Annotated in this window: 113 protein-coding genes and 1 tRNA gene (1 of these 114 running past the window's edge); 36 read left to right on the top strand and 78 right to left on the bottom strand. The window is 65.8% G+C overall.

Features of this window, described 5'->3' with window-relative positions:
* From A7Q26_RS18930 to A7Q26_RS18905, 6 genes are all read right to left on the bottom strand, one after another.
* Positions 1–530: the 5' portion of an outer membrane protein gene (locus A7Q26_RS18930; protein WP_066862759.1), read on the bottom strand. Its footprint begins 124 nt before the window's first position; 530 of the gene's 654 nt are visible here — the first part of the coding sequence; its start codon is at positions 528–530; the stop codon falls past the left edge of the window.
* Between the two features lie 176 nt (positions 531–706).
* On the bottom strand, positions 707–2,101 hold the full coding sequence (locus tag A7Q26_RS18925; protein WP_066862756.1) for an L-serine ammonia-lyase: 1,395 nt from the start codon (positions 2,099–2,101) through the stop codon (positions 707–709).
* A 2-nt stretch (positions 2,102–2,103) separates the two neighbouring features.
* Entirely contained in the window at positions 2,104–6,300 is a 4,197-nt protein-coding gene (locus A7Q26_RS18920; RefSeq protein ID WP_066862753.1) for a translocation/assembly module TamB domain-containing protein, read from the bottom strand.
* On the bottom strand, positions 6,300–8,372 hold the full coding sequence (locus A7Q26_RS18915) for an autotransporter assembly complex protein TamA (RefSeq protein ID WP_084439208.1): 2,073 nt from the start codon (positions 8,370–8,372) through the stop codon (positions 6,300–6,302). Before A7Q26_RS18915 ends, A7Q26_RS18920 begins: the two co-directional genes overlap by 1 nt.
* Before the next feature lie 66 nt (positions 8,373–8,438).
* Positions 8,439–8,909, bottom strand: a complete 471-nt coding sequence (locus tag A7Q26_RS18910; protein WP_066862750.1) for a DUF1465 family protein — start codon at positions 8,907–8,909, stop codon at positions 8,439–8,441.
* Between the two features lie 105 nt (positions 8,910–9,014).
* Positions 9,015–9,194 (bottom strand): YdcH family protein, encoded by a 180-nt coding sequence (locus A7Q26_RS18905; RefSeq protein WP_066862747.1) that lies wholly within the window; start codon positions 9,192–9,194, stop codon positions 9,015–9,017.
* A 186-nt stretch (positions 9,195–9,380) separates the two neighbouring features.
* Between A7Q26_RS18905 and A7Q26_RS18900 the strand changes: the two genes are divergently transcribed.
* Positions 9,381–9,539, top strand: coding sequence for a YdcH family protein (locus tag A7Q26_RS18900; RefSeq protein WP_066862970.1), 159 nt, complete (start codon positions 9,381–9,383; stop codon positions 9,537–9,539).
* 169 nt (positions 9,540–9,708) lie between these two features.
* On the opposite strand, the gene A7Q26_RS18895 is transcribed toward A7Q26_RS18900, so the two are convergent.
* The 5 genes from A7Q26_RS18895 to A7Q26_RS18875 form a co-directional block, all read right to left on the bottom strand.
* A complete protein-coding gene (locus A7Q26_RS18895; protein WP_066862744.1) occupies positions 9,709–10,080 on the bottom strand; it encodes a PilZ domain-containing protein in 372 nt (123 codons plus the stop codon).
* Between the two features lie 64 nt (positions 10,081–10,144).
* Positions 10,145–10,609, bottom strand: coding sequence for an RNA polymerase-binding protein DksA (gene dksA, locus A7Q26_RS18890; RefSeq protein ID WP_066862742.1), 465 nt, complete (start codon positions 10,607–10,609; stop codon positions 10,145–10,147).
* Between the two features lie 551 nt (positions 10,610–11,160).
* Positions 11,161–11,649: a hypothetical protein gene (locus A7Q26_RS18885; protein ID WP_066862740.1), complete on the bottom strand. Its 489-nt coding sequence runs from the start codon at positions 11,647–11,649 to the stop codon at positions 11,161–11,163.
* 6 nt (positions 11,650–11,655) lie between these two features.
* Complete coding sequence (locus A7Q26_RS24865) at positions 11,656–11,952, bottom strand: hypothetical protein (protein ID WP_157102617.1); 297 nt, start codon at positions 11,950–11,952, stop codon at positions 11,656–11,658.
* An 86-nt stretch (positions 11,953–12,038) separates the two neighbouring features.
* Positions 12,039–12,479 (bottom strand): host attachment family protein, encoded by a 441-nt coding sequence (locus A7Q26_RS18875; RefSeq protein ID WP_066862967.1) that lies wholly within the window; start codon positions 12,477–12,479, stop codon positions 12,039–12,041.
* Between the two features lie 93 nt (positions 12,480–12,572).
* On the opposite strand from A7Q26_RS18875, the gene serS reads away from it, so the two are divergent.
* From serS to A7Q26_RS18845, 6 genes are all read left to right on the top strand, one after another.
* Entirely contained in the window at positions 12,573–13,850 is a 1,278-nt protein-coding gene (gene serS / locus A7Q26_RS18870) for a serine--tRNA ligase (RefSeq protein WP_066862734.1), read from the top strand.
* Positions 13,851–13,891: 41 nt separating this feature from the next.
* Positions 13,892–14,653 carry a 5'/3'-nucleotidase SurE gene (gene surE, locus A7Q26_RS18865; RefSeq protein ID WP_066862731.1) on the top strand — a complete coding sequence of 254 codons (762 nt, stop codon included), beginning with the start codon at positions 13,892–13,894 and terminating at the stop codon, positions 14,651–14,653.
* Between the two features lie 57 nt (positions 14,654–14,710).
* Positions 14,711–15,769: a M23 family metallopeptidase gene (locus tag A7Q26_RS18860; RefSeq protein ID WP_066862729.1), complete on the top strand. Its 1,059-nt coding sequence runs from the start codon at positions 14,711–14,713 to the stop codon at positions 15,767–15,769.
* On the top strand, positions 15,766–16,824 hold the full coding sequence (locus A7Q26_RS18855; protein WP_066862726.1) for a potassium channel family protein: 1,059 nt from the start codon (positions 15,766–15,768) through the stop codon (positions 16,822–16,824). Before A7Q26_RS18860 ends, A7Q26_RS18855 begins: the two co-directional genes overlap by 4 nt.
* 36 nt (positions 16,825–16,860) lie before the next feature.
* Positions 16,861–18,255, top strand: coding sequence for a 30S ribosomal protein S12 methylthiotransferase RimO (gene rimO / locus A7Q26_RS18850; protein WP_198162984.1), 1,395 nt, complete (start codon positions 16,861–16,863; stop codon positions 18,253–18,255).
* A 90-nt stretch (positions 18,256–18,345) separates the two neighbouring features.
* Complete coding sequence (locus A7Q26_RS18845) at positions 18,346–18,951, top strand: beta/gamma crystallin-related protein (protein WP_066862723.1); 606 nt, start codon at positions 18,346–18,348, stop codon at positions 18,949–18,951.
* Between the two features lie 23 nt (positions 18,952–18,974).
* Here the strand turns inward: A7Q26_RS18845 and A7Q26_RS18840 are convergent, their stop codons facing one another.
* Together A7Q26_RS18840 and A7Q26_RS18835 are read right to left on the bottom strand one after the other, a co-directional pair.
* On the bottom strand, positions 18,975–19,796 hold the full coding sequence (locus tag A7Q26_RS18840; RefSeq protein WP_066862720.1) for a DUF4163 domain-containing protein: 822 nt from the start codon (positions 19,794–19,796) through the stop codon (positions 18,975–18,977).
* Positions 19,796–19,996: a hypothetical protein gene (locus A7Q26_RS18835; protein WP_066862717.1), complete on the bottom strand. Its 201-nt coding sequence runs from the start codon at positions 19,994–19,996 to the stop codon at positions 19,796–19,798. Before A7Q26_RS18835 ends, A7Q26_RS18840 begins: the two co-directional genes overlap by 1 nt.
* 141 nt (positions 19,997–20,137) lie before the next feature.
* Here A7Q26_RS18835 and A7Q26_RS18830 point away from each other — a divergent pair, with 141 nt between their 5' ends.
* The 4 genes from A7Q26_RS18830 (at position 20,138) to argC (ending at position 23,810) form a co-directional block, all read left to right on the top strand.
* Positions 20,138–21,532 carry a leucyl aminopeptidase family protein gene (locus A7Q26_RS18830; RefSeq protein ID WP_066862714.1) on the top strand — a complete coding sequence of 465 codons (1,395 nt, stop codon included), beginning with the start codon at positions 20,138–20,140 and terminating at the stop codon, positions 21,530–21,532.
* Between the two features lie 61 nt (positions 21,533–21,593).
* Complete coding sequence (locus A7Q26_RS18825; RefSeq protein WP_066862711.1) at positions 21,594–22,001, top strand: MarR family winged helix-turn-helix transcriptional regulator; 408 nt, start codon at positions 21,594–21,596, stop codon at positions 21,999–22,001.
* Positions 21,961–22,869, top strand: coding sequence for a C40 family peptidase (locus tag A7Q26_RS18820; protein ID WP_066862708.1), 909 nt, complete (start codon positions 21,961–21,963; stop codon positions 22,867–22,869). Before A7Q26_RS18825 ends, A7Q26_RS18820 begins: the two co-directional genes overlap by 41 nt.
* On the top strand, positions 22,866–23,810 hold the full coding sequence (gene argC, locus A7Q26_RS18815) for an N-acetyl-gamma-glutamyl-phosphate reductase (RefSeq protein WP_066862705.1): 945 nt from the start codon (positions 22,866–22,868) through the stop codon (positions 23,808–23,810). Before A7Q26_RS18820 ends, argC begins: the two co-directional genes overlap by 4 nt.
* Before the next feature lie 19 nt (positions 23,811–23,829).
* On the opposite strand, the gene A7Q26_RS18810 is transcribed toward argC, so the two are convergent.
* Positions 23,830–24,039 carry a hypothetical protein gene (locus A7Q26_RS18810; RefSeq protein ID WP_232313868.1) on the bottom strand — a complete coding sequence of 70 codons (210 nt, stop codon included), beginning with the start codon at positions 24,037–24,039 and terminating at the stop codon, positions 23,830–23,832.
* Positions 24,040–24,253: 214 nt separating this feature from the next.
* Here A7Q26_RS18810 and A7Q26_RS25720 point away from each other — a divergent pair, with 214 nt between their 5' ends.
* Together A7Q26_RS25720 and A7Q26_RS18805 are read left to right on the top strand one after the other, a co-directional pair.
* Positions 24,254–24,427 (top strand): hypothetical protein, encoded by a 174-nt coding sequence (locus A7Q26_RS25720; RefSeq protein WP_198162983.1) that lies wholly within the window; start codon positions 24,254–24,256, stop codon positions 24,425–24,427.
* 60 nt (positions 24,428–24,487) lie between these two features.
* Positions 24,488–25,813, top strand: a complete 1,326-nt coding sequence (locus tag A7Q26_RS18805) for a PQQ-dependent sugar dehydrogenase (protein ID WP_066862702.1) — start codon at positions 24,488–24,490, stop codon at positions 25,811–25,813.
* Positions 25,814–25,884: 71 nt separating this feature from the next.
* Here A7Q26_RS18805 and A7Q26_RS18800 read toward each other — a convergent pair whose 3' ends face one another.
* Positions 25,885–26,703 (bottom strand): ATP-binding protein, encoded by an 819-nt coding sequence (locus A7Q26_RS18800; protein ID WP_066862699.1) that lies wholly within the window; start codon positions 26,701–26,703, stop codon positions 25,885–25,887.
* A gap of 107 nt (positions 26,704–26,810) precedes the next feature.
* On the opposite strand from A7Q26_RS18800, the gene A7Q26_RS18795 reads away from it, so the two are divergent.
* Positions 26,811–27,767 carry an L-threonylcarbamoyladenylate synthase gene (locus A7Q26_RS18795; RefSeq protein ID WP_066862696.1) on the top strand — a complete coding sequence of 319 codons (957 nt, stop codon included), beginning with the start codon at positions 26,811–26,813 and terminating at the stop codon, positions 27,765–27,767.
* A 94-nt stretch (positions 27,768–27,861) separates the two neighbouring features.
* Here the strand turns inward: A7Q26_RS18795 and A7Q26_RS18790 are convergent, their stop codons facing one another.
* The 7 genes from A7Q26_RS18790 to A7Q26_RS18760 form a co-directional block, all read right to left on the bottom strand.
* Positions 27,862–28,125 carry a hypothetical protein gene (locus tag A7Q26_RS18790; protein WP_066862693.1) on the bottom strand — a complete coding sequence of 88 codons (264 nt, stop codon included), beginning with the start codon at positions 28,123–28,125 and terminating at the stop codon, positions 27,862–27,864.
* A gap of 201 nt (positions 28,126–28,326) precedes the next feature.
* Complete coding sequence (msrA, locus tag A7Q26_RS18785) at positions 28,327–28,860, bottom strand: peptide-methionine (S)-S-oxide reductase MsrA (protein WP_066862690.1); 534 nt, start codon at positions 28,858–28,860, stop codon at positions 28,327–28,329.
* A 42-nt stretch (positions 28,861–28,902) separates the two neighbouring features.
* The gene (locus tag A7Q26_RS18780) at positions 28,903–30,609 is read right to left on the bottom strand and encodes a long-chain-fatty-acid--CoA ligase (protein WP_066862686.1); all 1,707 of its coding nucleotides are present in this window, start codon (positions 30,607–30,609) and stop codon (positions 28,903–28,905) included.
* A 138-nt stretch (positions 30,610–30,747) separates the two neighbouring features.
* Positions 30,748–31,431 (bottom strand): DUF1013 domain-containing protein, encoded by a 684-nt coding sequence (locus A7Q26_RS18775; protein ID WP_066862683.1) that lies wholly within the window; start codon positions 31,429–31,431, stop codon positions 30,748–30,750.
* Positions 31,432–31,560: 129 nt separating this feature from the next.
* Entirely contained in the window at positions 31,561–32,589 is a 1,029-nt protein-coding gene (locus A7Q26_RS18770) for a glycosyltransferase family 4 protein (RefSeq protein ID WP_066862680.1), read from the bottom strand.
* A gap of 37 nt (positions 32,590–32,626) precedes the next feature.
* On the bottom strand, positions 32,627–33,499 hold the full coding sequence (locus tag A7Q26_RS18765; RefSeq protein ID WP_066862677.1) for a UDP-2,3-diacylglucosamine diphosphatase: 873 nt from the start codon (positions 33,497–33,499) through the stop codon (positions 32,627–32,629).
* A 287-nt stretch (positions 33,500–33,786) separates the two neighbouring features.
* Positions 33,787–34,791 (bottom strand): NAD(P)H-quinone oxidoreductase, encoded by a 1,005-nt coding sequence (locus A7Q26_RS18760; protein WP_157102612.1) that lies wholly within the window; start codon positions 34,789–34,791, stop codon positions 33,787–33,789.
* Positions 34,792–34,896: 105 nt separating this feature from the next.
* Here A7Q26_RS18760 and A7Q26_RS18755 point away from each other — a divergent pair, with 105 nt between their 5' ends.
* The 3 genes from A7Q26_RS18755 to A7Q26_RS18745 all read left to right on the top strand — a co-directional run bounded on the left by A7Q26_RS18755 (position 34,897) and on the right by A7Q26_RS18745 (position 38,365).
* A complete protein-coding gene (locus A7Q26_RS18755; protein WP_066862673.1) occupies positions 34,897–35,094 on the top strand; it encodes a DUF1192 domain-containing protein in 198 nt (65 codons plus the stop codon).
* Between the two features lie 153 nt (positions 35,095–35,247).
* Positions 35,248–37,566, top strand: a complete 2,319-nt coding sequence (clpA, locus tag A7Q26_RS18750) for an ATP-dependent Clp protease ATP-binding subunit ClpA (protein ID WP_066862672.1) — start codon at positions 35,248–35,250, stop codon at positions 37,564–37,566.
* A 445-nt stretch (positions 37,567–38,011) separates the two neighbouring features.
* A complete protein-coding gene (locus tag A7Q26_RS18745) occupies positions 38,012–38,365 on the top strand; it encodes a YbaN family protein (RefSeq protein WP_066862669.1) in 354 nt (117 codons plus the stop codon).
* A 473-nt stretch (positions 38,366–38,838) separates the two neighbouring features.
* On the opposite strand, the gene A7Q26_RS18740 is transcribed toward A7Q26_RS18745, so the two are convergent.
* From A7Q26_RS18740 to A7Q26_RS18695, 10 genes are all read right to left on the bottom strand, one after another.
* Positions 38,839–39,876 carry an OmpA family protein gene (locus A7Q26_RS18740; protein WP_066862665.1) on the bottom strand — a complete coding sequence of 346 codons (1,038 nt, stop codon included), beginning with the start codon at positions 39,874–39,876 and terminating at the stop codon, positions 38,839–38,841.
* Between the two features lie 200 nt (positions 39,877–40,076).
* Positions 40,077–40,574: a DUF2793 domain-containing protein gene (locus tag A7Q26_RS18735; protein ID WP_066862954.1), complete on the bottom strand. Its 498-nt coding sequence runs from the start codon at positions 40,572–40,574 to the stop codon at positions 40,077–40,079.
* Between the two features lie 24 nt (positions 40,575–40,598).
* Entirely contained in the window at positions 40,599–42,800 is a 2,202-nt protein-coding gene (locus A7Q26_RS18730) for a phage tail protein (RefSeq protein WP_066862663.1), read from the bottom strand.
* Between the two features lie 51 nt (positions 42,801–42,851).
* A complete protein-coding gene (locus tag A7Q26_RS18725) occupies positions 42,852–43,223 on the bottom strand; it encodes a peptidoglycan endopeptidase (RefSeq protein ID WP_198162981.1) in 372 nt (123 codons plus the stop codon).
* On the bottom strand, positions 43,220–44,029 hold the full coding sequence (locus A7Q26_RS18720; RefSeq protein ID WP_066862661.1) for a DUF2163 domain-containing protein: 810 nt from the start codon (positions 44,027–44,029) through the stop codon (positions 43,220–43,222). Before A7Q26_RS18720 ends, A7Q26_RS18725 begins: the two co-directional genes overlap by 4 nt.
* The gene (locus tag A7Q26_RS18715; RefSeq protein WP_066862659.1) at positions 44,026–46,353 is read right to left on the bottom strand and encodes a DUF2460 domain-containing protein; all 2,328 of its coding nucleotides are present in this window, start codon (positions 46,351–46,353) and stop codon (positions 44,026–44,028) included. The genes A7Q26_RS18720 and A7Q26_RS18715 overlap by 4 nt, the downstream gene beginning before the upstream one ends.
* The gene (locus A7Q26_RS18710) at positions 46,350–46,898 is read right to left on the bottom strand and encodes a tail tape measure protein (protein WP_066862656.1); all 549 of its coding nucleotides are present in this window, start codon (positions 46,896–46,898) and stop codon (positions 46,350–46,352) included. The genes A7Q26_RS18715 and A7Q26_RS18710 overlap by 4 nt, the downstream gene beginning before the upstream one ends.
* Positions 46,899–47,002: 104 nt before the next feature.
* The gene (locus A7Q26_RS18705; protein WP_066862654.1) at positions 47,003–47,203 is read right to left on the bottom strand and encodes a phage tail assembly chaperone; all 201 of its coding nucleotides are present in this window, start codon (positions 47,201–47,203) and stop codon (positions 47,003–47,005) included.
* A complete protein-coding gene (locus A7Q26_RS18700; RefSeq protein WP_066862651.1) occupies positions 47,200–47,511 on the bottom strand; it encodes a GTA-gp10 family protein in 312 nt (103 codons plus the stop codon). Before A7Q26_RS18700 ends, A7Q26_RS18705 begins: the two co-directional genes overlap by 4 nt.
* Entirely contained in the window at positions 47,508–47,915 is a 408-nt protein-coding gene (locus tag A7Q26_RS18695; protein WP_066862648.1) for a phage tail tube protein, read from the bottom strand. The genes A7Q26_RS18700 and A7Q26_RS18695 overlap by 4 nt, the downstream gene beginning before the upstream one ends.
* Before the next feature lie 136 nt (positions 47,916–48,051).
* Here A7Q26_RS18695 and A7Q26_RS18690 point away from each other — a divergent pair, with 136 nt between their 5' ends.
* Positions 48,052–48,375: a hypothetical protein gene (locus A7Q26_RS18690; protein WP_066862644.1), complete on the top strand. Its 324-nt coding sequence runs from the start codon at positions 48,052–48,054 to the stop codon at positions 48,373–48,375.
* Positions 48,376–48,453: 78 nt separating this feature from the next.
* Here A7Q26_RS18690 and gp17 read toward each other — a convergent pair whose 3' ends face one another.
* From gp17 to A7Q26_RS18655, 7 genes are all read right to left on the bottom strand, one after another.
* Positions 48,454–48,855, bottom strand: a complete 402-nt coding sequence (gene gp17, locus A7Q26_RS18685; protein WP_066862641.1) for a tail completion protein gp17 — start codon at positions 48,853–48,855, stop codon at positions 48,454–48,456.
* Positions 48,852–49,052: a hypothetical protein gene (locus A7Q26_RS18680; protein WP_066862638.1), complete on the bottom strand. Its 201-nt coding sequence runs from the start codon at positions 49,050–49,052 to the stop codon at positions 48,852–48,854. The genes gp17 and A7Q26_RS18680 overlap by 4 nt, the downstream gene beginning before the upstream one ends.
* Entirely contained in the window at positions 49,049–49,585 is a 537-nt protein-coding gene (locus tag A7Q26_RS18675) for a head-tail connector protein (protein ID WP_066862635.1), read from the bottom strand. Before A7Q26_RS18675 ends, A7Q26_RS18680 begins: the two co-directional genes overlap by 4 nt.
* On the bottom strand, positions 49,585–49,863 hold the full coding sequence (locus A7Q26_RS18670) for a phage fiber-tail adaptor protein (protein ID WP_066862632.1): 279 nt from the start codon (positions 49,861–49,863) through the stop codon (positions 49,585–49,587). The genes A7Q26_RS18675 and A7Q26_RS18670 overlap by 1 nt, the downstream gene beginning before the upstream one ends.
* A 243-nt stretch (positions 49,864–50,106) precedes the next feature.
* Complete coding sequence (locus A7Q26_RS18665) at positions 50,107–51,234, bottom strand: phage major capsid protein (protein WP_066862948.1); 1,128 nt, start codon at positions 51,232–51,234, stop codon at positions 50,107–50,109.
* A gap of 93 nt (positions 51,235–51,327) precedes the next feature.
* The gene (locus A7Q26_RS18660) at positions 51,328–51,807 is read right to left on the bottom strand and encodes an HK97 family phage prohead protease (RefSeq protein ID WP_084439207.1); all 480 of its coding nucleotides are present in this window, start codon (positions 51,805–51,807) and stop codon (positions 51,328–51,330) included.
* Positions 51,804–52,124 carry a DUF6127 family protein gene (locus A7Q26_RS18655; RefSeq protein ID WP_066862943.1) on the bottom strand — a complete coding sequence of 107 codons (321 nt, stop codon included), beginning with the start codon at positions 52,122–52,124 and terminating at the stop codon, positions 51,804–51,806. The genes A7Q26_RS18660 and A7Q26_RS18655 overlap by 4 nt, the downstream gene beginning before the upstream one ends.
* 46 nt (positions 52,125–52,170) lie before the next feature.
* Here A7Q26_RS18655 and A7Q26_RS25715 point away from each other — a divergent pair, with 46 nt between their 5' ends.
* Positions 52,171–52,338, top strand: coding sequence for a hypothetical protein (locus A7Q26_RS25715; protein ID WP_198162980.1), 168 nt, complete (start codon positions 52,171–52,173; stop codon positions 52,336–52,338).
* A gap of 133 nt (positions 52,339–52,471) precedes the next feature.
* Here A7Q26_RS25715 and A7Q26_RS18650 read toward each other — a convergent pair whose 3' ends face one another.
* The 4 genes from A7Q26_RS18650 to A7Q26_RS18635 form a co-directional block, all read right to left on the bottom strand.
* The gene (locus tag A7Q26_RS18650; RefSeq protein WP_066862629.1) at positions 52,472–53,599 is read right to left on the bottom strand and encodes a phage portal protein; all 1,128 of its coding nucleotides are present in this window, start codon (positions 53,597–53,599) and stop codon (positions 52,472–52,474) included.
* Positions 53,600–54,511: 912 nt separating this feature from the next.
* Positions 54,512–54,850: a hypothetical protein gene (locus tag A7Q26_RS18645; RefSeq protein ID WP_066862627.1), complete on the bottom strand. Its 339-nt coding sequence runs from the start codon at positions 54,848–54,850 to the stop codon at positions 54,512–54,514.
* 61 nt (positions 54,851–54,911) lie between these two features.
* Positions 54,912–56,222 (bottom strand): DNA-packaging protein, encoded by a 1,311-nt coding sequence (locus A7Q26_RS18640; protein WP_066862624.1) that lies wholly within the window; start codon positions 56,220–56,222, stop codon positions 54,912–54,914.
* Between the two features lie 82 nt (positions 56,223–56,304).
* A complete protein-coding gene (locus tag A7Q26_RS18635; RefSeq protein WP_066862620.1) occupies positions 56,305–57,630 on the bottom strand; it encodes a M28 family peptidase in 1,326 nt (441 codons plus the stop codon).
* 174 nt (positions 57,631–57,804) lie between these two features.
* On the opposite strand from A7Q26_RS18635, the gene A7Q26_RS18630 reads away from it, so the two are divergent.
* Complete coding sequence (locus A7Q26_RS18630) at positions 57,805–58,485, top strand: hypothetical protein (protein ID WP_066862617.1); 681 nt, start codon at positions 57,805–57,807, stop codon at positions 58,483–58,485.
* 419 nt (positions 58,486–58,904) lie between these two features.
* Here A7Q26_RS18630 and A7Q26_RS18625 read toward each other — a convergent pair whose 3' ends face one another.
* From A7Q26_RS18625 to A7Q26_RS18595, 7 genes are all read right to left on the bottom strand, one after another.
* The gene (locus A7Q26_RS18625; RefSeq protein WP_066862614.1) at positions 58,905–59,135 is read right to left on the bottom strand and encodes a hypothetical protein; all 231 of its coding nucleotides are present in this window, start codon (positions 59,133–59,135) and stop codon (positions 58,905–58,907) included.
* 108 nt (positions 59,136–59,243) lie between these two features.
* Entirely contained in the window at positions 59,244–59,795 is a 552-nt protein-coding gene (locus A7Q26_RS18620) for a hypothetical protein (RefSeq protein WP_066862611.1), read from the bottom strand.
* Positions 59,796–59,954: 159 nt separating this feature from the next.
* On the bottom strand, positions 59,955–60,599 hold the full coding sequence (locus tag A7Q26_RS18615) for a glutathione S-transferase family protein (RefSeq protein ID WP_066862608.1): 645 nt from the start codon (positions 60,597–60,599) through the stop codon (positions 59,955–59,957).
* Positions 60,600–60,847: 248 nt separating this feature from the next.
* Positions 60,848–61,771: a bifunctional helix-turn-helix transcriptional regulator/GNAT family N-acetyltransferase gene (locus A7Q26_RS18610; RefSeq protein WP_066862604.1), complete on the bottom strand. Its 924-nt coding sequence runs from the start codon at positions 61,769–61,771 to the stop codon at positions 60,848–60,850.
* A gap of 209 nt (positions 61,772–61,980) precedes the next feature.
* A complete protein-coding gene (locus A7Q26_RS18605; RefSeq protein WP_066862940.1) occupies positions 61,981–62,571 on the bottom strand; it encodes a DJ-1/PfpI family protein in 591 nt (196 codons plus the stop codon).
* Between the two features lie 162 nt (positions 62,572–62,733).
* Entirely contained in the window at positions 62,734–63,492 is a 759-nt protein-coding gene (locus A7Q26_RS18600) for a hypothetical protein (protein WP_066862602.1), read from the bottom strand.
* 88 nt (positions 63,493–63,580) lie between these two features.
* Positions 63,581–63,823: a hypothetical protein gene (locus A7Q26_RS18595; protein WP_066862599.1), complete on the bottom strand. Its 243-nt coding sequence runs from the start codon at positions 63,821–63,823 to the stop codon at positions 63,581–63,583.
* 176 nt (positions 63,824–63,999) lie between these two features.
* Here A7Q26_RS18595 and A7Q26_RS18590 point away from each other — a divergent pair, with 176 nt between their 5' ends.
* From A7Q26_RS18590 to metK, 3 genes are read left to right on the top strand one after another with little or no spacing between them, the layout of a single operon-like run.
* Positions 64,000–64,635, top strand: a complete 636-nt coding sequence (locus A7Q26_RS18590; protein WP_066862596.1) for a YqaA family protein — start codon at positions 64,000–64,002, stop codon at positions 64,633–64,635.
* A 9-nt stretch (positions 64,636–64,644) separates the two neighbouring features.
* A complete protein-coding gene (gene lnt, locus A7Q26_RS18585) occupies positions 64,645–66,192 on the top strand; it encodes an apolipoprotein N-acyltransferase (RefSeq protein WP_066862593.1) in 1,548 nt (515 codons plus the stop codon).
* A 57-nt stretch (positions 66,193–66,249) separates the two neighbouring features.
* Positions 66,250–67,455 (top strand): methionine adenosyltransferase, encoded by a 1,206-nt coding sequence (gene metK, locus A7Q26_RS18580; RefSeq protein WP_066862591.1) that lies wholly within the window; start codon positions 66,250–66,252, stop codon positions 67,453–67,455.
* A 144-nt stretch (positions 67,456–67,599) separates the two neighbouring features.
* On the opposite strand, the gene A7Q26_RS18575 is transcribed toward metK, so the two are convergent.
* Positions 67,600–69,609: a putative bifunctional diguanylate cyclase/phosphodiesterase gene (locus tag A7Q26_RS18575; protein WP_066862588.1), complete on the bottom strand. Its 2,010-nt coding sequence runs from the start codon at positions 69,607–69,609 to the stop codon at positions 67,600–67,602.
* A 121-nt stretch (positions 69,610–69,730) separates the two neighbouring features.
* Between A7Q26_RS18575 and moaA the strand changes: the two genes are divergently transcribed.
* The 3 genes from moaA to A7Q26_RS18560 all read left to right on the top strand — a co-directional run bounded on the left by moaA (position 69,731) and on the right by A7Q26_RS18560 (position 71,733).
* Positions 69,731–70,747 carry a GTP 3',8-cyclase MoaA gene (gene moaA / locus A7Q26_RS18570; protein WP_066862585.1) on the top strand — a complete coding sequence of 339 codons (1,017 nt, stop codon included), beginning with the start codon at positions 69,731–69,733 and terminating at the stop codon, positions 70,745–70,747.
* Entirely contained in the window at positions 70,744–71,520 is a 777-nt protein-coding gene (locus tag A7Q26_RS18565; RefSeq protein WP_066862582.1) for an NAD kinase, read from the top strand. Before moaA ends, A7Q26_RS18565 begins: the two co-directional genes overlap by 4 nt.
* A gap of 138 nt (positions 71,521–71,658) precedes the next feature.
* A tRNA-Asn gene (locus tag A7Q26_RS18560) sits at positions 71,659–71,733 on the top strand.
* Here the strand turns inward: A7Q26_RS18560 and A7Q26_RS18555 are convergent.
* The 5 genes from A7Q26_RS18555 to A7Q26_RS18540 all read right to left on the bottom strand — a co-directional run bounded on the left by A7Q26_RS18555 (position 71,719) and on the right by A7Q26_RS18540 (position 79,587).
* Positions 71,719–73,287 (bottom strand): recombinase family protein, encoded by a 1,569-nt coding sequence (locus tag A7Q26_RS18555; RefSeq protein WP_084439206.1) that lies wholly within the window; start codon positions 73,285–73,287, stop codon positions 71,719–71,721. The two genes, A7Q26_RS18560 and A7Q26_RS18555, sit on opposite strands and share 15 nt — an antisense overlap.
* Before the next feature lie 460 nt (positions 73,288–73,747).
* Positions 73,748–74,281, bottom strand: a complete 534-nt coding sequence (locus A7Q26_RS24860; RefSeq protein WP_084439205.1) for a lytic transglycosylase domain-containing protein — start codon at positions 74,279–74,281, stop codon at positions 73,748–73,750.
* A complete protein-coding gene (gene mobF, locus A7Q26_RS18550) occupies positions 74,271–77,243 on the bottom strand; it encodes a MobF family relaxase (RefSeq protein ID WP_066862579.1) in 2,973 nt (990 codons plus the stop codon). The genes A7Q26_RS24860 and mobF overlap by 11 nt, the downstream gene beginning before the upstream one ends.
* A complete protein-coding gene (locus A7Q26_RS18545; protein WP_066862576.1) occupies positions 77,240–79,288 on the bottom strand; it encodes a type IV secretion system DNA-binding domain-containing protein in 2,049 nt (682 codons plus the stop codon). Before A7Q26_RS18545 ends, mobF begins: the two co-directional genes overlap by 4 nt.
* A complete protein-coding gene (locus A7Q26_RS18540) occupies positions 79,285–79,587 on the bottom strand; it encodes a hypothetical protein (RefSeq protein WP_066862573.1) in 303 nt (100 codons plus the stop codon). The genes A7Q26_RS18545 and A7Q26_RS18540 overlap by 4 nt, the downstream gene beginning before the upstream one ends.
* Positions 79,588–80,054: 467 nt before the next feature.
* On the opposite strand from A7Q26_RS18540, the gene A7Q26_RS18535 reads away from it, so the two are divergent.
* Positions 80,055–80,381 carry a hypothetical protein gene (locus A7Q26_RS18535; RefSeq protein WP_066862571.1) on the top strand — a complete coding sequence of 109 codons (327 nt, stop codon included), beginning with the start codon at positions 80,055–80,057 and terminating at the stop codon, positions 80,379–80,381.
* Positions 80,382–80,533: 152 nt separating this feature from the next.
* Here the strand turns inward: A7Q26_RS18535 and A7Q26_RS18530 are convergent, their stop codons facing one another.
* Together A7Q26_RS18530 and A7Q26_RS18525 are read right to left on the bottom strand one after the other, a co-directional pair.
* Positions 80,534–81,547 (bottom strand): DUF2493 domain-containing protein, encoded by a 1,014-nt coding sequence (locus tag A7Q26_RS18530; RefSeq protein WP_066862568.1) that lies wholly within the window; start codon positions 81,545–81,547, stop codon positions 80,534–80,536.
* 80 nt (positions 81,548–81,627) lie between these two features.
* Positions 81,628–82,167 carry a DUF736 domain-containing protein gene (locus A7Q26_RS18525; RefSeq protein ID WP_232313867.1) on the bottom strand — a complete coding sequence of 180 codons (540 nt, stop codon included), beginning with the start codon at positions 82,165–82,167 and terminating at the stop codon, positions 81,628–81,630.
* Between the two features lie 841 nt (positions 82,168–83,008).
* On the opposite strand from A7Q26_RS18525, the gene A7Q26_RS18520 reads away from it, so the two are divergent.
* The 3 genes from A7Q26_RS18520 to A7Q26_RS18510 are packed head-to-tail and all read left to right on the top strand — an operon-like array spanning position 83,009 to position 86,729.
* The gene (locus A7Q26_RS18520) at positions 83,009–84,244 is read left to right on the top strand and encodes a dsDNA nuclease domain-containing protein (RefSeq protein ID WP_066862562.1); all 1,236 of its coding nucleotides are present in this window, start codon (positions 83,009–83,011) and stop codon (positions 84,242–84,244) included.
* A complete protein-coding gene (locus A7Q26_RS18515; RefSeq protein WP_066862560.1) occupies positions 84,241–84,792 on the top strand; it encodes a hypothetical protein in 552 nt (183 codons plus the stop codon). Before A7Q26_RS18520 ends, A7Q26_RS18515 begins: the two co-directional genes overlap by 4 nt.
* Positions 84,789–86,729, top strand: a complete 1,941-nt coding sequence (locus A7Q26_RS18510) for a hypothetical protein (protein WP_066862556.1) — start codon at positions 84,789–84,791, stop codon at positions 86,727–86,729. Before A7Q26_RS18515 ends, A7Q26_RS18510 begins: the two co-directional genes overlap by 4 nt.
* 65 nt (positions 86,730–86,794) lie before the next feature.
* Here the strand turns inward: A7Q26_RS18510 and A7Q26_RS18505 are convergent, their stop codons facing one another.
* Together A7Q26_RS18505 and A7Q26_RS18500 are read right to left on the bottom strand one after the other, a co-directional pair.
* Positions 86,795–87,967, bottom strand: coding sequence for a DUF3800 domain-containing protein (locus tag A7Q26_RS18505; RefSeq protein WP_157102610.1), 1,173 nt, complete (start codon positions 87,965–87,967; stop codon positions 86,795–86,797).
* Positions 87,912–88,379: a hypothetical protein gene (locus tag A7Q26_RS18500; RefSeq protein WP_066862550.1), complete on the bottom strand. Its 468-nt coding sequence runs from the start codon at positions 88,377–88,379 to the stop codon at positions 87,912–87,914. The genes A7Q26_RS18505 and A7Q26_RS18500 overlap by 56 nt, the downstream gene beginning before the upstream one ends.
* Before the next feature lie 176 nt (positions 88,380–88,555).
* On the opposite strand from A7Q26_RS18500, the gene A7Q26_RS18495 reads away from it, so the two are divergent.
* The 3 genes from A7Q26_RS18495 (at position 88,556) to A7Q26_RS18485 (ending at position 92,839) form a co-directional block, all read left to right on the top strand.
* Positions 88,556–90,274, top strand: coding sequence for an ATP-dependent nuclease (locus A7Q26_RS18495; RefSeq protein ID WP_066862547.1), 1,719 nt, complete (start codon positions 88,556–88,558; stop codon positions 90,272–90,274).
* Positions 90,243–91,682 (top strand): UvrD-helicase domain-containing protein, encoded by a 1,440-nt coding sequence (locus A7Q26_RS18490; RefSeq protein ID WP_066862544.1) that lies wholly within the window; start codon positions 90,243–90,245, stop codon positions 91,680–91,682. Before A7Q26_RS18495 ends, A7Q26_RS18490 begins: the two co-directional genes overlap by 32 nt.
* A gap of 362 nt (positions 91,683–92,044) precedes the next feature.
* Positions 92,045–92,839, top strand: a complete 795-nt coding sequence (locus A7Q26_RS18485; protein ID WP_198162978.1) for a hypothetical protein — start codon at positions 92,045–92,047, stop codon at positions 92,837–92,839.
* Positions 92,840–92,862: 23 nt separating this feature from the next.
* Here A7Q26_RS18485 and A7Q26_RS24855 read toward each other — a convergent pair whose 3' ends face one another.
* Positions 92,863–93,852 (bottom strand): S1 family peptidase, encoded by a 990-nt coding sequence (locus A7Q26_RS24855; protein WP_084439203.1) that lies wholly within the window; start codon positions 93,850–93,852, stop codon positions 92,863–92,865.
* Positions 93,853–93,976: 124 nt separating this feature from the next.
* Here A7Q26_RS24855 and A7Q26_RS18475 point away from each other — a divergent pair, with 124 nt between their 5' ends.
* Positions 93,977–95,416 carry a hypothetical protein gene (locus A7Q26_RS18475; protein ID WP_066862538.1) on the top strand — a complete coding sequence of 480 codons (1,440 nt, stop codon included), beginning with the start codon at positions 93,977–93,979 and terminating at the stop codon, positions 95,414–95,416.
* 144 nt (positions 95,417–95,560) lie between these two features.
* On the opposite strand, the gene A7Q26_RS26375 is transcribed toward A7Q26_RS18475, so the two are convergent.
* Positions 95,561–95,767 carry a DUF5818 domain-containing protein gene (locus A7Q26_RS26375; RefSeq protein ID WP_443018172.1) on the bottom strand — a complete coding sequence of 69 codons (207 nt, stop codon included), beginning with the start codon at positions 95,765–95,767 and terminating at the stop codon, positions 95,561–95,563.
* A 160-nt stretch (positions 95,768–95,927) separates the two neighbouring features.
* Here A7Q26_RS26375 and A7Q26_RS18465 point away from each other — a divergent pair, with 160 nt between their 5' ends.
* Complete coding sequence (locus A7Q26_RS18465; protein ID WP_066862532.1) at positions 95,928–96,317, top strand: hypothetical protein; 390 nt, start codon at positions 95,928–95,930, stop codon at positions 96,315–96,317.
* Between the two features lie 100 nt (positions 96,318–96,417).
* Positions 96,418–97,080, top strand: a complete 663-nt coding sequence (locus tag A7Q26_RS18460) for a UPF0149 family protein (RefSeq protein ID WP_066862529.1) — start codon at positions 96,418–96,420, stop codon at positions 97,078–97,080.
* Between the two features lie 67 nt (positions 97,081–97,147).
* Here the strand turns inward: A7Q26_RS18460 and A7Q26_RS18455 are convergent, their stop codons facing one another.
* The 16 genes from A7Q26_RS18455 to A7Q26_RS18375 form a co-directional block, all read right to left on the bottom strand.
* Positions 97,148–97,603: a DUF6988 family protein gene (locus A7Q26_RS18455; RefSeq protein WP_198162977.1), complete on the bottom strand. Its 456-nt coding sequence runs from the start codon at positions 97,601–97,603 to the stop codon at positions 97,148–97,150.
* 262 nt (positions 97,604–97,865) lie between these two features.
* The gene (locus A7Q26_RS18445) at positions 97,866–98,366 is read right to left on the bottom strand and encodes a hypothetical protein (protein WP_066862521.1); all 501 of its coding nucleotides are present in this window, start codon (positions 98,364–98,366) and stop codon (positions 97,866–97,868) included.
* A 70-nt stretch (positions 98,367–98,436) separates the two neighbouring features.
* The gene (locus tag A7Q26_RS18440) at positions 98,437–99,399 is read right to left on the bottom strand and encodes a hypothetical protein (protein ID WP_232313866.1); all 963 of its coding nucleotides are present in this window, start codon (positions 99,397–99,399) and stop codon (positions 98,437–98,439) included.
* A 40-nt stretch (positions 99,400–99,439) separates the two neighbouring features.
* Entirely contained in the window at positions 99,440–99,646 is a 207-nt protein-coding gene (locus A7Q26_RS18435; protein ID WP_066862518.1) for a hypothetical protein, read from the bottom strand.
* Complete coding sequence (locus tag A7Q26_RS18430; protein ID WP_066862515.1) at positions 99,643–99,990, bottom strand: DUF5983 family protein; 348 nt, start codon at positions 99,988–99,990, stop codon at positions 99,643–99,645. Before A7Q26_RS18430 ends, A7Q26_RS18435 begins: the two co-directional genes overlap by 4 nt.
* A gap of 49 nt (positions 99,991–100,039) precedes the next feature.
* Positions 100,040–101,707, bottom strand: a complete 1,668-nt coding sequence (locus tag A7Q26_RS18425) for a sensor histidine kinase (RefSeq protein WP_066862512.1) — start codon at positions 101,705–101,707, stop codon at positions 100,040–100,042.
* The gene (locus tag A7Q26_RS18420) at positions 101,704–102,108 is read right to left on the bottom strand and encodes a hypothetical protein (RefSeq protein ID WP_232313865.1); all 405 of its coding nucleotides are present in this window, start codon (positions 102,106–102,108) and stop codon (positions 101,704–101,706) included. Before A7Q26_RS18420 ends, A7Q26_RS18425 begins: the two co-directional genes overlap by 4 nt.
* Positions 102,098–102,559: a hypothetical protein gene (locus A7Q26_RS18415; RefSeq protein WP_066862509.1), complete on the bottom strand. Its 462-nt coding sequence runs from the start codon at positions 102,557–102,559 to the stop codon at positions 102,098–102,100. The genes A7Q26_RS18420 and A7Q26_RS18415 overlap by 11 nt, the downstream gene beginning before the upstream one ends.
* Positions 102,560–102,670: 111 nt before the next feature.
* The gene (locus A7Q26_RS18410) at positions 102,671–103,804 is read right to left on the bottom strand and encodes a phosphoadenosine phosphosulfate reductase domain-containing protein (protein ID WP_066862506.1); all 1,134 of its coding nucleotides are present in this window, start codon (positions 103,802–103,804) and stop codon (positions 102,671–102,673) included.
* A 51-nt stretch (positions 103,805–103,855) separates the two neighbouring features.
* A complete protein-coding gene (locus A7Q26_RS26070) occupies positions 103,856–104,338 on the bottom strand; it encodes a hypothetical protein (RefSeq protein WP_232313864.1) in 483 nt (160 codons plus the stop codon).
* Between the two features lie 39 nt (positions 104,339–104,377).
* Positions 104,378–105,064, bottom strand: coding sequence for a DUF5983 family protein (locus tag A7Q26_RS24850; RefSeq protein ID WP_084439202.1), 687 nt, complete (start codon positions 105,062–105,064; stop codon positions 104,378–104,380).
* 52 nt (positions 105,065–105,116) lie between these two features.
* Positions 105,117–105,614 (bottom strand): RNA polymerase sigma factor, encoded by a 498-nt coding sequence (locus tag A7Q26_RS18395; RefSeq protein WP_066862504.1) that lies wholly within the window; start codon positions 105,612–105,614, stop codon positions 105,117–105,119.
* Between the two features lie 87 nt (positions 105,615–105,701).
* On the bottom strand, positions 105,702–106,574 hold the full coding sequence (locus tag A7Q26_RS18390; RefSeq protein ID WP_066862501.1) for a Mom family adenine methylcarbamoylation protein: 873 nt from the start codon (positions 106,572–106,574) through the stop codon (positions 105,702–105,704).
* A 74-nt stretch (positions 106,575–106,648) separates the two neighbouring features.
* Entirely contained in the window at positions 106,649–106,855 is a 207-nt protein-coding gene (locus tag A7Q26_RS18385; protein WP_066862498.1) for a hypothetical protein, read from the bottom strand.
* A 92-nt stretch (positions 106,856–106,947) separates the two neighbouring features.
* Entirely contained in the window at positions 106,948–107,571 is a 624-nt protein-coding gene (locus A7Q26_RS25710; RefSeq protein WP_066862496.1) for a hypothetical protein, read from the bottom strand.
* A 10-nt stretch (positions 107,572–107,581) separates the two neighbouring features.
* A complete protein-coding gene (locus A7Q26_RS18375) occupies positions 107,582–108,778 on the bottom strand; it encodes a DUF932 domain-containing protein (protein WP_066862493.1) in 1,197 nt (398 codons plus the stop codon).
* Positions 108,779–108,795 lie beyond the last annotated feature (17 nt).

Here is a 108,795-nt window from a genome sequence, read left to right as displayed (position 1 = left end):
ATCTTGGCGAAGGTGTTGGCGTTGATCGCCCGCTCCACGCCCGCACCGATGCGCCAGCCGTCGAGCTTGAAATTGGTGTCGGTTTCCTGGTTTGTGTCGCCGGCCAGCACGTCCAGCTTAGTGTTGGTGTAGCCGCCCTTCACATAGACCAGCGTCGCGGGGTTGGCGAGGATGCCGGCGCGCGCGCCAATATAAAGGTCGCGGCCCTGCTTCACGCGGCCGAAGCCGAACTGGTCGGAAAAGTCGGTTCGGCTGCTCTTGGCGGTCGAGTCGGTATATTCGCCCTCGACGCCGACGACGGCGCTGCCCAGATTAACGTCATAGCCCGCGCCCACGCCGTAGAGCAGGCCGTCGATATTCTGATCGTCATTGCCATTGTCATTGTCCACGTCGCTACCGGCCCCGGTGCGGTCATAGCCCAGGATCGCTTCGACGCGCGGGCCGGTGAAGGTCGGGCCGACATCCTGCGCGAAAACCGGGGTGGCGACAGTGGCGCCGGCCAGAAGGGTTGCGACCATCAACTTACGCATAGGGATTCTCCGTTCTCATTCTCTTCCCCCTCAGGGGGTGAGACGCTCAAGCCGGAAAAGCCGCGTTGGTTTCATGAACAGGAGATAAACATTTGATTATGTGCCATTAATGACACAAGACTGGCTCCGTTCGTCGCAACATTGTGGGGAACGGACGATGAACCGAAACGGCCTGCTCAACATTCCACCACATTGACGGCGAGGCCGCCGAGCGAGGTTTCCTTGTAGCGGCTGGCCATGTCCTCGCCGGTCTGGCGCATGGTTTCGATCACCGCGTCGAGGCTGACGATATGGCGCCCGTCGCCCTGGAGCGCGAGATAGGCGGCGTTGATCGCCTTCACCGCGCCCATCGTGTTGCGTTCGATGCAGGGAATCTGCACGAGGCCGCCGATCGGGTCGCAGGTGAGGCCGAGATTATGCTCCATGCCGATTTCGGCGGCATTTTCGACCTGCCCGTTGGTGCCGCCCAGCACCGCCGCCAGTCCCGCCGCCGCCATCGAGCAGGCGACGCCGACTTCCCCCTGACACCCCATTTCGGCGGCGGAGATGGACGCGCGCTTCTTGTAGAGGAAGCCGATCGCCGCGGCGGTGAGCAGGAAGCGACGCTCCCCGTCGCGGTCTGCGCCGGGCACGAAGCGGCGATAATAATGGAGCACCGCCGGGATCACGCCCGCCGCGCCGTTGGTCGGCGCGGTGACGACCCGGCCGCCCGCCGCATTCTCCTCATTCACGGCCAGCGCGAACAGGCTGACCCATTCGAAAATCTGCGCCGGTCCCAACGCATCCTGTTGCAGCCGCAGCCGCTGGTGGATGGCGCGGGCGCGGCGACGGACCTTTAGGCCGCCGGGCAACAGCCCTTCCTGCGCCAGCCCCCGCTCGATCGAGGCGGACATGGCGTCGATCACGCTGTCGAGAAAGGCGTTGGTTTCCTCCTGCGCACGCCAGGCGCCCTCGTTGCGCAGCACCAGGGTGGCGATCGACAGGCCGCTCGCCTCCCCCTGCGCCAGCATCTCAGCACCGGAGGAGAAGGGAAAGGGCTGGACGACATTATGGCCGAGCGGCGTATCGTCGCTGACCGGCACGATGCCCGGCAGCACGGCGCCGCCGCCGATCGAATAATAATCGCGCACCAGCGGCTCGTCGCGCCCCGGCATCCACGCCGAAAAGCGCATCCCGTTGCTGTGCGCCTCCAGAAATTCGCCCATCCGGAAAAGGAGGTCGCGCGCCTCCTCGAACGGAACCCAGCGATCGACGGCGCTGCCCGCCTGGATACGGCCGTCGGTACGGATCGCGGCGAGAATGGCGGAGATCGCGTCGGGATCGATGCCCTCTGGTCGATGCCCCGACAGGCCGAGCAGGACCGCGATGTCGGTCGCATGCCCCTTGCCGGTCAGCGCGAGCGAGCCGAACAATTCGCACTGCACCCGCGCGGGGATAGCAGGCAGCGTGTCCATGAACATGAGGGCCGCGCGCATCGGGCCGACCGTGTGCGAGCTGGACGGGCCGATGCCGATGGTGAACAGGTCCATCACGCTGATGGCGGTGCCGGCGTCGATACGGCTCTTGGTCAAAGTCAATAATCCCTGGATATGCGGACGTTGGCGCTCTGGCGCCCCAGCGTGGAGATGGCGCCCAGCAGCGAGAGCCAGCGCGTGACCTGATATTCGATACGCGTCGCCGAATAGCCCTGCCCGTCGGTGATGAGTTCCACATAGGTCTTGCGGGTCAGATATTTGCCCGCCGCGATCGACGTGCCCTGCCCCTGGGTCGGATCGGCGGCGATGATGCGCAGCCGGTCGAGGCCCGCCGCCTTGCGCACCGCGTTGATCGGGTCCAGCCCGCTTCCCCCCTGGAGAGAGCCGACCGCCGAAGCGAGCTGGAGCGCTTCGGGCGCGGACAGGTTGGTGATCGACGTGCCGAACAGGATGCGCGAGAGCAGTTCGTCCTGCGGCAGGGCCGGCGTGCTGGTGAAGCTGATGTCGGGGCGCAGCCCGGTGCCGCCGACATGGATGGTGGCGGACAGGTCGCTGACATCGGCTTCGGCGCTGATGTCGAGCGTCGGGTTGACCGGGGTCCGGCCATCGAACTGGATATGGCCTTCGCGCAGTTCGAAGCGGCGCCCGGCAAATTCATAGCCGCCACGCACCAGTTCCGCCCGGCCCGCGATGGCCGGGCTGGTCACGGTTCCGCCGATCGTCAGGTCGGCCCGCCATTCGCTGTCGAGGCCAAGGCCCGTGACGGTCAGGCGATTGCGTGCACGCGCCTTCACCGCCAGCGCCCAGGGCACGGTGGCGCGCTGCTGTTCGATCTCCTCGCCGCGCCGGTTGATCTCGACCACGCGCAGTTCCGGAATCTGCGCCACGGCGGCGGCGCGCCCCATGGTGAAACGGCTGCGGTTGAGCGTCAGGTCGCCGCCGATCGTGCCGCCCACCCCGTCCGATCGCAGGGTGATCGGCCCGGTGACGGTCGCGGCGATATCGTCGCGCTCCAGCAGCGCGGCATTGTCGGCCTGGAGCGCCAGGTCCATGCCGACGCCCGCTATGCCGTTGAAGGTGAAGCGGCCCGTGCCGTTGACCGTGCCGCCATTCTGCGCCGTCGCGGCGAAGCTGGAAATGACGAGCTGGGCACCGGAGAAGCGGCCCCGCGCCCGGACATCGCGCAGCCGCATACCGGTGACGGGGCTGTTGATCGCGGCCTTGTCGGTCGCTAGCTGCCCGGTGATCAGCGGATCGCCCAGCGTGCCGCGCATGTCGGCCGTCACGCTGACCGGACCGCTGATGTCGACAATCTCGACGCCGGTGAGGCGCCAGAGCGTGTCGGCCGTGCCGCCAAAGCGCAGCTGCGCGAACAGCGGCGCGGCATTCAGCCGCTGCACCAGCCCGCCCTCGCGGCCAAGCGGCGTCAGCAGCGCCTGCCCCCGGCCGATCGTCTTGCCGTCGGCGACGAAGATCATCCGGGTCGCCAGCCGATCCGACGTCAGCGCGGCATTGACGCCGACATCGACCGGCCGTGAACTCAACGACAGGCCGGAGCGGGACAGGCCGCGAATGCGCAGCTCCGCCTTGCCGGTGGGAAGGCCGCCGCGCGGCTGGGCGTAGCTGAGCGATCCGGTCGCCATGCCGCCAAGGCCCAGATTGTCATAGGCGATGTCGAGCAGCGACAGCGGGAGCTTTTCCATGCGCGCTTCGATATGGGTCGATGCGCTGCCCAGTTCGCCAGCCAGTTGCAGCGATCCGCCGGCATAGCTGACCGTCGTCGGCGACAGGCGCCAGCCATCCTCGGTCCGGGTCAGCAGCGCCGCGCGATTGAGGCGGATGGGGCGCTTGTCGATCGTGCCGCCGGCCGACAGGCGGATGCGGTCGGGTTCGACCTGCGCCTCGCCCTGAAGCTCGAAGAGGCGGCCGCGCTGGCCCGACAGGCTGCCGCGTATCTGCCCCTTGCCATCGACCAGTTCGGCGTTTGCCGCGAAGCGGCCGAGCAGCGCGCCGCCCACGCGCAGCCCACGCGCCTGCGCCGTGGCCGTGACCGTCGTGCCGTCGGGATCGAGCAGGATAGTGCCGTCCAGCGTGCCGCGCCGCACCGCGATGATGGTCGGCCCCTCGAAACTGGCGTCATTGGCGGTGAGCTTGAGCTGCACCTGCTGCGCATCGTTCACCGGCCTGAAATTGATATAGCCGGTAACGGGGCCGAGCACGCCGAGCTGTCCGGCCAGTCCGCCCGCGACCGGGCGAATGTCGCCGCTGGCGGTGACACCGGAGACGGCAAGATTGGCGACCCGCACCACCGCCTGCCCGCCCGGGGGCAGCAGAATCACGCCACGCCCGGTGAACGGGCCGAGCGTCGATCCGCCATTGGCTGTGTAGCTGTAGCCGTTGGCGTCGGGGATCAGCTTCGCCCGCACGTCGCGCAGGCCCAGTGCGTCCATCGGCCGGGCCAGCAGCAGGTCGATGGTCGGGCGCTCGATCCGGCCGTCCAGCGTCAGGGTGACGGGGCCATAGCGGCCATGGCGCCCGCTGCCCTCCAGATGCAATGTCCCGTCGCGGTGGCGCAGACCCTGCCCCGCCAGCGTCAACAGCGGCGATTCGAGGCGCAGATTGCTGAGCGCCAATTGCCCGTCGGGCCGCAGTTCCAGTCCGCTGCGCGCGGTCGGCAGGCCGCCGCCCAGCGTGCGCAGGAAATCATTGTCGAGCCGCCGTACCCGCGCCAGCGCAGTGCCGCCAAGGCCGAAGCTGCCGTCGCGGCGCGGCACGGCCCGCAGCTTGGACGTCAGGTCGACAATGCCCAGCCCGCGAATGAACAGGTTGCTGATCTGCCCGTCCAGACCGAAATCATAACGGCCGGTCTTGAGGTCGGCGATCATCACCAGCTTGCCGCGCAGCTTGTCCGAACGGAACTGCATCGGATTGCTGACGATCTGCTGCCCCTTCAGTTGCAGCACGCCATCGAGCTGAAAATTGCGGACAATGCCCTCGACCAGTTCGCCTTGCCCATCCAGCCGGCGCGCGCGCAGCCGGAGCGGGACCATAACGGAGCCGTTGGCGGCCTGCCTGCCCTTACCTTCGGCCCGCACGTCGCGGATCACGGTCCTGTCGAAGGCCAGTTCGCGCGCCGTCAGCAGATATTCGTAGCCCGGCGTGCTGAACGGACCGTCGAGCCGGATCTTCGCGGCGATGTCACGGCCACGCATGGTCCGGAGCAACGCCTGCGGCCGCGACAGTTTCAGGTCGATCAACAGATTGTCGAGCGCATTGTTGCGCAGGTCGATCGCGCCGTCGGCATCCAGGTCGAAGGCGGCGGAGCGCAGAGCCATCCTACCGTCGATCACCCGGTCGACCATCGTGCCGCTGGCGCGTACCGACAGGCGCGGATCGGCCATGCGGCGGAACAGGCCATTGCCGGCGATAGCGGCCGTCTCGATCGTGCCGCGCGCCGAATAGGCCCCGCTGCGCGCCGCCAGAACGAAGTCGGCGGCCGCATCCCCATCGACCATGGCTGCCAGCCGCCCGTCCCAGCGGCTCCAGCTGCCCTTGCCGCCGATGCGCAGATTGGCGTCCTGCTTCAGGCCCGCCATCGCCGCCAGCACACCGCCTTTCGGCGCATTGACGGTAACGTCCAGCTTGAAACGGTCGTCGTCCGGCCGGCTGTCGAGCGCGATCGTGAGCGCATCGCTGCCGTCGAGCGTCCGCGCCGCCAGGTCGATGATCGCGCGGCCGCCGCGAATGTCGGCATCCCCCGTCATCGTCGCGGTCTGGATACGGCCGGTGACGGCAGGCGCGATCGTCAGCCGGCCAACCGAAAACTGCATCAGGCGAATGTCGAAGCCCGGCAGGATCGGGCCGCGCCGCTGGGTCGGATTAAGCCGGGGCAGCTTGTGCAGCGTCGCCTGCGGAATGGCGAGCCGGTCGATGTCCAGCCGGTTGGACAGCCAGGCGAAGGGCCACCAGTCCAGTTCGACGCGCGGCGCATCCAAGAAGCGCCCCTTGGGATCGGACAGGGTCAGGTTGCGCAGTACCGCCTTGCGATAGATGCTGCCCTCGATCGCGCCGACATGGATGCGCAGGCCCGATGCGGACTTGATCGTGGCGATGCGGCCGGCAAGGTAGCGATGGCCGCCCGACGTGTCGAGCCAGGCCAGCGCGCCGACGACGACCAGCAACGCCGCCGCCAGCAGCCCCGCCACCCAGCGCTGCCAGCGCCCATCCCAGGCACGCCGATGGGTCACCAAAGGCGGCGGCGTGACGGTGGCGGGCGAAGGCGCGTCGTCGGCCATCAGAAGGCCTGCCCCAGCGAGACATAGACGGCGACCTTCGGATCACCCGGCTGGGGGTTGAGCGGCGTGCCGACATCGACGCGGATCGGCCCGAAATTGCTGTAATAGCGCACGCCCATGCCCGCGCCGATGCGCAGGTCGCGGAAGCGCGGCAGGAAGCTGGTCGAGATATTGCCCGCATCGACAAAGGGCACCACGCCGAAATTGCCGAACCGGATGCGGCTTTCGAGCGAAAATTCGGCCAGGCTCTTGCCACCGACCGGATCATCATCCTCGCCATAACGCGGGCCGATCGCCTGATAGCCATAGCCGCGCACCGACGCGCCGCCACCGGCATAGAAGCGCCGCGACGGCGCGATCTGGTCGACGGTCGAGCCCAGGATGGTGCCGAAGCGCGCCCGCGCGGCGACGACCACCCGCTCGCCCACCGGCTGGTAGACGCTGCCATCCACCTGTACCTTGGCATAGCCGAAGGTCTTGTCCTGGAAAGACAGTTCCGGGCTGATCCGGCCGCCCAGTCGAAAACCCTTGCTGGGGTTCAGCAGGTCGTCGCTGCCGTCATAGGTCAGGCTGAGCGGCACCGCACCGATCAGGAAGGTCCGGCGCGCGCCCCCGGAAAAGGCGTCCGCTTCGTCCGAGGCGATCAGTTCCGCGCCGACGCGCCAGACCCAGTTCTTCTGGAACAGGATGTTGGTCTGCCGCTCCAGCCCGCCCGACAGGGTGATGGTGCGCGCATCATAGGCGTCGCGCTTGATGTTGCTGATCGACACCAGCCCGGTCAGCACATTGTCGCGGCGATGGAAATTGTTGCGGCGATAGGTGAAGGATGCGGTCTGCTCCTGCGTGCCGATCACCCCGCGCAGCGTCACCGCGCCTTCGGGCGGGAACAGGTTGCGATGCTGCCAGCTAACTTCCGCGCGATAGCCTTCGCCGGTGCCATAGCCCAGTTCGCCCGCGATCGTGCGCAGCGGCGCGGGGCGCATGTCGACCGCCAGATCGACATGCTCGCCATCGCCGGCATCCGTCGGCGTCAGCGTGACCGACGACACGAGGCCGGTGGCGACGATCGCGCGGCGCAGATCCTCGACGTCGGACGCCATATAGGTGTCGCCGGACTTGAAACGGGCGATTTCCTGCACATGATGCGCGCTGAACAGCGCGTCATCGTCCATGCGGATCGCCCCGAACCGGCGGAAGCCGCCCGGCGTGACGATGATGTCGAGGTCGCCCTTGCGCTCCTCATGGTCGATCCGCACGTCCGGCTCGTCTACCTTCGCGAAAGGAAAGCCGCTTTCGGACAGGACGGCGGCCAGATTGTCGCGCCCGGCCAGGATCGCATCGGCATCGACCGGATCGTCGACCTTGGGCGGGAAGGCGGCGCGGAGTTTCGGCTCCTGCTCGCCGGTTTCCGCAAGCCCCGGAAGATCGACCGACGACAGCAGATAGCGCGTGCCCGGATTGATGTCGAAGCTGACCGCCAGCCGGTCGCTGCCCGCCGCAGGAGGCGCCACGCTGCCGCGGATGCGCGCGGCATAATAGCCCTTGGCACGCAGCAGGCGATCAAGCAGATCCCGGTCTTCCTTTATGCGCCGGTTGATCTGGGCGAGGTTGGCGGGCTTGTCCTGCCCCAGGCGCAGGGCGGACAGCTCATCGAAACGCTGGGTGAACTGGGCGTCCGCGATCGCATCGACGCCGGCCAGGACGACCGTGTAACGGCGCTCCTCGCCAGCGTCAGCGAAGGTCGCCGCATCCTCCACCGGTTCGACGACGGTCGACGCCGCCTCCCCGGACGGGTCGGACGGCGCGGCGGCGTTCTGGTCCGCGGGGTCGGCGGGCAGCGGATCGATCCTGTCGGGCTGCCCCATGTCCGGCCAGTCCAGACCGATGTCCGGCATCGCGTCGAGCGGCGCGTTCACGTCAGGTGCGGCTTCGGGGGGTGTCACTTCGGACGCGGGCGCCTGCTGCGCCTGCGCCATGCAGGGGGCGAGCAGCACCAACGGCGCTAGACAGAGCCGGGTGGGATGCGGGCGGCGGCCGTTAGTGCGGCGTCGGGTCCGCAAACCATGGGTCATGGCGAACGGTCTAGACCAACTTCGACCGCCATGGCCAGTCCAGAAGCGCGATAATGCGCCGCGCAATCAGAAAGCGGTGCTCAGACGATCGAGCAGCGCCCGCGCCGGGCCAGGACCTGATGGGCCGGACAAGCCGTCGAGTCTTTCCTGAAGCCGCATGACCCGATCGTAGAGATCCTGGCTCCCCTCGATCAGCGCGCGCGCAGCGAAGGGGAAATCGGCAGCCAGCGCCGGATCGGTGAGCGTGGCCCGCCCGAGCCGATATTTCTCGTCGCTGAGGTCGGCGGCGCCGATCTCTCCGCGCTGCCAGGCGCGCTGGCTGAGCAGCCAGGCGATGACATGCATCAGCCGGGTCGTCACCTTGAGCGATTCGCAGGCGAAGGCGACGCGGCGCAGCGGATCCTGTATCTCCTGCTCGTCCGGCGTGCCGCGATCGAAATAGGCCCGCGCCTCATCCGCCATCACCATGGCTTCCAGATAGAGGCCGTCGACGAGGCGCCGATGGAGGCCAGGATCAAGAAAGGCTGCGTTCTTCATGGGCAATGACTGACATAATAGTGCAATTCTGTCAGGTCCGTTAATCGCGCCCTGTCCCATTCGGGGGCGACGGACGCGCCGCGGACGAAAATTCGGGCGGGCCGATCAGGCGATGATGTCCGGAACCAGCTGGTCCTCCAGCAATGCGATCTCGTCGCGCAGGCGCAGCTTGCGCTTCTTGAGACGCGCGATCTGCATCTGGTCGCCGCCGCCCGCATCCACCAACGCCATGATGGCGCCGTCGAGGTCGCGATGCTCGACTCGCAGCAGCTCCAGACGGCGCATGATATCTTCCCGGCTCACCGTCCTGCTCTGACCCCATTTGCACCGAACGGCCCCTGATAGCGCCGGAGCGACAGACGGGCTACCGCAAATTCGCGGGCAGCCCATCGCAAAGGATCAAAGAGGGCGAGACAAGCCCCATGATTGGTGATTTACTTCGTCGTCCATCACCCTCGTAAGGAGATTGTCATGGAAAATAGCCACGTTTCAGCTCTTTCAGCCAAGCATGCCGGCCTTGAGGCCCGAATCAAGGCGGAATCGAGTCGGCCGATGCCCGACGCGATCCTGGTGGCCTCGCTCAAGAAGCAGAAATTGCGGCTCAAGGAGGAAATGGCCGGGCAGCACTGAACAGGGCTGCCGCCCTTCCGGGAGGAGGTCAGGAACCGGCGGCGAAGACCGCCGGTCCGACCCCTCGACCAAAAGTATGAAAGAGCGGATCGACCGCACGAAAAGGCCCCGGAACCATCGGTTCGCGGGGTTTCTTATTGGCTGGCGCCGGATTTGCCGGCGACTGATATCAGCGCCGCATGCGAGGCGGCTGATGCGTGCGCAGATAATCCGGCATCTGCGGGGTCGCGCCGGACGTCACCGACCTGCGCGCGAGTTGCGGATCGATCGACGCATCGAACGCCACTCCGATCTTGTCCCCCCGCGACCAGGCCACGCTGCCGCAGACCCTGCCGACGCCGCGCAGATCCAGTTCGATGCGGGTTCCGGCCGCCACGGGACGCTCGCAATCCGCCATCAGTCCGGTCGCGGACAGGTTGCGGATTCGGGCCTTGCCCAGATCCTCCCCCTCAGACGAAATGAGGCTGGTCAAAAGGAACAGGCTGTCGCGCGGCGCGGATCGCGCCGGCCCCCGGTCGGAAATGCCCTGGTCGTCTTCCATGAAAAACCCGCGAATAGCTATCGTTCAGTCGCTGCCAAGCTATTCGCGGGAAATGGAAAAAAGGTTAATCGTCGCGAGAGACTTTTTCCTGCCGCTCGTGCCGCTCCTGCGCCTCGACGGTCATCGTCGCGATCGGTCGGGCTTCGAGCCGGCCCAGCGAAATGGGTTCGCCGGTCACTTCGCAATAGCCATATTCGCCATCGTCGATTCGGCGAAGCGCCGCGTCGATCTTCGAAATCAGCTTGCGCTGGCGATCACGGGTGCGCAGTTCGATCGACCAGTCCGTCTCGCTCGACGCCCGGTCGTTGAGGTCGGGTTCCCGCAGCGGTTCATTCTGCAGCACGGCCAGCGTGCCTTCCGCTTCGGCCAGGATCTGCTTCTTCCAGTCCCAGAGGCGCTGCCGGAAATATTCCAGCTGCAACGGATTCATGAACTCTTCGTCGGACGAAGGCCGATAGTCAGGGGGAAGCGTTACCGTCGATTTGGGCGGCTTACCGCCGTCTTTCTCGGAATTCAGGACCGATGCCATCTAGCTCTCCGACTCTTTGGCCCCGGCGCTAGAAGTTCCGGGGCGCCCATGACTTTTCATTGAGCGCGCCTCATAACCATGGGTGCGGGGCGACACAAGCGGACATTCAAGGACTTGTATGCCTTGCGGCACGATTCTGTCGCATCGGGACGGCGGACGGGCCGGAAGCCTCGACGGGCGACGCGCATGTTCATGGGCTGGCACGCGGGCGTTCCATAGTGGGACGTTAACCATATCCCTTGAGAAGACAGGCGGATTTCCCTCGACTAGCACCCCGGATTCAGGGTTAACGACATTGCAGTTAACCCTTTCTTTTGCGTTCATGCGCTTAGAGAGTTCCCGTTCGCTCACCGCCAATATCGGATTGGCCAGGGGGCGGGGGACAACAGGACAAGAGTGGACCCTATGTCGGTACGGATGGCATTGGCTAAATTATGCGCCTGCACCTGCGGCGGAGCGATCATCGGCGGCGGCGCCGTGCATGTCGCCGAAAGCGCGCGCCCGGCCGTGGTCCACAGCAGCAAGAGCATCAAGGCCGCGCCCAAAAAACGCTACGCCGTGCGGACCGTGCAGCGCAAGGTCGTCAAGACCGTGACCGCCTGCGCGCCGCAGACAGTGACCGTGACCAGCCAAGCCGCGCCGGTGCCCCTGCCCGCACCCGTCCCGATGGCGGAAATGCCGATGATGTCGGGCGGCGGCGGTGCCGTACCGGTCGTCATGGGCGGCGGTGGCGGCTTTGGCGGCGGCGGTTTCTTCGGCGGCTTCTTCGGTGGCGGCGGCAGCGGGGGCGGATCGGTGGTGATCTCCTCGACCAGCAGCTCGACCGGCGGCATCAGCAGCTCGACCAGTTCCACGACGGGTGGGGTATCGACCTCCACGGGCGGCGTTTCGACGTCGACCGGGGGCGTGTCCACGTCGTCGGGCAATGTCTCGACCTCGTCGGGCGTCAGCAGCAGTTCGTCATCGTCCAGCTCCAGCTCGTCCTCTTCCTCCTCGTCCAGTTCCTCGTCGAGCAGTTCGAGCGGCGGCAAGCCGGACAAGCCCGATCATCCCGGCTCGACCGGCGGCAGCAGCGGCTCTTCCAGCAGTTCATCCTCGTCCAGCGGATCGTCCTCATCGGGTGGATCGTCGAGCTTCGGCAGCACCGGCAGCTCTTCATCCTCGTCGAGCAGCAGTTCCTCGTCCAGCTCGTCATCGAGCAGTTCGAGCGGCGGGTCGAGCAGCACCGGCGGTACCGACGTTCCGGCTCCACCGATGGTGCTGCTCTTCGGCGCGGCCGCGGTGGCGCTGGTCGCGCGCCGCCGTTTCGCCGAACGCAAGGCGAAGGCGACGGCCTGAAACACGATACCGGTTCCCTCTTCGCGAGGGGTCAAGGAGGGCGGTTCCGGGGGGCCGCCCTTTCTTGCATCCGGCGACCGGTCAGCGGCGATCAGATGGCGGCGATCAGCTTCTCGATCTCCGGCACCGGATGCCCGGTCAGATCCTTGGCGATCTCGCCCACCAGCCGATCCTGCACCACCTTGTGCAGATGCTTGCGCATCTCGCCCAGCGCGGCCGGCGGCGCGACGATGATCAGCTTCTCATAATCGTTGGCGAAGGCGCGGCGTTTGAGCAGGTCGGCCGCCTCGGCCGCAAAGCGCTGCTCCTCCAGATCGTGAAAATTCACCCGCTCCATGGCGCTGCGGTGGTTGCCGACCGAATTGAAGGAGCGCCCCGGCGCGTCGGAAGCCTGGTCCCGGTCGGGCGGATTGTCCTGCACCCGCACTTCTTCCGCCTCCAGCTGGGGGAAGGCGCGGTCGCCCTTGTTGCGGAAGAAGAGCAGCTTGCGCCCGTCCGCCACCAGTACCATCGCGTCATGATCGATCAGCATCGCCTTCTCCTTCAGCTTTTCGGTGATGCCGTACCAACGGACGGTGGCGCGCAGGGTTGCGCGGCCCGTCGCACAGCGGCATAGGGCTGGCCCATGCACGACATCCGCTTCATCCGCGAAAACCCTGCCGCTTTCGACGCCGCCCTCGCCCGGCGCGGCCTGGCGCCGCTGTCCGCCGACATATTGGCGATCGACGAGAAGAGCCGCGCCATCAAGACCGAGTTGCAGCAGGGCCAGGCCCGCCGCAACGAGGCGAGCAAGCTGATCGGCCAGGCCATGGCGGCCAAGGATATGGAGAAAGCCGAAGCGCTGAAGGCCGAGGTCGCCGCGCTCAAGGACCGGATGCCCGCACTTGAAACGGACGATCGCGACACCGGTGAGGCGCTGACGGCCATGCTCGCCGCCATCCCCAACCTGCCTGCCGACGACGTGCCACAAGGCGCGGACGAAGCTGAAAACGTCGAACTGGCCCGCTGGGGAACGCCCCGCACTTTCGACTTCGCGCCGCAGGACCACGCCGATTTCGGTCCGGCGCTGGGTCTGGATTTTGAGGGCGGCGCACGCCTGTCCGGCGCGCGCTTCACCGCGCTGCGCGGCCAGATGGCGCGGCTGCACCGGGCGCTCGCGCAATATATGCTCGACACCCAGGCCGCGACCAACGGCTACGAGGAAACCGCCGTCCCGCTGCTGGTCCGCGACGAGGCGCTGTTCGGCACCGGGCAATTGCCCAAGTTCGCCGAGGATCTGTTCAAGACGACGGACGGCCGCTGGCTGATTCCTACCGCCGAAGTCTCGCTCACCAACCTGGTGGCCGATCAGATCGTGCCGGCCGACAGCCTGCCGCTGCGCCTGACCGCGCTGACGCCCTGCTTCCGCTCCGAGGCGGGGTCGGCCGGGCGCGACACGCGCGGCTTCATCCGCCAGCACCAGTTCGAGAAGGTCGAGCTGGTCGCCATCTGCGCGCCCGAGGACTCGGCGACCGAGCATGAGCGGATGGTCGCGGCGGCTGAGGGCATATTGCAGGCGCTGGGCCTGCCCTATCGCAAGATGCTGCTCTGCACCGGTGACATGGGCTTTGGCGCGCGCAAGACCTATGACCTCGAAGTCTGGCTGCCGAGCCAGAACACTTATCGCGAGATCAGCTCCGTCTCCAATTGCGGCGACTTTCAGGCGCGGCGCATGAATGCGCGCTTCAAGCCGGAAGGGGCGAAGCAGACCATGTTCCTGCATACGCTGAACGGATCGGGCCTTGCCGTGGGCCGCACGCTGGTGGCGGTGCTGGAAAATTACCAGCAGGCCGACGGCAGCGTCATCGTTCCGGACGTGCTGGCGCCCTATATGGGCGGCGTGACGAAGCTGGAAGCGAAGTAACAGATTTCCGTTCGCAACGAACGGATAAGGAGTGTCCGTTCATGCGTATCCTGCTCACCAATGACGACGGCGTTCACGCCCCCGGCCTCAAGGTGCTGGAGGAGATCGCGCGCCGCTTTTCCGACGATATCTGGATCGTCGCGCCCAGCGAGGAACAGTCGGGCGCCGGCCATAGCCTGACCCTCACCCGCCCGCTGCGCATCCGCCAGCATGGCGAGCGGCATTACAGCGTCACCGGCACCCCGACCGACGCCGTGATGATGGCGGTCGGCCATCTCATGAAGGATGCCCGGCCTGACCTGATCCTGTCGGGCGTCAACCGCGGCGCCAACCTGGCCGAAGACGTAACCTATTCGGGCACGGTCGCAGCGGCGATGGAGGGGGCGATCTCCGGCATCAAGTCGATCGCATTGAGCCAGGTCTATGCGCGCGAGGGCATGGGCGACGCCGTGCCCTTCGCCGCCGCGACGGCCTGGGGCGAACAGGTGCTCCGCCCGCTGATCGCCATGCCCGCCAGCCCGCGCCTGCTGTTCAACGTCAATTTCCCGGCGATCGATCCGGCAGCCGTGAAGGGCATCCGCGTCGTGCGGCAGGGTTTTCACGATGTCGACCGCACGCGCATCGTCGAAGGCACGGACCCGCGCGGCTATCGCTATTTCTGGTTCGGCCTGGGCACCAGCCAGTCGGTGCCGGAGGGGACCGATCTCGCCGCGATCGCGGAGGGTTATGTGACCGTGACGCCGCTGCACTATGACCTGACGCAGGACAGCGCGATGGCAGCGACGGCGGCACTGTTCGATTGACGGCCGCGCTGCTGTAAAAGGCTGGCAAGTCCGGCACGATAGGGTAAATGAGGGGCGATGCAGCGCCTGCCCTTGTCCCTCGCCATTCCCTGTGTTTCGCTGGCGCTGGCCGCCTGTATTCCCGCCGAAGCGGAGCATCCGGCCCCCGCCCCGGCCGGGACGCCCGCCCCGCCGCCGCACAAGCGCGTGGATGCGCCGGGCGTGACGCTGGCCGAACCCGAACCGGTCTGGACCGCGCAGCAGGTCGTGGCCAATGCCCGGACCGTCAGCGCCTCCACCTATGTCGTCCAGCCCGGCGACACGCTGCGCGGCGTCGGCAATCGCACCGGCGCGGGATCGGAAGCGATCGCGCGCGCCAACGGCATCGCCCCGCCCCATGTCCTGCGCGCGGGGCAGCGCCTCTCCATCCCAGGCGGCCGCTATCATCTGGTGGCGGAGGGCGAGACCGGCATCGCCATCGCGGCGACCTATGGCGTGCCCTGGCGGCAGATCGTCGCGGTGAACGGGCTGGAGCAACCCTATGTCCTGCGTCGCGGTCAGCGCCTGCTGCTGCCGGGCGGCACGCCGGCCACCCCGCCCAGCCTGGAACAGCGCGCCGCCGCCTTCCGCATCGACATTGACGATGTGCTGACGGGAGGCCAGCCTGCGGTGAAGGACAATGCCCCGATCGCCGTCGCCTCTTCGCGGCCCGACCCCCTGCCCGCCAACAGGCCGATCGCCCAGCCTGCCGCCTTCGGCGGCAGCTTCGCCTGGCCTGTCAGGGGGCCAATACTCTCCCGTTTCGGCCCCGGCGCGAGCGGCGCCAGGAATAACGGCATCGACATCGCCGCGCCCACCGGCACGCCGATCCGCGCGGCCGCGGACGGCGTGGTCGCCTATGCCGGGGACAAGATCGCGGTGTTCGGCGGCCTGGTCCTCATCAACCATGGCGGCAGCTGGGTCAGCGCCTATGGCCATGCCAGCCGGATCGACGTGGTGCGCGGGCAGAAGGTGCGACAAGGCCAGGTAATCGGCCTCACCGGTGACACCGGCTATGCCAGCAAACCCAAGCTGCATTTCGAACTGCGCAAGGACCGCACGCCGGTAAACCCCATTGGACAGCTTCCCCCGGCATGAGGATCCACCGGCCGCCTGCCTCCTCCCCCACGGCCGGTTTCCTGCGGCGACGGTCCTCCATGCCGATGTGGCTCGACCTGACATGGCGCGTGGGGCTGGTGTTCGGGCTGATCGCGCTGGTGCTGCTGCTCCACTGGGTCGGGCGCGATGGCCTCAAGGATAATCATGACGACCAGATCAGCTTCATCGACGTCCTCTACTTCACGACGGTGACCGTCACGACGGTCGGCTATGGCGACATCGTACCGGTCACGCCCGAAGCGCGGCTGTTCGAATCCCTGGTCGTGACGCCGATCCGCCTGTTCGTCTGGCTCATCTTCCTCGGCACCGCCTATAATCTCTTCTTCCGCAACATCATCTACAGGTGGCGCATGGCACGCATCCAGGCCGATCTGCACAATCACATCATCGTCTCCGGGTTCGGCACCAGCGGGCAGGAAGCCGTCCACGAACTGCTGGCCCGCGGCACCGACCCGCGCGAAATCGTCGTCATCGACGGCAGCGAAAAGGCGCTGGCGCTGGCGGAGGAGCTGGGCTGCAACATATTGTGTGGCGATTCGACCCGCGACCGGACGTTGAAGGATGTCGCGATCCACCGGGCGCGCAGCATGATCGTGTCGGCGGGACGCGATGATACCTCCATCCTCATCACGCTGACCGCCCGGCATCTGGCCCCGCGCCTGCCGATCAGCATCGTCGTGCGCAACGAGGATAATGAACTGCCCGCGCGCCAGGCGGGCGCGACCACCGTCATCAACCCGGTCAGCTTCGCCGGGCTGCTGCTGGCGGGCAGCACCAGCGGCAGGCATGTCGCTGATTATATGGCCGACCTCGCAGCATCGGGCGGACGGGTGAAGCTCAACGAACGGCTGGTCCTGGCGGAGGAGATCGGCCGCCCCCTGTCGGCGATCCGCACCGGCCTGGGCGTTCGCATCTATCGTGACGACCGCCCCATCGGTTTCTGGGAGGAGGAGGCAAAGCGGCTCCAGACCGGAGACGTCATCATCGAAATCGCGCAGGGCGACGACACCGGAACCAGCCGCTCGCCGAGCTGATTCCAGCACCCCGTGACATTTGGCGCGAAAATCCCTATGTGCGCGCCAATCATGGCAACCAAAATTCCCGAAGCGCCGAAAGTCGGCATGGTGTCGCTCGGCTGTCCCAAAAATCTGGTGGACAGCGAACGCATCCTCACCAAGCTGCGCTCCGACGGCTATCAGATGTCCGCCGACTATGCCGGCGCCGATGTCGTGCTGGTCAACACCTGCGGCTTCCTCGATTCCGCCAAGGAGGAGTCGCTGGAGGCGATCGGCGAGGCGATCGCGGAAAATGGCCGCGTCATCGTCACCGGCTGCATGGGTGACGAGGCGGAAGTGATCCGCGCCAAATTCCCGCAGGTGCTGGCCGTCACCGGGGCGCATCAATATGAGCAGGTGGTCAATGCGGTGCATGACGCATCGCCGCCCATCCCCAACGCCTTCGTCGACCTGGTGCCCGAAGGCGGGCTGAAACTGACCCCCCGCCACTACAGCTATCTGAAGATCAGCGAAGGCTGCAACCATCGCTGCTCCTTCTGCATAATCCCTTCGATCCGCGGCGACCTCGTCAGCCGCCGCGTCGACGCCGTGCTGCGCGAGGCGGAGAAGCTGGTCCATGCCGGCACGAAGGAACTGCTGGTCATCAGCCAGGACACGTCGGCCTATGGCGTCGACACGCGCCACGAGACGCGCCAGTGGAAGGGCCATGAAGTCCGCGCCCACATGACCGACCTCGCCCGCGAACTGGGCCAGCTCCGCACGGCGGAGGGCCAGGCGCCCTGGGTTCGGCTGCACTATGTCTACCCCTATCCCCATGTCGATCAGGTCATTCCGCTGATGGCCGAAGGGTTGCTGACGCCCTATCTCGACATTCCCTTCCAGCATGCCGCGCCGAGCGTGCTCAAGGCGATGAAGCGCCCCGCCAATGAAGCCAAGGTGCTGGACCGCATCCGCAAGTGGCGTGACATCTGCCCCGACATCGCGATCCGCTCCAGCTTCGTCGTCGGCTTCCCCGGCGAGACCGAGGCGGACTTCCAATATCTGCTCGACTGGCTGGACGAGGCGCAGCTCGACCGCGTCGGCGCCTTCCGCTTCGAACCGGTCGAAGGCGCTGCCGCCAATGATCTGCCCGGCGCCGTGCCCGAAGAGGTCAAGGAAGAACGCTATCAGCGGATCATGGAAAAGACCGCCGGGATCAGCGCCGCCAAGTTGCAGGCGAAGGTCGGCCGCGTCCTGCCCGTCATCCTCGACGAAGTGGGCGAGCCGGACGAGGAGGATGGCAGCATCGGCGCGACCGCACGCAGCCAGGCCGACGCGCCGGAAATCGACGGCAATGTCTTCCTGCGCGACGTGGGCGAAGGGCGGAAGCCCGGCGACATCTTCGACGTCATGATCGAGGATGCCGACGAGCATGACCTCTACGGCGTGCCGGTGGACAGCATCGCGTAACGATTGGCAAGCGGAGCGTCGGCGGCATAGTCTGCGCGCAGCACAGGGCCGAGTCGCGTGCCGGCCCTGCATCGCTGTGGGAGAGATGCCATGCCCCGTCGTGCCGTCCTTGCGTCCTGCCTTGTCATCGCGTCCGGCCTTGCCGCGCCCGCCCCGGCGCAGGACAAGAGCGTGCCCGAAGCGATCATCTACCGCGATCCGGGCTATCGCGGGCCTGCCGCGGCCCAGTCCCGCGCCGATCCCGACCTTCGCCTCGCCTGGCCGGTCCACAGCGTGCGCGTGCAACGCGGGACGTGGGAATTGTGCAGCCTGCCCAATTTCCGCGGCACCTGCTTCACTACCAGCCAGAGCCTTGCGATCATCGGCAACCGGCTGGGCTTCGGCAATCGCCTCGGCTCGATCCGCCTCGCCCTGCCCAACGGCGGACCAGGTGGCGGGTGGGGCGGCGACAATCTGGCACCGGGGACCGGCCGGTCGCTGAGGGGGATGGCGGCGCAATTCTATCCGGATCCGACCTTGCGCGGGAAACGCGTCCTCGCCTGCCCACAGGGCGCGGCGACGAGCGCCTGCGCTGCACGGTCGGCCGACGAATTCTGCTCACGCTCGGGCTGGACCGCCGCCGCACGGGAAGCGATGGAGACGGTCAACCGCCGCGTCTACCTGGCCGACGTGCTGTGCAGCCGGACGGGCAGATAGAGCCAAGCGCTTGATCCGCAGCGTCATCGTGCCACGACGAAGCCGTCCTGATATTCGGTCTTGATCGCCCCGCGCATTGCCGCATCGACCGGCAGCCGCACCTCATAGCTGCCCTCCGCATAGGGACCTGCGCTGTAGGGGCCGATCACCACCACCACGGCGTCGATCAGGTTGCCGTCCTTCGATGCGGGCACCAGCAGTTGCTCCATCGGATCGATGCACTCGGTGAAGTCGTCGTCGCCGCGCACCACCGGCGCACCGCGCTTTTCCGCGCGTTGATTGTCCAGTTCGGCGCAGAAGCGATCCCTGATCGCGGCGGCAAAGGCGGCCGGGGTGGTCATCACCGCTTTGATACTGGTTTCCCGCTTGCGCGCCTTGTCCCACAGCAGCCCGTCATAACCGGTCATGCCATGCGCGCCGCCGGTATAGACATAGGTCTGCGACTGGAGCGACAGAAAGCGCGGCGTATCGGCCGCGACGGTCCATCGTGTTTCCAGGCTGTGCGGACGGAAGGGGTAGCCCGATCGTTTCGCCGACGCGCTGTCCTCCCGCGCCATTTTCAGCGCATCCGCCTTGGACGACGCCGCTTCCTTGCCGAATTTATCGACCAGGAAAGGGATCGCCGCCGCCTGCGCCGGATAGGCGTAGGCAAATTCGAGAAAGTCGGTCTTTTCCTCCTCCTCGAAGGGTTCGGCAGGCGGCGCCGGGGGTGGCGCGCCCGCCATGCGGTCGGCAAAGCGGGTGGCCGCGACATTGGCTGCTGCATTGTCCGCCGCGACGTCCTGCGCGGGGGAACAGGCGCCAAGCGCCAGCACCGCCGCCGGTAGCAGCCCCCCGCCCCGCATCAATGCGCCTTGGCCGCGCGGCAGCGTTCGCCGATCGCCTTGCGCGCATAGTCGCTGTCGAGCGCACGGCCGGCATTGGACCAGCCCTCCGCGATCAGCGCCGCCTGGACCGCATTGCTATTGTCGAAACGGCCCGTGTCGGCCAGCGCATAGGCCCGCGCTCGCGCAGCCTGAAGACTGCGGTCGTCACCGTGAATCATGATCCTTCTCCTTCTCATTTTCTGCCTGCAAATCTAGGCTTCTCCGGCCCGCAGCGCAAAGGAAGAAAGGGCCGGTCGTGCGCTGCGGACGATGAAAATTTTGGCTTTCCATGGCCGATCTCTTTCCCCTACATCCGGCCCATGACCGAATTTTCCGACCTGCTCAAAGCGGACAACCAGCAGCCCGCCCGTTCGATCCACCTGGTCGAAACCAAAGGCGTCGAGGCGTGGCTTTCGACCCAGCCCGACCGGGTGCGTGCGCTCGTCGCGGCGCAGCGGTTCAAGGGCAAGGCCGGCGAGCAGGCGATCCTGCCGGGCGATGGGGACGAGTGGTCCGTGGTGGCGGGCGTCGCCAGCAAGGACGCGCTGGGCCCCTGGTGCCTCGCCCGCCTGGCCGAAACATTGCCCGAAGGCTGCTACAGGCTGGCGGAAGGCACGCCGGGCGCCGCGGCGCTGGGCTGGCTGACGGCGCAATATCGCTTCGACCGTTATCGCAAGGATGAGGCATCCGCCGGCCCGCGCATATTGCTGACCGGCGGCGTCGCGCAGATCGACCCGGTCGTGCAACTGGCGACGGCGGTGGCGCTGGTCCGCAACCTCGTCAACACGCCCGCCGCCGACATGGGGCCGCCCGACCTGGAAGCCGCGGTGGAAAAGGTCGCCAGATCCTTCGGCGCGGCTGTCAGCGTGACGCGCGGCGATGCGCTGGAACAGGGCTATCCGATGATCCATGCCGTCGGCAAGGCGGCGGACAAGGGCTTTGCCCCGCGCCTGATCGAACTCACATGGGGCGATCCCGCCCATCCCCGCGTCGCGCTGGTCGGCAAGGGCATCTGCTTCGACAGCGGCGGGCTCGATATCAAGCCGTCGTCGGGAATGCGGCTGATGAAGAAGGATATGGGCGGCGCGGCCCATGCGCTGGGCCTGGCGCAACTCGTCATGGCCGCGCGCCTGCCGGTGCGGCTGCACCTGCTGATCGCGGCGGCGGAAAACGCCATATCGGGCAACGCCTTCCGCCCCGGCGACATATTGCGCACGCGCAAGGGGCTGACCGTAGAAATCGGCAATACCGACGCCGAAGGGCGGCTGGTGCTGGGCGACGCTCTGACCCGCGCCGGCGAGGAGAAGCCCGAACTGCTGATCGACTTCGCCACCCTGACCGGCGCGGCGCGCGTCGCGGTCGGCCCGGACCTGCCCGCCCTCTTCGCCAATGATGACGGGGTGGCGGCGGAGATGGCGGCGCTGGGCGCCGAGATCGACGACCCGACCTGGCGCCTGCCCTTGTGGGACGGCTATGCCGACATGCTGAAATCAGACGTGGCCGACATCAACAATGCCGGCGAAGGCGGTTTTGCCGGAGCGATCACCGCCGCGCTGTTCCTCAAGCGCTTCGTTCCCGAGGATACGCCCTGGCTGCACCTCGACACCTTCGCCTGGCGCCCGTCAGGCAAGCCGGGGCGGCCCAAGGGAGGCGAGGCGCTGGGGATGCGCGCGGCCTTCCGCCTGCTGCAAAGGCGATACGGCAGGGACGGTTAGGCGCTGCGACAAAGCGCCGATCCGTTACGCAACCGGATTGGCCATTGCGCGTTACGTCCACATGACCGCGCAGATCGCCAAAGAATCGCTTGCCGAAACCGACCGTCCGGGACTGCAACCGCTGCGTCAGTGGATGCGTACTCTGGTCGACTATGTCCGCTCCGGCAAGCCTGACCTCACCAACCGTCAGATGGCCCTCATGATGACGGTCTATATCGGCAACGGACCGCATACGGTGCGTGGCCTGGCGGAGGCGTTGCACGTCTCCAAGCCGGTCATCACCCGCGCGCTGAACAAGCTTTCGGCGCTCGGTTATCTGCGCCGCGAACGCGATGTGGCCGATCGTCGCAATATTTTCATCACCCGGACCCCAAAAGGGGCGGAATTTCTTGACGCCTTTCACCATTTCATCGCAGGAACCGCGCGCGATGAACGGCTCCAACACCCCTCAGCGGAACGCACCGCCTGAAAGAACCCGGTTCAAGCTCGACGGCCGCTCCGTCGCGCTCGACCGTCGTGTCCACGCGGCGCGCGGCGACCTCGCCGACCTGGCGCTCGCCGGTACGCTCTTTTCCGCCCATTATGCCCGCGCCGTCCCGTTGACTTGCGTCTCGCCAGGGACGCCGATCCTGTCCGCCGCCTCGCCCACGTCCGAAGCGGTGAGCGAGTTGCTGCGCGGCGAGGTCTTCCACGCGCTCGACGTGATGACCGACTGGGCCTGGGGCTTTTGCGGTCATGACGGGTATGTCGGCTATGTCCGCCGCGACGCGCTGGATGTCGAGGAAAAGCCGACCCATCGCATCATCGCGGGCGCGGCGCCGCTGTTCGCCGCCGCCGACATCAAGTCGCCCATCGCCGACTACTGGCCGCGCGGAAGCCGCTTCTCGGGCGAGGCGCAGGGCGACTTCATCGCCTGCGCCGAAGGCTTCATCCATGCGCGCCACGCGGTCGCCATCGACGAACGTCCACAGGACTGGGTGGCCGTAGCCGAGGCCTATCTGGGCCAGCCCTATGTGTGGGGCGGGCGCGGCCATCGCGGCATCGACTGTTCGGGGCTGGTGCAGGTGGCGCTCGGCGCGGCAGGCATGGCCGTCCCGCGCGACACCGACCTGCAATGCGAAGGCATCGGCGCGCCGATCGGCAGTGATGCCGCCCTCCAGCGCGGCGACATCATCTTCTTCCCCGGCCATGTCGGCATCATGACGGACGGCAGGACGCTGCTCCACGCCAATGCCCACTGGATGGCAGTGGTGCGCGAGCCGCTGGCGGACGTGGTGGCGCGCCTTGTCGACACGCATGTCCAACCCATCATCGCGCGGCGGAGGATCGGCGCATGACCACCAGCATTTTCATCGACGGCGGGCATGGCACCACCGGCATCGAGATTGGCGACCGGCTGGCCGGCCGTCCCGAACTCTCGCTCATCACCGTTCCGGAAGAAAAGCGCAGGGATGCCGGCGCGCGCCGCGACGCGCTGAACGCCGCCGACATCGTCATCCTCTGCCTGCCCGACGACGCCGCGCGCGAAGCCGTGTCGTTGATCGACAATGGCCGCACCCGCGTCATCGATGCATCGACCGCACATCGCGTCGCGGACGGGTGGACCTACGGCTTCCCCGAGCTGGAACCGGGCCACCGCGGTCGGCTGGCGGACAGCCGCTTCGTCGCCAATCCGGGCTGCTGGCCGACCGGCTTCCTGGCGCTGGTCCGTCCGCTCGTGCTGGCCGGGCTGCTGCCGGCCGACTGGCCGGTGACGGTGTCTGGCGCGTCCGGCTATTCGGGCGGCGGCAAGTCGATGATCGCCGAATATGAAGGCGACGCCGGCGCGCCGACCGCCTTCCGCCCCTATGGGCTCAACCTGGCGCACAAGCATGTGCCGGAAATGACCCGCTATTCGGGCCTCGCCCATCCACCGTTGTTCGCACCGGCGGTGGCGGACGCCTATCGCGGCATGATCGTCGAAGTGCCGCTGCAACTGCGGGCGATGCCAGGCGCGCCTTCGGTCGTCGCCATCCACGACGCGCTGGCCGCCGCCTATGCGGAATCGCCGATCGTCAGCGTCGCCACGCTGGAAGACAGCGCCGCCATGGGACAGGTGCATCTGGAGCATGTCGGCGCGACCGACCGGCTCGCCCTGTTCGTGTTCGGCAATGAAGAGCGCGGCCAGGCCCGACTGGTCGCCGCGCTCGACAATCTGGGCAAGGGCGCGGCGGGCGCCGCCGTCCAGAATCTCAACATCCTGGCCGGCCTGCCGGAAATAGCGGGCCTGCGCCTCTAAATCCCAGGGTCGATCGACCCTAGTGGATAGTACCCAGCGGCTGGTCATGGGCGAGCACCACGATCAGCCGCTCGATCTGTCGCCAGTGGCAGAAGTGGACATGATTGCCCTGGTCCAGGCTGTGGTCCGCCCGCGCCGCGGCTTCGTAGCCGGCATGGTCGCCGAACCGGCTGATCAGCTCGGCAGCATCCTCATAGCTCTTGCGGTTCGCAAGATATGGCATCTGCATGATAACCCCCGACTTGTGCGCCCCTGATTGGAACCAAGGTTCAATCACCATGCCAGTTGCAGCCTTTGGCCGTCCGCGCCGGACACGAGGGTGAATGGCCGGTTAGGCAAGTCCCACAGTCGGACATATGTCCCATAGCAGGACAGGCTGTCCCGAAACGGACCGCCATCCAATGACGCTGGCTTTACCGTCCGTGCCATGGCAAGGACGACCCATGAGCAAGGGCAGGCATCATCCCACCGGCGCGGGCGCGATCATCGCGCTGCTGATCCTGGGCGGCGCGATCGGCGGCGGCATGTTGGGGCAGCCCAGCATCGGCCTGCTGGCGGGCGCGGCTGCGGGCGTGCTGATCGCGCTCCTCCTCTACCTGCGCGAACGCGGCAAATAAGCGCGAAGCGAGGCGCCATCCGCCTTGCCCGTCGAACGGCGCCCGCATAGATATGGGCGCATGAACAAGCACATCATCGTCCTGCCGCTCGTTGCCCTGGCCCTGGCCGGAGGCGCCTTCCTCTACCTTGCGCAGGGCGACACCGCGCGCCTGCCCGCTGGCGCCGATACCGGCCGGGAGCCGGCCTTCACCAGCCCGCGCAGCGAGATGCTGCCCACGATCAACATCGCCGAGGTGAAGCCGTGGCAGGGCGAGGCCAGGCCGGTGGCGGCCAAGGGGCTGGCCGTTGCGCGCTTCGCCGATGGCCTTGCGCATCCGCGCTCGCTGCTGCGGCTGCCCAATGGCGACATTCTGGTCGCCGAAACCAACAGTCCGCCCCGCCCCAAGGACGGCATCGTCCAGCGGGTGATGAACTACCTCATGAACAAGGCGGGCGCGGGCGTACCCTCGGCCAATCGCATCACCCTGCTGCGCGACGTCGATGGCGATGGCCATGCGGAAACCAGGACGGCCTTCCTTACCGGCCTCCATTCGCCCTATGGCATGGCGCTGCTGGGCGACACCCTCTACGTCGCCAACACCGATGCGGTGATGGCTTTCCCCTACAAGGAAGGCGACATGAAGATCACGGCCAAGGGCCGCAAGATCATCGACCTGCCCGCGCAGGCGCCCAACCAGCACTGGACAAAGAGCCTGGTGGCCGGTCGCAACGGCCTGCTCTATGTCGGCATCGGCTCCAACAGCAATATCGGCGAGAATGGCCTGGAAACGGAGCGGAACCGCGCCCTGGTGATGGAGGTCAATCCCAGGACCGGGTACAAGCGCACCTTCGCTTCGGGCCTGCGCAATCCGGTCGGCCTGGCGTTCGAGCCCAAGAGCGGCGCGCTGTGGGGCGTGGTCAATGAACGTGACATGCTGGGTAGCGATCTGGTCCCCGATTATCTCACCCGCATCGAATTCGGCGCCTTCTATGGCTGGCCCTGGAATTACTGGGGCGGCTATGAGGATCGCCGCGTCCAGCCGCAGCGCCCGGAAATCCGCGAATATACCAAGCGTCCCGATTATGCGCTGGGCAACCATGTCGCGCCGCTGGGCCTGACCTTCGCCGACAAGGTGCAACTGGGCGCGCCCTATACCGATGGCGCCTTCGTCGGCCTGCACGGCAGCTGGAACCGCAAGCCCGCCGCCGGTTACAAGGTCGTGTTCGTTGGCTTTGCCGATGGCGAGGCAGGCAAGGCCAAGCCGGTGGACGTGCTGACCGGCTTCCTCGACAAGGATGGCGCGGCCCAGGGACGCCCGGTCGACGTCACCGCCGACGCGAAGGGCGCGCTGCTGGTCAGCGACGACGTCGGCGGCGTGATCTGGCGCGTGACGAAGGCGAAGTAAGGTCGATCGCATCCGTTCGTTCGAGCGCGTCGGGCCGCATTTCCCGGCTTCGCTCGACACGAACGGAAATGTCAGATCGTCACCCCATTCCGTCCGGCCAGCTCGACCACATATTGCCAGGCGACACGGCCCGACCGGCTGCCGCGCTGGGTCGCCCACTGGATCGCCTCCAGCCGGTCGAAATCGAGGCCCAGCCTGCCCGCATAGCCGCTGACGATCGCAACATAGGCATCCTGGTCGATCGCATGGAAGCCGAGGCTGAGGCCGAACCGGTCCGACAGCGCCATCTTGTCATCCACCACGTCGCGCGGATTGACCGGGTCGTCCTGCTCCGACAGGTGGCGCGGTACGATATGGCGCCGGTTCGAGGTGACATAGAGCCGCACATTGGCCGGCCGCGCCGCCGTCCCGCCCTGCAACAGCGATCGCAATGCCCGCGCATCGCCCACCCCCTGCTCGTCAAAGCCCAGATCGTCGAGGAACAGAATGAACGGCCGCGTCGTGCCGCGCAGCAGCGAGAAAAGCCGCGGCAGGCTGGCCAGCTCGTCGATCGCGCATTGCAGCAGCGCGACATCCTGCCCATTCGCCTGCAACCGGCCGACAACCGCCGCCACCACCGCCGACTTGCCGGTCCCCCGCGCGCCCCACAGCAGCACATCATGCGCGGCATGGCCGGCGGCGTGGCGGCGGGTATTTTCCAGCAGCGACCCCTTCTGCGCATCGATCCCGCTCAGCAGGTCGAATTCCACCGGCGCGAACGCTTCCACCGCATGGATCGCATGGCCGTCCCAGACATAGGCGGGCGCTGTCGCGAGATCGGCGGAAAGAGGCGGCGGCGGCGCGAGCCGTTCCAGCGCCTCGGCAATGCGGGTCAGAAGTGCGTCGGTCATGACGCGGGCTTAATCGGCGATCCCCGCAGCGGCAAGCGGCGGCTATGTCATTCTCCTGTCGCAATGGCCTTTTACTCGCCTGAACCGGGGACTATATCGCGGGGACCGTGACCATCGCCAATCCAGCCTATTCCACCCGATCCTGCCGCTATGGCGCAGAATCGCTGCGCGAAGCGGCGCTGCTCATCCGCGCCGGCGAGCCTGTCGCCGTGCCAACCGAAACCGTCTATGGCCTCGCCGCCGATGCGACCGACAGCCATGCGGTCGCCGCGATCTACAGCGCCAAGGGGCGGCCCAGCTTCAATCCGCTGATCGTTCATGTCGCCGATATCGCCATGGCACGCGCGCTGGCGGACTTCTCCCCCGTGGCGGAGCGGCTGGCCGAGCGTTTCTGGCCCGGCCCGCTCACCCTGGTGCTGCCCGTCCGCGCCGACAGCGGCCTGTCGCCGCTCGTCACCGCCGGCCTGCCCACGGTCGCGCTGCGCCTGCCCGCCCATCCGGCGATGCGCGCGCTGATCCGCGAGAGCGGCCGCCCGCTGGCAGCGCCTTCGGCCAACCGCAGCGGGTCGATCAGTCCGACGCGCGCCGAGCATGTGCTCGCCAGCCTCAACGGCAAGGTGCGGATGATCCTGGATGAGGGGCCGACGAGCGAGGGACTGGAATCGACCATCGCCGCGCCGGAAACCAAGCGTGTCCGGCTGCTGCGCCCCGGCCCTATCACCGCCGCCATGCTGGAGGAGGCGACCGGCCTGCCCGTAACGAGCGCCAAGGGCGACGCCAAGATCGAGGCACCCGGCCAGCTCGAAAGCCATTATGCGCCATCCAAGCCGGTACGGCTGGACGCGCTGCGGGCCGAGGCCGACGAATATCTGATCGGTTTCGGCCTGATGCCCTGCAACATCAACCTCAGCCCCGAAGCGGACCTGCGCGAAGCGGGCGCGGCCCTGTTCGCCGCCCTCCACATCGCCGACGCCAGCGCGGCGGCCCGCATCGCCGTCGCGCCTATCCCGAGCGAGGGCATCGGGGCGGCCATCAACGACCGATTGAAGCGAGCAGCGGCCTGAACGCCCGCGACCGTTTCTCCTACCCGCGCGGGACGGACGGCGTTGGCCATCCGTTCGTTTCGCGCGGGGCGGGGAAGGCGGTCAGAACAACTGGTCAGTCACAATTGTCATACCCCGCCTCGCGGCACTGCCTGCGCCGCTCCTTGTCGGCCTTTTTGCGCTCGCGGCCCTCGCGCGCTTCCTGCTCGCGCATCTTGCGGCCATAATTGCGGTCCGCTTCGTCCTGGCTGGTGGTGGTCCAGTCGACCACCTGCGCACCCGCGCGCACAGGCGCGGTCACGACGCTCGCCACCGTCCGCACGCAGCCAGGCAACGCCAGCAGGATCAGCGGCGTGGCCAGCAATAACGACTTCCTCATCTTCGTCCCCGACTAGTTGTTCCGGGCGTCCCTAACATGGTTCGGATGAACCGCCGACTAAGAACGCCGCAAAACTCGACTGCCCGTCCACATCGGACAGGAAGCCGACAACGCCCGTCAGTCTGGCGCGTCGTTGCCGGTGACGCCAGCCTCCACCGGCATGACGGAACATGGTCGTCAACGGAGCGTCGTCGCGGCGCCCTACCCCTCGATCCGTTGCGCGAAACCCTTGCGCAGCTTGGCCAGCTTGGGCGGGATCACGGCCATGCAGTAGGGGTTCTGGTCCCCGACCCGGTCCCAATATTTCTGGTGATAATCCTCGGCCGGATACCAGGGCGCGTCCGGCTCGATCGCGGTGACTATCGGGTCGGACTGATCCGCCTGCGCCCGCTCGATTCCCGCACGGGCCTCGGCCTCCTGCGTGGCCGAATGGGGGAAGATGGCCGACCGATACTGGGTGCCGATGTCGTTGCCCTGCCGGTTCAGCGTCGTCGGATTATGCGTCGCGAAGAAGATGTCGAGCAGGTCGGCATAACTGATAACCGAAGGATCATAGGTGATGCGGATCGCCTCTGCATGGCCGGTCGCGCCCGAACAGACCTGTTCATAGGTGGGGTCGGGCAATGTGCCGCCGATATAGCCGCTCTCCACCGCCCTCACGCCCCTGAGATTCTGATACACCGCTTCGGTGCACCAGAAACATCCCCCGGCAAGTGTCGCGATTTCTTCGGCCATTGGTCCATTCCTTGTCTGCGTGAGGCGCCCAGATAGGAAGGATCAGGCCGCGGTTCCAGCCTCCTTCGCAGCCGCGTCCGCCTTGGCGCGCTCCTCTGCCACCAGTTCCTTGCGCGAAAGCTTGCCGACCAGCGTCTTGGGCAGGTTCAGCCGCACCTCCACCTCGCACACACGCTCATGCTTGCCGAGTTGGGGATTGAGCCATTCCTTGAGGCCCGGCCCGTCGATTTCCGCCGCCTCGTTCAGCGTTACGAAGGCCTTGGGCTGCTCGCCGCGATAGCGATCGGGCACGCCGATCACCAGCGCCTCCTTGACCGCCGGATGATGGTAGAGAACCTGCTCCACCTGGCTGGGGAAGACCTTGAAGCCACCGACCGCGATCATGTCCTTCAATCGGTCGACGATCTTCACATAGCCGTCCTCGTCGATGATGCCGACGTCGCCGGTGCGGATATAGTCGCCGATGAACACTTCGGCGTCGGCGTCGGGCCGGTTCCAATAGCCTTTCATGATCTGCGGCCCGGCGAAGAGCAGTTCGCCCGGCTCGCCTTCCGGCGGCGACCTGGTCGGATCCTCGCGGTCGACCAGCTTGACCCGCGTGCCCGGCACCGGCTGGCCCACCGTGCCGCTCTTGTTCAGCCCCTCATAGGGGTTGGTGCAGACGATCGGACTGGTTTCGGTGAGGCCATAGCCTTCGATCAGCCGCGCACCGGTCGCCGTCTCGAACTTCTGCTTCAATTCCAGCGGCAGGGGGGCGCCGCCCGAAATACAGGCCCGCAGTGACGAAAAATCGATGTTGCGGATCGCGGGATGGTCCAGCAGCGCCTGGAACATGGTCGGCACGCCGGGCAGCGAGGTCGCCTTGACCCGCTGCACCGCCGCCAGCACCTGCGCCGCGTCAAAGCGCGGCAGCATCACCATCTCGCCACCATTCACCACCGTGCGGTTGAGGGTGCAGGTATTGGCGAAGACATGGAAGAAGGGCAGCACCGCGATGATCCGGTCAGCCTCATGCTGGTGCGGGTCGATCGCCTGCGCCTGGCGGGCGTTGGCGGTCAGGTTCTGGTGGGTCAGCATCGCGCCCTTGGGCGTCCCGGTGGTGCCGCCAGTATATTGCAGCAGCGCGACGTCGTTCACCGGGTCGATCTCCGCCACGGCGCAGTCGCCCTTGTTGCCCATGAACCGGTCGTAGCGGATCACCCGCGGATCATCCGGCAGGGGCGTGCATTCGCTCGCCTTGAACCAGCGGAACAGCAGCGACTTGACGGGGGAGAGCATCTCCGCGACCGTCCCGACGATCAGCGTTTCGAGCGTGCTGTGTTCCAGAACCTCCAGCGCCGTCGGCAGCAGCGCCTTGGCCGACAGGGTGAAGAGGATCCTGGTGCCGCTATCCTCGACCTGATGCTCCAGTTCGGCGGCGGTGTAGAGGGGCGAGAAATTGACGACGATCGCCCCGGCCATCAGTGCGCCATAATAAGCCGCCACATAATGGGGGGTGTTGGGCAGGTAGAGACCGACCCGATCGCCCTTCTTCACGCCCATCGCCTGCAATCCGCAGGCCACGCGCCTGATCTGGTCGAACATCTCGCCATAGCTGAACTTGCGGCCCATGAAATCGATCATATGGGCCTGCGGATGCGCCATGGCGCTGTCCGTCACCATCTGCCCCATCGACAGCGGGGGGAAGGTCTGGTCCCAGCGGGTGGGATGACGATATCGGTCCTTCAGGATCTGTTCTAGGCTCTCCATGGCCCGAAGTGTATGGCGATCATTTACTTTACGCAAGCGTCAACCAAACGAAAAAGGGCCGCACCGAAAGCCGGCGCAGCCCCTGGAATTTCGCGTGTCGCCGGCGGCTGCGATGCCGCCGCCGGTGACGCTACGGCTTCACGCCGCGCCCTTGCTGCCGCTGAACGGATCGAGGATCGCGGCCGCGCCGGAAATCAGCTCGGACTCGCTCCTGAGCGCTTCCTCGGCGCGGCGGGCGGCGTCCTGGCGTTCGCGGCGCAGTTCCTCGATCAGCGCCTCGCGGTCGCCGTCCAGGCGCGAATCGGTGGGGGCCTCAATGCCCGCCTTCTTCGCGGCCTTGGTCACGAGCGAGTCCAGTTCGCGCTGCGAACACAGGCCCAGCGTCACCGGATCCTTGGGCACGATGTTGCTGATGTTCCAGTGGGTCCGGTCGCGGATCGCCGCGATGGTCGTGCGGGTGGTGCCGATCAGCTTGCCGATCGCGCCGTCCGAAATCTCCGGATGGTTGCGCAGGATCCAGGCGATGCCGTCCGGCTTGTCCTGGCGCTTGCTGACCGGGGTGTAGCGCGGCCCCTTGGTGCGGCGGACCGGCTCCGGCCCCTTCAGCATCTTGAGCTTGTAGTCGGGGTTGCTTTCGCCCTTGTGGATCTCCTCCATGGTGATCTCATGGGCGCGCACCGGATCACGGCCGGTATATTTGATGCTGGCGGTATCGTCGGCGATCGCTTGCACTTCGAGGATATGAAGCCCGCAGAATTCGGCGATCTGGTCGAAGCTCAGAGCGCTGTTGTCGACCAGCCAGCTGGCGGTCGCATGGGGCATGAGAGGCTGGGACACGGGGTCATCTCCGGCACGTAAAAACGATAAGGGCCGCCCAATCAGGGCGGCCGCGACGGGTCAGAGATAGTCCATCCCGGCCCCTGCGGCAAGGAAATCCGGCAGGGAAATGCGTCAGGCGGCGCTTTCTATGGCCTCCGGGTCGATTTCATGCAGGCCGGACAGGAATTCCCGCGCGCTGCGCTCCCAGCTGAAGCTGCGGCCATAGGCGGCGCATGTCCGCCGGTCGCGCGTCAGCGCCTCGGCGATGGCCTGCCCCAGATCCTCCGACAGCGACCCGGTTTCCGGCGTGACGATGTCTATCGGCCCGGTCACCGGATAGGCCGCGACCGGCGTGCCGCAGGCCAGCGCCTCGATCATCACCAGCCCGAACGTATCGGTGCGGCTGGGAAAGACGAAGACGTCCGCTCCGGCATAGGCGCCCGCCAGATCCCGGCCGAACATCGCCCCCAGGAAGCGCGCCTGCGGCCAGGCCCGCTCCAGCGCCACGCGCGCCGGACCGTCGCCCACCACCACCTTGGTGCCCTCATGGTCGGTCGCCAGGAAGGCCTCCAGATTCTTCTCCACCGCGACGCGCCCGACATAGAGCATGATCGGGCGCGGCAGGCCGGCGAACAGGTCCGGCGGGGGCGCATCGGGGGTGAAGGCGGCCAGGTCCACGCCCCGGCCCCAAGGGCGCACATTGGCGACGCCATGAGCGCGAAGCTGCTCGCGCACCGATCGGGTCGATACCAGCACCGCCTGCGCCGGCCCGTGGAACCAGCGGATATAGCGCCAGAACCAGGCGGCGGGCAGGCCGGTGCGCTGCGCCACATAATCGGGGAAATGGGTGTGATAGGCAGTGGTGAACGGCAATCCGCCGCGCAGGCACCAGCGTCGTGCCGCCAGGCACAGCGGCCCTTCCGTCGCCAGATGCACCGCGTCCGGCCGGAAGGCGGCGATCGCCTGCCCCACCACGCCGGAGCGGACCAGAGCCAGCCTGATCTCGGGATAGGTCGGGCAGGGAATGGAGCCATAGAGATCGGGCGAGATCACCTTGACCACATGGCCCATCCGCTCCAACTCGGCCTGGATCGTCTGCAAGGTCCGCACCACGCCGTTGACCTGCGGGCTCCAGGCATCTGTGACGATCGCTATACGCATGGGAATTGCCCTTCACTCATGGCTTGGTGCCGCTGCGTCAAGCCGCCATACGCGCCTGCGCGCTGCGCTCGGCCCGTTCGCGCGCGGCGATCTCGTCGGCCCAGTGCAGCACTTCCATCCGCCCGTCGCCATGTTCGACCAGCGCGGTGCAGCCCTCCACCCAGTCGCCGTCATTATAATAGTCGATGCCCGCAATCTCGCGCATCTCGGCATTGTGGATATGGCCGCACACCACGCCGTCGACGCCGCGCGCGCCGGCTTCATGGGCCACCACTTCCTCGAAGCGGGAGATGAAGGATACGGCGTTCTTGACCTTGTGCTTGGCCATCTTGGAAAGCGACCAATAGGGCAGCCCCATGCGCTGCCGCACCGCATTCACCACGACATTCAGCCGCATCAACGTGGTGTAGGCGGCGTCGCCGACGAAGGCGAGCCAGCGATGCGCCAGCATGATCGTGTCGAACTCGTCGCCATGCAGCACCAGCAGTTTGCGGCCATCGGCGGTCTGGTGGATAGCCTTGCGCCGGATTTCGACCCCGCCGAAGCTCATGCCGGTGAACTGCCGGAACATCTCGTCATGATTGCCGGGGATGTAGACGACCCGGGTACCGCGCTTGGCCCGCTTCATCAGCCGCCACACCACGTCATTATGGCTGGCCGGCCAGTAAAAGCGCTTCTTGAGCCGCCAGCCGTCGATGATGTCCCCGACCAGATAGATGGTGTCGCTGTCCACATTATCCAGAAAGTCGATCAGCATCGCCGCATTGCAGCCACGCGTGCCGAGGTGGATGTCCGAAATCCAGATGGTGCGATAACGGCGCCGCTGCCCTTCCCGCTCGGGGATATGAAAGCGGTCGTCGGCGCCCTCCTCTATGTCCCCCAGGAAGGGCAAGCGCGTAATGGCGTTCATGATGCGGTCCCCAAGACATGTGTCCTCGGGAGTGAATCCTTAAGCCCGCAATGTTACAAATTCGCAGGGATTATGACGGAAATGCTACGGTTTTCGCGGGTTTCGAGACCTTAGACGCCGTGGAGTGACCGCTGCCAATTCAGTTCACCGCGTCATTCTCGCCTTCGCGGGGATGACGATGAAAGATCAACGGTCAACATTTTCCGCAATGCCCAGCAGCGCCGAGATCACTGCGACTACCAGCAACTCTATCGGCGTCGCGATCAGGCGTCCACAACCGCCATCCGTCAAACGACCAGCACGATCTTCCCGAAATGCTCGCCCGCGTCCATGCGGGCGTGGGCCTTGGCCGCGTCGGCCAGCGCGAAGCGCTGGTCCATCGCCGGGCGCAGCTTCCCCTGCCCCACGAAGGACCATACCGTCCGCATCAGCTCGTCCGCGACCAGGCTCTTGAACCCCACCGATCGCGCGCGCAGCGTCGATCCTGTGATCGTCAGCCGCTTCGTCATGACCGCCGGGATGAAGATGCTGGCCTTCGCGCCGCCCAGCACCGCGATCGATACATGCCGTCCGTCGTCGGCCAGACAGTCCAGGTTGCGCGGCACATAGTCGCCGCCGACCATGTCCAGCACAGCCTGGCACCCCTGCCCCTCGGTGATCCGCTTCACTTCTTCGACAAAATCCTGCGTGCGATAGTTGATCGCATGGCTCGCGCCCCATTCCAGCGCCTGCGCGCATTTCTCGTCGCTGCCGCAGGTCACGACGATACGGATGTCGAACAGCCGGCACAGGGTGATCGCCATCGTCCCGATGCCGCTGGTGCCGCCATGGACCAGCACCGTGTCGCCTTCCACCACATAGGCGCGCTCGAACAAATTGGTCCACACGGTGAAGAGCGTTTCGGGCAAAGCCGCCGCTTCGACCAGGTCATACTCGTCGGGCACCGGCAGGCACTGGCCCGCGGGCGCCACCGCATATTCGGCATAGCCGCCCCCGGCCAGCAGCGCGCAGACCTTCTGCCCGACCAGCATGTCCGCGCCGCTTCCGGCCGCGACGATCGTACCGGCCACTTCCAGCCCGGGAATGTCGGAAGCCCCCGGCGGCGGCGGATATTTGCCCTGCCGTTGCAGAACGTCGGGCCGGTTCACGCCCGCTGCCGCGACCTGGATCAGCACCTCGCCGTCGCGCGGAACAGGCACCGGCCGCCGTTCCGGCACCAGTGCCTCCGGTCCGCCGGGCCGGGCGATGCCGATCGCCGTCATCTCGCCTGGCACCGCAAATTCCATCGCCATGATCGCCGCCCCCGAAGCCGCACTTATGCTGCGCCGCACCAAAAACATACCGCGATGCGCGCGCCCTTATTGACAGAGTGGCCCGCAGGGTCAACATTGGCCTTCATGGACTTGGATGACAATCTGCCACGCAAGGGAGATGATCCGCTGGCCCGCCTGCTGACACAGGATCTGGGGCCACTGTCCGTTGCCGAACTACACGCCCGGATCGCCACGCTGGAAGCGGAAATCGCGCGATCCAGGGCAAGGATTGAAAGCGCCGTTAACCACAAGGCAACCGCCGAGGCGCTATTCAAGCGATGAACCGGCGACCGGCCCCCAGCGCCCTCCAGGGCTTCTTCGGGCTTGGGCAGTCTGGCAATTCCGCTGATCGGGCGGCACGCCTTGATCATGCGTCGAGCAATGCCGACATGAGGTTCAAGGTCGCTCCCTGCCGGGAGCTTGGAGTAAGATAATATGCCTTCATTCGCACCCGCCCTTGAAACCACCCTGCACAACGCGCTGACCCATGCGTCGGAGCGCAAGCATGAATATGCGACGCTGGAGCATCTGCTGCTTGCGCTGATCGACGATGAACATGCGTCGAAGGTGATGCAGGCGTGCGGCGTGGAACTGGGCGAGCTGGGCGACGCCGTCACCCATTATCTCGACACCGAACTGGACAGTTTGAAGGTCGAGGGGTCGAGCGACCCGTCCCCCACCAGCGGTTTCCAGCGCGTGGTCCAGCGCGCCATCCTGCACGTCCAGTCGTCCGGCAAAGACGAGGTGACGGGTGCCAACGTCCTGGTCGCGCTCTTTTCCGAACGCGAATCCTATGCCGTCTACTTCCTGCAACAGCAGGACATGAGCCGTCTCGATGCCGTCAGCTATATCAGCCACGGCGTCGGCAAGGGCACGCCCACGCCCGAGCGTCAGGAAACCAAGGGCGCTGCCGAGGAGGAAAAGAAGGTGCAGGACGGGAAGGCCAAGAAGGACAGCGCCCTCGAACAGTTCACCGTCAACCTCAATGAAAAGGCGGATCGCGGCAAGGTCGACCCGCTGATCGGCCGCACGGCCGAGGTGGAGCGGACGATCCAGATCCTGTGCCGCCGCTCCAAGAACAACCCGCTCTATGTCGGCGACCCCGGCGTCGGCAAGACCGCGATCGCGGAAGGGCTGGCGCGCAAGATCGTCGAAGGCGACGTGCCCGACGTGCTCAGGGAAGCGGTCATCTACTCGCTCGACATGGGCGCGCTGCTCGCCGGCACCCGCTACCGCGGCGACTTCGAGGAGCGGCTGAAGGCGGTCGTCACCGAACTGGAAAAAATGCCGCACGCGGTTCTCTTCATCGACGAGATCCATACGGTGATCGGCGCGGGCGCGACCAGCGGCGGCGCGATGGATGCGTCGAACCTGCTGAAGCCCGCTCTGTCAGGCGGCACGATCCGTTGCATCGGATCGACCACTTACAAGGAATTCCGCAACCATTTCGAAAAGGACCGCGCCCTGCTGCGACGGTTCCAGAAGATCGACGTCAACGAACCGACGATCGACGATACGATCAAGATCCTGACCGGGCTCCGTACCGCGTTCGAGGAGCATCACCATGTCAAATATACGCCGGACGCGATCAAGGCGGCGGTGGAGCTTTCGGCGCGCTACATCAACGACCGCAAGCTGCCCGACAAGGCGATCGACGTGATTGACGAGGTCGGCGCGATGCAGATGCTGGTCGTGCCGTCCAAGCGCAAGAAGACGATCACGCCCAAGGAGATCGAGCAGGTCATCGCGACCATGGCCCGCATTCCCCCCAAGACGGTGTCGTCCGACGACAAGAGCGTGCTGGAAAGCCTGACCACGGACCTGAAGCGCGTCGTCTTCGGCCAGGACAAGGCGATCGAGGTGCTGTCGTCCGCGATCAAGCTGTCGCGCGCGGGCCTGCGCGATCCCGACAAGCCGATCGGCAACTATCTCTTCTCCGGCCCCACCGGCGTCGGCAAGACGGAGGTCGCGCGCCAGCTCGCGACCCTGCTCGGCATCCCGCTCCAGCGGTTCGACATGTCGGAATATATGGAACGCCATTCGGTCAGCCGCCTGATCGGCGCGCCTCCGGGCTATGTCGGCTATGACCAGGGCGGCCTGCTGACCGATGCCGTCGACCAGCAGCCGCACAGCGTCCTGCTGCTCGACGAGATCGAGAAGGCGCACCCGGACCTGTTCAATATCCTCCTCCAGGTGATGGACAATGGCCGCCTGACCGATCATCACGGCAAGACCGTCGATTTCCGCAACACCATCCTCATCATGACCACCAATGCCGGTGCGTCGGACATGGCGAAGGAATCGATCGGCTTTGGCGAACTGACGCGTGAGGATGTGCAGGAGGATGCGGTGAAGAAGCTCTTCACCCCGGAATTCCGCAACCGCCTCGATGCGATCGTGCCCTTCGGCTATCTGCCACCGGAAATCGTCGCCCGCGTCATCGACAAGTTCGTGCTGCAACTCGAACTGCAACTGGCCGATCGCGATGTCCACATCACCCTGGACGAGGACGCCAAGGCGTGGCTCACCAAGAAGGGCTATGACAAGCTCTATGGCGCGCGCCCGATGGGCCGCCTGATGCAGGAGAAGATCAAGCAGCCGCTGGCCGAAGAACTGCTGTTCGGCAAGCTGGTCCATGGCGGCGAGGTCCATGTCCGCATGAAGGACGAGGCCCTGGCCTTCGAAATCACCCCGGCAGCCCCGAAAAAGGGCAAGAAGGGCGGCAAGGCCAAGGCGTCGGAAGGCACGAAGTAAGCGCGATTACAGTCGCAAACGAAAAGGGCGGCCCGCTTGTGGCCGCCTTTTTTTGCCCGGCCTCAGCGCCTTGGCCAGATCGTCAAATACCGTTCTGGCTCGCAATATCTCGGGGTAACATCGGGCCGGTCCTCCAGACATCGTAGCGCGAAACATATATGGTCCTGAGGCAACAAAGGGCGAAGGAAGGTGGAACGCTGTCCTATTGCGCGCCTCCGATGCGAGGCCGCCTTCGCTGGCAGCACGCAAATATCTCGGCGGCTCCATCATGTCATTTCGTCATCGGCGGACGATCCGCATGCTTCCCCATCGCCCTTGCCCGAGAGCGCGGATCGCGAAGAGACAGCCAGCTCATCTGTCTCTCCCGCACTTGCCACATGGCTCCGCAGCTGCGAAGCAATAGCATGGAATGCGGAAGTCCGCGCTACTCGGCACAGGAATATCCATGCGGCGGCATCTTTACCTCATCGCCGGCTCTATCTCGATCAGTCTTGGCCTGATCGGCATATTCCTGCCGCTTCTCCCTACCGTGCCCTTCATGATCCTCGCCGCTTTCTGCTTCGCACGCTCCAGCCCACGCCTTGAAGCAAAGCTGCTCGATCACCCGCATTTCGGCCCGCATATCCGGAGCTGGCGCGAACGCGGCGCAATCAGCCGCCGGGGCAAGAAAGCCGCGCTCGCTGCTTTCGCCTTCAGCGCGCTGCTGGCGTTGCTCCTGTCCCCCTGGCCCTGGTATCTGCTGCCCATCGCTGCCGCTCTGGTCGGCGGCGGCTGGATCTGGACACGGCCGGAAGCCTGAAACATCCTGCACAAGGCGGAAGCGGTTTTCCGCGAGAATGATGCGACAAGAAGCCGATAGCGCGCGGTCCCGCGTCGGATGTGGCGCAGCGCGCGCCCGGCGATCATCATGCGGGCACGACGCGGTAAAATTCCAGCCCTGGCGAAAATCTCGGCTATCGCCTCATGATCGACGGAGATGGCCGAATTCCGGCTCCACAGCGATGGCGGACATGCGGCGGCCACCATCCGCTGCTTCCCCTGCGCCAACCCGGCGTCGGCTGAAACCTATCGCCCGCCGTCTCCCCTCGCGCGAGCGTCAAGAACATCCCCCCGCCCCGTCGCCCGCAGGGTACAAGACTCCGCACCGATCTGCGGGATGACGCAGCACGGAACGGCACCAGCCTGTCCAAATCGCGCGCACAACGAAAAAGGGGCCAGTCTTGCGACCGGCCCCTCGTCCTTCATCCATCCCCGAAAGGATAGGTGATCTGATTACTGACCCGAACCCGGACCGTAGCTGATTTCCACGCGACGGTTCTGGACTTCGCGGACGCCGTCGGCAGTTTCGACGCGCGGCTGCGATTCACCGAAGGCCTGGGTGGTCATGACACCATCCGGGATACCCTTCGAGGCCAGATAGGCCTTGGTGGCGTCAGCGCGGCGCTGCGACAGGCCGACGTTGTACGAAGCCGAACCCGACTTGTCCGCGTGGCCGGCCAGCATGACCTGGGCGCTGCCGCAGCTGCTGTAGGCCGAAACCGCATTGTCCAGAATGGTGGCGGCGTCAGGCGTGATGTCAGACTTGTCCCATTCGAAGAAGACAATGTACGGCCCAGGCGCACACTCGGCTGCCGGCGGAGGCGGCGGCGGCGGAGCCGCTTCAGCCGGAGCGCCGAAGTTGTAGGTCAGGCCGAGCAGCAGGCTGTGCGTGCGCAGCTTGGTGTCTGCGGTCGAACCGGCGGGGCCACCAATGGTGGTGTAAGCCGGGATCAGCTTGATGTCGTCCTGGTTGAAGAAGCGATACTTCAGCGAGACATCGACATTGTTGGTGACCGGGTAGCGAACGCCCGCGATCGCCTGCCAGGCGAAGCCGGTGTCGCTGTCATTCACCAGGTCGTTGGCCAGCTTGCCGCGCGACACGCCGACACCGCCGCCGACGAAGCCCTGCAGGCCGTCATCGGGACCGAAGTCGAGCAAACCGTTCAGCATGAACGACAGGGCAGAGGCCGCGCCGCCGAAGCCGCTCTTGTCGAGGTCGACCTTCGCGCGCTTGTAGGCAGCTTCGGCTTCCAGACGGAAACCGCCGAAGTCGTAGCCGATGTTGGCGTCGAAATCATAACCCTTATGGTAGTCCACGCCCGAAATGGTATTGCTGGCGGCACCAGCGTTACCGGGGGTGAAAGTGATGTCCTGGTCTTCGACCAGCAGCACGCCGGCGTCTACGCCAACATACCAGCTGTCATCACGCGCCAAGGCCGGGGTGGCCAGGGCTGTGGTCGCAAGCGCAGCCGCGAGGGCAAGCTTCCGCATTTGAATTCCCCTTTCAAAAGTGTCACGAAGGACTGCTGAAACCCTGTATCGGCAAGAAGGTTTCATGGCAAGTCCACAATTAGTGAAACCGTTGCAAAAATAACGCAGTAGAGCCTTGTTTCGGGGTCCGGCAGGCTATTTCGAGGATCGTTAAGACTATAATAGCCATGATCCCCAAACAAATCGAGATTATGACAAAATTACGTATATATGAGCCCATGTGCTCGCAGCGTCGCTAGTATCGCCTGAATGGTATTTCTGGCCTCGACGTCAATCAAGCTCCCTCCCGACGGGTCCGGGATGACGGGCTGGCGCACCCCTATCACCTTCTCGCCCTCCAGATAAAGCCCGTCGCTCCTCAGCGGAGCGTCACTCCATTCGGCGCCATCATGGCACAGTTCATGCCCCCGGTCCGCAATCGCCATCCGCGCGCCCGCCTGCGGCGCCACGAAGCGCCATCCGCCCTCGGTCCAGCAGGCGATATTTTCCTCGTGCCCGATCCACGCGCCGCTCGCCCCGGCGGCCACGATCCAGCATTGCCCGATCGCCGGACCGGCGGGCGGAACCGCCAGGTCGGCGCTCTCCGCCCGCCCGTGCAACAGCGCGTCGATCCGCACCAGCGCCTCGTTGTGGAACATCTCCTTCTGGGCCTGCCCCGCCAACAGCAGCGGCAGCGCCCAGCGCGGTGTCGTCTCCATGCCCATTTCCCGTTCCTCCGATCCTCACACCGAAATCATGATGCGCCCGGCCCGCCCGGTCGCGAAGGTGCCGACCTGGCGGACCTCCACCGCCACCGTCCGCCCCGCCATGTCGTCGTCGGCGATCATCGTGCCGGCATAGGTCCAGCCGGGCGCGTCCGTCTCGGCGCGCCGCACGATCGCCGCACCGTCCATCACCGCGACCGCATAAAGCTCGCGCTCCTCGCCCAGCGGCGTGTCGCTCCCGCTCAGCCAGCGCCAGCCGTTGCGGCTGCGGCGGGTCCAGCCGATCGTCCACCCGCCCGCACCGTCCGCCTGCGCATGAAGATGGACCGGCGATGGCGGCATCAGCGCCTCTCCCGTCACCGCCATCACCGCCTGCGGCGGCTCGACATCGCCGATGCCGATAGCCGACAGGCGCAGCAGGCTGCCCGGTTCGGCCTGCGTACCCGCCAGCGCCAGCGGCTCGACCAGCCGCTCCTCCTCGATCAGCAGGAAATCCTCGCCCGCCTCATGCGTCGCCATCGCCCATTCGGTCCCGCGCAGCCCGCGCCGCAGTCCGCTCAGCCGATAGCGCCCCGCCCCGATCCGTTCCGCCCTTGCGAACTGGATCAGTTCCCGGCCGGCCAGGCACAGATTGCGCCCCTGCGCCAGCCCGGGCTCGTCGCCCGACAGCAGCGCCATATCCCCGGCCAGCAGCGTCACGGCCAACCCATGCCGCTCGTCGATCAGCGTCGCGCTGCCCGGCGGCAAGGCGTCCTGCGCCGTCCCCATCACGGCGCGCGGCGCGCTCCGCCCGATCGGCGTCGCCTCCCCGCTCTCCCCGATGACGAACAGCGCCGCGCTGCGCCAGCCCGCCCCGCCGCTCGCGGCCGCCGCGACCAGCGGTGCGCTCGCCAGCCCCTCCTTCAGCATCGGTATGTCCACCAGCCGCAGGACGGTCGGCCCATGCGGCGCGTCGACCGGCCGCACGATCGCTCCCGAAGAGGCGCCGGCCGGCACGCTGCCGCCTGCGCCGGGCACCCGGCGCAGCGACAGCCGCACCGCCATCGCCTCCCATTCGCGTTCCTCGATCCGCCACAGCCCCGGCACGTCCTCGACCGACACCACCAAGCCGGGCATCAGCGCCAGCGCGCGCCAGTCGCAGCGCAGCGCCATCGTCGCCCGTCCCGTCCAGGCCGCGCCCAGCCGCGCCGCCGCTACCCCCCGCGCCGCATCCGCGCTCATCACCACCGGCAGCTCGACGCCCTGCTCCTGCCGCCCCGGTCCCGGCCGCACCACCCGCTGCACCCCCGCCTGATAGTCGCGCGCCGCGTCATAATGGCGCAGGCTCAGCGCCACCGGCACGCCATCGGCCGCCCCGCCCGATCGTTCGACCGGGTCGACCGCCTGCCCGTTCACCCGCCGCGCCAGCCCCGCCGCGCCGATCTCGCCTTCGGCCGCCATGGCCGTCCCGGTCAGGCGCAGCCCCGCCGCGTCCGACCGCAGCGCCAGCCCATGTGCCTCGACCAGCGGCGCCATCGCCTCGCGCACATCCGCCCCGCTCGCGGCAAAGCCGTCCAGCGCGGCCAGCCCCTCGCCCGCCAGCCGCCCTCCGCTCAGTTCTGCGGCGACCGTGCCGACCTCCACCGCCGTCGCGTCCGCCTCCACCTCGAATGTCAGGGACGGAATGCGGTTGCCATAGTCGGCCAGCGCCAGATCCTCGAACAGCACATAGGCGACGCCGCGATGCGCCGGCGTCAGGGCGATCCCTTCGGCCGACGCGATCAGCGGATCGACCGCCTGGTCTTCCTCGCCCGCATGGACGCGAAACCCCGACAGCTCGGTCTTGAAGTCCCCCGCCGCTCCGCGCAGCAGGTTGCCGTCCGCCCAGATGCGCCTGACGGACCGGATCGGCCGCGCCGACAGCGCCACCGCGAAACTCGCCGAATAGCTGTAGCTGGTGACGCTCGGCCGCCCCTTGCCGCCGCCGCTCTTCGATTTCGTCTCCTTCAGTTCCGTCGCCCAGATCACCGTTCCGGCGACCCGCATCGTCCCGAACAGCCTCGGCACCTGCGTGCCATAGCTCGACGTCTGCAATTGCAGGTCGGCCAGCCGCGCGCCCTCGCGCCCCTTGGGCTTGAACAGGATCTGATTGTCGATGACATTGCCGATCACCGCGCCGATCGCGCCGCCGACCGGCCCGCCGATCGCCGTCCCCACCGCCGTCAGCACCACCGTCGCCATAGCCTTCTCCCCAGCTTCGTCATTGCGGAAATTTCCGGTGGACAAGACGCCCTATTCGAGGCTCCACCACCCGATGACCGGCCATGGCGAAGCTCCCGGCGTCTCGACCACCCGTCCCAGCCCGGCATGGGCGTGGACGAAGCCCTCGCCCGTCCCGATCATCAGATGCAACTGCAACGGCCCCGGCCGCACCAGCGCCAGGTCGCCTGCCCCGCCGCGATCGACCGGCCGCAATCCCGCCGCCCTCAGCCAGGCTTCCGCCCGCCCGACACCCCCGCTGCGCAACCCATAGCCGCAGGGCACGTCCGCCCTGCCGAGCGCCAGCGCCGCCAGCCCCACGCAATCCAGCCCCGCGTCACTCCGCCCGTGCAGCCGGAACGGCACGCCCAGCAAGGCGCGCGCCCGCGCCACCACCGCGCTCATGCGCCGGGATAACGGGTCAGCAGGTCCATTCCCGGCAGATAAGGCTCGCCCCGGAAATTCACCGCATTGCCAAAGCGCCCGGCGCAGGTCGCCAGCTGCCGGTCGCACCCCTCGGTCAGCAGCGCCAGCGTCCCCGCCGTCACCGCAAAGGCCGGCGGATCGGCCAAAGTCACCCCGTCCGCGCCATTGTCCACCACCGCCTGCACCAGCCCGGCATTGGGTCCGCTGAGCCAGCGCAGCGTGCCGAAGGCATAGACCCCCGCCGCCAGCCCGCTCACCGCCACCTCAGCCGCCTCCACGCCCGCGACCGACACGATCCGCCGCCGCGCCGCCAGATCGACCCGGCACGCCCGATCACCCAGCCGCGCCCGGCAATCGGGCGAGGTGGAGGGCGCGACCGGCGCGCCCAGCACCGCCGCCGCGCCGATCAACTCGGCGGAGAAGCTGCTTCCCTTGCGCGACACCGCACCGATCTCGCCCGCCGCCAGCAGCAGCCACAGCGCACCCGGTTCCTCCCACTGCGTCAGCCGCAACTCCAGCGCCGCCCCGTCCCATCGCCCCGCCATGAGGTCGCTCTCGCTGATCGCATCACTGCTCAGCGCGCCCGCGACATCGCTATCGTCCCCGTCCAGCCCGATGCCCGATCGCACCGCGGAAGGCGTCATCCCCGGCGCGGCGCGATAGGTCAGGCCGCCCATCTCCAGGTCGCGATCATGGCTGGTCAGGCCGATCGTCACCCCGTCGCGCCGCTCGATCCGCCAGCAAAAGGCCAGCGTGCAGAGCGGCTCGTCCAGCCCCGCGCTCATTCGCGTATCTCCACCAGCGGCACCGACACCGCCTCGCCCGCGGCAAAGGTCGCCCGGTTGATCTCCAGCCGGTCCTCGGCAAAGCGCACCGGCACGTCGAACCGGAAACCGGCGGTCAGCACCACCCCCGCCGCCGGCGCCACGTCGAACGCGATCACCCCCAGCCCCGCATGGCTCCATCCCTCGGTCAGTTCCACGCCATCGGCCGCGACCCTGATGCTCCCCGCCACCGGCCGGGTGATGATCCGCGCCTGCGCCTCATCGCCCACGCCATAATGGCGCGTCAGCCGGAATTCGGCGCGCACCCCGTCGCCCACGCCCAGTCGCTGGTCGATCGGCCCCGGCGCCACGCCCGGCGCGCCGCTGCGATCATCATAGGGGTCGGTGAAGCGAAACCCGCGCGCCGCCCCGCGCCGCGCCCGGAAAAATTCGATCAGCGCCGCGATGTCCGCCTCGGATCGCACGCCCGGCCCGGCATCAAAGGACAGCCGCGCATCCGCCCAGTCGCTCGACCGCCTCTCATGGCCGCCCACGCTCTCGACGATCTGCGTCGAAAAGGCTGGCGCCAGGCTCGCCTCGCGCCCGATCGCGATCGGAAACAGCACATCGTCAAAGGCTTGCACATCATCCTCCCCATCCATGCTGAAACAGGTAAAGCCGTCGCGGCACACCTGCGGCAGCGCCCAGACAAAGGTCGCCGCCGTCCCCCGCGCCACCGACGCCTGCGCCGCCGCCGCGATCGAGCGCCATTGCGCGGCCTGTTCCGGCAGCAGCACGAAGCCCGCCAGATAATGCTGCTCCGCAACCGGATAGCCCAGCCGGCCGGTCGCCAGCGCCACGCCCCGCGCGGTCAGGTTCGGCCGCCCCTCCGTCACCCAGTCATAATCTTCCAGCTGCAGCACGTCGAAGGCGGGTGAAGCCCATCCCAGCGGCATGTTCGCCCGCTTGGCCTCGGGCGCGCGCGGATCGAGGATCGTCGGCAGATAAGCCAGCAGATGCGTCACCGCGTCGGGCGCCACCGCCCTGACCGCCGCGCACAAGGCCGCTGTCGAAGCCGCCAGCACGGCCCCCGCCGCATCCAGCAGATCCCGCTGATCGCCATCCAACGCGCCCCACACGCTCGCGATCGAAACCGGCGCCCCGCCAAGCGCCGCCCGCGCCGCATCATCATAGATGCATATCCGCCCATCCCCCGGCATCACCCACCACCAGGGTTCGCCGACCTGGAACAGGATCGGCAGGCCCGCCTCCAAGGCGATGAAAATAAACGCTCCCGCCACCGCCTGCAAATAGCCCATCGCCCCGCCATGCGCCGGCGACAACAGGGTCGAGGGCGGCGACCATCCGGTCAGCGCCGGATCGCCATTTTCCGCCCTTTGCTTCCAGTCGTTCCAGCAATGGGCGTCGAACAATTCATAGGATAGCGACCAGATGACGCCGAACCCCAGCGCCTTCGCCCGCCCTGCAAAATCCCGGTGCCACGCCGCGCAGGGCGCGTTCAGCACCCCGCCCGCCAGACTGACGTACAGCCCCGCACCCAGCCGCTCCAGCCGGAAATAATGGCTCATGCCCACATAATGGTTGATCGCCCCGCGATAGCCCAGCGCGTGGATCGCCGCGACGACCCGCTCGGGCGTCTGGTTGAAACAATCATCATAGCCGGTCGCCATGCTCAGCCCATGTTCGGGCAGCATCACATCGCCCACCGCCAGCACCGAACCCGCGCCGTCGCAGCTTATGTCGCCCAGTTCCGCCCAGCCCTCCTGCGCCGTGGCAAAGGGCGTGTCCCCCTCGTCATAATCAGGCGGCACCAGCGATATGAACATCCGGTCGACATCCCCCGCCCACACCGGGTCGGCATCCTCCGGCAGCTCATATCCGCCCACCAGCGCGGCGAAATCCAGCGTCACCACCGCATCTTCCGGCCCGCCGCTCGCATGGTTCCACAAGCGCACATACCAGGCGCGCGGGTTGCCCGCCTCGTCCCGCCCCTCGATCGTCAGCGTCGGCCCATGCGTCTCGTCCAGTTTGCGCAGGCCCGAAGACCGCCAGCGAAAGGACAGCACGCAATGCCGGAAATCCCGGCTCGTCTCATAGGCAAGCAGGGGATGGCTCCACCGATCCTCCGCTTCCCAGATCAGCCCCGCCAGATCGCCCGACCCGTAAAAGACCGCATCCACCCGCACGGCATCCGGCGCGGTGGTAACGACGTCCGCCATCATCGGCCGGGGAAAATTCACCGTCCAGTGCGTCGCGGCGAAGCGCTTGAGGACGCCCGCCTCCTGCCCCCGCCGCGCATCGGCCAGCCAATAGCCTATAGTCATCGCTCCAGCGCTCCCCTCACCGCCCGCGCGACCTGCCGCGCGCTGCGCGCCAGCAATCGCGGCTCGCTCTCGCCGCCCCGGCCATTCACCGCGATGCTCACCCGCACGTCGCGCGCCCCGCCGCCGTTCGCGACGACCTGCCCGCTCGTCGTCGGCACGAACATCTCCGGCCCGCGCTCGCCGACCATATAGGCCCGCCCCGGTGCCACCGGCCCGCCGGTCGCCCGCCCCGGCAGCCCCAGCGCCGACGACAACACGCTCGTGCCCAGTTGGACCAGCCCGCCGCTCCCGCCGCCCGCCGCCGATTGCAGCGCGCTCGCGGCAATGTCGTTCAGCACGGTGAGCGCGATCCGCTTCAGATCCTCGAAGCCGAACTTGCCCGTCCGCACCGCCCGCAGCAGCCCCTGCTCGATCCGCTGCCCGGCCCGCTCCGCCCCGGTCGCCAGCGGTCCTTCCAGCACGCCCCGCATTGCCTCGACATCGCGGTTCAGCCCCTGCGTATCGGCGCGCACCCGCACCACCAAAGTCTCGATTTCCTCGTCCATCCCCGCCCTCCGAACCTGATGGCCCCTCCCCTTCGGCGGCGGCGTCACGCGCCGCCGCCGAAGGGGAGGGGTGGGGGCGTGCCCCGCACACCCATCTCCTTTGCCTAATCCGGCATCACCCCCATCAACCGCCGCAACTCCGCCCCATCGACGCCCGCCTCGCCCGGCGCCTCCTCGCCCCGCGCCGCGCGCAGCACCGTGGCCAGTTCCGCCGGGGTCGCGCGCCAGAACTCGTCCGGCCGCCAGCCGAGCATCCATCCGGCCACCCCGGCCAGCCGCCCCGCCGCCTCGGCAAAGCGCCTCATTTTCCCGCCAGTATCTGCTGCAATATGGTCTTGAGCACCGGCGTCACCCGCGCCAGCCCGACGGCCAGCACCGCGTCCCCCAGCGCCTCGCGCGTCAACCGCTCCCGATCCACCAGGCAATGCCAGAACAAGCCCACCAGGTCAGCGAGCGACAGCTTCCCGTCCGCCGCCCGCTCGACCAGATCGAAAAGCGGCCCCAGTTCCGCCTCCGCTGCCACCAGAGCCGCGAAACTCGGCCGCAACGCCAGCGCCTCGCCGCCCAGTTCCAGCGCCGTCTCCCCCCGCTCGCGGTTCGTGCCCGGGCTCATTCCGACACCACCGGGCCGGAGCTTTCCAGGCTCAGCGCGTAATTGCGCTCGCCATTATAGTCGCCGGCATAGTCGAGCCGCGTCACCAGGAACCGCCCGCGCATCCGCTCCCCGCTCTCGAAGCTCAGCTCATATTCCGCGATCATGCCCGACAGCGCATGGTTGCGGATGCGGATCTCCGCGTCCGATCCGGTGAACAGCCCCGCAGCCGACACGCTCACCGACCGCACCCCCGCGCCCGACAGCAATTCGCGCCAGCCGCCCGAATCCTTGCTGGTGATGTTCACCGCCTCGCCGTTCACGGACAATTGGGTAGTCCGCATTCCTGCCACCGTTGCATATGTTGCGGGCATGTTTCCATCACCCACCTTCAGCAAAAACGCGCTTCCTTTTTCGACGCCCATGGCGCATTCTCCCTACCTGCGACGCCGACGTCGGAAGCACCCTGCTCCCGCCCGGAAAATCGCGAAAAACAGGAGACTTGGGACGCCTCCTGCGTCACCCGTCTCAACGTGAAAATGGGGTTATGGAGAGGTTTCGATGTTTGTTGCCGCTTCGCTCATGATGATGCTCGCCGCTCCTCCGGCCGCCGACGCCGTCGGCATGGGCCGCAAGGATTTTTCCAAATGCCTCAGCGCCCAGGTCCAGCCCAGCCTGGACAAGCGCCTCTCGGTCGGCGACTTCCAGTCGGCGATGAAGCGCGCGTGCGCCGACAAGGAAGCCGCCTTCCGCGCCGCCATCATCGCCCAGGAAAAGGCTGACGGCATATCGGACAAGGACGCCCAGGCCGACGCCGACGACCAGGTTTCCGAATATGTCGACAAGATCACCGGCGAATATGAGGAAAACAGCCGCCCGAGCTGACCGGGCCATCTCTCCCCCTCCCACGGGGAGAGATACGAAGGCTAGGCAGCTTGCTGCCTAGCCGAAGTTGAGAGGGGGCTACGTCCCCTCCCGCACCGCCCGCATCCGGTAATCCACCACCGCCCGCCATCCCGCCGCCGCACCGGCCCGCGCCACGCGCGATCGCAGCAGCCGCGCGCTGACGATCCGCCAGCCATCCTGCGTCCCCGCCGCCCCGATCGCCGGATCGACCCGCGCCATCATGCCCGCCAGCCGCCCCGGCGTCTCGTCCGCCACGACCAGCCCGATGGTCAGCCGCACCTCGCGCCCCTCGACATCCTTCCCGCCCCAGTCCGCGCCCAGGCATTCGCCGACAAAGCCGAAGGGCGCGCCCGCCCGTGCCGGCTCTCCGTCATGGAGGCCGTTGAGCTGATCCATCAGCGCCCCGTCGCCCCGCAACGCCGCGATCACCGCCGCCCGCACCGCCACTTCCGCGCTCATCGCTCTCTCCCTCGCCCTTGGCCAGCCTCGCGCAGCGCCAGCTCGCGCGACCAGCGCGCGGCCAGCCCCGGCCCGGACGCGCGCACATCCTCGCCCTCGACCACCGCCGCGACACCTTCCTCCGCCAGCGCCGCCGCAATCCGCGCACGCCGCCGCGCCGCCCGTTCCTCGACCCGCCGCTCCAGCGCCGCCCTCATGCCAGCCGCATCCGCCGGAACGGCCGCCACAGCGCGCTCACGACGGCCGGCGGCGCGGCGCTCTCGGCGCCACGCGCCAGATAATGGTCCGCCGCCAGACGCACGATCCCCTGCCGCAAAGCCTCCGGCAGCCCGTTCATCTCCCCCGCCATTCCCGCGCGATACTGGACCGCCAGCACACGCCGGTCCCCGGCCCGCGTCGATCGCACCCAGCCGTCCCCTGCCGCATCGATGTCCACGGCATAGGCGTCCACCGGCAGAGCCTCGCTCACTCCGTCGGCATCCACCGCCGCGACGTTCTCGATGCTCAGCACCGGCCGCGCCGACAGCCTTTGCCAGCCGCCGTCGCCCGCCACCGTCTCGCGCGCCGCCCGAGCGACCAGCCACTGGCCGACGAACTGCTCGCACAATGTCGCCGCGCTGCGCAGCAATCCCGCCAGCACCGCATCCTCCCCGCCCGTCTCGATCCGCAGATAGGCCTTCAGTTCCGCCAGCGACGCCGCCAGCGCCCCGCTCTCCGCTTCCGTCCGCATCAGCGCTCCTCCACCCGGATCGTCACCGATCGCTCGTCCATCTGCCCATCGGACAGCGTCACATGATTGGTCAGCCGATAGATCCGCCCCACCAGCCCGCCCGCCAGCCGCGCGCTGCTCCGCTGCGCCTCGAAAGCGCTTTCCTCCACCGCCAGCCCGCCCGCCTCCGCCGGGTCCACCGCCCAACTGCTGGCGACCAGCGTCTGCGCCGCCAGATAGGCGGACCAGTCGATCGCATGGTCGATCCGCGCCTGCGGATCCTTCACGAAAAGGCTCATCTGATCTTGCTCCCCCGTTCCGCGTCCGTCCGGCGCGAAATCGACCGCCGCGCCGTTGGCCGAAGACCCCACCGCTCCGCGCGCCAGTCGCCAGCCACCAGCCAGCGTTCCGATCCTCGGTCATCTCCAGCCCCGTGATCGCCACGCCCATTTTCCAGGAAAAAATAAGGGGGAAGGCGCGCAGCCTCCCCCCATCTGGCCGATCAGGTTGCGGCGAACGTCAGCAGCTTGCCGCCGTCTCGTTTACGAGGCGGCAAACTTCAGCAGCTTGATCGCCTCGCTGTTCGCCACGCCACCGCCGATCCGCTTGACCGCGTAGAAATGCACGAACGGCTTGTTGCTGAACGGATCGCGCAGGATGCTGGTGTCGCTGCGCTCGGCGATGACATAGCCCATCTGGAAATTGCCGAAGGCGATCGACGGGCTGTTCGCCGCGATGTCCGGCATGTCCTCCGCCTCGACCACCGGATAGCCCAGCAAGGTCGCGGGCTGCGCGGCCGACAGGCCCGGCTGCCAGATGAACGCGCCGTCGCTCGTCTTCATCTTGCGGATCACCGCCAGCGTAGCGCTGTTCATGACGAAGCACGCCCCCTGGCGATAGGGCGCGCGCAGGCTCTGCACCAGGTCGATCAGCTTGTCCTGCGGACTTGTCCCCGGGAAAGCGCCCGCCACTCCCGACGCCACATATTGCAGCGCTCCGAAGGCGCGCACGCCGTCCGCCTCGCTCGTAGCGCTATAGGTCAGAAAGCCCTTAGGCTTGTTCGTCCCATTGCCATTGACGAAGGCCGCGCCCTCCGCGACGGCGAACTCGCGGGCGATCTCCCCGGCCAGCCAGCCCTCGACATCGAACTGCGCGTCGTCCAGCATCGCCTGGCTCGCCGCCGGATTGGCGAACAGCTCGCCCGACGGCGGCACGATCTCGTTGAAGACCGGCGTCCCCGTCTCGGCCCGCGCGCCCGTCTCGCTGGCCCAACCCGACACGGTCCCGCCTGACGTCACCAGCTTGCGATAGCCCGCCGTGCCCGTCCGCACGACATTGGCGATGCCGCGAATGGGCGAAATGCCTTTAAGCGTCGTGCCGATCAACTGGTCGATCTCGCGCGGCACCGCATAGCCCCCCGCCGCGCCGCTCGCCCCGGAAAAACTCTTCAGCTCCAGCCCCGCTTCCATGCCCTGCCGCAGATAGCGCTCGACGAACGCCCCGCGCGCCGGGTCCACCGCGCCCCCCTTCACCCCGTCCAGCGCCGGCCGCTGCTGCGCCAGCAACGCCCCCTTCAGCGCCGCGACTTCGCTCTCCAGCCCCTCGATCCGCTCCCCCTGCGCCACCATGTCGAAGCTTGCTTCCAGCCCGTCCATCACCTGATCCGTCATGCCCGTCTCCACAAAAAAGGGCGGCCCAACCGGACCGCCCGAACCATTCCTTCTCCCATCGGGAGAAGGGAACGAAACCTTGCCGCAAAGCGGCTAGGCGAAGTCGGATGAGGGCGCCTCCACCCGCAACACCCGCGCCAATGGCTGCATCGGATGCGTGACCAGGCTCACCTCCACCAGCTCCAGCGCCAGCAATTCCCGCGGCCCCGCCCCGCGCGCCGCCTTCACCCGGTATCCGAAGCTCAGCCCGTCGAGAGCCCCCTGCTCAAGCGCCGCCGCCGCCTCGCGCCCGACCGCCGTCCTGCGCGACACCCGTCCAATCACGCGCAGCCCACGCGCATCTTCCCGCGCCGTCTCGATCCGGCCGATCACGCTGCCCGGCCCATGTTGCCACAACAGGGGCACGCCCGCCGCCGCGACAGCGCCAAACGCCCCCGCCCGCACCACGTCGCCACCCCGATCCACCCGATCAAAAATCGCCGCATAGCCGGCAAAGCGAAGCTCGCCGCCTTCCGCCCCATTCGTTCGCTTCGAGCGCAGTCGGGAAGCGCCCGGCACAGGCTCGGCGCTCATGCCTTCACCAGCCCGACAAGGCCCACCTTCACCGCCACCCCCAGCAGCACCAGCGCCATGCCGATCCGCACGACCCAGCCGATCACCGCCCCGCGCGCCGCCTTCTTCGCGTCGCGCCAGGCGGACAGCAGCTCGCGCAATTCCCGCACATCGCCCTCCGCGCGCCGGTCTGAAAGGCCCAGCCGCTCCAGCGCGCGCGCCGCCCCCAGCTCGCTCGCCTCCTCGATCAGCGCGCGGATCATCACCATGTCGCCCCCGCCGGGCAGCCCCGCCCCCTCCGCCTGCGCGACCAGCCGCGCCAGCATCTCCTCTTTCATCGCGCCCTCCTTTTCATCGCCCCGGCACGCGCCTATCTGACGCGCCATGAAGCGCACCCACCGCAAAGCCCTCATCGCCCTCGTCATCGCCGCGCTCGGCCTGGGCGGCTGGTATTTCGGCCTCGACCGTGCCGGCGACTGCTGGGCGAAGGGCGGCCGCTGGAACTGGAACAGCGGCTTCTGCCGCCTCGACAGCCTCGCCCGCCCCTCATGAAGCGCCTGACCTTGCTTCTCGCGCTTGCACTCACGGCAGCAGCCATCTGGCTCTGGCAGAGCGATCGGCTCGCCCAGGACAGCTGCCTCGACAGCGGCGGCCGCTGGTCCCAAGCCCAGGCCACCTGCGAGCATTAGCCGATCCCCAGCATCGCCTTCTTCTCTTCCGCCGACAGAAAATCCGCCGCCGCGACCCGCTCCCACAGCGCCGCCCGCTCGTCCGACAGCGCCGGCACCGCGTCCAGGTCCGGCTCGACCGTCACCCCCGGCCACCAGCCGGCCAGCCCCTGGCTCAACCCCGCGCAGATCTTCGCCACCAGCGGCAGGATCGCCTGCCGCCACAGCGCCTTGTTCGCCTCGCGATAATTGGCGTAGCTATTGTCGCCCGGCAGGCCCATCAGCATCGGCGGCACGCCGAAGGCCAGCGCGATCTCCCGCGCCGCCGCGCTTTTCAGCCCCACGAAATCCATCTCGGCCGGGGTCAGGCTCATCGCCTTCCAGCTGAGGCCGCCTTCCAGCAGCATCGGACGTCCCGCGTTCGCAGCGCCGGCAAAGGCCGCCTCCATCTCGCGCTTCACCCGCTCATATTGCTCGGGCGACAGCACCGATCCGTCGCCCGGCTCATAGACCATCGCGCCGCTCGGCCGCGCCGCATTGTCCAGCAGCGCCTTGTTCCAGACGCTGGCCGCATTGTGGATCGCCACCGCGCCCGCCGCAGCCCCCGCGCAGCCCAGCCCATAATGATCGTCCAGCGGATGCAGCGCCTTGATATGCAGCAGGTTCGTCCGCCCCGCGCCATCCTCGGGCGACAGCCGCGTCACGCTCTCGCCCACCCGGTACAGATAGGCCGCCGGCCACCCGCGCGCATCCGCCTCCACGCTGACCCGTTCGGGCCGCAGCGCGAACAGCTCGGCCGGCATCCCGTCCGCCCCGGCGATCAGCTGGACATAGCCATTGCCATGCAGCAGCAGATGGCAGGCCAGAGCCTCGATCAACCCCTGCCCCGCCGAAGCCCGCCCGACCAGCCCCAGCACCCGCGCCTGCTCTTCGACACCGCGCACCTTGATCGCGCACGCCCCCGCGCCCTCGGACACCAGCCGCATCGCCCGCTGCGCCACCGGATTGCCCATCACCCCGCCGCGCAGCTGCGCCTCATAGCTTGCCGGCCATTCGCCGAGCGCCACCGCCCCCGAACCCCAGGCACGCGCCAGCACCGGCCGCGCATCGCCAGATGCGGCCGCCTTCGTCCCGAACCATTTCATATGAGCATCCCCAGAACGCAAAAACCCTCTCCCCGCCGGGGGAGAGGGCTAGTGAAGGTCAGCGGCGAGGCCGCTTACCGAACTCGAAAATCCTTCACCCCTTCCGTTTACCGGAGGAGCAGCGAGACCTGCGCGCGCAGCGCGTCAGTGGCAGCGGAGCAGGCTATCCGCCTCAAGGATTGCGCGCCAACACCCGGTCGCAAACCAGTGCGGCCTCTTTACAAAGACGGTGCAACAATCAAACATCGGGTCATGTGGCCCATCGCACTAAGCCTGCTCGCTCTCGCTCAAACGACAGGGCAGTTGCAAAATTCGGTTAAGGCGAACGCTATACCGCTCGCTCTCTCGACTTCCCAAGATTATAGACTCGTGGCCCTGCCGCCGGAAGCAGCGGGCTGGGCAACCGTGAAGATCGCGCGACGCGACGGCACCGATCAACTCGATTGCGCGCCCACCGATATTGTCGGGGGAACAGGCATCGCAGTCGCAAGCTGCCGACTCATCATGATGAAACTAGGCTGGATTGCGGCGGTGCGACGCAAAGATGGTACGCCCATGACCGTACCAATCTTTCGCGTACTGTGGGAACCTGCCCCCCCTTCGTTCCAAACCGACTTTGGTGGCGCCACCCCCCTCGCAATGGACGGCAAATCACCTGTCGATGGCAAGCTCTCGCGCGAGGCGAATAATCTGCTGAGCCATTACACCACTCGGCTCGACGCCACCGGACGGCCCCGATCCTGTCGCATCACGAAATCGTCAGGCACGCGCAAATATGACGACACTGCGTGTCTAGTCGCGCTGGGTCAGCGATACTTGCCCGCTCTGGACGATCAAGGGCGACCGCGGGAAACAGACATCAGATCGTGGGTCAGTTTTGTAGACCGAGAAAAGCCACCGCGCCCATAGGCCTCAAGGATTGCGCGCCAACACCCGGTCGCAAACCGAATTGGTGCCCTCGCTCTTGCCGATCACCCGGCCCGCCAGCGCACCCGCGCCAGCGCCCAGCAAGGTCTCGCCCAGACTGCCGCCCGCGATCAGTCCAACGCCCGCGCCACCGGCCGCGCCGATCACCGTGCCCTTGTCGCGCCCCTGCTTGCCCTTGAGCAGGCAGTAGCGCACATCGTCCCGATCACGCGGCGCGGCCCTTGCGACCCGCGCCCGATCCTTGCTGTTGAGGCTGGCCGCCAGAACCGGCGTCGCGGCAACCGACACACCGACGACGGCCGCCAGAATCTTGGCCATCTTCATGACATTCACTCCATCGAAATCTACCGGATCAGAAACGACCTGCGGTCGCCGGGGGTTCCCCTCACATCCCCCGCACCCGCGCCTCGCCGCGTTTCCCCAGCATCAAATCGGTCAGCGCCCACACCAGCGCATCGGCGCGATCGGGCGACCGCCCCGGCCCGACATAGGCTCCCCCCGCCAGCAATCCGCACATCTGGTCCTCCAGCTCGGGGAAAGCGCCGCGATGCGCCACCCGCCCGGCCTCATAGAGCGCCGCCACCGGCTCCGCCCGCGCCGCCTTCCCCCGGCTCGCATGGACCAGCCGCACCGGCATCGTCTCCTCCGCCGCGCGCAGCACGCTCTCCACCATCGCGCCGCCATTATTGGCCTCGGCCACCACCCGGTCGGCGCCATGCACCATCGCCGCCGCCGCGACCGCGCGCGCCCAGCCTTCGGGCCGCTCGCCCGAAACGCTGGCGTCGGCGATCACATAGGCGCGCCCGTCGCCGCCCGTGCCGGCGACAATGATGCCGCACGCATCGCCCCCGGCCGAAGCGGGCGGATCGACCGCCACCACCACGCGTCCCAGCATTCCCGGCACATGCGCCACCCGGCACCGCTCGATCAGATCGCGGGTCCACAGCGCGCCCTCCACCTCCTCGATCAGCTCACCATCCAGTTCCTGCCGCCCCAGCCGCGTCCCGCCATAGCTCGCCGCCATGGCGTCGACGAAGCCCGGCGCCAGATTGGCCGCATTGTCCGCCGTCCGCCCCCGCGTCACCACCACATCCGTGCCATCTCTCGCCGCCAGCGCCCGCACCAGCGGCACCGGCCGGGGCGTCGTCGTCGCCAGCACGCGCGGCGCGTCGCCCAGCCGCATCCCCATCATCAGATTATGCCAGGCCGCCTCGCCGCCCGCCCATTTGGCGATCTCGTCGGCCCAGCCATGACTGAACTGCGGCCCGCGCAACGACTCCGGCTCGGCCGCGCCGAACAGCATCGCCACGGCGCCATTGGGCCAGGTCAGCTTGCGCAGCGCCGGCGCATAGACCGGCCGCGCCCACCATGGCGCGACGGATAGCAGCCCCGACGCCCCTTCCACCATCACGCTGCGCGCCTCGCCCAGCGTCGCGCCGACCAGCGCGATCCGCGCGGCGGGATCGCCCTCCGCGATCGCCCGCACCCATTCCGCCCCTGCGCGCGTCTTGCCAAAGCCGCGCCCCGCCATCATCAGCCAGATGCGCCAGTCGCCCGCCGGCGGCAGTTGCCCCGGCCGCGCCAGATAGGCCCATTCCCGCTCCAGCCGCTCGGCCGCCGCCTGCGTCAGCCGCGCGCGCAGCCGCGCCCACGCCGTCCGGTCCTCGCCGGCCAGCCATTCCCGATCCGAAAGCATGTTGACCCCGCCTCTGAATGTTCGATCCGGGATTGGCGGAGGGTCAGGTCAGGTGACCCGCATGGGCTGAACCTCGACCCTTCTATTTCCGCGGCGCCATCCCGCCAAAGGTCACGAGGCTTTCGGCCCCATCCTTGCCCACCGCCGCGACGCCGATGAAATGATCGTCCACGACCACATCCTTCAGCAGCGTCTCGGTCGCCCCGGTCACGACGCGGCTGTCGGTCCAGTCCTGCGCGTCGGCCCGCCGCCAATAGACCTTATATCCCGCCGCCCCCGGCACGCCGTCCCACAGGACGCGCGTATCCATGGAAAGCGCCCCGTCCAGCGACACGCTCGCAGGCGCGGCCGGCGCATCGGCCAGCTCGCGCAAGGCCGCGACGTTCAGCGCCGTCACCTTCGCCAGATAGGAAAAATCCATCCCCTCGACCGTGTCGCCATAGACGCGGCCATTCTCGGTCCGCAGGTCCTGATGCTGCCGGTCATAATTTTCGATCCCCACCGAAAAGCGCACCGCCGGGAATCCCAGCTCCAGGAAGGGCGAATGATCCCCGCCGCGCCCGAACCTGTCGAAACGCCGCACCGCGAACACGTCGAGGCCGATCTGCGGATTGGCTTCCGCGATGCCGTCGACCTTCTTGGCCAGCGCGCGCGACGGCCCGTCATCCTCGCCGCCGCTCGCCCGCCGCGTCCGCGCCGCCTTCTCGTCCTCGGCAAAGCGGATGCCTTCCGAAAACACCCGCACCCGGTCGGCGACTTGTCTGCCGTTCTGGCCCATCGTGTTGCCGACGATGTCGTTGTTCAGCATCGCCCGCACCTGCCAGCCGCGCGCTTTCGCCGTGCTGGCAAGCAGCTTGCCGCCCCACAGCCCCTGCTCCTCGCCCGACAGCAGGGCATAGACGATCGTCCCATCGAACTTTTCCCCCGCCAGCACCCGCGCCGCCTCGATCACCAGCGCCGTGCCCGACGCATTGTCGTTCGCGCCCGGCGCATCGCTGGTCGCGTTCATGACGTCGCTCACCCGGCTGTCGATATGCCCGGCGACGATCACCACCTGATTGGGATCGCCTGTTCCCTTCTGGATCGCCAGCACGTCCACCACCTCGACGCCGTCGGGCGCGCGCGGCCCGGTGAAGCGGTCCCCCACCGTCTCGACCGTCAGGCACCCACCGCACGTCCTGCCGATCTTCTCGAACTCCGCCGCGCCCCAGCGCCGCGCCGCGCCGATCCCGCGCCTGGCGTCGGTCGCAGACGACAGCGTATGCCGCGTCCCGAAACCCACCAGCTTTTCCACCGTCGCCTTCAACCGCGCCGGATCGGGCGCGCCCTTTCCGGCGCCCCCCTGCGCGAAAGCGGGGCCGCACAGGGCGGAGGCACAAGCGGCGGCGATCAGGATCAGCTTTTTCATGAGCCAAACTCATATCGCCTGTTGCACGCCTGTAAAGCCACCGGCCGCCTTTCCCCTCCGCTCCGAATAAAGAACAATATGGATCAAATATTTACCCCTTGACGACTTGCCCCGCCAAAGAGCAGGTCATGCACCTCGGCTCGGGGGAGCCGAGTCACTTTGGGGGGGATACCAATGAAGTCTGTTTCCAGCGCCATTCTCGGCGCGATCGCCTTTGCCTGCGCACCGTCCGTCCTCGCCCAGGTCACGACCGTGCCTGCCGCGCCGGTCGCCACCATCATCGCCACGCCTGGCGGCAATATCCTGCGCGCGGGCAGCCAGCTGTCGCTCAGGACCGCCGAGCCGCTGACGACCGAGGGCAAGAAGCTGCGCATCGGCCAGCGCGTCCAGCTCGAAGTCGCCGAAGCCGTCATGCTGAACGGCCAGACCGTCATCCCGCTCGGCAGCCCGGTGGTGGGCGAGATCACCGACGTCCGCAACAAGGGCATGTGGGGCAAGTCCGGCCGCATCAACGGCCGCGTCCTCTATGTCCGCGCCAATGGCACCCAGATCCGCCTGACCGGCAGCTTCGATGACAAGGGCGTCACCGGCACCGCCGGCGTCGTCGCCGCCATCGCCTTCGTGCCGGTCGCGGGCTTCTTCACCACCGGCACCAGCGCGAAAATCCCGCTCGGCGCGCCGGTCTCGGCGTTCCTCGACGAAGATATCAGCGTCGCCTTCGCCCCCTCGGCCGCGCCCGCCACCCCGGTCGCCGCGGTTCCCGCCGCAACGCCCGCAGCCGCTCCGGCTCCGGCGCCCGCCCCGACCAAGACCTCGCTGGTCGACCCGTCGCTGGAAATCAAGGCGACCAACTGATCGCCCGGCCGGCGCGGCACCCCGCGCCGGCCAAGGATGGATGGCGAAATGGCGGTTTTGAGCCAACGCCTGCAAAGGTCGTTGAAAGGCGGTGACTCGCCGTCTCCTGAGACCCCAGCCTCCGCTGGGGTGACGGAAGAGACGACAGGCGACTGGCCGCCTATCAATCATGATATTGCAGAAGCAGCCAATCCAACGTCATGCCAGCGAAGGCTGGCATCTCAGGCGAAGGCGCGCAACAGTCGCACATGGCGCGCGGCGGTTACACCTGCCTCATGACTAACAAGGCCAGAGGCGCTCTGCCTGTCGGCGTCACGGCGAACCTTGGCGAACGCATCGAACGACATTGAAATGGGACGGGTTCTTCCTGCTGAAAAATATGACGTGACCCGTTCCGCCAGCAATGCGCCCACCCCAACTCACCCCATCACCGGCCGCGCCACCAGATCCGCCTCCGCCTCCATCCGCGGCGCCGGGATCATATGCCGGTGCCAGAACAGCGACACCTGCCCCGCCCGGATGCAAATCTGCCGCCGCGCCGCCATGATCTTCAGCGTCAGCGCCATTTCGTCCGCCGCCGCCCCTTCGATCGTCAAATCCCCCACCGGCCCGGCCGCCAGTCGCTGCAATATCCTGTTTTCCAACGTCATTCCGGCCCAATGCTGCACCTGCACAATGTGTTCCGGGGCAAAAATGGTTAAGGCGTCGCCCGTCGCGCACCCGGACCGGATCGTCGCCGCCGCTCCGCCGCGGCGCCCCTATGCTCCCGCCGTCGCCCGCCTTCGCCGTATCTCCTCCAGCGCCCGCCGCACTCGCGCCACCGCGTCCGGGCTGTCGGGCCGATCCCCCCCTGCGTCGTTGGCCGCACGGATCTTCAGCACCCGGTCATGGTGGAAGCTCAGCAGCCGCAGCGCGATCGCCAGATTGCGCCCGCGCTTCACCTTGCGCGCCTTCACCACGCCCTCGCCGTCCAGCGTGATCTCCTCCGTCTCGCTGCCGAACAGCACCTCGCGCATCAGCATCGCCTCGATCTCGGCATAGCCCATGTCGAGCGCCGCGTCCCAGGCGCGGCCGAAGGCGGGGTCGCGCCGCCTTCGGTCATAGGCCCCGGCCCGGCACTTGCCGACCGCGCGCGCGGCCTCGCTGGCGTTGCAGGTTTCGGCCAGCACCGCCATGAACCGCCCGACATCCGCCTTGCTCCACCCGTCCCGGCGCGGCCTGCGCTTCTGCGCCCGCACCGCTCCACCCGCCGCCTGCCGCTGCGCCACCAGCGCATCGCCGGCCTGCTCCTCTCCCTCATCCGCCACCATGCCCGTCCCCCGTCACCCGCGCCGCACGACAAAGGAGCCGGCCCTTCGCAGGACCGGCCCCTTGGCAACCGCCATGGCGGCGACTCACATTTTCCCAATATCCACATTCCTGCCACAGCAGCGTGACGATGTCAAGGCAAATGTTCCATATAGGTTACTTCATGCCGCCATTCTCGCCAGGATCGCCGCTTCCTGCGCCAGCGCCTCGGCAAAGCTCGGGCGCGCCTTCATCCGCTCCAGCCATGCCACGACCCTGGGCCAGCGTTCTGCCGTCAACCCCTTGGAACAATAGCAGACATTGATGAGCGGGCAGGCCGCGGCAATGTCCGCCAAGGTGAAGCGATCCTCCACCAGCCAGCCGCTCTCCGGCAGCACGCTTTCCAGATAGTCGTAGATGGCCGGCATCTTCTCGGCCTCCGCCGCATCCGCCAGCGCGGGATCGTGCGGCAGCTTCATCGCCTTGCCCACTACCCGGTTGAAAAACACCTGAGCGCCCGCCGCCTGGGCGATGGTGTCGCCAAACTCCTCATACCAGATGGTCCGCGCCCGCGCCCTGGGATCGGTCGGGATCAGGTTGGGTTCGGGATGCAGGGCATCCATATAGGTTATGATCGCGGTCGAATCGCTGATCAGGAAATCGCCATCCTCCAGCGCCGGCATCTTGCCGAAGGGCGACGCTTTGGCGAACACCGGATCGCCCCGCCCGAATCCTGCCGGCCGGACCTCGATCGCGATCCCCTTCTCCGCGGCAAAGACGATGACCTTGCGCACGAAGGGCGACGGCCTGGCGCCATGGATGATCATCTCATTCCTCCTCTCTCATGGTCGGATGGCGCCATCATGCCTATCCAGTAGCATATTGCAACCAATATCGCGCGCCAGCCTGGCGGACCGGAGGGGTGGCGAGCGGCATGGCGGCTTTTGAAGAGATTATCGACGATAGCTGACGCTGCACGACGAGAATTCACCCGCAACAAACGCCCCCACTCTCAGACATTCGCGCATGACAAGTAGCGTCTACATGGCAGGCGGTCCTTTACTACGCCGTCAGTTCACAGAGCCATCGCCCACGTTTCGCTTCCGATGTCCTGGCCGAAATGCCGCTCGACCTTGGTGTCACGCAGCTTGAAGCCAGCGCGAGCGTAAAGCCGACGTGCGGATGTCAGCTGACTGTCGGTCCATAACTCCAGTTGCCTGTAGCCGGCCGTCCGAGCGCGTGCGATGCAGGCCTCCACCAACTGACGGCCCACTCCAACGCCTCGCGCATCCGGCTCGACATAGAGCAGCCGAAGCTTGCCTATCGCTTGTTCTTCCGAGCGCATGAGGAAGATCGACCCCGCCATTTTCCCATCCCATTCGGCCACCCATCCGGCTTCATGATGTGGGTCGAAGGTGCGGTGGAAGTCCGCGAGTATCTGCGCGATCAAGGTCTCGTAACTTCCATCATAACCATATTCGGCGGCGTAGAGGACGGCCTGCCGATGGACGATCAGCCCGAGATCGCCCGTCCGAAGCTCTCTTACGATAAGGTCCGGTGCGGTCTTCGCTTCCAGAACCTCTTTGATTGACGAAACTGCCCGGAGCAACTCGGCGCGGCGAGAGAGGGGTAGCGCATCCAGCAGGGCTGCAACGCTGTCTCGTGCCCCCTGATCCGCCTTATCGAACGCCACCCTGCCCTTTGCGGTGAGCGACAACAGTTGATTGCGACCATGAGCAGGGTCTTCTCGCGAGATTATCAGCCCTTGCTCGGCAAACCTCTTGAGCGTGCGGCTTATTTGCGAGCGGTCCAGACGCAGGGTTCGTCCGATTTCGGCGGCTGTAGGCTCCTGGCGGTGCGCCAGCTCATACAGTATCCGTCCCTCGCTCAACGTGAACCTACTGTTGGCAAGGTGTGTTTCGAGGAGGCCCAGATGGGTTGTGTAGGTCCGATTAAAGCTTCTAAGCTGGTCTACCTCGTCGTCTTTGCCGCCGCTCATATCTCACTCGCAGTATGTTGATTCCGTCAACATATGGCAAGACATTGTTGATTGAGTCAACATATCTCTCCTCGTCGGCTTTCCCCCAGACCAAGTCTTTCACCCTCCGACTTGCCATCTACATGAGGGACCGGTTTCAAGATGCGGGTCTGAATGTTCCACTGACCAGTTTCGGTCGAAAACACCCACTATCATGCTTCTGGCCGACCTCACAGGAACCGGCCGATCACGCCCATCACCCGCGCCACCGTCTGTGCCTTCTCGCCCACCGGCGCGACATAGTCGATCACGTCCCGGGCGGCCGCCTCGCCCGCCCCGCGCGCGATCGCCCAGGCGGCCAGATAATGGGCCGCCATGCACCCGCCCGCCGTTGCGACATTGCCCGCCGCGTGGAAGGGCGCGTCGATCACCCGCGCGCCCGTCTCCTCCACCCAGGGCTTGCTCGTCAGGTCGGTGCAGACCGGCACGGCGTCCAGCAGCCCCAGCTTAGCCAGCAGCAGCGCGCCCGAACATTGCGCCCCGATGATCTGGCGTGCCGGGTCCAGCCGGATGCGCGCCATCAGCGCCGCGTCGTCCGCGACCGCGCGCGTCCGCACCCCGCTGCCGACCAGGACGATGTCCGCTTCTTCCGTAAATTCCATGGGCTGCTGGACGTGGACGGCGACGCCATTCATCGACGTCACCAACACCCCCGGCCCGCATATCTCGGCCCGCCAACCCTTCACCCGGTTGAGCAGGGCCAGCGCCACGAAGCTGTCCAGTTCGTTGAAGCCGTCGAAGCTCAGTATCGCAATCCGCATCGTCATCCCTTCTGCACGATCGCGGACCCCCGTCATCTCCCGCCCGTCGCCCCACGCATGACGCTGGAGGCAGGCCGGCCCGACCGGTCACGCGACAATCGGGGCACCCTGCCGCAAGCAACGCCCAGCCGCGCGATCCGCTCGCGCCATGCTGGACTTCTTCTACCGCCCCGCCCCGGCCTCCACCGTCCGGCGCGTATAGTCGATCCTGATCCGCACCCAGCTGCCCACCATGACCTTGCCGTTGACGCGCGGCGGCAGCACCAGGAACTGCCAGGCGGCCAGGCGCACCGCCTTGGCGAAGCCCGACCCGATCGGTGCTTCGCCCAGAGCCTGGCAATTCTCGACATGATAATGGTCGACCGTCTTGCAGGCGACCAGGCCATAGCCCTCCGCCGGCGCATTGGCGGGCATGTAGGTCGACAGCTCAGCATGGGTCGGCCGCCGATACCATTCCGCCTCGAACAGCTGCACGCCCCCCGGCCCCTCGCCCGGTCCCTGCACCGCCGCGCTGTCGCCCTTGCCCTGCCCGATCCCCTGCGCCGCCTTGGGCAGGGCACCGATGTCGGCCGCCGCCATCTGCTCGCGATTGAGCGTCAGGAAGGGGAAGGGCGAGGGCGGCTGCTCCGCAGGCTTTTCCACCGGGATGGGCGGCCGCACCATGGGATCGGCCTGTTGTTGCGGGCTGGCCTTGTCCTGCTCGCGCTTCTCCGCCTTATCGGCCCTGGCCTGCTCCTGGTCCGCCTTCGGCCCCGCCTCGACATCGAAGGTCACGGGCAGCCGCTGGTCCTCCCTGGGCGGATCGAAGGTCGGCGACAGGGTAAACAGCGCCAGCAACAGCAGCAGGTTCAGCACCAGCGCGAACGCGACGCCACCGGCGCGCTGCCGCACCTTGGCCCAGGAAATGGAAGAAATGATCAAATGCGCCGGCCAAACAGGACTGAAGACAAGGGGTCTTGCCCAGACGGCACCGGACAGTCAACGCCGTGGATCGGTCGCCGGCGTCAAATCAACAGACATCCTCTTCTCGCACCAGCGGTCGGCTTTCGCGGGTCCCCCGCATCCGGCTCGCCTTGTCGTCCGGGTCGCTCGTCAGCACGACATGATCCTCATGCACTTCCAGCAGCACGCCCGCGAAGGGAAAGCCCGCCAGGCTCCCCGTCACCCGGTAACTGACCGAATCGCCGACCTTGAACGTCGCTGGATCGGTATTGAAAGCGAACGGGCAACTGCCCTCGCCCATATCCTGCATGGCCTCTCTCCTTCGGCGCGATCCTATCGCGCGCGCCGCCGCGATCAAGCGCCCTCGCCCGCCATCGCATCGCCGATGCGATCGCCGCGCCGCGTCTGCCACGATCCGTCGCCCGAAACGCACCGACGGGCAAAAGCGCTGGCGGCGGCCCGTCATCTCGGCTAGGCCCGGCGCCGATGCTTACCAGGCTCTATCAATGGACGCTGGCCAAGGCCGCCCATCGCCACGCCGAACGCTGGCTCTTCGCCATTTCCTTCATGGAATCGAGCTTCTTCCCGATCCCGCCGCACCCGCTGCTGGGCCTCATGTGCCTGGCCCGGCCGGAACGCGCGCTGCGCTTCGGCCTCATCTGCACCCTCGCCTCGGTGCTGGGCGGCATGTTCGGCTACGCGATCGGCTATTTCCTCTATGAAACGGTCGGCCAGCAGATCCTGGCCGCGCTGGGCCTCGCCGCCAAATTCCCGGTCGCCGCCTGCTATCTGCGCGATTACGGGGCGGAAATCATCCTCATCAAGGGCGCGACCCCGATCCCGTTCAAGCTCATCACCATCACGGCGGGCTTCATCGGGCTGCCGCTCTTCACCTTCCTCTGGGCCAGCATCGTCAGCCGCGCCTTCCAGTTCATGCTGGTCGGCTTCCTGTTCTGGAAATTCGGCCGCCCGATCAAGGCGTTCATCGAGAAATATCTGGCCCTCCTGTCCGCCGGCTTCCTGGTGCTGGTGGTCGGCGGCTTCGTCGCCGCCTCGATGCTGTCGGGCGGCGGGGAAAAGAGCGACAGGTGCTCGGGCGCCACCATGGCCACGATTCGCTAAAAGGCTGACATGAAGAACGCTTTCGCCCGCCACCCCAAGGTCGCGGCGCTGCTGGCGGGCTTCCTGTCCGCCACCGGCTTCGCCCCGCTCAAGCTCTGGCCCGTCACCCTCGCCTGCCTCGCGCTGCTCATCCTGGCTGTCGAACGCGCCCCGGACCGGCGCGCCGCCTTCACCCGCGGCTGGCTGTTCGGCGTCGGTCATTTCACCCTCGGGCTCAACTGGATCGCCCACGCCTTCACCTTCCAGGCAACCATGCCGCACTGGTTCGGCTATGGCGCGGTGCTCCTCCTCTCCCTCTACCTCGCCGTCTATCCCGGCCTTGCGACCTTGGGCGCATGGTGGCTGAACCGGGCCATCGGCGGCAAGCCGCTGTCCTTCCCCCTCCTCCTCGCCGCCACATGGATCGCGACCGAATATCTGCGCGCGACCCTGTTCACCGGCTTCGCCTGGAACCCGCTCGGCGTCATCTGGATGCCGACCGGCGCCGCGATCGCCGCGACCGTCATCGGCACCTATGGCCTGGGCGCGCTCGCCATCCTCGCCGCGGGCGCGCTCCTCCTCGCCACCCGCCGCCAGTATCGCCCCGCCGCCGCGATCCTCGCCCCGCTCCTGCTGCTCGCGCTCTGGAGCCACCTCGCCACCGCGCCGACAACGCCCGAAGGCGCGCCCCGCATCCGCGTGGTCCAGCCCAATATCGGCCAGGACGAAAAATATTCGGTCGAGGCCGAATATCGCAACTTCCGCAAGCTCTCGACCCTCTCGGGCGAGCCCCGCCCGGCCCCGCGCCTCATCTTCTGGCCCGAAGCCGCCATCCCCGCCTATCTCGACCTCGAACCCGACTGGCGCGCCCGCCTCGCCGGCCTGCTCGGCCCCGGCGACCTGCTGCTGACGGGTGGGGACAAGGTCTATTTCAAGCCGGTCGAGCAGGACGGGATGCTGGTCAACAAGCTCGCCGGCGCCAACAACAGCGTCTGGATCGTCACCCCCCGCGCCACGCTGGCGGGTCGCTACGACAAGGCGCATCTGGTGCCCTATGGCGAATATCTGCCGATGCGGACCCTGCTCGAGCCGATCGGCCTGTCGCGCCTCGTCCCCGGCGACGCCGATTTCTGGCCCGGCCCCGGCCCGCAAAGCCTGACCCTCCCCGCCAGCCTCGGCCGCCCGCCACTGAAGATGGGCGTCCAGATCTGCTATGAGATCATCTTCTCCGGCCATGTGATCGACGCCGGGAATCGCCCGGACTTCGTCTTCAACCCCTCGAACGACGCCTGGTTCGGCAGCTGGGGTCCGGTCCAGCATCTCGCCCAGGCCCGCCTGCGCGCGCTGGAGGAAGGCGTGCCCATCATCCGCGCCACGCCCACCGGCGTCTCGGCCATCATCGACGCGCGCGGCCAGGTCGTCCGCGCCCTCGGCCTCAACCGCGCCGGCTATCTCGACGGCGGCCTGCCCCCGGCCCTACCCCCAACGGTCTTCGCCATTGTCGGTAACTGGGCGGCCCTCGCCCTCATCATTTTGCTCCTCGGGCTGGCCATTGCCTTGCGTCGCGGCAAAAGCTAATAGGCACATAAACATTTCTTTATATCGCAATTCGCCCAAGCATCTTACGGGAGTCCCATGCGCAGCACTTATCTCTTCACTTCGGAATCCGTCTCCGAAGGCCATCCCGACAAGGTTGCGGACCAGATTTCCGACGCCATCGTCGATCTGTTCCTCTCCAAGGACCCCGAAGCCCGCATCGCCTGCGAAACGCTGACCACGACTCAGCTCGTCGTGCTGGCCGGCGAAATCCGCTGCAAGGGCGTTTTCGAGAATGACGAATGGGCGCCGGGCGCTCAGGAAGAAATTGAAAAGACCGTGCGCGAAACGGTGAAGCGCATCGGCTATGAGCAGGAAGGCTTCCACTGGGAAAGCTTCCGCTTCGAGAACAATCTGCACGGCCAGTCCGCGCATATCGCGCAGGGCGTCGATGCCAGCGGCAACAAGGATGAAGGCGCGGGCGACCAGGGCATCATGTTCGGCTATGCCGCCAACGACACGCCCGACCTGATGCCCGCGACCCTCTATTACAGCCACAAGATCCTGGAAACCATGGCGGCCGACCGCCATTCGAAGGCCGCGCCCTTCTTGGAGCCGGACGCCAAGAGCCAGGTGACGCTTCGCTACGAAGGCAGCACGCCGGTCGCCTGCACCGCCGTCGTCGTCTCCACCCAACATGCCAAGGGCTATGACCAGGGTGAGAAGGAAGCCGAGTTGAAGGCCTATGTGAAGTCCGTCGTGGCGAAGGTGATCCCGGCCGAGCTGCTCTCGGACGAGACCGTCTATCACATCAACCCGACCGGCAGCTTCGAGATTGGCGGCCCCGACGGCGACGCCGGCCTGACCGGCCGCAAGATCATCGTCGACACCTATGGCGGCGCCTCGCCTCATGGCGGCGGCGCGTTCAGCGGCAAGGACCCGACCAAGGTCGACCGCTCGGCCGCCTACATCACCCGCTACCTCGCCAAGAATGTGGTCGCTGCCGGCCTTGCCCAGCGCTGTACCATCCAGATCGCCTATGCGATCGGCGTGGCCGAGCCGCTGTCGCTCTATGTCGACACGCATGGTTCGGGCACCGTCGGGGACGACAAGATCGAGGAAGCGATCAAGAGCATCAAGGAACTGGGCGGCCTGACCCCGCGCGGCATCCGCACGCATCTTGGCCTCAACAAGCCGATCTATCAGCCGACCGCCGCCTATGGCCATTTCGGCCGCAAGCCCGAAGGCGACTTCTTCCCCTGGGAGAAGACCGACCTGGTCGAAAAGCTGAAGGCAGCCCTGTAATCATCCCCGTCATCCCCGCCCAGGCGGGGATTTATCCCCCGCACGCCCCTGCCGGGGCAAGGTCGGGGATTGGCGTCCCGCCGCCGCGGGAATGATGACAAGGAACAAGAAAAGGCGCGGGATAACCCCCGCGCCCTTTTCACGTCAGCGCAACACCAGCGCCAGCAGATCGGCCGAAGACACACCCGCCGATCGCAGGAAGCCCTGATAATAGTCGCATCCCTCGCGGGCGAGCAGATCGAGCTGCTGTTCCGTCTCCACCCCCTCGGCGATCACCTTCAGCCCCAGCGACTTGGCCATGTGGATCACCCCGCGCACGATGATCCGGTCGCGCGCGGTGCCGGCGATATCCTGCGCCAGCCCGCTGTCGATCTTCAGATAGTCGAGCGGCAGGCTCTTGAGATAGGCGAGGCTCGAATAGCCCGTCCCGAAATCGTCGATCGCCACCGCCAGCCCTTCGCTGCGCAGCGCATGGAGCAATGCGGCCGCCGCGTCCACATCCTGGATCAGCCCGCTCTCGGTGATCTCCACCGTCAGCCGCGCGCGCGGAAAGCCGCTGCGATCCACCAGTTCCAGCAGGTCGGCCATGAAGCGCGGCTGGGCGATGTCGGCGGCGGTGACGTTGATCGACAGACGCAGGTCGGCCAGCGCCCGCGGCCATGCCGCCGCCTGCCGCAATGCCTCGCCCAATATATGCGCCGACAGCGGCAGCATGTAATCGGACCGCTCCGCGGTCGCGAACAATATGCCCGCGCCCAGCGGCCCATAATGGGGGTGGTTCCACCGGGCCAGCGCCTCGACCCCGCTGATCCGGTCGGACGAAACCGGATATTGCGGCTGGAAAACGATGCCGATCTCGCCCCGGTCCAGCGCCAGCCGCAGGTCGGTTTCCAGCCGGTCGGGATCGACCTGCCGGCTTTGCTTCTCCGCCGACAATATGCGGATGCCTTCGCCCCCGCCCTGCCGCGCATCGGCCAGGGCCATGCCCGCGCGGCGCAGCAGCAGGGTCGCGTCATCCTCGGCCCGCGCCTGCGCGATGCCGCAGCGCGCGGTCAGCCGGATCAAATGGTCGCCCGCGCTGAACGGCCGCCCGATCGCCCCGATCAGCTGCCGCGCCAGGAAGGTCGCCCGCTCGCTCGCCGCCGCCTCGCCGGTCAGCCCGACCAGAAATTCGGTCCCCGCGATTCGCGCCGCCATCGCGCCGGGCGCCACATCCTCCACCATTCGCTCGATCCGCCGCGCGATTCGCCCCAGCAGCGCGTCGCCCACCACCTGGCCATAGGCGGCGTTCATCCGCTCGAACTGGCTGATCGACAGCAGCAGCACCGTGGTCGGCAGCCCGACGCGCCGGTCCAGCCACCCCAGCGCCGCCTGCCGCGATCGCAGCCCGGTCAGATAGTCGCGCTGCTCGCCGTCCCGCTCATGCCGGTCGGACAGCCATTCGACATCAGCCGCAATCTGCCCGTCCTCGACCCGCAGATGATGGACCAGCCTGTCGCCCGGCCGGTCGGGCAGGCCATGCGCCAGCGGCGCCAGCCGCCCGGCCCGCGCCATCGCCTTCATCGCGGTCAGCACCCCGCGTCGCTCCGCGCGCGACAATCGGCGCAGCAGCGCGGCCGGCGCGATAGCCGCTCCGTCCAGCGCCAGTTGCTGCGCCAGCGCCTCGCTCAGGCGCAGCATCCCGTCGCTTCCCAATTGCCAGTAAAGCGCGTCGCCGCGCCGGATGCGCTGCGCCCGCTGGCTCGGCCGCGCACCGCCGCCCAGCCGCTCGACCAGCCGCTGCGCCGACGCCAGCACGCCGCGCAGCCGCTCCCGCGTGAAGGGCGCGGTCAGGAAATGCGTCGCTCCCGCCGCCAGCAGCGCGGGCACCCGCGTTTCCTCCGCTCCGTCGATCAGCACGACCAGCGCGCCGCCGCCCGCCTCGGCGGCCGGGACCAGCGGTTCCAGCAACCTGTCCATGTCGCCGCCCGCGCGCAGGTCGACCAGCGCCACCTGCGCCTCGCTGCGCAGGAAGCGTTGCGGCGCATCGCCCGGCCGGCGCGCGCCGATCGCCCGCCAGCCGATCGCCTGCGCCGCCTGGCACAGCCCGTCGCGATCTCCCGGCGACAGGATGAAGAGGCTTGGCTGCCCGTCCCGTGCGGCGTCCCCGCTCACCTCATCTGTCTCCCTGCCCCGCGCATCGCACCGTCTTTACCGACAAGGAGTTACCGACCTGTTGGCATCACCGCAACGGGGGCGCTTGCACCGGCCCGGACCATCGCCTAGCTATGCAGCCATGGCCATTGCCGCCCCTTCGTCCCCGGCCCTGCCCTTGGTCGACGGTCTGGGCCGCCGGATCAGCTATTTGCGGATTTCGGTGACGGATCGCTGCGACCTGCGCTGTCGCTATTGCATGGCGGAGCGGATGCAGTTCCTGCCGAAGAATCAGGTGCTGACGCTGGAGGAGATCGCGCTGCTCGCCGATCTTTTCGTCGCGCGGGGGATTGCGAAGATCCGCCTGACCGGCGGCGAACCGCTGGTGCGCCGCGACATCGGCGATCTCGTCCGCCGCATCGGCCGCCATCTGGGACAGGGTCTGGACGAACTCACCCTCACCACCAACGGCACGCGCCTCGCCGCCCATGCCGACGACCTGTTCGACGCCGGGGTGCGCCGGATCAATGTCAGCCTCGACAGCCGCGACCCCGATCGCTTCGCCCATGTGACGCGCGGCGGGCGGATCGACGATGTGTTCGCCGGGCTGGACGCGGCGCGCGCCGCGGGCCTTGCGATCAAGATCAACATGGTGGCGCTGAAGGGCGTCAATGACGACGAAATCCTCCCCATGCTGCGCTGGTGCGACAGCCAGGGCTTTGACCTGACGCTGATCGAAACCATGCCGCTTGGCGAAACCGGCGAGGATCGCACCGACCATTATCTGCCGCTGACGCAGGTGGCCGACGCGATCGGCGCGCATCACCCCCTCACCCCCATCGCCCACCGCACCGGCGGCCCGGCCCGTTATCATGCGGTGGAAGGGATGGGCATCCGCCTCGGCCTCATCACCCCGCTCACCCGCAATTTCTGCGCGGACTGCAACCGCATCCGCATGACCTGCGAGGGCAAGATCTTCATGTGCCTGGGCCATGAAGACCATGTCGATTTCAAGGCCGCCCTGCGCGAAGGCGGCCCGGATGCGGTTCAGCCGCTCATCGACCGCGCCCTGCGCCTGAAGCCCGCAGCCCACGACTTCCGTATCGGCGCGGGCGAGCAGGCCGCCACCCATCGCCATATGAGCGTCACCGGCGGATGAGTGGCGACGCGCGGCGCGCGCTGGTCGCGTCCCCCACCCAGGCGGCCCGCGCGGCCGAAGAGCGGTTGCGCGCCGCCTATGACTTCGTACCGGTCGATCAGGCGGACATGATCGTCGCGCTGGGCGGCGATGGCTTCATGCTCCACACGCTCCATGCGATGCTGGAAAGCCGCCGCATCCTTCCCGTCTTCGGCATGAACCTCGGCACGGTCGGCTTCCTGATGAACGAATGGCGGCTGGAACGGCTCGACCAGCGGCTGGAAAAGGCCAAGAGCTTCAAGGTCAATCCGCTGCGCATGACCGTCGACACCGTCGATGGCGAGCAATTCTCCATCCCCGCCATCAACGAAGTCTCGCTGCTGCGCGAAACCCGCCAGACCGCCAAGCTGGAGGTGCAGGTCAACGGCCGCGCGGTGCTGCCCGAACTGGTGTGCGACGGCGTGCTGGTCGCCACCCCGGCCGGTTCCACCGCCTATAATCTGTCCGCCCATGGCCCGATCCTGCCGCTGGGGTCGGGGTTGGTAGCGCTGACGCCCATCAGCCCCTTCCGCCCCCGCCGCTGGCGGGGCGCGATCCTGCCCGAATCCACCGCCATCCGCTTTTCCGTGCTCGACCCGGTCAAGCGCCCGGTCAGCGCCGTCGCCGACCAGCGCGAAGTGCGCGACGTCGCCCAGGTGGAAGTCCGCATCGACCGTACCACGCCCCTGACCCTGCTGTTCGACCCCGAACATACGCTCGACGACCGGATCGCCGCCGAACAGTTCATCGCCTAGCGTGCGGTCGCGTTTTCGCACCCCAGGCCCGTTTGCCGGCTCTGCCGGAAACGCTTTGGATTTTTTATGACATTGCGGCTTGCCATCCCCGGAAAGCCGCTGCTATAGGCGCGGCCTGCCCAGCGGAAGCCGGGTCGCTCCCCGATAGCTCAGCGGTAGAGCATTCGACTGTTAATCGAATGGCCGTAGGTTCGAATCCTACTCGGGGAGCCAACTTGAAACGCCCGAGCCACCCGACCCTGTCGGGGGCTCGGACGGCGAGTTTCCAACCATAAATTCTTCAAGCATATCAAATGGTTCGCGAAAGGTCACGTGCAATTGCCCGTTCGCCCATGTGCTGTTCGAAACCAACAGATTCAAAGCGGTATTTTTGCCGCTTTGGGACTGTAGGTTGAAGGTTGTGTGAGCCTTCCGGGCGAGGTTGAGCAACGCGATCCCGTCTTCAACGAACGCATCCTCGGCATTATGCAGCACGTCGATCCGACGTTGGCATCCTGTCCGTTCCTCGCGCCAGGTTGCCGCCATCCGATCATGCATGTCAGCCGTTATCCGGCCATCGAGATGATCGATGTAGAGCTTATCCAGGCGTTGCTGCAGTCGATCGGCTTCGAGCCGAAGCCGGGCGATCGTCTCGACTCGTTCCCTGCTCTTGTCTGAATGCGACTCGCGAATCGCGCGTTCGATCAGTGAGAAAATTTCATCATCCATGTGCAGCCGAGCGAGCTGCTCCGAGAAGGCCAACGCCAAGGTCTCCTCACGAACATATTTCTCAGGACACTTCTGCTTGAAGCCGGAACAGTGATAGTAAATGTATCGCCCGCGCTGCATTTGGGCCACTACCGCGCATCCGCAGTGTCCACAGGTGATCAGGCCCGTGAAGGCAAAGCGCAGCGGCTCCGCCCGGACGTTGCTCGCACTGCGCCCATCTAGAACTTCTTGAACGTTCTCCCAAGTCTCGCGAGTCACGAGTGGATCGTGAGTGCCTTGATATAAGCGACCAGCCCACTCGAATGCTCCAGCATAAAGCCGGTTTCGGAGCATATAGTGGATCGTGCTGATCCCGACCGGCCGCTGGCTCCGACGATATCGGAGCCCTGCGTCTCTTGCCTTCTGGGTGACGTCCTTCAGGGCATAATCGCCCGTCTCGAACCATTCAAACACGCGTCTCACGATCGGTCCGAATTCGGGATCAGGAACAATGATCTTTTTGCCCTGTGGCCCCACGACGTTAAGGTAGCCGAGTGGAGCCTGCGAAGGCCAGATGCCCTGCTTCGCCTTCTCCAGCATGCCCTTGCGGGCCTCTTCGGATAGATTGTCGACATAGTTCTTAGCCATGAGGACCTTGATCCCGTGCATGAACTTTTCAGATGAACGCGAGTCGCGGGAAAGGACCGTTCCTTCTTTGACGAGATGCAGCTCAATGTCGAAACCGTCGAGCGTCACCCAATCCTTAATATTGCGATAGAGCCGATCCGTCTTCTCCACCAGCAGATGTCGGACCCCAGGATGGCTCCGAAGATATTTGAGCATCGCCTCGAACTGGGTCCGGCCGGTCTTTTTCGCGGTCTCCACATCGACATACTGCTCGGCGATGCTGAAGCCCATACGCTCAGCATATTCGCGGATCAGAGCAACCTGCGCATCGATCGAGAAGCCCTCTTTCTCCTGCTCTGCCGTAGAGACGCGAGCATAGAGGACGGCTTTTTCCCCTCCGACCGAGCGCCCACGACCAGACGATTGGACTTTGGGTTTACGTGGGCGTGCCATGTGTCATTCCTGAATCCTACTGAGAATACCTCCCTATCCTCCCTCCCCTCCATCAAGCCACGAGGACGTGACTATGCGAGCGGCGGGCGGCGTGACAGTTTCCGTTTTACATTATCGGATTTCCTCGGTCGACCACGGGGTTTGGCAGGCCGATTCTTTTCCGCCGCAACCACAGCTGGGTCAGCGCCGGACACCTCCCATTGGACCAGCATCCAGACGTAGTCTGCAAGATTTCCGAGCAGGTTCCTCGCCTCGTTCTCGGAAACAGGCCTTTGCAGCCGGCGTGTGAAAACCACTTGGGCATCAAGGACCAACTGGCGGGACAGCGCGTTCCGTCTAATAGTCCAGCGATCCTCCCTACCGGAAGGCCGATCCGTATGATGAAAGGGTGGGGAGGCAGCTGAGTCGTCGGGAACAGGCTTCACCTCGCCGTAATTGGTGGTCTCGAGTCTCGTTCGCCTCATGGCTGTGCCACCGAGGAATCTATTGCGAAGACGCGACTGCCGAAGCGATGTGCGAGATGGCGTGAAACGGATGCGGCATACCGCCGCTGCCGCCGATCCGTTGGACTGTGATAAGCCCCAACGGCTTTCCAATAGTCACCTGTGGCGCTGAGCGCCAAAAGGAATATCCATCGAGCGGCCTGAACATTGAAACATGGATCGTTGATCAACCAGAAGCGGATATCGCGAGCGGGTCGCCCTGTTAACACAGCCAGCCTAGGAACCCAGAAGCTGTTGATCTGAAGCGGCCCCAGATCATGGCTGCCGTTGCTGTTGTGAACCTCCGCACCGATCCATCCTGCTTCCTGATCGCGAAGCCCCCACAAGGTCTTTTCAAGCCAGCCGCGTCCGCCTGCGGCATCCCGAATGCACATCCCCAGCCGCGCCTCGTGTTGCGGCGATAATCGCGCAGCTGCGCTAGCCGGCTGGGAGGCGACAAGCAGGACCGCCAGGATAGCGGGCGCCGCGAGGCACTTGGGATTATCGATCATGGCCGCCTCCGCGATCGTGGGAGGGAGCCTGTGCAGGTTCCGGGGCCGGTTGCGATGCGGTGGTCGTGGAGCGTCCCTCCCGGTCAACAGCTCGGTCGGCACTTCTGTCGAGAAGTGACACTATCCAACGATCGAGGAAGGATGCTGAGGATTGCGCGCGATGCGCGATGCGCTCAGCCAACCCTTCTGGCTGGGAAATCGTGGGCGGTTCAGTTTGCGACCATAGGTGCTCCCTACGGGCCTCGCGTTCGGTGCGCTGCTCCTCACGAAGCCGATCCCAACGCTCCCCGTGGCGGGCCATCCGCCCCTCGATATTGTCTCGTTCGACCCGCCCCAGCCCTTGCAGCGAGGAGGTCTTCTCGCCCGATCGCGCTTTCAGCTTTTCGACGAGGCGTTCCCGATTTTCGGTCCAGAGGCTAGCGCCGAACCTCGCACGGGTGATCGCGGTGTAATAGTTCTGTCCGGTGACCAGCGGCGAGTTGACCGGCGCCAGGACATAAACCCGATCAGAGGTCTTGGATTGCGCGGAGTAGACGGTCTCTCCGTAGCCGTGATCCCAGTTTTTGTGCCGGGAGAGGTCGACCTCCTGGCTTCGCCCGTCCCTGTCCCAACGTATCGTCGCAACGGCACCTTCAAGACGCTCCACGGTGCCCCGCTCGGCATTCTTGAGATCGAGTTCCTTGTTGACGAGGCGCCATTGGATACGGTCGCCGGCGGCAAGGGCCCGCTTCTCTTCCTGGAAAACATTGATCTGAGACGCCCGACCGAGGCGCGGATCCCACTGGATCGTACGGCCATGCTCGTCGACCAGATTGACCGTTTGGCGGCCGCGAGTATCACGCCGTACCCCGATCACCCTGTATTCCGCGTCGCGTGCGATCCCGAGTCCGGCATTGTCGCGCGAGAACGTCACGACCTGCCCCCGGGAATAGAAGCGCGCGAAATGCTTCTCCTGATCGGTCATCCCAGACGGGGACAGGATCGACAGTCGGGTTTCCTCGGCCGCGATGGCACCCTCGGTTTTCAGTGCCTCGCGAACCTTGGTGTTGACGATTAGGCGGGTTGCGTTTTCGAGCACCAGGATGTTGGTCCTCGCTCGCTGCTCGGGGCTCAGCCTCGTCCAGTCCGCGACCATCGCGGCTGCGAGCTTTTCGCTGCTGTCGCCGCTGACGAACTTGTCGAGAGCCCCGATCGAGCCGTCGTAATTCTGAAGGCGGGCGAGGCGGACTGCCTTGGTGATACCCTCCGCCTCCTGCCGGATCGGATCCTTCAACTCGGCCTTGGGCAAGCCAAGGCGCATCATCAGCCAGAAGGGCTTGCCCTGCTCGATCGCCCCCGTCTGCCGGGTATCGCCAAGCAGGATGAGGCGCGCGCCGGTGGCCCGACTGATCTCGAGCAGTCGCATCGCCTGGCGATTACCGAGCTGGCCCGCCTCATCGACAACGAGGACATGGCTATCGTCGAGCTTTACCCCTCCGGTGGCGAGCAGGCTCGCGACCGTGCGCGACTCGATCCCGGCCTTGAGCCCCAATTCACCGGCCGCCGATGAGGTAGGCGCCAACGCGATCAGCGTGGCCTCTTCCCCCACCGCCTCGCGCAACGCGCCAATGATGGTCGATTTCCCAGAGCCCGCCACACCATGCACCGCCACAACCCGATGCTCGGACGCTCCGATGTGCAGCAGCGCGGTGCGCTGCTGGGGTTTGAGGTTCCGGGATATTCCCGCATCGCGCAGCGCCTCGACCGAGGCCAACGGACGCGCGTCATTGAGGGCGAGCGCGAGCTGGTCCGACAAAGCCAGTTCCAGGCGAGCGGTCTTGCGTGTCGTACGACCGCGCGTGTGGATATCGTCCCCGGTACGATGCCTGGTTTCGAGAAGCTTGGCCCGTGCCTGATGCTCCTCGACAACAGGACGCACATCAGAAAGGCGCACTTCACCCACATGCGAGGCCAACGCCGTCTGCAACAACCGCCCCAGGTTGTTGACGGCCTCCTTGCCTTCGGATTGCCGGATGCCGAACAGCATCGCCCGTGCGGCGGTGGCGGGATCGACCTCGACCGGCCTCTCTCCTCGCTTTTCGGCATTCGCCCGGGTATCTTTTACCGCCTCGGCATATTGGCCGAGCCGGCCGTTCCACCGTTGACGAAGGTCCTCAAGTGACGCTTTCTGCTTCGGTCCTCGGGTGACGTAGAAGGATTGCTGACGCGCGGCCTGCCCGGTCAGCCCATGCTCCTTCGCGTGCGCGTCGATCTGCCCGGCGCGTTGCGACATGTCCGTGATCAGATCCTTGGGGACTCCCCTTATTTCGAAGAGGCCGCGCCGCGGGTCAAACTCGACGGCGTAACCGAGCTCCTTGAGAAGATGCGCGAGTTCATTCCGATATGACTGTCCGGCAGCCATCTGCTCGGCGAACATCGCCCGGGTTTCGAGGCTGACCTTTCTGGTGCCGTCGCTTTCGTCGGTGATGTTCATGACGACGACGTGGGTGTGGAGGTGCGGGTCGAGCTCGCGCGAAGCATGCTCGGTGAACCGCGCGTAGATCAGGCGACCTGTCGTCTTCTCGGTCACTTCGCCATCAACACGGTGGCGCATCGTGGCGTGCTCCTCGAGGTAGGAGAGCGCCACCCCGACAGCCTTTTCATGCGCCTCGATGATCCGGTTATCGCCGGCTACCAGCGCCATGATCGACACCGATTTGGGAGCGTTGACGGCAAAGTCCCAGCCGGGATGATGCTGTATCTCGCCGTCGGAGCGGCGGCGGCCGAGTTGCTGATCGCCGACCTTCCCGGCCAGGAGTTCCTTGAAGATGGCGGGATCGACTTTGCCCTCCAACCCGAGCTCGGCGGCGATCTTGCCGCCCCATTCGGACTGCTCCTCGGCGCCTTTGGTGTAATAATCGCCGACCGTATAATAGCGGGCGATGTTGGCGGGTTTCCCCTTGAGACGGATCGGATTGATCATGCCGGCCTCGCCTTGTTGCGCGCGCCGCCATGGCGACCATGCTGCTGAAGGCGGAAGCCCGCGGGCTTGCCGAAAAGTTCGAGTGGTGGCGTTGGCATTGTTTGATCATGATCACCCTGCGGATGGGGAGGCGGCTGCACGGCACTGCCATCCGGCGTGCTGTCCGGCACGATCGCCGGTTCCTCGGGCTGGGAGAGCGGCAGTTCAGTATCCTGCCCACCGCGAGCGGGCCGGCGCCGCTTGGAAGGCGCAGGCTTTGGCCTGGCCGGAGGAGACGGTGCCACGGGGACGACGGGCACCGCACCCGCCGGCACGGTCATCCTGACCGGCGCTGTCGTCCGTTCCTCGAAGGCCTCGCCAAGAGAGGCCACCTTGTGATAGCTATCCTCGAACCTGACCACCGGCAGACTGCGACCGAAGCGCAGATAGCCCATGAGGTTGGGCAGATTGGTGACCTCGGTGTGCATGACCAGCGGCCGCGTCACCTGCATGCGCGAGAGGTTCACACCATCGCGCATGTCGTTGACGCCATAGGACATGCCCTCATTGGCTTCGACCTGCTCGACCTGTCCAAGGTTCTCGCTGACATGCTTCGCTGTGGGGGTGTCGTTGGCTCGGAGAGCTACCCAGGTTGAGCAGTATCCGGTGATCGCCGCGGCATCCTGGATGCCATAGGTCGCTTCGAGCTGCGGGTAGCTCTGGAAGCCGAGGATGCCGCAGCCGCCATATTTGCGGGCGCGCGCAAGGAAGTCGCCGAGCGACGGCAGTCGCTGGAGCGTCGGTAGTTCGTCGATCACGCAATAGAGGCGCCGGTTGCGATCCGGCGCCATGCTCATGATCGCGCTGATGGCGATGTCGAGCCATACCGTGATCAGGGGGCGCAGCGAGGGAAGCTGATCCGCCTTGACAGTGATGAACAGCCAGCTGTCGTCCCGCTCGTTGGCTACCCAGTCGCGGATCGAGAACCCGTCAGCGGTATCATCGAGATAGGAAAAACTGCGCATCACCGAGGCAAGCTCGGCCTGGATACCGGCACTCGTGCGCTCACCCTCGGTCGAGATGAACGCCGCCGCATCGGTGCCGGCAGCGAAGGCCGCGAGATCCTTCAGCTTGGACCGCAGCAGCGTGTCGAGCAGGATCGAAACGAGCGTACGTTCCTGCTTCGCCAGCTTCCTCAGGACAGCAACCAGCGTGCCGCGCGCGGCCTTGGCCCAGAAGGGATCGCCGGTCCTGTCGGGGATAGTGGACTCGGCGATCTGGTCGTAGTGATAGTCGCGCGGTACATCGACCCAGGGCGACCAGCAGTCCGCCCGGGCATCGAGCGGGTTCAGGAGAACGTCGATCCCGGGCCGGTAGAATTTCTCAACGAAGGTCCCGGCGGTGTCATAGACGATGGCACGGCGCTTCCGCTTGCGGATGCCGTGGAGCATCTTGACGATGATGTTGGTCTTGCCGGTACCGGGCGCGCCGCAGATGAGGATGTGCTCAGGCTCGAAGGCATCCGGCACATTGACCCCGCCAATGTCAAAGCTGCCCTTGGCATAACGCCAGAGGGCCCGGCGGACCTGCTTGACCGTTCCGAATCGAGCCCCGCGCAGGAACTGGTTGGAGCCGAGGCCCCTCCCCGTTCGGGTGAAATAGAACCAGGCCCATCCCAGCATGGCGAGGGCGAACAGACCGGCAAGCATCGCCCCGTGGAGTAGGTAGGTCTCGAAGGCGGCGAGCGTCTTATGCGCGACACCGGAGTTGATCAGTCCTTTGGGAGTGGTCCAGTATTGCTGCCCGGCCGGGGTCTTGAACAGGATCGGTGTCGCGTTGCCGGGCAGTGTGTCGCCCATGAAATATGCCTGCGTGATCTTGAGCATCACGAAGCGTTCGTATTCGGACGACTTTTCGAGCGCATACCAGATGATGCCGCCGATCCAGATCACCAGTCCCGCGAGGAAGGTCTGATAGAAGACCTGGGTGGTCATGCGGACATTGTGGACGATGGCCTGGCCGCCCCTCGTCCAGGAACCCAGCGTGTCGTGTCGGAAGATGCTCATGGCCGGTCCTGCTGGGGATCGAGCAGCCCCCTTTCGCGGAGGAGCCGGCGCGCTTCGCCCAATCCCTTCTGGAGTATGTCGGGCGAACGCTCGCCGACCGACGTGGCAAGGATGGCGAAGGCCTGAATGACCGTCGCATGGAGCTCATCGAAGCGGGCATGGTAGCCTGAAGGATCGGAGCCTTCGAAGCGTTCGAGGATGTCGCGACAATAGGTCGCGGCGCCGAGGCCGTCGTTGCGCGCCTTCATGCAAAGGCGCGCATAGAGGTCATCGTCTATGCGTATCGTGATGCGTGCCAAGCGGCGGACTCCTTGTCCGGCACGCCAGCAACGTGGTGAAGCCCTATCCTTATAGCCGAATTACGCAGCGATCTCAACAATTTATCGAAACTGCCGATGGCTGCCACATAGTGCCAAGCCCGATCAGGCACTTAGCCGCAGATGCGACACCGGCTGGCTGCCGGCGGCAGCCGATCAGTGCCAGAGCGACAGCCGCGCTGTGCCTGCGCAAAGCCGCAGAAATTCACGCGATTCGCGCCCGCAGCACCCGTGCGTGGGGTGCATTACAACCGCCTCCGGCGTGCGTCCCGCCTTCGCAGCACGCTTGCCCGCTGCGCCTGCCCGATTCTGGTCGCGGCGGGTCTCCCGATCGGGGAGATGCGGTCGGATTTCTTCGCGCCGATGATGGGCAAGGCGTTGCAAGCGGAGGCTCCCTGATAGATAATCGAGGTTGGCGGGCAGACCTCCTTTGCGAAGGAGTCTAGAGAATGCCCAAGATGACGGAACGCGAGCGTCTCGCGAAGATCGAGGCCGATCAGCAAAATCTCGCGCGGGAAGCCGAGACGGTGCGGCGTGGATTGCGCGTGCAATATGGAAAGCTGGTGACGGAATTGCCGGTCGAGCGCTTAAGCGAGCGTGAATTTCGCGATGTGCTGGGCCATGCGATCAGGGTTGGCGGCGCTGTTGCCATTGCCGCGCTCAAGGGTTTGTCGGCCGTTGGCGTCCAGGCGGAATCCTCGCCCGCGCCATCCCGAAAGCGTGGAGCGCTCCCCTCGTCGGGTGGGGATGATGCCTCAAAGGCGGTGCATCCTTAGCGGAAGGGGGAGCGAGTTTGGCGGGCCGCAGGCCCGGCAAAAGGAGCGGCGTGGGGGAAACAGTTCGGGTTTCCCTCGCTCGTGCCAAAGGCACGACAAGGGGCCGGGAGCGGTTCCCCGCCCCGGCCTCTCGTTTCAGCGCAGCTTTCCGATCAGGCGGCTATGACGCGCCGCCTGCGCTTGATCGGCATGGCGGGTTCCTGATCGGTCCTCATGAAAACGTGGGTCGGAACGCGGTGCCCCTGCTCAGGGTTGAACAGGTCGTAGAGGCTCGACTGGATGCCCGACCCTTCGCACAAGATGGCTTCCACCGGCATAAGCTCGGCAATGTCGCGATTGCGCTTGAAGCCCTTGCCCTTGCCGCGCCCATAAAGCCCGAACGCGATGCAGACCACGCCCCTTTGCGCGGCCCATGCGGCGGCGGCTGCATCCACGCCAAGGCGCTGCCCGGTGGTGACAAGCACCATGGCGGGAATGCGCGTCCTGATCTGATCGAGCCGGTTCCAGACAATGCGCCAGTCGTGCCAGTCCTGCGGGCCGGACACGACAATGACGGGGCCTTGCGGGTCGTATCGGTCGCGTCGCCGTTCGGATCGTGCCCGCAGGAAGTCGAGCGCCGAAATCTGGCTGGCGGTGGTGACATGGGACGCGCGCGATCCTCGTACCGGGGACCATGGGCGGCCCGCATAGGCCCGGAACATGGCGGCGGCATAGTCGCGCATGGCTTCCATGGCGGCGCGCTGTTCGGCAACCGACTGGCATTCAAGCTGGGTGTCTTCCAGTTCCTTGTTGAAGACTTCGCCCGGCTCAAGCCTTCGCGCCATATCGCGAAGGGTATCGGCAAGCCGATCCTCTTCGCGCTCCAGCTTCCCCGCCACGAAATGGAAGCTGTTGACGAACCCCCATGCGAGTTCGGGGGCGAGGGCTTCAAGGCGGGTGTCGGTGAACAGGTCGAAAATGGTCGCGACGATACCGCCGCATTCCGCCTGCGCCGCGATCGGTTCGGGCATCTGATGCTCGGCGGGTTCGTCGCCCGGTTCCATGATGGAAAGCGGGATCGGATCGCCGAAAGAGGCCATGAAATCGGGCGTGGCGGTGAGTTCGGCATAGAGTTCCGGCAGGTCTGCAAAGCTGCTAACGCTGCTCAAGGCCGTTGGCTTGCTCATGGGATGGTTCCTTGTGACGGGGTAGCGGTTCAGGACCGGGGAAGCGTTCCAGCGCTCCCCCGGCCCGTCTCGGGTATCGCTTAGAACGGCACCTCATCGTCAAGGCTGCGCCCGTTTCCGGTATATCCGCCGTCTGCCCCTGCGGTGCTGCCGCCGGAGAAACCGCCGCCCGAACGCCCGCCGAAACCGCCGCCGCGATTGCCGCCGCCATTGCGCCCGCCAAAGCCGTTGCCTTGCGCCTCGCGGTCACGCTCGCGCCGCCACTGAACGTCGAAGCCGTTCGTCTCGTCCCCGAACAAGGCGATGGGGAGAGGCACGCTAAAGCTCGGATCGTCGATCATGCCGGACAGGAACACTTCGTCGTTGGAGCGCATCTTGCGTTCCCAGACCACGCCGATCTGGATTTCGTCGCCCGCGCGGTTCGTCTCGTAAATCTCATAGACGGGGGCGCTATCGGACTGACGATCCTCGACGCGGCGCATGATGAGGTAAGGAAAGCGCATCTCGCGGGTGGCTATCTTGCCGACAATATCGCCCACGCGCTCGTCAAATTTGAAGTTACCGATCTTCATGACTTCATCCTTTCTCTGTGCTGTGGTCCGTTTCTCTTTCCAGGCCACATCTGAACTCTACTCTCTCCCCTCCAAACCATCCATGACATTGATTTCTTGACAGAATTTCATCGTACCTGGTGAGCCTGAGCAAGAAACAGCCGCGAAGCGGCCAACAGGCACAAAGACGCACCGTCCGCGCAAGCGGACGGTTCTGTTTGAATGGAAAAGGGAGCGTGGGCCGGCCGACAAGTCATCGCACCCGGAGCCGCCTTCGCAGGTCCGAAGGCGCAGGGCCGGGGCGGGGATGCAACAGGCACGGGAGCCTAGCGAAGCTTGCTGAAAATGGGCCGGCGCTTCTGTTGACAAACAGACAAACGTCGCCGGCCCATTTTCAGCTAGCGCAGCTTGGCGACGCAACTCGTTGCATCCCCGCCCCGGTTCTGCAACGCGCGGATCCTGCGAGGCGGCGAAGGGGGTGATGGCTTGTCTGCTGGCTCCACGTGTCCCATCGCGCGACTAGCGCGATTCCTTAGGCGAAGCCTGCATTGCGCTGCGCGTGCCGCACGTCATGTCGTCCCGGAAGGAGCGCCTCCCCTGCCCCATCGCCTGCGGAAGGGATCGTTACGGCGTCAGCCGCCAAGACCCGAAGGGGCTTGGTCGGAGCGAAGCGAAGATAGAGCCCGGTGCCCGCGCAAGCGGGCAGCCGCCCTCAGATGCGCTGTCGCAAAAGAGATGTTGCTGCCTTGCGCGTCCCACTCAATCAGGTTGGCAACCGAGCGGTAACAAGTCGGGTCCGCCTCCCTCACACACCATGAACTTGATCCGAGATGTAAAGGTGATACCCATAGCGGGTACAGAGAGGGAAGGACCGGGCGGCGTCTTCCGAGCAGGGAGGGCGAGAAGCAAGATGAGTGACCTGCCCCGCGATCCGGGAGATGAAGTTCAGCGGCGCTTCCGGTACCAGATCAACTATACGGCACTGAAGGCGCTTCAGATGCTCGCACCCGGCTCGTCGGTCCGTAGTGTCTATTGCGAGCATCTGGAGGATGTTCTTGTTGAGGGCGCTAATGGCCTTTTCACTGGCATTCAAGTCAAGACGCGCGAGCTCGATCAGCCGCAATTTCGACTGTCGGACAAATCTGTATCTGGAGCACTGAAACGTTTTTGTGTCCGCGATGCGCGTTACCCTGGGCAGTTCGAGCGGTTCGTCCTCGCCACCAACTTCGTGTTTCATGATAGCGACGCCGGTGACGATGTCGGGACAGTTCTAAGCTGCTGCCGCGACAATCCAGGTCTTGAGGGGCTCAGCCCGCGTCACAAAGTGCGCAAGTGCCTTGCCGAATTCGCACAAAGCACAGCCATGGCGCAGGAGCATGTCATCGCAGCGCTCGGCAAGGTACGCCTCGAGCAACGCAAGACCGGCATCGATCAGCCGGAACAGGACCTTGTACGGGCGCTCGGCGAGATCGAGATGCTGGGCAACCAGTCGGTCTTCGAACTCTATCGCATGGCTGATGCGATCCGTGCGCATATCTGGAACGTCAGCTCGCTCGCGTTGGATGGCTATGTTCTGGAATCGCACGCGGTCGGCGAGGATTTTGCCGAACATGTGGAAGCGCTCCGCACCAGGAGGAAGCGCCTCGACCGGGAGTTGATGGCGAAGCTCACAACACCGGCGGCGGCAGATGACCGGGAGCTGCTCAGTATCCGGGAGTTTATCGCCCGCGAAAGCATCCCGCCGGGTCTGGGCCGAATGGAACTGAAAATGGCGGCAGGCGGCATCGGCTATGCCGATGTAGAGCAGATGAAGGACGACGTCGCCTCCCTCGAGCGAACGTTCCTGGGATGGAAGGAGAAGTTTGGGCTGGCCGAGGCAAACCGCCGGCTCGCCCATTTCCAGTACCTCGCTAACCGCGCCGCGCGGGAGTCTGAGGCCGAGACATCGACGGGGGCGAGCGCCTATGGCCAAGCGATGCTTGCCGATTTGCGAGGTCGTACTCGTGAGACGGCCATAGGCGAGAGCGAGAGCCTTTTCGGCTGCCGGGCGGAGCATCTCGTCGGCACGGCGGGTCTGCTTTCCGAGGAGTGCAAGGTCTGGTGGAGCGCTGATCGCAACCTGTCTCCAGCGGCACCAGACGCATGAGCACCCTTCCTGAAATCGTCAATCACCTCGAAGGCGATGATTCCCTCCATTTGGGTCGCCTGCTGGTTCTCATAGATGCCTTCGCAGGCAAAGCGGGCGAGCAAAAGATCGAAGGCCTGACCAAGCTCGCCAAGCTCGATTTTCTACTGCGCTACCCCGCCTTTCTCGAGCGAGCGATCCGCGTGCGGGGCAGCGACGCGTCCCAGGTGAAGGTCGAGGATTTCGAACGCAATTCGATTGAGGCCCGAATGGTGCGCTTCAAATATGGTCCGTGGGATCACCGCTACAGGCGTTTCCTCAACACATTGGCAGGCCGCGGCCTGATCCACGTGCACACCGCGGGGCGGACGGTCATCATCGGCCAGACGCAGCGCGGCCGTTCTGCAGCCGAGACACTGAAAAACGAGCCGGAATATGCCGGCATTCGCCAGCGGGCCGTGCTGCTCAAGCGGCACCTGAACCTCACCGCTACGACGTTGATGGACTTCATCTACGAGAATTTCCCGGAAGTGGCTTCCCTGCGCATGGGCGAGATGATCGACCAATGAAAATCCACCTTCAAACGCTCAAGCTGTTGTGCCGCCAGAGTGAGGAGGTGCTGACCTTCTCGCGAAACATCACCTTCATCCATGGCACCCTCAGTCTCGGAAAATCCACGGTCGTTCGACTTATCGATTTCTGCCTCGGCGGGAATCTCGAGATGACGACCGCGATCCAACGGGAGTTCCTGGCGGCCGCCTTGACGCTGAAGGTGGGCGATCTCGATGTACTGATCGAACGAAGCAGGGGAGAAGGATTCGTCAGGGTCTCATGGATGGATCCGGAGGACGGTCCGGTCAGTTTGCAGGTTCGCGCGAAAGGCGATGGCCCGGTCGTGTTCGGGACCGACGTGGTCAACCTGAGTGACTTGCTCTTCCGGCTCCTCGGCTATCCGATCATCCGGGTGCGCAAGCGCACTGGAGACGAGGACTCGCCGATGGTGCGGCTGAGCTTCCGCGATCTTTTCAAATTCTGCTACCTCGAGCAGGAGGAACTCGACTCCTCCTTTTTCCGGCTGAACACGCCAGTGCTCGCGGAGAAGAGCAAGGATAGCCTCAACTTCTTCACCGGCTATTACAGCGAGGTGCTTAGCACCCTGCAGATTCAATATGACCAGACGCGAACGGAGCAGCGCGCAAAGCGAGACGCCGCTGACCGGATCCGGGAGTTCCTGCGCGAGTTTGATTTTGCATCTGTGGGGCAGATCGCGACAGAACTTGAGAAGGTGCGCTCGCGCGCTGCAGAACTGCGTCGTCTTCTTGGCGACGACACAGCGGCCTATTTGAGCGACACCCATTTCGTTGATGAGCAGCGTGTGCAGCTCCGGAAGATGTCTGACATGCTGGAGCGCGAGCGTGAGACGCTGGAGGATCTGAATTTTCGGCTCAATGAGCAGCGCGAGCTTCGATCCGAGCTATTGTCGATGAAGTTTAAGGTCGCCAGGGCCGACCGTGCCCGCGCGGTCCTGGCAGGCAGCGCCTTCGAAAATTGCCCTCAATGCGGCCAGGCGGTGAGCACGCACCGATCGCATGGGGACGATTGCTATTTGTGCCTGCAACCCCTCCGGCCCGACGAGAGCGCGATCACGCCCGCATCGATCAACAGCGACCTCGACGCGCGGCTGGCGGACATCGAGGCGTCACTTCGCCGACATGGGATCGCGAAAAAGCGGCAGGAAGCACGCATTGCGGCGGTGCTCTCGGACAAAAACCTACTCGACCGGCGCGTTGCCGACCTCCTTGCAACCTATGAATCGGATCGCCTGGCGCGCACGCGTGATGCACAGCGCGAGTTGGCCGAACTTGATGAACGCGCACGCTTCCTGGATCGTGTGAGCGCAATGCCGGACGCTGTCACGAAGATGATCGAGGACGCGGATGACCTGTCCGCCGACTTGGAGCGCCTTGAGCGGGAGATCGTCGCGGAGCAGCGGCGTCTGAGCAAGGCAGATGCAAATTTCGCTGCGCTCGAAGACAATTTCCTCAAGGCGTTGGTGGCAACTCACGTCCCAGGCGTGAGCAGCGCGGATCAGGTCCACATCAATCGGCGCACGATGATCCCGGAGATATGGCCCGGTGGCGACGAAGCGGCGGGATACAGCTTTTATACCGCGGGAAGTGGTGGCAAGAAGACACTACTGACGATATGCTTCGCGCTGGCACTTCACCGCACGGCGGCCGAACATGACCTGCCCGTACCCACGCTGCTCATGATCGATACGCCCCTCAAGAACATCACGCCCGACATCAATCCCGAGCTCGTTCAGGCGTTCTACCGATATCTCTATGAGGTCGCCGAGAGCGATCTCTCCGACCATCAGGTGATCATCGTCGATCAGCTTCTGGTTGAGCCGCCGGATGATAACACGCTGGAGTTCACCGATCGCCTAATGACCGAGGACGATCCCGAAAATCCGCCACTGATCTCCTACTATCACGGTCCGTGAGGAGCCGACGTCAATGCTGTGGTCGACGTCGCATCAAGATGTCGGGGGACCCTCGATGCTCATCATCAGACATGATCAAGGTCGAGCCATGGCGGCAACCGGAAGACCGGCACGCCCATTTTCTCAAGCGCCGCGTAAGTGAAAACGAGATTGATCCCCCGCCCCTCGCTCGCGTCGGTGAGCCCGAGCAGCTCAAAGAACGCATCCCGAAGAGCAGGATCAGGCTTACGGCGTTTCCTTATAGCGCCGCGGGCAAAGCGCATCGCGCAACCCGCCAGCAGGTCAGCAGCCTGTAGGCAGACCTCGCTCGTGCTCGCGGCGAAACGGAGGGCCGCCACGCCGGATAGATCGTAGTTGGCGAAGAGCGCCGACGGCGCATTCCCCTGCCGGGCGAGGTCTTCCATCAAGATTTTGTTATCCGCAAGGACGGAGCCATATTGCAATTGCTCGTCATGAACGAGGGTGATGCCGTCGACGCCATCGGGCCGGGACAGATTGATCCGGGCATAGATGTTGGTGAGCGAGGTGAGGTTGGGCAGCATCCAGACCATGCGGTCGGTTTCGGTCCGATCGGCGAGCGGCAGGAAATCCTCCAGCGCAGCCTCTCCCAGATTGAGGCGGTCGCGTGCCTCCATGGTGAGGAATTGCGCCATGCGGGCGAGCTCTTCATCCGATGCGTCGAGCCAGATCCAGAGCACCTGCAGGAGGGTCCGGATTGCCGCGATCGACGGGCTCCGGCAGGCCGCCATATAGTCGAGCAGGATCTGGTCTGACGGCCCATCGGTCAGGAATTCGGCGACCGCAGTGCGCACCGGCATGGGCACCCGGTCGGTTCCGAGACCACCGCAGAGCAGATTGTTCACGATGTGGATGGCGATAAAGAAGCGCTTGTCGACCAGCTCGATAAAGACCGGGCAATCACGTGCTTCGAGATAAAGCGCAAGGTCGGTGACGAAGTGCGCAAGCCGGGCCATGTCCGATTTGAGTTCACCCGATCCGCACCGATGGGCCACGCGGAGGCGCTCCAGCTCATCGGCGAGACCTTGCTCGTCGGCCACGCCGATACAGGCGAGCGCGAACACGGGCTGGTTGGCGAAATCGAGTGCCTTCGCCGAAGCCAGATCGCCGCCATGGCCGCTCTCGTCAATGAAGTAGGAAGTGGGGCTCATCGCGGTCGCCCCCTCAGTAATAGCGGTCATAATCGCCGCCGAAGTCGCCCAGCGCTGCCAGTTCCGCAAGCACGGTAATCGTCAGTTGAAGCAGGCGGCGCATGCGGTCCGGATCGTCCCACTGATCGTGCCCATGCTTGCCGCCATGGAAGAGGTTGTTCCGCACGGTCTTGGCAAAAGCCACGACCCTGTCGAGATCGGCAGTGTTCGGAGAGAACGGCAGATCCTCGAAATCATGATCGGGATCACCCACGATCTGCCGCCGGGGGTTTTCGGCGATGAGCGCGGTCCCGGCAGGCGTGACGACATAAGCGGCCCGATGCGCTTTCACGAACTTGTCCCAGTTAGGTTCTGCGCGCGCGCCGGTAGTCTCGCTTTTGAGGAAGCGCTTTTCCTTCAGCGCGAACTCGAAGCGGGAGAACCAGTAGAAAAAGTCGAAGGCCAGATTCCGCAGATCCTGATCGATTCCCTCACGACGCATCGCTCGACGGCTCCCAATATCTGCTCTTGCCAGCGCCCATACAGGAGTGGGGCCAAACGATGTCTGAGCGGGAGTTGTGATCGGTCGATAACCCTCCCCTTTACGGGACTTTGACTATCGGCTGCCGCTGCCAGCCGCTAGTGTTCGGCATGTAGTTTTTGGGGGCATGGCGCTGAATGGCACGGATTCGCAAGGTCGAGATCAGGAATTTTCGGTCGATTGCCACGCTCGACTGGTTTCCGCTGGCGGGCATCAACTGCCTGATTGGACCGGGCGACAGCGGAAAATCGACCATTCTCGATGCGATCGACTTCTGCCTCGGCGCGCGGCGGAACCTCACCTTCTGCGATGATGACTTCCATCGGCTCCAGCTTGAACAGCCCATCCGGATCGGCGTGACGCTGGGCGAACTCGACAGCCATCTCCGCTCAATGGAGGCCTATGGACTGTATCTGCGCGGCTTCAATTTTCAAACTGGCGCTATTGAGCCCGAACCAGGAAGTGGCCTCGATACGGTGCTGACGGTCGAGCTTTCGGTTGGGGACGATCTCGAACCACAATGGCAGCTTGTCTCCGAACGGGCTGCGGCGCTGGGGCAGTCGCGCGGTCTGAGTTGGGCGGATCGTGTGCGTCTTGCGCCGACCCGGCTCGGGCAATCGGGTGAGCATAATCTGAGCTGGAAGCGGGGCTCGATTCTGAACAAGGTGTCCGAGGAACGGGCCAGCGCTGCCTCGGCCATTGCGCAAGCGGCGCGCGACGCACGCATAACCTTTGGCGACAAGGCAAAGGATCAGTTGGGCGAAGCCCTTGCCGCGGTTCAGGCAACGGCCGGGCGCCTCGGTGTGCCGATCGCCGGACAGGTGCAAGCGCTGCTCGACGCCCATGGGGTGAATGTCACCGGTGGCACGATCTCGCTCCATGGCGGTGATGGGGTGCCTTTGCGTGGTCTCGGTTTGGGGTCCGTCCGTCTGCTCGTTGCCGGGTTGCAGCGGCATGTCGCGGGCGAAGCGCCGATGATCCTTATCGACGAACTGGAGCATGGTCTGGAGCCGCACCGGATCATTCGACTACTGGCCGAACTGGGCGCGAAGGAGACGAACCCGCCGTTGCAGGCCTTCGTCACCAGCCATTCGCCGGTCGCGGTGCGGGAATTGTCGATCCAGCAACTCCACGTCGTGCGGCCGGGGCCATTCGGGCACACGGTGTCGTGGATGGCGCGCGCAGGCGACGTCCAGGGGACAGTTCGCAAATTTCCAGATGCGCTGCTCGCCCGGTCGGTGCTCGTCTGCGAGGGCGCGAGTGAGGTGGGGTTGATCCGGGGGCTCGACCTCTATCGGCAAGCGACGAACCGGCCGTCGCTGACCGCGCTTGGTGTCGCCCTCGTCGATGGCGGTGGGGACACGACCTTTGCCCGCGCGACCGCGTTCCAGCAGATGGGCTATCGCACCGCCGTGCTGCGCGACAACGATATCGCGGTGCACGGCAATCTCGAGGCGGGCTTCCTTCAGGCCGGCGGGCAGGTTTTCAAATGGACCGATGGGCATGCACTCGAGGATGAGTTGTTCGTGTCGCTGTCGATCGGAGGCGTGAAGCTTCTGCTCGAACGGGCGATCGATCTCAAGGAAGAGAGCGTGGTCGCCGATCATATCCGTTCGGTGTCGCAGAACGCCTATCAGCTAGAGACTGTGAAGAACTTGCTCGCCTTCGGCAGCATCGATGCCGACACCCGCACCATGCTCGGCCGGGCATCTCGCACCCGCAAGGGATGGTTCAAGAACGTCAGCGCGATGGAGGCGGTCGCGCAGGAGATTGTCGCACCGGATCTGCATCAAACGACCGGAGGCCAGCTTCGCCCGACGATCGATGCGATCTTCGCGTGGATCGACCGTGGCTGACGGCGGGCCTGACCTGTTGTCGATTGGACGCGGGTCCGTCGTCGCTCCAGCCGGCTGCGGCAAGACCGAATTGCTGAGCCGGGCGCTGTCTCGCCACGCGGGGGCCGCGCCGATCCTGGTCCTTACCCATACCAATGCCGGCGTGGCGGCGCTGAGGGGGCGGCTCGACCGTGCCGGCGTGCAGCCGCGCCATTACCGGCTGGCGACCATCGACGGCTGGGCCATGCGTCTGATCAAGACCTTCCCCCTGCGCTCGGGTCATGATCCGGCGATCCTCGAAGGACGGACACCAGGCTATGTGGCGATCCGCCGCGCGGCAGCGCAACTGCTTCTGTCGGGTCATGTCTCCGATGTGATCCAGGCCAGCTACGCGCGGCTACTGGTCGACGAATATCAGGACTGTTCCGGGCTTCAGCATCAACTGGTCTGCGCCCTCTCGGCCCTGTTGCCGACCGCGGTGGTGGGAGATCCGATGCAGGCGATCTTCGGCTTCGACCGCAACGATCCGCTGGCCGACTGGGATGGACAGGTGCTGGGCCATTTCGGTCTGGCGGGCACGCTGGGCGATCCCTGGCGATGGACCAATGCGGGGACCGAGCCTTTCGGCCGATGGCTCCTTCATGTGCGGGGCGAGCTACATGCAGGACGCAAGATCGACCTGAGGCAGGCAGCCCCGGAGGTACGCTGGATCCAGCTCGATGGCAGCCAGAACGATCACCCCAAGCAGCTTGGTGCCTGTCAGAGCCGATCCCCTGTCGCCGACGGCTCAGTTCTGATTATCGGCGACTCTCGCAATCCGGGGAGCCAGCAGCGGTTTGCCAGCCAGACGCCCGGGGCCGTCACGGTCGAGGCGGTGGATCTGCGGGATCTGACCGCTTTTGCCGAGGCGCTCGACCTTGCCAGTCCGCTGGCGACGGGCCAGATTCTCGATTTCGCCCAGAAACTCATGACCAATGTGGGCACAACCCAATTGGTGCAGCGGCTCGACACGTTGCGCCGCGGGCAGGCCCGAAAAGAGGCCAATGAGATCGAGAGCGCCGCGCTCGCCTTCGAGGCGGACAGGTGCCATCAGCGTGTCGCCACACTTTTGGTCGAACTGAACAAGCAGAGCGGCGCCCGCGTGTTTCGGCCGGCAGTGTTTCGGGCATGCATGCAGGCGCTGCAGCGGTGCGAGCGCGACGGCACGGCGTTTGTCGACACGGTGATCGCGATGCGGGAGGAATATCGTCTCGTCGGGCGTTCACTCCCCCGCCGCGCTGTCGGGAGCACGTTGCTGCTCAAGGGACTCGAGGCCGATGTTGCGGTGGTTCTGGGCGCTGATAACCTCGATGCCCGCCATCTTTATGTGGCGATGACGCGCGGCTCCCGGCAACTGGTGATCTGCTCGCAGTCTCCGATCCTTGGCTGATCCGATCTTGGATCATCCGGACCGCATGCTGCCATCCAGGCCCAGTCGCTGCCCGATCGAGCGATCGAGACCATCGCGCACATCGACGGCGTCAGCTGCGTTCAACGCTTCCGGGGACAGGGGCCAGAAGCAGCAAGATATCCGATTCGCCCTCAATGACTGGCATGATGTCATCGCGCCATATGCCGTTGTTGCGGCTTAATCCGTGAGCCGGGCCTTCAGTCGCAAGCGGAACGCAAAGTATCTCTTAAGGTACCTGAACCGCACCCAAGAAAATGTGCTTCAGGTGCCGACACCCTGTTCCGGTTGACGATAGGATGCAGCTTCCACCACGACAGGATCCAGGAATGGCGACAGCATCGATGACCGACCCCACCCAGATTTGTGAAGACATCCTCCGCGCGGACAAGGCAGGCAATATCGAGAAGGCGATCCTGCCCAGCGAGAACAGGATCATCGACCGTCTGCTCGATCGGCGCCTTGAACTGGTCGAGGCTTATGCGGAGATCCATGAGAAGCTCCACGCACGGCCCTACGGAATAGAGACGATGCTCGGCATCGTCACCAATGTCGCGGCATTCTGGAACCCCGAGCGGGTCGCCGACGCGCGTGATGCCCGCAACCGGCTGGAGGAGGTGAACCGCGAGATCGCCGAACTGGCGATGGATCTTGCCGGACTGCTCGAAGAGCGCTCCGAGATCGGCAACACCTCCGGCTTCGCGAGCGACACCCATTATCATATCGTCGATGTGATTGACGCAGCGTCGAGCGAGAACGGCTTCTACCGCTTTCATCTCCGCGATGAGTTGAAACCGCTTAGCAGCCGCTACGATCTCAAATATTGGCCGAGCCTGGCTGAGGTTGTTCGGGTGATCGGGCAGGATGCCGATATCGCCGGCACCGCCGCCACGGATTCGCTCACCAGGGCCGCCACCACGGGTTCGCGCGGGTCACGGGCGGACTTCTTCAAGGCGTTGTTCGAGTTGATCATGGAGAATGACACGGCCAGCCATGGACATATTCCGCGCGGCTTCAAGCTCAGCGACAGCACGCTCGCAACGCTTGCCAATTGCGCGCTGGATCTGGGGCCAGACGATGTCGTCGATGCCGCCTATGTGAAGCGGCTGCGCCAACGGCTACGAGGCGAGAGCCGTTAACCGGAAGATTGGGTAAGCCGAAGCTAGCTCGAGCTCATGAAATCGTCCGAGCCGATTCGGTGGGATCCGAACCGCACCTCGTAGCTTTCGCCAAGATCGTGCCGAAATGCCTCGGCTTGGGCCTCGTCTGGGAAAATGCCGGCCAGATGCCATGGCGCGCTGCGCAGCACACCGAAGCCGAGCGCCGATCCTGGATTGGACGGGTCGATGCCCGGTGCGAGGCGATGTAGTTGCACGTCCGCCAGGTCAGTTGCGTAACCGACGCCGGGCAGATCGCCGTCGGGCTCCAGCGAGAAGCTGACCAGTCCGATCACTTCGCCCAGTTCGTTGAACACCGGGCCGCCACTCATGCCGCTGCGCCAATGCGCTTCGACCTCGATCAGCGGCCAGGGGTAGCTAAGGCCACGCCCCTGCGGCAGCAGACCTGTGATCGTGCCGACTGCGCCGTACATCCGCTCGGTAAAGCGCATCGTCTTGTCAGGTTCGTCATGCTTGAGGCAGGTCAGTTCGGGATAGCCGATCGCCAGCACACGGTCAGCGACCTCAGGACGTCGACCGGACAGCCGGACTGGCAGGGGCGGCGCCGACTGCGGCCCAGGTACCGCGCTGGCATCGACATGGAAGCGCATCACGTCAGCGACTATGCGCGGCGACTGCGGCGCGCCGATCAGCACCGGTGGCTCCGGCACCGCCTTGCGCCAGCTCATCGCTTCGCGGATCGGTGCGAAGTATTTGGAACTGAGGCCAACAGTTCCGAAACCCAGTCCCATGCCGAACAAAACGGTCGCGACCGCTGTTTCGCGTAGTTCCGGCGTTTCGAAATGGTCTTTGAGCACGGCGGTCACGAAGGTGCCGAACGGATCGACGAGAAAAGCTGTTCCGAGACCGGTCAGGAAGCCGTTGTCCTTATCCACGGTCAGGACCGGCAATATCTGTTTGCGCAGGTTGAAGGGGTCCTGGATCAGAAACTGCTCGAGACTGCCGTGAGAGGCGGGATCGATTGGAAATGCCATCTGATCGATGTGTGCCGATCAGCCGCGAGTTCAAGGACGGAAGTGGCGCGCCAGGTAGAACGTATCCACACCGGATGCTCGACGGCAGGGCGCGGGAGAACATGGTTTGCGCTATAGGACCGGGATGACTCCGATCTCACCTGTTCGCTTCAACGCTATCGCCGGCTATGCTCGTCAACCTCAAGCCGCCTTGTTCGGAATCGAGCTCGGCTATTTCGAGGTCGATGGCGGGCGGATCGTCGGCATGCTGCTGCGCGACAGAGCGGACAGGGACCATTTCGGCATGGTCTTCGCCCAGGACCGCAAGCTTCGCTTCCGAAGCGTCGCTATGACCGCTTTCGTCAACGATCCAGCAACTGCCGAAGCGGACCTTGCCCTGGCGATGGATGCCGCTGCCGAGGTCCCCATCGAAGAGCACTGGCAAGCCGACGAAAAAGGCGAGCCAGTCGACTTCTTTACCCCGGTGCATCCCGTCGAGCGGCTGAACCCCGACTTCGTGGCATTGATCAGCGAGGAAGTTTACTCCCCGGCGCGGGGAATCATCGAGCCGATGATGCGTTGGTATGAGGATGCCGACGGGAACTTCGTCGAGCAGTTCCAGACTACCGGTTTCGATCAGCGGATCTGGGAACTCTATCTGTTCGCGACCTTTATCGAACTTGGCTATGTCCTCGACCGGACGCATCCGATGCCCGACTTCGTCTGCAGCGGGCTGGCCGGCGCATTCAGCGCCGAAGCGGTTACGGTCGGGCCAACGCGCGATGGCGGACAGATTGTCCCGCCTCCGCCCCGCGAGACATCCGAGCAGAGAAATGCCTATTTGCGGGACTATATGCCAATCAAATTCGGCAGTCCGTTGTCCAGTAAGTTGAAAAAGCGCTACTGGGAACGCCCCCATATCGCAGGCGGGCCGTTCGTGCTTGCCGTCGCCGATTTCTCCTCTCCCGGATCGATGATGCACACCGCGTCGTCGCTCGAGCGCTATCTCTATGGTCTTGATCATGTGACCGAGCGGGATGCTGAAGGTCGGCTCATCATCAAGCCGCAGCGGATCGAGGAACACAGGTTCGGGACCAAGGCGATCCCCTCGGGGTTCTTCCGGCTTTCCGATGCCAAGCATGTTGGTGCGGTGCTGACGAGCGCGAGCGGGACGATCTCGAAGTTCAACCGCATGGGCCTGCTTGCCGGCTTCGGCTCAGGCAATGTCGTCCTGATCCGTCAGGGCACGGCCGTCGATCATGATCCCGATGCCTCCGAGCCCAAGCTGTTCCGGGTGCTCGTCAACTCCACCGGCTATGACGAGAGTTGGGTGGAGGGACTGAACGTCTTTCATAATCCGAATGCCGAGTTGCCCCTCGACCCCAGGTTGATTCCCGGCGCCGGCCATCATTTCCTTACGCCCGACGGCGAGCGCACCAGTTCCGTGCCGCATTTTCATCCCTATGGTTCGATGACGCAGCATTTCGCACCTGTTGACGTCGCTGCATTTGTCGCAGAGGTGGGCGACAGGAGCCATATCATGTGGACATTGCGGCCGGCAGCCGACGGTGACGCTCAGAAATAGCAACCGATTGCGACCAGTCTCCTCCACCGCAGTCAAAGAAAAGCCTGCATGGGTGAAAAGGGCGAAGCCAGGTCCGACGCCGTTGGTTTCATGACAGGGGCTTCAGTTGACCCGGCTCCGGCGATATCCGCCGGAGCGGAGGCTTCACGCTGGCCCTATCCAGAGCAATTCCAGGAGGCTCGCTCCGCGCTGCCATGCCTCGACCCTGACCGCCTGATCCTGAAGTTCAGCCAGATCATCCTCAGTCTGAAGGCGCCAGACAGGGCCGTCGTCGATCTCGAGGAGCGGTCCTCGATCATTCAGCCGCAGAATGCCGCGCAGCCGCAGCGGAACCTTGCTGTCGCTCACCATCCGCCATTCGCAGGCTGGCTGAAAACAAAGGCTGGAGGTCGGCGGCCGATCTGCGCATCGGCAAAAAGGGAAGGAATCATAGCGCCCGGATGCCACGCCGAAGATGAACATTGCAATATCGTTCGATATATGTTCCAATCCTCGGCAGAGGAAAACGCGCATGATCCGGGACTATGTCGCCACCTATGATTTCAACCTGCCGCTCGACGATGCGGCGGTCGATCCTGACCTGCCACTGGTCCGGCGCAGGCTGGCAAGCCTTGCCATGGCAGAAGGCCTGGACGGCGGATATTATGAAGCCCAGGAACTGGCGGAAGCATTTCTGGATGCCGCGCGCGAGGCGAATGCCGAGATCGAAGACGATGATAGCCCGGCGCGGCTCCGTCTGCGAGACATCCTCGCGCGGGGCCTCGATTACCAGCGGGAGTTGTTCGAGGAAGTGTGCGAACTGCCGCTGGCCGATGCGGCGGCGCATCTTTCCTGGCTCACTGCACTGATGAAGCAGCGCGTCGATATGGCGCGACCCGTGGCGGCGATCCTCGGACGGTAAGGCCGGGCCAGTCTTTTGCCGAGGGCCGCGATAATCTCGGCTCGCTCGCTCTACCGCGCTCACGCGGTGACGCCATCTTGCCCGGACGCTAGTCAGAGCCATGGATTCCGAACCGGCCTATCTCGACAAACTCGATCGTCTGCTGCTCGATCAGCCCGACGCCATGCTGATATCGCAACTGGACGGGTTCCTGACCGGCATCGTCGTCAGCCCGGACCTTGTCGCGCCTGGACAATGGATACCCCTGATCTGGGCAGGAGATGAAGGCGATGGCGAGCCTGAGTTCGAGACCGCGGCAGACCTTCAGGCCGCGGTCGATCTCATCATGACGCACTATCATGCAATCCTGCAATCGCTCGAATGTCCGGGCGACTATGCGCCCTTGCTGGAGGTCGATACCCGAAGCAACGAGATCATGTGGGAGATGTGGATCGATGGCTTCACGCAGGCCATGGCGATCGCGCCCGGTGGATGGACCCGGATTCAGGCAGATGACGACGCCGGGTGCCAAGCCGCCCTGAACGGTATCCGAACTCTCAACGATTTTGCGAGCGGTGACCTCCATTTGTCCGACGCGGAGGAAGATCGCTGGGACCGGGAGGCGCCCGAGCTGATCCCGATCTGGATCGAGATGCTGCACCAATGGCGGCTGGAGAGTGATTCCAACCGACCTGCGGCGGTTCGGCGTGCCAAAGTCGGGCGCAACGATCCCTGCCCTTGCGGATCTGGCAAAAAGTACAAGAAATGCTGCGGCACGCACTGAGGGATAACGCAAGCCGGCAAGTGCAGCATTTCGATCCCAGGCTTTGGCTGGCGACACCGATTGGACGTCAGGCTGAGTCAGGTGGTTTTGCCTCTGTGATGACGATAGCGTGCTCCACAAGCTTGTCGGCAAACGCCGTGTCGTTGGCGATACCCGCGGCGAAGGTTGTAGCGATCACCGCGCAGGCGTTGGCCTGCTCCAGTCCACGCAGCAGGTCCTCAACCGCATAGTTCGGTTCGACCGTGTCGGCGGTCAGATTGCGCTGGAGCTGAAGAATCCCGGTGTGGGTGAAGTCGCACATCTCCTTCCAGCGGCCAGCCTTGATCGCGGCGACGACACCGCCTTCGAGTTCAGCTTCCAATCGGTCGAAGATCGCCCTGGGCTGCACATGGCTCTTCCCGGACGCGAACTCCTCAAGTTCCGCGTCTGTCGCGCAACGATGAAGCCACGCCCTATTCACCCAGGCGTCCATCTGCCGGCGCAGCAGCGCCATGAAGGATTGGTAGGAGCCATTCTCAAGCAAAAAATAAGCGCCTTATGGTGATGGAGGGCCACCACCAGGGCGCTCAGTGCAAGTCGTTCGCGCAGCCCGGCATCGACCTTGAGGCCCTCCATGCCGTCCCAGAGCCAGTCGGAGAGATCCTTGCCTCGTCGATCGCGGTGGCCATCGCCATATCTGTGTCCCTCGTGGAGGCGCGCGGATCCGGGCGCCCATACATGCAGATCATGACATTGAAAGGTTGATAGCCGCATCCGCAATTGGGCGGCCCACCTGCCGGCTTTGCTCAGGCGCGGCCGAGGTTGGCGGGAATTGATTGAACGCGTCGGGCCTCGTCCGGGCCAAGGGTCGCCAGCAGCCTGATTTCGGCCGCACCGATGTCGTCGGCATCATCGAAGGCGTCGACCGTATAGGCGCCGCGGGCAAACATCTCATCTGGATCCATGGCAAACGCCGCATAATGGCGCGGCCAGCAACACAGTTGGAGCCAGGGCCAGTCAGGCTCGGGCGGGCTGTAGCGCGCGAAGACGATGTCTTCCGAATGAAGCGCCGATGGGCGACGATCAAGCAATCCGGGCGCGATCAGCCGTTCGCGCCGTTCGCATAGAAATGCCTCGAATTCGTGGGCTTCGGCAGTCGTTTCGAGGATCACCGGATAGTATCGATCAAGCGCAAGTCCCGGTCCCGAAAATTGCGACGGGATATCGATCAGAAGAATATCGGGCAAAGTCGGCAACGGCCGGTGATAGTATATCCGTCTCGCGGCAAGTCGATCAATGAGGCGCATGCTGACGGAATTGGTCCCTTGGCGCGATTGCCCGTCAAGCAGAGACGCGGACAGATTGACGCGATCGTGCTCAGGCCGCCAGCGGCTGGACGCCGTCGTTGAAGCGGTCGAGCCAGGATTGCATGGAGGGCCTCCGCTCGAGGGAGACCCTGGCCGCGTTTTCCTGGAACCCTATGAGGTCGGCCGGGGCTGATGCGATGATCGCGTCGATGTCGGATGCGTCGAGCAGGTGCTCGGCACGAATGAACGCCGTCATCGATCCTGGCCGGGTCCGTGTCGATCGGCGCCAAAGTCCTTCGACTCTTTTGAGGCGCGGTGCAGCGCGCGCTTCCAGCAGGACAATCAGCCTCAGTTGCTCGATCGGCAGCGCGCGCACCTCGTCGGGTTGCATGCCGGTGCAAAAGAAGCAGCTGCTCTTGCCGAAAGGCGGCAGGCCAGCGTCGGCGATACAGCGCTCACAATCCTCGCGGCTCCAACCCCATTCCCGAAGGGGATATCGGTAGTGGTAAAGATCGGACGCATGCCCTTCGCGATGGGCGTAGCGCTGATTGTCGCGCGCGGAGCAGTCATAGCCGATGAGCCGAACGACCTTCTGTCCCCGCTCCCACGCACGGCGCGCGGGCTGCCAATGCTTGACCCATTTATCTTGTGGGGAAATCTTGTGCCGCGCCGAACAAGAGTGGAGGCCGAAGGCGATCGACGGTAACGTGCCGTTGGTCAGACACGCTTCGAGCAGGTCGTTATAGGGCGGCCAGTGCTTGACGCGTGTGACCTGATATTCGACGATTTCGTTGGCGACGCCATGGGCGTCCATCCAGTCGCGAAAGACGGGGATGAGCGCCATCGTGTGAGGTTGCTCGGGCATTGCCGCCAGCAGGACCATCTCGGGCGCCTCGCCCCGTCGGACGAGCTCGATGATCATCGCGGTCGAATTGACGCCTGCGCCCCAGGCCGCCACCACCGGCGCGGCAAAATCTTCTGGACACAGGCTCTCGATCGCCCCTGCCCGGGGCGGATATGCTGCAACGGTCATGATGGTTTCTCCGGACGTTCGCGCTGGGCGAGCGGCGCGATCAGGCGATCAGGGTCAGCAGTGCTTGCCTGTGGGTCGGGCCGGTGCTGGTGACCTGGAAGGGCTGCAACGGATTGCCAGTTCGCAGCACATATTGCGGCCGCCCGGTCGCGCGGCGCAGTTGGACGGCGACGGCATAGGCGTTCGCATAGGATGCTAGGGCGCTGCGTTTTGGCGAGATGGCGTCGATCTGGGCGGCGGCAATCATGACGAATGCTCCTCGGGTCGTTCGAGGTCGGGAAAGACAGGCAGATCGGGCGAGAGGGGCTCGTCGCGGTCGAACAGAACCCAGGAAACGTCGCTGTCGAAGGCGCGGGTCAGGATCGCCCAGAATTCGACGCTGACGTCGTCCGGGCGCTCAGAGCCACAGCCGACCAGGCAGGTGTGGACGAAGAAGCCATAGGCATAAGGCTCGATCACGAGATCGGTATGCCCAACCTCGACCCGGCTATCGGCGCCGCGTGGCGCGGTGGCGATCAGCCCGTCGATATGGCGGCGTTCAGCTACGGGAAGGTGGATGGTCGAACAGACGATAAGCGCGGAACGGCGCATGGGAGTTCTCCTTTGAAGGCGTGCAGGCACGCATTGCGCGGCGGCCGCCTCAGGCGGCTTGGGCGAGGGAGAGCGAAAGCGCGTTGCGGTCCGCGCTGAGCGTCAGGCAAGCCCCTTCCGGGATGAGCCACTGGACATGTTCGAAGACTGCCGCGCGCAGTTGAGCGAGGAGCGCTTCGTCTTCGCCGAGCAACAGTTCATTGGCGAGATTGAGCGCCTGTCGTTCGAACGCGAGCGACTGCGTTTCCCAGCTGTCGCTTTCATGATCGTCGGAATAGCTGAACAGGCTTGCGTAGATCAGGTCGGCGAGCGCGCCAGGTTGCACATTCGCCGTGCGATCGAACAGGATGGTCGCCTCGTCGATGGACCAGGCCGCATTGTTGCAGACCAGCATGTCCACCGCGAGGTTATGGACGGTCGGCTGAGGAGCGTCGGCACCGCCCGGTTGCACAACGATCTCTGCGGTCAGCGCCTCGACGGGCCCGGAGGCGAAATCGTCCGGCAAGGCGACATCGTCGGCATAGCGGTGCAGGACACCATCGCGCTCCATCACGAAGCTGCAGGACAGGAGGCGCGGCAGGGCGTCATACCAGCCATAGCCTTGAAGACCGCGCTCCTCGTGGACGAGCCGCCCATCCAGCGGTGACTGCTTCTTGAGCGCCCGGTCGAGCGCCTGCTCAACATCAGCCTCATGCTCGGTCATCAGGATCATCGGGCCTGATCGGACGGGGCCGCCCATATATCGGTTGCCGGTGTCGGCGACGTTGGGTGCCCAGGCGTTGAGCCAGGGTTCGGCCTCGGGAAGAACTATCCCGAGATCATGGGCGCGCGCCCAGGCCTTATAGGGAAGGCGGTGAGAGGCCTCGAGAGCGACAGTGCGGTAGAGAGCGATCTCGGCCGCCTCCCTCAGACGGGACAGTGCCTCGTTCTCGACCATTTCTTTGCGGGCGGGAAGCACGAGCTGAAGTGCCGGCGCATCGACGATATCGACCCTGACCCGCCAGTTATGGGGATTGCCGAGTTCGCTGAGGGTGGGAAGCTGGCAGGGCACCGTCACGCCGTGGAAGTTGATACGGGGGCTGTGCGAGGCTTCGGTGACGCTGTCGTGGAAGACACCGATCCGGCAGCCCTCCCATATATCGATCCGACAGGCCCCGGCGAGGAAATCCGCGCGGGGCATTTCGACCTTCTGAAAATGGACCGGCAGCGGGAAAAAGTGCGCGGCGGTCCGCAGAGCCGCGTCGAGCTGCGTTTCCCAGGCGGGCGGCAGCTGGATCTGGAATTCGGTGCCGCGCACGATGCCGCTGGGTTCGATGGCGAACGGCAAGGCCCCTTCCCAGCCATCGGCCGGAATATGGACCGCCCAGCCCCGCTTGGCGCTGCGCGACCAGGAGAGGACGCGGACATCCTGGCCGGCGAGGCTGAAGACGCCCATGCCGGCGGGGTCCTCCCGCTGCAGGACGTCATCCCGCCAGCCGGACTCGCCGAGGGTGAGCAGCCCGGTGGGATCATCGATGCCGCGCCCGTCATCATGGACGGAAAGCGATGGCCCCTCGGGAAGGTTGTGGAGGGCGACATAGATGGCCTTGGCGCCGGCGCGGCGTCCGTTCTGGAACAGCTCATGGAGCACGTCGCCGAGCGTGCCATTATAGAGGCGCGAGACCTTGGAGATGAGGTTCTGGCCGACTGCGGGCCGTATCATGGTGGGAAGTGTCATGGCTGAAGCTCCTGTCCGGCGGAGGGCAATGCCCCCGCCTCGACCGCTTCCATTCCCCCTCCCCTTGATCGGACGGTCGGAAGCATCGGATCGGCCAAGTCGACATGGTCGATGATCCAGCCCGGCACGAAGTCCCAGTCGAAACACAGCGGATAGTCATGCTCGACCGCGCGCCAGTCCGCCTCAACGGCGTCGGTCCAGCCAATGACAGTCATGCGGAGCGAAGCGGTGCCGATCGCATCGCAGGCCTTGCGGATCATGAGAGCGAGGCCGATCGCATCGGGATCGGTGCGCGGATTGTCGCGCAGGTCGAGAACCGCCTCCCAGAGGCAGGCGGCGGTCTCGAGACTGGCTTCAGTATAGCGGGGCATGGCGTTTGCCGCCTGGAGATCAGGCCGCATGACGGAGGCCTCCCTGGAAGAGGCCAAGGTCGGCCGCCATCAGCATGCCGATATCGGGCGCGAGGCGGTCGAAAGCGGCGTTGAGGTCGGCAATGGCAACCCTGCAGCTTGCATCGCCGGGATCATGGTCGAGGGCGAACAGAAGCGACGGCAGTTCCGCGGTCATCTCGGGATAGAGCGTGCGGATGATGAGCGCCTCGACCCGCTTGGCAACCAGCGTGAGGCGTGCGGCCAGCCCGCAGGGCACGGCGAGATTGCGCTCGAACCAGGCGTCGGGCGCAATCACGTCTGCGAGCCGGGTCGAGGGCACTCGCTCATTGTCCAGCGTCGCGCGAAGAACGACGCAGCGGGTCCGCCGATCAGCGGCGACATCACTCAGGGGCACGAGTGCCCGATACTGGTAGAGCGGCGCGGTTCCCGCGATGCGGGAGCGGGACACGATGACATGCATGGTGTTTTCCTTCGATTGCGAGGGAGATGGTCCGGACGGATCAGACTGCTGCGGCGCGCTCGACCTGCCCGGCGCGATCGCCGGCATCCCCCTCCCCTCCCGCCTCGGCGGTTACCGGGCGGACCGGGACTTCAGCGCGAGCAGTTCGGCAAAGCGGCCACGCACGGCAGCGCCATCGGCGAACCGGTTCACAAGACCATGGTGCGCGAGGATCGAAGTCCGGGCATGCGCGATCTCGCCCGCTTCGGCCTGTGTCGGCAATCGCGGGGGCCAGCCTTTCACGAAGCGCAGGCCCCCGGGCATGGCAGCCTCGATCGCCCTGCGTTCGGCAGCACGCAATTTTGCGCGCCCCATGTCGTGGCGCAGCGAGAGCGGCAGAAGATGCGGAGCCACATCGGCAATCCAGCGCTGGGGCTGGAAGGAGAAGGTCGATGTCGCCTCGATCGCCACGAGATGCCGATAGAGGTCATGATTGTCGGGAGCACCGGTTGAAGCACCCAAATCGTGCAGCGAGGCCAGGACGCAAAAGGCGCAGGACAGGCGGGTGGCGCCATATGACGCATAGGCTTCGTGCAGGGGAAGCCCGTGATGGCCGTGCATCGCGTAGACCTGGGCTTCGGTCCAGTCGATGGCCGGATGCCAGACCAGCATCCGCGTTCCTGCAGCGTTTCCAGTGCGCGCGAAGCGCTCATCGGCTTTGGAAACAGGCGTGCCACGCCGGTTGGCGCTCTCCTCGCGGCGCAGCCCGAGGACCGATACGATCTCCTGCCCGCGAAAACGGCGGGCGAGTTCGGGACCGATCACCTGCACTTTGAGTTCGGACGTGCAGAAGCGCAGCGATGCCGAGGACCAGGGCCCGATCAGATTATAGGTCTCGAGCGCCTCATAGCGACGCTTGCCCGACGCGAACCGCTGCTCCCAGCGCGCGACCATGTCGCCTGTGCTTCGTCGCACCGTGATCAGGGGAAGGCCGAGGCGCTGTGCGATCGCCGCGACCGTCGCAGGCGTCGAGCGCCATTCAGCCCGGCCAAGATCCGCGTGAATGGCGATGCGGCGATCCGCCGGATGCCCCAGCGCATCGAGCAGTTCGATCGCGCCATGCGCCGACGCCGTCGAGTCCTTGCCGCCCGAGAGGTTGAACAGGAACCAGGCGTTCCGCCTGATGGCCGCGAGGATCGTGTCGTCGATCGCAGGCAAGGGCGCTTCGAAGCCGATGTCCGGCACGCGCGAGAGTGCAGCGCCCATAGCGGGTCTCCTCGGGACGGCAGTTTTGGATGGAAAGGCCAGAGTGCGCGGTCAGGCGCCGGGCGGGATCCGGTTATCGTACAGCGGCCGATCTTCAGGATGCCATTCGCCCGGAAGCCAGATGCGACCGTTGTAGCTGATGCGGCCGACGGGCACATGCTCGACCAGCAGGGTCGCGTCGGGGAACATGCTTGCGCCGAGGCCAGTCAGGTCCCGCCGGTCGGAATACTGACGGGACGCTTCGGCCCAGTCGGCCGCGAAGATATCGGGATAGCCCTTCTGCACGATGCGGAATGGCTGTCGCCGACGCGGCAGTTCACGGGACGCGAGCAAACGCGCGATGTGGCCGGCATAGACGGCGACAGTCGCCCAATAGGCGGCGACGAACGCCTTTCGGCTATCCCAGCTTGTCCGGGATCTGGCGCGGGCATCGGCTGCGAGATCACGCAGCAAGATCGAAAGAAGCAGCCGGGTCTGCGCCGGTAGCGTCTGCAGCAAGCGCGCCGATGGCAGGCCCATCACCGGATTGCGCACCTCGGCGCCGCGCGAGCGATGATCCATTTCGTCCTCCAGTCACCAGTCGAAGGTCTCGAGCCCGTCGACGCAGTCGGCGTCCCGGTCGAGCAGAAGCCAGCGACAGCCTTGTGCCCGCGCGAAATCGATGGCGGCCCGCAGTTCCGGCGGCGCCATCTCAGGCGCCTTGCCGTCAAGCGGATCGGTGAGGACGAACCAGCCATAGCCGGCCTCGGCGACGCCAAGCGGACGGGCCTCGGGAAGCAGCGGCGCCCATTGGTCGAGCAGGTCAGCGGTCGACGGCCTGATATGGCTGGTGCTGATCACCAGATGGCGTCCGATACGCAGCGGCGAGACCGATTCCGGTACGGAGACCGCCACGCTGATGCGCTCGGTCCAGAGATATTCGTCCTCGTGGCGCTCGAAATAGATCTCAGCGACCTGTTCGTCGTCGAGCGTGGCAGGATCGCGCTTGTCGCGGATATCTGACCACCATTCCCGGCAGAATTGAGCGATCTCGGCGATGAGATCCTTGCGCGAGAAGGCCGCATAGTGATTGCCACCGCATTTGTGGTCGATGAAGCCGACATGGACATCGACAGGTAATGGCAGGGGGCGCGAGTCGAGCCATTGCTCGGCCTGTTGCAGGTCAGCGAGCAGGCCGGCGTCGACATTGTCGATGCCGACCAGAGCCGTTCGGACCCGCGCCATGATGGTGGAAAGCTCTACATGCGAAAGCTCAGTCATGATGATTTCCTCGAAGCTGGAGGCGTGGGAGGCGCGACGGGGAGCATCGCGATCAGCCCTGGCCGATCGCGCGCCCGATCCTCGTGAGAGCGTCGGTGATATGTCGCTCGACCTCTTGCGTGGTGAGGCCGAGGCGTTCGGCGATCTGGGTGATGCTTTGCCCGTCCTGCTGGTGCGCGAGCAGGACGGATCGCGTGAGATCCGGCAGTGCGGCGAGCGCGCGGGCGTAGCGTTTGGCCGTGACCGGATCGATTTCGCCGACGCTGGCGGGGTCGATCCGAACCCAGGCTCGCACCCAATAGCCTTGCGCGTCCCGCGTGACGATGTGCTCGTCAGCGTCGACGCGCAGGAAGCCGCTCGAAGCCCAGCGGTCGCGTGCTACGGCGATTACGGGACCAGGCGGCCCAGGAACGGCAGACAGGCATGCCTCGATCCGTGATGCCAGGTCATAGCTGTTGCGCCGCCGGTCGCGCCGCAGGCTGAAGCGCGGATGATCGTTGAAGAAGTCGAGCGCTTCGGCGAGCAGCGCGCGGGCGTCATGGTCGGGCATGGGACATCTCCTGTGCGCCGATCCCGTCGACCGGCACCACGCCCACACCCCCTTCCCTCCCGCGTCACCCGTAATCCGCCGAACGCCTCACGCCGCCATGCGCAGCAGCGGGAGCGCGGTGACGTCACCGACCTGTGCGGAGCGATCGAGCACCGGGTACGGCAGGTCGGGAAGGCCGCGGGCCGCGATCTTCGCCGCCCGGGTCAAAGGGAAGAGATAGACATGGTTGCCCGGATGGCGCTGGCGCCGAAGAAAGCCGACGCGCTCGAGATCGACGAGCCATGCCGTTCGGTCTTCGCCAGCCAGGAGTGGACGAGCACCGGCCTGCAGCAGTTGCTCTACGGCATAGCGCTGTCCGCATTCGGCGTTGCGGATCTTGGAGATGGCTCGGCTCGATATGGGTTGGCCGCTTGGGAGGATAAGATCGATGCGCGACGAGGAGCGCCCGGTGTAGCGGCTACCCATCACGCAATAGAGCCCACCGACATGGCCGGGCATGAAGACCTGGCCGCGTTCATCGATCCGGCGAATCGGATCGGCATAGGAAATGACTGAGATGATCTCGGGCTTCTCCCGGCGCAAAAGGTTGAAGGCGCGCGACAACATCCAGGTCTCGGCATTGCCGCCCGTGTCGTCGAGCAGAACGAGGCGGCCCAGGTCGCACGCGGTGCGCGGGTCTTCGAGCCCCGCCGATTTCGGCACGCTGGCGTTGTTCACCGGATGCGCAAAAACGCAGACGCCGACCAGTTCCGACCGGCCGCCGCCACCGTTGCGGAAAAGGCCTACCGAAAGCCGCGTCACCGGCATCGAGGCGGCATAATGGTGCGCTCGTACGAACGGGGCGGCCTCACGCGCCGTGTCGATCACATCGACGGCGAGCGTCCGGGGATCGATTTCGCTGGCAGTCGGCACCCAGCGGCTGCGCCGGTCGCGCCAGCGCTGGCTTCTTGTGGTGATCATCGTCGGCACCTTCTGAGGAGCGGCCCGCGCCGACCCGTCGCCATCGAGACGCTCGGGCCGGCGCGGAGCCGTGGCTATCGCGCGACCACGCGCCGCGTGAGGTCCGGGATGCGGCTGTTGTCGCAGGGGCTGCAGACCGACATCTCGATCGCATCGCGTTGCGCGCGATACCAGTCGCTTGCCTGAACCCTGTAGGTCTCGGTGGCGAAGGGCTCGCCGCCGCTCGAGAATTCGATATCGACGGTGAAGGTCTGAAGAGCGACCTGGGACGAAGCGTTCATGATGAGATCCTTTCGATAGGAAAAGGGCGGCTCCGACCGAGGTCGAAGCCGCCACGAAGGAGTTGGTCGGGTTGAAGTCGGCGCGGCGGTCGTCAGCCGGGCGCGCGATTGCGCCATTTGGCGGCGGCCTGCTTGGCAGTCAGATCGTTGTGATGCTCCTGGCAAAAGGCCTTGAACGCCGCATCGTCGATCAGCTTTGGTGTCTGCAGTTCCTCGATCACGTCCCAGGAGAACGCATCGATCGAGCCCGGCGCGGCAAGCGGAACCCAGTCGACCAGGTGATTGCTGTCGGCGCCGCAACGCTCACAGGTCTGGCTGTCATAGGTGGCGAGCAGCACCCAGTCCTGGGTCTCCTCGTCCCAGCAGGCATTGGCATCCCGGCTGATCTGCCCGCTGCCGCAATGCCGACAGCGCGGCATCATGGGTTCCATCTTCGGCGCAGCGGCGGGGAGATCGCGGGCGCCGGCATCCGACAGCATCTCGCCCTCGGCAAAACCCGGGGGCACCGGGAGCGCCGCCACCTCATAGGCGGTGTCGGTCCCGGGCCAGATGCCGGTCAGAAAGGTAGCGCTGCAGCTTTCATCGTCGTCCTTCTGCGACTGCCAGTCATCGTCGGCGATCGCGAGGCGGCACGCTGCCTCGATATCTGCCGCTTCATAGGATGTGTGCCGGAAGACGAGCCGGCGATAGCTGCTCTCGATCGTAAAGCTCGGCATCGCTCCCTCCTCAGTTCGCCCTGGCGAAAAGCTTGCGCGCCTTGCCTTCAATCTCGAGACGCGTGTCCTGATTGGACTTGGCCCGCGCATGGGCGGTGATGCCCTGGACGAAATCGAACAAGCTGGCGGGCGGATGGCCTTCCTCGGACGTCACCGACTGGATGATCTTCGCGGTGTCGGTCTTGGAAAAGCCGTTCTTGCGCAGGAAGGTCTCGCGATCCTCGTCGGTCCGCGCGACGATGCGGCTGCGCGCAGTCTTGATGCCCTCGATGAAGCTCATCGCCGAGGAGTCCGCGAAATTCTCGAGCGCCGGAGCAGCCTCGTGGGCGAAGCGGTTGGCGGCGAGTTTGGAATGCCGGATCGAGATCTCCTCGAAATTTTCGACGCCCCATAGATTGCGATTCATACACACCGCGCGAAGGTAAAATGTCGCTATTCCCAGTGTCTTGGAGCCGACTTCCGAGTTCCAGCAATAAAAACCGCGGAAGAAGAGATCGGGCTCGCCATTGGGAAGTTTGCCCGCTTCGATCGGGTGCGTGTCGTCCACCAGGAATAGGAAAACGTCGCGATCCGAGGCGTAGAGCGTGGTCGTTTCGCGCGTGACATCGACATGGGGGTTATAGCGCATCGAACCCCAGTCGAGCACGCCGGGTACCTTCCAGCGCGTGTCCGACACGCCGTTGCCCGCGATCTTCATGACGGCGGTGACCAGTTCATGGTCCCAGATGCGGCCATAATCGGGGCCGGTGACGGCGCGCAGCTCGGCGCGGCCCTCGTGGGTCTTGAGCAGCTTCACCTGTTCGCCGCGATGGCTGAGCAGCCCGTGCTGGAGATTGATGCCCGCGAGTGCCGCAGGCAGGTTGCGCAGATAGGATGCGGGAGCACTAACGAGGCTCGACAATTGGCCGAAGGACCAGTTGGTCGGCGCGATCGGCTCGGCCTCGCCGGGAACGATCAGGCTGAGGCGTTCGGCATTGTCCATGCTTGCCTCGACCCGCACGTCGCGGCTTTCGACAATACGGGTACGGGCGCGATCGGCGCGGCGGCGGACGCTGTCATAGAGTTCGTCGAGCGACAGGAACTTCTCGTCGTCGGGACGGGAATACCATTCGGAGGAAACGCGACCGATGTTGCGACCGCGGGAGATGTCGACCTTATAGGCGCCGGAGACCTGGGGCGCGTCGATATGCTGGGCAAGCGTTGCCATGGGAAATCTCCTTGGAG

Origin of the sequence: Sphingobium sp. TCM1, from assembly GCF_001650725.1 — a bacterium.
Classification (GTDB): Bacteria; Pseudomonadota; Alphaproteobacteria; order Sphingomonadales; family Sphingomonadaceae; genus Sphingobium.
The sequence above is the reverse complement of the archived record's forward strand: the minus strand, read 5'-3'. Positions and strand labels throughout refer to the sequence as shown.

What these genes read in the sequence shown, in the direction of transcription:
- A7Q26_RS18745 (WP_066862669.1), top strand. Translation starts at nt 38,012, where the DNA reads ATGCGGCGGCATCTTTACCTCATCGCCGGCTCTATCTCGATCAGTCTT.
- A7Q26_RS18900 (WP_066862970.1), top strand. Translation starts at nt 9,381, where the DNA reads ATGGAAAATAGCCACGTTTCAGCTCTTTCAGCCAAGCATGCCGGCCTT.
- A7Q26_RS18510 (WP_066862556.1), top strand. Translation starts at nt 84,789, where the DNA reads ATGAAAATCCACCTTCAAACGCTCAAGCTGTTGTGCCGCCAGAGTGAG.
- A7Q26_RS18445 (WP_066862521.1), bottom strand. Translation starts at nt 98,366, where the DNA reads ATGCGCCTCATTGATCGACTTGCCGCGAGACGGATATACTATCACCGG.
- A7Q26_RS18680 (WP_066862638.1), bottom strand. Translation starts at nt 49,052, where the DNA reads ATGAGGGCGGCGCTGGAGCGGCGGGTCGAGGAACGGGCGGCGCGGCGG.
- A7Q26_RS18545 (WP_066862576.1), bottom strand. Translation starts at nt 79,288, where the DNA reads ATGAGCATCTTCCGACACGACACGCTGGGTTCCTGGACGAGGGGCGGC.
- A7Q26_RS18615 (WP_066862608.1), bottom strand. Translation starts at nt 60,599, where the DNA reads ATGATCATCCATGGCGCCAGGCCGTCGCCCTTCGTGCGCAAGGTCATC.
- A7Q26_RS18770 (WP_066862680.1), bottom strand. Translation starts at nt 32,589, where the DNA reads ATGCGTATAGCGATCGTCACAGATGCCTGGAGCCCGCAGGTCAACGGC.
- A7Q26_RS18520 (WP_066862562.1), top strand. Translation starts at nt 83,009, where the DNA reads ATGAGTGACCTGCCCCGCGATCCGGGAGATGAAGTTCAGCGGCGCTTC.
- A7Q26_RS18715 (WP_066862659.1), bottom strand. Translation starts at nt 46,353, where the DNA reads ATGACTATAGGCTATTGGCTGGCCGATGCGCGGCGGGGGCAGGAGGCG.
- rimO (WP_198162984.1), top strand. Translation starts at nt 16,861, where the DNA reads ATGTGCGCGCCAATCATGGCAACCAAAATTCCCGAAGCGCCGAAAGTC.
- gp17 (WP_066862641.1), bottom strand. Translation starts at nt 48,855, where the DNA reads ATGAGCGCGGAAGTGGCGGTGCGGGCGGCGGTGATCGCGGCGTTGCGG.
- lnt (WP_066862593.1), top strand. Translation starts at nt 64,645, where the DNA reads ATGAAGAACGCTTTCGCCCGCCACCCCAAGGTCGCGGCGCTGCTGGCG.
- A7Q26_RS18500 (WP_066862550.1), bottom strand. Translation starts at nt 88,379, where the DNA reads ATGCGTCGTGAGGGAATCGATCAGGATCTGCGGAATCTGGCCTTCGAC.
- A7Q26_RS18465 (WP_066862532.1), top strand. Translation starts at nt 95,928, where the DNA reads ATGATCCGGGACTATGTCGCCACCTATGATTTCAACCTGCCGCTCGAC.
- A7Q26_RS18650 (WP_066862629.1), bottom strand. Translation starts at nt 53,599, where the DNA reads ATGAAATGGTTCGGGACGAAGGCGGCCGCATCTGGCGATGCGCGGCCG.
- A7Q26_RS18835 (WP_066862717.1), bottom strand. Translation starts at nt 19,996, where the DNA reads ATGATTCACGGTGACGACCGCAGTCTTCAGGCTGCGCGAGCGCGGGCC.
- metK (WP_066862591.1), top strand. Translation starts at nt 66,250, where the DNA reads ATGCGCAGCACTTATCTCTTCACTTCGGAATCCGTCTCCGAAGGCCAT.
- A7Q26_RS18640 (WP_066862624.1), bottom strand. Translation starts at nt 56,222, where the DNA reads ATGCTTTCGGATCGGGAATGGCTGGCCGGCGAGGACCGGACGGCGTGG.
- A7Q26_RS18695 (WP_066862648.1), bottom strand. Translation starts at nt 47,915, where the DNA reads ATGGGCGTCGAAAAAGGAAGCGCGTTTTTGCTGAAGGTGGGTGATGGA.
- A7Q26_RS18895 (WP_066862744.1), bottom strand. Translation starts at nt 10,080, where the DNA reads ATGGAAGACGACCAGGGCATTTCCGACCGGGGGCCGGCGCGATCCGCG.
- A7Q26_RS18805 (WP_066862702.1), top strand. Translation starts at nt 24,488, where the DNA reads ATGAACAAGCACATCATCGTCCTGCCGCTCGTTGCCCTGGCCCTGGCC.
- A7Q26_RS18610 (WP_066862604.1), bottom strand. Translation starts at nt 61,771, where the DNA reads ATGAGCGGCGGCAAAGACGACGAGGTAGACCAGCTTAGAAGCTTTAAT.
- A7Q26_RS18775 (WP_066862683.1), bottom strand. Translation starts at nt 31,431, where the DNA reads ATGCCCCATGCGACCGCCAGCTGGCTGGTCGACAACAGCGCTCTGAGC.
- A7Q26_RS18410 (WP_066862506.1), bottom strand. Translation starts at nt 103,804, where the DNA reads ATGGGCGCTGCACTCTCGCGCGTGCCGGACATCGGCTTCGAAGCGCCC.
- clpA (WP_066862672.1), top strand. Translation starts at nt 35,248, where the DNA reads ATGCCTTCATTCGCACCCGCCCTTGAAACCACCCTGCACAACGCGCTG.
- A7Q26_RS18660 (WP_084439207.1), bottom strand. Translation starts at nt 51,807, where the DNA reads ATGAGCGCCGAGCCTGTGCCGGGCGCTTCCCGACTGCGCTCGAAGCGA.
- A7Q26_RS18700 (WP_066862651.1), bottom strand. Translation starts at nt 47,511, where the DNA reads ATGAGCCCGGGCACGAACCGCGAGCGGGGGGAGACGGCGCTGGAACTG.
- A7Q26_RS18645 (WP_066862627.1), bottom strand. Translation starts at nt 54,850, where the DNA reads ATGAAGATGGCCAAGATTCTGGCGGCCGTCGTCGGTGTGTCGGTTGCC.
- A7Q26_RS18420 (WP_232313865.1), bottom strand. Translation starts at nt 102,108, where the DNA reads ATGCGGCCTGATCTCCAGGCGGCAAACGCCATGCCCCGCTATACTGAA.
- A7Q26_RS18435 (WP_066862518.1), bottom strand. Translation starts at nt 99,646, where the DNA reads ATGATTGCCGCCGCCCAGATCGACGCCATCTCGCCAAAACGCAGCGCC.
- A7Q26_RS18535 (WP_066862571.1), top strand. Translation starts at nt 80,055, where the DNA reads ATGCCCAAGATGACGGAACGCGAGCGTCTCGCGAAGATCGAGGCCGAT.
- A7Q26_RS18830 (WP_066862714.1), top strand. Translation starts at nt 20,138, where the DNA reads ATGACCGAATTTTCCGACCTGCTCAAAGCGGACAACCAGCAGCCCGCC.
- A7Q26_RS18415 (WP_066862509.1), bottom strand. Translation starts at nt 102,559, where the DNA reads ATGCATGTCATCGTGTCCCGCTCCCGCATCGCGGGAACCGCGCCGCTC.
- A7Q26_RS18625 (WP_066862614.1), bottom strand. Translation starts at nt 59,135, where the DNA reads ATGACGTTGGAAAACAGGATATTGCAGCGACTGGCGGCCGGGCCGGTG.
- A7Q26_RS18920 (WP_066862753.1), bottom strand. Translation starts at nt 6,300, where the DNA reads ATGGCCGACGACGCGCCTTCGCCCGCCACCGTCACGCCGCCGCCTTTG.
- A7Q26_RS18385 (WP_066862498.1), bottom strand. Translation starts at nt 106,855, where the DNA reads ATGAACGCTTCGTCCCAGGTCGCTCTTCAGACCTTCACCGTCGATATC.
- A7Q26_RS18765 (WP_066862677.1), bottom strand. Translation starts at nt 33,499, where the DNA reads ATGAACGCCATTACGCGCTTGCCCTTCCTGGGGGACATAGAGGAGGGC.
- A7Q26_RS18440 (WP_232313866.1), bottom strand. Translation starts at nt 99,399, where the DNA reads ATGACCGTTGCAGCATATCCGCCCCGGGCAGGGGCGATCGAGAGCCTG.
- A7Q26_RS25710 (WP_066862496.1), bottom strand. Translation starts at nt 107,571, where the DNA reads ATGCCGAGCTTTACGATCGAGAGCAGCTATCGCCGGCTCGTCTTCCGG.
- A7Q26_RS18565 (WP_066862582.1), top strand. Translation starts at nt 70,744, where the DNA reads ATGAGTGGCGACGCGCGGCGCGCGCTGGTCGCGTCCCCCACCCAGGCG.
- A7Q26_RS24860 (WP_084439205.1), bottom strand. Translation starts at nt 74,281, where the DNA reads ATGATCGATAATCCCAAGTGCCTCGCGGCGCCCGCTATCCTGGCGGTC.
- A7Q26_RS18390 (WP_066862501.1), bottom strand. Translation starts at nt 106,574, where the DNA reads ATGATCACCACAAGAAGCCAGCGCTGGCGCGACCGGCGCAGCCGCTGG.
- A7Q26_RS18475 (WP_066862538.1), top strand. Translation starts at nt 93,977, where the DNA reads ATGACTCCGATCTCACCTGTTCGCTTCAACGCTATCGCCGGCTATGCT.
- A7Q26_RS18515 (WP_066862560.1), top strand. Translation starts at nt 84,241, where the DNA reads ATGAGCACCCTTCCTGAAATCGTCAATCACCTCGAAGGCGATGATTCC.
- A7Q26_RS18460 (WP_066862529.1), top strand. Translation starts at nt 96,418, where the DNA reads ATGGATTCCGAACCGGCCTATCTCGACAAACTCGATCGTCTGCTGCTC.
- A7Q26_RS18495 (WP_066862547.1), top strand. Translation starts at nt 88,556, where the DNA reads ATGGCACGGATTCGCAAGGTCGAGATCAGGAATTTTCGGTCGATTGCC.
- A7Q26_RS24855 (WP_084439203.1), bottom strand. Translation starts at nt 93,852, where the DNA reads ATGGCATTTCCAATCGATCCCGCCTCTCACGGCAGTCTCGAGCAGTTT.
- A7Q26_RS25720 (WP_198162983.1), top strand. Translation starts at nt 24,254, where the DNA reads ATGAGCAAGGGCAGGCATCATCCCACCGGCGCGGGCGCGATCATCGCG.
- A7Q26_RS26375 (WP_443018172.1), bottom strand. Translation starts at nt 95,767, where the DNA reads ATGGTGAGCGACAGCAAGGTTCCGCTGCGGCTGCGCGGCATTCTGCGG.
- A7Q26_RS18725 (WP_198162981.1), bottom strand. Translation starts at nt 43,223, where the DNA reads ATGAGCGCGGTGGTGGCGCGGGCGCGCGCCTTGCTGGGCGTGCCGTTC.
- A7Q26_RS18485 (WP_198162978.1), top strand. Translation starts at nt 92,045, where the DNA reads ATGACCGACCCCACCCAGATTTGTGAAGACATCCTCCGCGCGGACAAG.
- A7Q26_RS18855 (WP_066862726.1), top strand. Translation starts at nt 15,766, where the DNA reads ATGAGGATCCACCGGCCGCCTGCCTCCTCCCCCACGGCCGGTTTCCTG.
- A7Q26_RS18910 (WP_066862750.1), bottom strand. Translation starts at nt 8,909, where the DNA reads ATGAAGAACGCAGCCTTTCTTGATCCTGGCCTCCATCGGCGCCTCGTC.
- serS (WP_066862734.1), top strand. Translation starts at nt 12,573, where the DNA reads ATGCACGACATCCGCTTCATCCGCGAAAACCCTGCCGCTTTCGACGCC.
- A7Q26_RS18490 (WP_066862544.1), top strand. Translation starts at nt 90,243, where the DNA reads ATGCGATCTTCGCGTGGATCGACCGTGGCTGACGGCGGGCCTGACCTG.
- A7Q26_RS18820 (WP_066862708.1), top strand. Translation starts at nt 21,961, where the DNA reads ATGAACGGCTCCAACACCCCTCAGCGGAACGCACCGCCTGAAAGAACC.
- A7Q26_RS18635 (WP_066862620.1), bottom strand. Translation starts at nt 57,630, where the DNA reads ATGAAAAAGCTGATCCTGATCGCCGCCGCTTGTGCCTCCGCCCTGTGC.
- A7Q26_RS18800 (WP_066862699.1), bottom strand. Translation starts at nt 26,703, where the DNA reads ATGACCGACGCACTTCTGACCCGCATTGCCGAGGCGCTGGAACGGCTC.
- A7Q26_RS18810 (WP_232313868.1), bottom strand. Translation starts at nt 24,039, where the DNA reads ATGCAGATGCCATATCTTGCGAACCGCAAGAGCTATGAGGATGCTGCC.
- A7Q26_RS18875 (WP_066862967.1), bottom strand. Translation starts at nt 12,479, where the DNA reads ATGCTGATCGATCATGACGCGATGGTACTGGTGGCGGACGGGCGCAAG.
- A7Q26_RS18825 (WP_066862711.1), top strand. Translation starts at nt 21,594, where the DNA reads ATGACCGCGCAGATCGCCAAAGAATCGCTTGCCGAAACCGACCGTCCG.
- A7Q26_RS18710 (WP_066862656.1), bottom strand. Translation starts at nt 46,898, where the DNA reads ATGGACGAGGAAATCGAGACTTTGGTGGTGCGGGTGCGCGCCGATACG.
- A7Q26_RS18605 (WP_066862940.1), bottom strand. Translation starts at nt 62,571, where the DNA reads ATGCGGATTGCGATACTGAGCTTCGACGGCTTCAACGAACTGGACAGC.
- A7Q26_RS18790 (WP_066862693.1), bottom strand. Translation starts at nt 28,125, where the DNA reads ATGAGGAAGTCGTTATTGCTGGCCACGCCGCTGATCCTGCTGGCGTTG.
- A7Q26_RS18780 (WP_066862686.1), bottom strand. Translation starts at nt 30,609, where the DNA reads ATGGAGAGCCTAGAACAGATCCTGAAGGACCGATATCGTCATCCCACC.
- A7Q26_RS18905 (WP_066862747.1), bottom strand. Translation starts at nt 9,194, where the DNA reads ATGCGCCGTCTGGAGCTGCTGCGAGTCGAGCATCGCGACCTCGACGGC.
- A7Q26_RS18655 (WP_066862943.1), bottom strand. Translation starts at nt 52,124, where the DNA reads ATGAAAGAGGAGATGCTGGCGCGGCTGGTCGCGCAGGCGGAGGGGGCG.
- A7Q26_RS18760 (WP_157102612.1), bottom strand. Translation starts at nt 34,791, where the DNA reads ATGGCGATGGAATTTGCGGTGCCAGGCGAGATGACGGCGATCGGCATC.
- A7Q26_RS18705 (WP_066862654.1), bottom strand. Translation starts at nt 47,203, where the DNA reads ATGAGGCGCTTTGCCGAGGCGGCGGGGCGGCTGGCCGGGGTGGCCGGA.
- A7Q26_RS18735 (WP_066862954.1), bottom strand. Translation starts at nt 40,574, where the DNA reads ATGGAGACGACACCGCGCTGGGCGCTGCCGCTGCTGTTGGCGGGGCAG.
- argC (WP_066862705.1), top strand. Translation starts at nt 22,866, where the DNA reads ATGACCACCAGCATTTTCATCGACGGCGGGCATGGCACCACCGGCATC.
- dksA (WP_066862742.1), bottom strand. Translation starts at nt 10,609, where the DNA reads ATGGCATCGGTCCTGAATTCCGAGAAAGACGGCGGTAAGCCGCCCAAA.
- A7Q26_RS18595 (WP_066862599.1), bottom strand. Translation starts at nt 63,823, where the DNA reads ATGCAGGATATGGGCGAGGGCAGTTGCCCGTTCGCTTTCAATACCGAT.
- A7Q26_RS24850 (WP_084439202.1), bottom strand. Translation starts at nt 105,064, where the DNA reads ATGACTGAGCTTTCGCATGTAGAGCTTTCCACCATCATGGCGCGGGTC.
- A7Q26_RS18555 (WP_084439206.1), bottom strand. Translation starts at nt 73,287, where the DNA reads ATGGCACGCCCACGTAAACCCAAAGTCCAATCGTCTGGTCGTGGGCGC.
- A7Q26_RS18740 (WP_066862665.1), bottom strand. Translation starts at nt 39,876, where the DNA reads ATGCGGAAGCTTGCCCTCGCGGCTGCGCTTGCGACCACAGCCCTGGCC.
- A7Q26_RS18675 (WP_066862635.1), bottom strand. Translation starts at nt 49,585, where the DNA reads ATGCGGACGGAAGCGGAGAGCGGGGCGCTGGCGGCGTCGCTGGCGGAA.
- A7Q26_RS18620 (WP_066862611.1), bottom strand. Translation starts at nt 59,795, where the DNA reads ATGGTGGCGGATGAGGGAGAGGAGCAGGCCGGCGATGCGCTGGTGGCG.
- A7Q26_RS18860 (WP_066862729.1), top strand. Translation starts at nt 14,711, where the DNA reads ATGCAGCGCCTGCCCTTGTCCCTCGCCATTCCCTGTGTTTCGCTGGCG.
- A7Q26_RS18690 (WP_066862644.1), top strand. Translation starts at nt 48,052, where the DNA reads ATGTTTGTTGCCGCTTCGCTCATGATGATGCTCGCCGCTCCTCCGGCC.
- A7Q26_RS18665 (WP_066862948.1), bottom strand. Translation starts at nt 51,234, where the DNA reads ATGACGGATCAGGTGATGGACGGGCTGGAAGCAAGCTTCGACATGGTG.
- A7Q26_RS18840 (WP_066862720.1), bottom strand. Translation starts at nt 19,796, where the DNA reads ATGCGGGGCGGGGGGCTGCTACCGGCGGCGGTGCTGGCGCTTGGCGCC.
- A7Q26_RS18430 (WP_066862515.1), bottom strand. Translation starts at nt 99,990, where the DNA reads ATGCGCCGTTCCGCGCTTATCGTCTGTTCGACCATCCACCTTCCCGTA.
- A7Q26_RS18720 (WP_066862661.1), bottom strand. Translation starts at nt 44,029, where the DNA reads ATGAGCGCGGGGCTGGACGAGCCGCTCTGCACGCTGGCCTTTTGCTGG.
- A7Q26_RS18915 (WP_084439208.1), bottom strand. Translation starts at nt 8,372, where the DNA reads ATGACCCATGGTTTGCGGACCCGACGCCGCACTAACGGCCGCCGCCCG.
- A7Q26_RS18730 (WP_066862663.1), bottom strand. Translation starts at nt 42,800, where the DNA reads ATGGCGACGGTGGTGCTGACGGCGGTGGGGACGGCGATCGGCGGGCCG.
- surE (WP_066862731.1), top strand. Translation starts at nt 13,892, where the DNA reads ATGCGTATCCTGCTCACCAATGACGACGGCGTTCACGCCCCCGGCCTC.
- A7Q26_RS18590 (WP_066862596.1), top strand. Translation starts at nt 64,000, where the DNA reads ATGCTTACCAGGCTCTATCAATGGACGCTGGCCAAGGCCGCCCATCGC.
- msrA (WP_066862690.1), bottom strand. Translation starts at nt 28,860, where the DNA reads ATGGCCGAAGAAATCGCGACACTTGCCGGGGGATGTTTCTGGTGCACC.
- A7Q26_RS18845 (WP_066862723.1), top strand. Translation starts at nt 18,346, where the DNA reads ATGCCCCGTCGTGCCGTCCTTGCGTCCTGCCTTGTCATCGCGTCCGGC.
- A7Q26_RS18395 (WP_066862504.1), bottom strand. Translation starts at nt 105,614, where the DNA reads ATGCCCGACCATGACGCCCGCGCGCTGCTCGCCGAAGCGCTCGACTTC.
- A7Q26_RS25715 (WP_198162980.1), top strand. Translation starts at nt 52,171, where the DNA reads ATGAAGCGCACCCACCGCAAAGCCCTCATCGCCCTCGTCATCGCCGCG.
- A7Q26_RS18755 (WP_066862673.1), top strand. Translation starts at nt 34,897, where the DNA reads ATGGACTTGGATGACAATCTGCCACGCAAGGGAGATGATCCGCTGGCC.
- A7Q26_RS18630 (WP_066862617.1), top strand. Translation starts at nt 57,805, where the DNA reads ATGAAGTCTGTTTCCAGCGCCATTCTCGGCGCGATCGCCTTTGCCTGC.
- A7Q26_RS18670 (WP_066862632.1), bottom strand. Translation starts at nt 49,863, where the DNA reads ATGAGCCTTTTCGTGAAGGATCCGCAGGCGCGGATCGACCATGCGATC.
- mobF (WP_066862579.1), bottom strand. Translation starts at nt 77,243, where the DNA reads ATGATCAATCCGATCCGTCTCAAGGGGAAACCCGCCAACATCGCCCGC.
- A7Q26_RS18375 (WP_066862493.1), bottom strand. Translation starts at nt 108,778, where the DNA reads ATGGCAACGCTTGCCCAGCATATCGACGCGCCCCAGGTCTCCGGCGCC.
- A7Q26_RS18425 (WP_066862512.1), bottom strand. Translation starts at nt 101,707, where the DNA reads ATGACACTTCCCACCATGATACGGCCCGCAGTCGGCCAGAACCTCATC.
- moaA (WP_066862585.1), top strand. Translation starts at nt 69,731, where the DNA reads ATGGCCATTGCCGCCCCTTCGTCCCCGGCCCTGCCCTTGGTCGACGGT.
- A7Q26_RS18530 (WP_066862568.1), bottom strand. Translation starts at nt 81,547, where the DNA reads ATGAGCAAGCCAACGGCCTTGAGCAGCGTTAGCAGCTTTGCAGACCTG.